This window comes from Abiotrophia defectiva ATCC 49176 (assembly GCF_000160075.2).
GTDB lineage: Bacteria > Bacillota > Bacilli > Lactobacillales > Aerococcaceae > Abiotrophia > Abiotrophia defectiva.
In genome coordinates, this window is sequence record NZ_KI535341.1 from 74,274 (window position 1) to 179,280 (window position 105,007).

Here is a 105,007-nt window from a genome sequence, read left to right on the forward strand (position 1 = left end):
TGAATCATGTGATTCCATGTCCTATGCGGTATTAGCAGTCGTTTCCGACTGTTATCCCCCACTATGAGGTAGGTTACCCACGTGTTACTCACCCGTTCGCCACTCACCTTGACCAAGTGCAAGCACCTAGTCGCGGTTCGTTCGACTTGCATGTATTAGGCACGCCGCCAGCGTTCGTCCTGAGCCAGGATCAAACTCTCATGAAAAAATTCATAAGTCTTGTTGACTCATTTCTTTACTAGCTTGTTTTTTACCCAGCTTGTCTGCTGCCGAATTGTTGGTTGTTCATCAAGTTTTCCTCGATGACCCTCACATTCTTGGTGTGTCTTTGTTTAGTTTTCAATGTGCTTGTTGCCCTCATGTGACAACTTCTATATATTAGCACAAGCCTTACTTCCTGTCAACAACTTTTCAGAAGTTTTTTCGAAGTTTTTGGTCAGTGCTTGTTGCTGGTAGCAACTCATATATCATATCAGTCTGGGCTATACTTGTCAAACACTTTTTAGCTCTTTTTTCAAACTTTTTAGTGAATGTTCGCTAACTCTCAGACCTACTCTATAATATCATTACAACCGCTTAAGGTCAAGCCCTTTTTGGGGATTGTCCAGCAGCTTTTTTAGCTGTCGCTGTCGTAAGGACTCTAGTAATATACCATGGTCCACTTAAGACTGTCAACCACTTTTTTTCATCTTTTTTGGTCTATTTGAGAACTTGTGTTTAAGACTCTTTGGGGCCCTCTTTGGCCACAAGATATAGTGGTATAAACAAGACAAGCAGGGAAGTCCATCTGGATCCCTGCTTGTTTCTGTCTATTATATAGTAGAAAGTCTTATAAGCGGCTGTTCAATTCCGCAGCTAAGTCTTCAAAACCTGGCTTACCTAAGAGAGCAAACATGTTCTTCTTGTAGGCTTCTACCCCTGGTTGGTCGAATGGGTTAACCCCGTTGAGGTAACCAGAAATAGCAACCGCGATCTCGAAGAAGTAGACTAAGTAACCTAAGCTGTAAGCGTCCATAGCTGGGATGCTTACCACCAAGTTAGGCACTTGGCCATCGATGTGAGCCAAGAGGGTCCCTTGGAAGGCTTTGGTGTTAACGAAGTCAACGGTTTGACCTTGTAAGTAACCTAAGCCATCGGTATCAACTTCTTGTTCTGGAATGACCACGTCATGGCGAGGCGTCTCAACCTTGACAACCGTCTCGAAGATGTTGCGACGGCCTTCTTGGATGTATTGACCCAAGGAGTGTAAGTCAGTAGAGAAGTTAGCACTTGATGGGTAGATGCCCTTGAAGTCTTTCCCTTCTGATTCGCCGAAGAGTTGTTTCCACCATTCGTTGAAGAAGGCCATGCCTGGTTCGTAGTTAACCAAGAGTTCGGTTACTTTACCTTTACGGTAGAGGATGTTACGGATTGCGGCATATTGGTAAGCTTGGTTGCTTGCTAAATCTGCTTGGCTGTATTCGGCCATAGCAGCTACTGCCCCTTGCATCATGGCTTGAATGTCGCCACCTGCAACCGCGATAGGTAAGAGACCTACTGGGGTTAAGACAGTGAAGCGTCCGCCGATTGCATCTGGGATAACGAAAGTTTGGTAACCTTCTTGGTCGGCTTCTGCTTTAAGGGCTCCACGCTTAGCGTCAGTGGTAGCGTAGATACGTTTGATGGCTTCTTCCTTACCATACTTAGCAATCAATTTTTCCTTGAGGACACGGAAACCAACGGCTGGTTCGGTAGTAGTCCCTGATTTAGAAATAACGTTGATTGAGAAGTCACGGTCGCCAATCAAGTCTAATAAGTCATGTAAATAAGTAGAAGAAATGCTATTACCAGCAAAGACTACTTGTGGCATCCCCTTACGGCCAGCCTTCATATTATAGAAGCTATCGTTCAAGAACTCGATGGCTGCACGAGCGCCTAGGTATGAACCCCCGATCCCGATAACCACTAAGACATCAGAATCTTGACGGATTTTCTCAGCAGCTGCTTGAACTTGGGCAAATTCTTCCTTATCGTATGCTTCAGGCCAAGTTACCCAACCGGTGTAGTCACTACCTGCACCTGTACCCTCACGCAATTGACGGTCAGCTACGGTCACGTAGTCTTGGAGTTGAGTTAGTTCGTGTTCGCCAAAGAATTTTTTGGCAGTAGAGTAATCAAATTTAATATGTGCCATTTTTTCCTACCTCTTGTCTAGCTAGTATTGGACTAGTTTATTTGATTTGTTGCTTGACTTCAAAGCGATCTTCTTCAATGGATTGAAGGGCGCTGTCAATCCATTCCGGTAACTTCTTAGCCACACTGGAAAAGCCAATGTCAGGCAAGTGGCGCTTGGCGCGCTTCTTGGTCCGGGCTGGATACGGCGGGGTGTTGAGCTTCATCAAGACCCGCATGGACAGGCTAATCTTCTTGGTATATTCATCAATGTCAATGACCATGACCTTGACCTTGTCGCCTACCTTAATCTGGTTGCTGAGCTCATTCATGTAGCCATGCTTGCACTCAGAAATGTGAACCAGACCTTGTTCGGTTGGCGAGAGACCTACGAAGACGCCATAATTTTGGATGCCTGTGATTTGGCCTTCAACGATATCGCCTATTTTAAATTCAGTCATAGGATGTCACCATCCTTGCTTATTCTAACACATCAATCGTCTCAATCACAACAGGTTCTACCGGTTTATCTTGGAGACCGGTAACAACTTTATTGATTGCAATGACGACATCCATGCCTTCTACCACATGACCGAAGACCGTGTGGCGTTGGTCCAACCAAGGTGTCCCGCCCTCTGTTGCATAGGCTGCCACGATTTCTTCAGGGAAACCGAGTTCCTGCATTTGGCCCAACATGGTGCTTGGCACATTGCTAGCTGTTACGATGAAGAATTGGCTACCGTTAGTATTAGGTCCTGCGTTAGCCATAGAAAGGGCACCCTTCAAGTTGTAGAGCTCACGTGAGAACTCATCTTCGAAGCTCTCGCCATAGATGCTCTCGCCACCCATACCGGTACCACTTGGGTCGCCCCCTTGAATCATGAAGTCTTCAATGACCCGGTGGAAAATCACGCCATCATAGTAGCCTTGCTTAGCAAGACCAACGAAGTTAGCCACGGTCTTAGGTGCTAGCTCTGGGAAGAGGGCTACCTTAATGTCGCCGTGGTTGGTTTTAATTAAAGCATGTAAGCTGGCTTGAGCCAGATCAAGTTGTGGATATGTCATGAATCATCCTCCTATTGTTAATGGTTGAATATCATCTATATGATACACTAAATCCCGTCAGATTCAAATCAAAAGCGACCTTCTCACGATTTTTCTTGAGAATTTACGGCTTCCTACTAGTTTCAAGTCGCATTTTTTGATATTATCTAATAGATACCTGTATAAGGAGAAGGAGGGATCCCCCCACTTATGAATACCATATTGCTGACATCTCTTGTCGCGATTCTCTTCACTCAAGCTATTAAATACCCTATTGCCCTCTTGACTAACCGTCATAAGGTCAAAGTAAATATTGTCATGACCACTGGCGGTATGCCAAGTTCGCATTCGGCCGCAGTCAGCAGCCTGATTACCAGCCTAGTGCTGGAATACGGCTTTGAATCCCCCCTAGTGGCCATTGCCACTATTTTCGGGGTCATCGTCATGTTTGACTCCATGGGCGTGCGTCGCCAGAGTGGTGAGCAGGGTCTTCTGCTTAACCTCTTAGCTAAGCGTCGCCTGCAAGACCCGGAGATTCAAGCTGACTTCCGCCGTCTGCAAGAAAGCCACGACATCGATCACTATGAAGATATGATCATCGAAAAATACCTGGGCCATCGCCCCACCGAAGTGGTGGTCGGCGTCTTAGTCGGCGTTCTAGTCGCCTTCGTCAGCCGGGCCATCTATCTCAGTCTCTAAGAAATCTGGTGCAAGGCCCCTGGACTTGCCCTTTTCTTTTGCCTTAAAAACTATGATTGCATAAGGAGTCCCTACTATGTCTCAAATTTACGACATCACCATTATCGGTGGCGGGCCGGTTGGCCTCTATGCTGCCTTTTACGCTGGCATGCGCCAGGCCAAGACCAAAATCATCGAAAGCCTAGACCTGCTGGGTGGCCAGCCAGCCCATCTCTACCCTGAGAAGGCCATCTACGATATCCCGGCCCACTACCAAATCAAAGGGGGCGACCTCACCCAGTCCCTGATTCAGCAACTGGACCACTTCGACACCACCATCTGCACCGGTCAGGAAGCCCGTCAACTGATCCAACATGAAGATGAGGACGGCAAGCCCTACTATGAAATCCAGACCCCGCAAGCGAGTCACTTTAGCCGCGCGGTCATTATCGCCGTAGGTAACGGAGCCTTCCGTCCTCGTAAATTGGACTTGGCTGAGGCGCCAGACTTTGAAGGGAAATCACTTCATTATTTTGTCCGTCAACCTGAAGCCTTCCAAGATCGAGTGGTAGCTATCTGCGGCGGGGGCGATTCCGCCCTAGACTGGGCGCTGGCTATCGAACCTTATGCCAAGCAAGTCCACCTAATCCACCGCAGATCCCAGTTCCGGGCCCATGAACACAGCGTCAGCCTGCTGGAAGCTTCTAGCGTCAAGATTTGGACCCCTTACATTCCAGTTGGCCTCCATGGCCAAGACGGCCAGCTCGACCACTTAACCTTGCAAGTGCCACGTCAAGAAGAAACGGTCGACTTAGCCGTCGATGACTTCATTGTTAGCTACGGCTTCGTCTCTTCCTTAGGCCAGATTGCCAAGTGGCCCCTGACTATCAAACGTCAGACCATCGAGACTGGCAGCTGCCACCAAACTAATTTGCCAGGTGTCTACGCCATCGGGGATATCGCCCAATACGAGGGCAAGACCAAGCTGATTGCGACTGGTTTTGGCGAAGCCACTACGGCGGTTAGCCACGCCATGGCCAGCCTCTATCCAGAGCGCAACAATCTACATGTCCACAGTTCCTCCCTTTTCGAGGACAAATAAAAAGACGAGGCCTGAGCCTCGTCTTTTTTATGCTTATTCAGCTACTAATTCCACTTCGATGTTGCCTTTTACTGCTTTAGTGTAAGGGCAAATGTTTTCTGTCTCTTGAACATAGCGTAAGGTTTCTTCTGGGCTCAAGCCTTCAATAGATACAAACAATTTAGCTGCTAGGTGCAAGCTGCTAGTATCTGGTAGGTCGCCTAAGAGCACTACTTCAGCGCGCACTTGGCGTTGACGGTCGCCTAAGCCATCACGTTGTAATGGGAAGGACAAAGCCCCATTGAAGCAGGCAGACAAACCAGCTGCGAAGAGTTCTTCTGGATTGGTGTAGCCTTCTTTTTTAGCCATGCTAGTCTTAAGATTTAAGTCCCCTGTTACGGATTTAACTTCGCCATCACGGCCACCTGTGTTCACGACGGTTGATAATGAAATTTTTTTGCTCATACTTACTTCCTCCTCGATTAGGTTATCCTCATTATAGCATAAGCTCACGCTAAGCGTATTCAGAATGCTCGCGGTGCGAAGAATTTGACAAAAAGCCAGGACCACAAGCCATAGAGGGCAAGAATAAGTGCCGTCAGTCCCAAGAAATAAGACTGGGGCAGAATCCAGATGACGGGGTCCAGACGTGGATCGAAGAGCCAGAGCTCATTGGCGAAGAAAAGCCGGTGGAAGGCTACAAAGGCTTGGTCAAAGAAGAGCAACATCCCCAGAGCTAGCAGGGCAAGGCCCCACTGGCCTTGCTTAAGTGCCTGCCAATAGGACCAGGAGTTGAATTGCCCTTGACGGGCCCAGCGCCAGATAAGGACATTGAGCAGGAGAGCTAACAAGACCAGGCCGATTATGAGCGTCCGAACCTCAGCAAAGTGCTGGCGCCCTCCGGCTGAACTGGCAAAATGTGCTAGTTCTAGGCTAGGTTGCCAGACTTGCCAGAGATAGGTCCAAATACGCATAAAGTCATCATAGACGGCTGACTTTGACAGACCCGCAATCTGGGGAATCCAATCCACTTGCAGATAGACCCCATAGAGTAGGGGCGCTAAGAGAATGGTCCCCAAGACAGCATTTGCTAGGCCACTTAAGATAGTGACTCCCGCCCGGACCCAGGTCCGTATTTGTTCCATGACTAGAGCTCCCAGGTCGAAAGGTCTGGCCGTACGTAGGTTGGTTGTACTGGCACGGACTTGAGGTCTTCTTCTTGAGTAAAGCCTGTCAGGACTAACAAGGTATCCATACCGGCATTAATCCCCACCTTGATGTCGGTCTCGTAATTATCGCCAATCATGAGGACTTGATCCTTGGTCAAGCCCAGGGTGTGGAGCCCCCCCTCCAGAATGGGACTGAAAGGTTTACCCATGACCACCGGTTCTACCTGACTGGCATATTGAATAAAGGAAGTCAAGGCCCCTGAACTTGGCATCATGCCCCGTTCAGTTGGGATATTGCTGTCGGTATTGGTCACCAAGAAGGCCGCCCCATTCCGAATAGCTAGAACCGCAATAGACAGGGCTTCATAGGTGGTGTGACGGTCCAAGGCTTGGACCACTACTTGGGCCGACTCATCTTCCACTAGCGTGAAGCCGGCTGCCGCCACCTGTTCCTTAAGAGGTGCTTCGCCCACTACATAGACCGTTTGCCCCTCATGGTGGGCATGCAGATAGTCAATAATGGCCATGGCGGAGGTATAGACATGCTTCTCGGTCACAGGCAATTCATACTGGGTGCTGAGGGCCTGGGCTACTTGAGCTGCCGAGCGCGTCGCATTATTGGTAATGAAGAGGAAGGGAATGTCTTGCGCTACTAACTTCTTAATGAAGGCTTCGGCTGTCGGAATACGATTCTTACCGAAGTAGACGGTTCCGTCTAAATCAATCAAATAACCTGCGTAGTCTTTCATAGGGACCTCCTAAGGGTTGGTTTTGTTCTTTTGCTTGATGACAAAGTTATTCTTACGTTGCTTGGCAGCAACTGGCGCCTGCTTAGGAGCGGCTTGATTGCCAGACGCTGGACGGCGGTTGCGTTTCTTGAAAGGCTTCTTGCCACCCTTGGCCGGCGCATCCACCTTGTTGCCCTTGAAGCGGTTTGGATCTTCCTTAACTTGAATTTTAGCTAATTGCTTGGTTTCGCCAACCTTCTTCTCGATTGGAGCCGGCTTGGTCTTGGCCTTGTCTTTAAGTTTGGCGTATTTAGCCACTTCCCGCTCCTTGGCTAGGACGAAGTAACGGCAGCCAAAGTTACAGTATTCATTGAGGTAGTCTTCTAGGAAATCAATGGTTTGATCCTTAGGTACCTTGGCCTGGCCGATTTGATAGAAGCCTCGTAGACGTAACTGTTCAAAGCCCCAGTCCCCGACAATGAAGTCGAACTTCTCGAAGTATTCTTGGTAGCGATTCTCGAAGGCTAACAAGTCGAAGCCCTCACGGTAGTTGAGGACTAATTGATAAGGTTCCTCCTTAATCAGCAGGTGGTCTTCGTTAATCTGGCGGATTTGCTTGTCTTCTTGGACCTGGTCCTGACTAACGTCGGTCAGGATGGAGTCGATTTGATAGGATATATTATTATCGCGTTGGGTCATGCCTTTAGCTCCTTTACTTCTATGTCTCGTTCCTTCCTATTATAGCAAATTCTGGCCCTGCAAGCTATGGAATTCTCTGGGCTAAGTCACCCGACAAAAAAGCCCGCTCATTCAGCTTATGGCGGACTGAATGAGCGGACCTATCTTAAGGAAGCAGAAGTTGGGATTATTTGGCTTGGGCTTCTACCTGATAAACAGCCGCTTGGACCTGTTCAGGGGTGACACCTGGCACCGCCAGTTTGAAGGTTTCTTTGTCGGATGCGGCGAAGTCAGCTAATTTGGCTACGGCAGTCGCCATGTCCTCTTGGACCTCTAGCTGTTGCCAGGAGTAGATGAAGCCATTGTCCTTGCAGTAGTCGATGAGTTTTTGGGTCTCACCCTCTTCACCCATGGCCGCCAACATTACCAGCAACCCATAAGCCACCTTGACCCCATGTTCAATGGTGTGGGTTTCGGCAAATTGTGATAGAGCGTTGTGGACAGCGTGAGCCCCCGACATACGGCCATATTCACAGGCAAAACAACCTACGGCAGCAGCCACGTTGAAGACCGTGTCGACCACGCGCTTGAAGGTGTCGTTCACTACGCCCAAGGCATGAGTGGCTAAGGCAGCGTGGGTATCGCGGAGCAGAATATCCTTGGTTACCTTGGCAGCAGCCAAACCTAATTCCACATTGGCTTCTAGCGCCCCAGTCAAATGACGGGTGATACTTTCGGCCTCATACCACTTGGCTACCGTATCACAGATACCCCCTTCGAAGTAGCGTTTAGGCGACTCTACTAAGAGATCCAAGTCCACCACGCAGGCATAAGGGGTACGTTTGAAGTAGGCCACATCATTGAAGACCCCATTAGGATGATAGACAGCCGCAACAGGTGTGGTCGGCGCACAGGTCCCCACGATTGTCGGCACGGTCACCACTTCACAGTGGAGGCGGTCAGCCGTTCCCTTGGCGGTGTCACAAAGCTTGCCCCCACCGACAGCCACGATGACATCTGCATCGGCCGCTAAGTCTGCCAAGCGGTCCATATCTTCATAGCTGGCTGTGTGGTCATAACGTAAGACTGGCACACCTTCTAGAGGTTGAGGTAAATGCTTCAGAAAGGCAGCGTAAGATTTCTCCCCGGTAATAATGTAGGGACGCTCGAAGTTCTTTAAAATGCCTGCTAAAGAAGCCAAAGCTCCTTTTTCACTGATATATTGTCCGGGTGTACTACGTACGACTTGTACAAATTCCATAAGCGTCCTCCTTATCACTTAGATATAACTAAGTGAATGATTAAAGTTTTATTAGAAAATACTCTAACACACTTATTTTTCTAATACAAGGCCCTAGCGACAAAAATCTGTATCACTTTCTGAAAACAATCGGAAATTTCATGAAAAAAGCGCCAAGCTATCAGCCTGACGCCAGTTTATGCTAGCTTAATGGCCCAACTTAGGGAGCCATTCAAAGATGAGGAAAATGAGAAGTAGGGCCTGAAGAATCAACATCAGTGGGACCCCCAGGGCAAAAGGCCACTTATGAGTCTTGTGACGCCAAACCTGCATGGCCAGGAGAGCACCCAGGGCGCCGCCTATGGCAGCTAGGCCTAGTAGGCGAGCTTCCGGCACTCGACAGCGGTGGGTCACAGCCTGATGCTTGTCCCAGATATAGACAGCCGCCGTCAGCAAATTAATCAGAACAAGATAGAGCCAAATATAGGTCATCATGGTCGCTGCTTCCATTCTGCCAGGAAGTCAGCTAAATTACGCTCATGCTGGTACTTGATGGCTGCCTGAATATCCTTTTCGATGATGGCCTTGCTTAAATCCAAGCCATTGATGGCCGCAATGGCCACAGCATAGTGTATCAGGTCCGCCAGCTCAGTCACCAGTTCCTGGTCGGTATCCTGACCCTTACCTTGCTTGCGACCGGCACGAATATTGAGTAACTCGGCTATTTCACCCATTTCCTCTACTAGCTTAATGAAGAGGCCCTGTTCCTGACCCCAGTCACCATAATGTTCCGCTAGATAGGCCTCTAAGGCCGCTAAATTCAAATCTGTCATTCCCGTCTCCTCCTATGGGTGCAAGCACCTCACTTGCCCAGTCTCAGTCACCATGCTACCATAAAAATAAGAATCTGTTAAGGAGGACCCACATGCAAGCACTCCAAGCCCATGAAGACTTGGCCCAACTCAAGGCCCAGTCTCAGCTCCTCATTCTCCAATTCGCTAGACCTCAATGTGCGCCCTGCGCTAGCTTAGCCATGAGACTGGATGAATGGGCTCAAAGTCATCCCCAGGCTACCCTACGCTACATCGACATAAGCCAGTGGCCCCAAGTAGCCGCCCAGGAACAAATCCTCTCCGCGCCTACCCTACAAGTCTACATTGACGGACGCCGCTACCTACAAGAAGCTGGCTATTTTAGCCTGGACCTCTTACTAGACAAGCTGGACCACTACTGGGAATTACGCCAAAATAGACCATAAAATAAGAAAAGAAAAAGGCCATGACATGGCCTCTTTTTTATGCAGTGAGAAATTTGCTGGCTAGCTTATGGACCACTTCTAGCCCCACCCTTACAGCTCATCTAGTATTGACAGACACTTTCATTTATTTTGACCGCATCCTATCAAGGCGGTCAAAATAAACTTAGCTTTGAGCCGGATGCTGGGCAATGAAATCACAGAGGTCCGTCACCTGCTCTGGTCGCGTAGACCAAGCCGTTGTCAGACGGACCACAACATAATCTTCAGCCAGTTCCCAGGTCGCATATTGGACCTTGTCCGACCAGATTGGCACCAAGACCTTAGGTAGACGGACAAAGACCTGGTTGGTCACCGAACGATCGACTAGCTCGTAGCCATTGGCCACTAGGCAATCCTGAATAGCCTGGGTGGCTGCCACCGCCTCGCGGCCGATGACCTGATAGAAGCCATCCTCGAACATCACCTCGAATTGGACTCCTAGGACGCGTCCTTTGGCTAGGACCGCGCCCCCCTGCTTCATAACAGTAAAGAAGTGTGGCAGTAGACTTGGGTTGGAAATCACCACGGCCTCCCCTAGCAGGGTTCCACACTTGGTCCCGCCAATATAGAAGACATCTGTCAAACGCGCCAAATCCGCTAGACTGACATCGTTACTTGGGCTGGCCAAGGCATAGGCCAGTCGCGCCCCATCAATAAAGAGGGGAAGCTGGTGCCAGCGGCAGACAGCTGACAAGGCCTCCAATTCCGCCAGACTGTAGAGGGTGCCTAGCTCGGTTGGTTGCGACACATAGACCATGCCAGGATAGACTGAATGAACATGGTTAGCATCCGCATAGAAAGTCGTCACCCAATCCTCAACCGCTTGGGCGGTCAACTTACCTTCATGGCTAGGCAGGGGCAAAACCTTGTGACCCCCTAGTTCAATCGCGCCCGCTTCATGGACATTAATATGGCCCGTATTCGGCGCCAAGACCCCTTGGTAGGGTCGCAAGAGGGCCCGAATCACAGTCGCATTAGTCTGGGTTCCCCCTACAAAGAAATGAACCGTGGCATGGGGGCAGTCGCAGGCTTGACGAATCAAGTCATAGGCCCGCTCACTGTGGCTATCACTGCCATAACCCGCAGCCGGTTGGCGGTTGACTTCTATCAATCGCTCCAAAACCCGCTCATGTGCTCCCTCTAAATAATCAGATCCAAAATACAAATAGTCTTCAGTCATAATAATCAATCCCCTAATTTAATCAATATAGTCCTGCTGGATTTATTATATACCCTCTTCTCTCTAGCGCGCAAACCGCAGTGCGGTAGAGAGAAAGCTAATGACTCAATATAGGTGCTTAAGCTTAAGATACAAAAAGCCCTACTTTCTGAAGTAGGGGCTTGGGACTATAAGATATTTTCCTGCCAGATGAGATTACGGCCCTCATCAAAGCTCCGTAAAATAGCTAAGTCATCTGGGCTCAAGGTCAAGTCTAGGCTGTCAAAATTCTCCTTCATTTGGCTAGGGTTAACAGTCCTCGGAATGACAATCACACCTTCTTGCATCAAAAAGGCTAGGAGGACTTGGGCTACGCTTTTACCATAACGGCGCGCCATAGCGGCAACAGCCGGATGTTGGAAGATTTCCCGGCGACCTTCAGCAAAGGGCGCCCAACCTTCAAACTGAATGCCTACCTGCTGGGTGTAAGCCCGCATAATACCTTGTTGGTGGAAGAGATGGCACTCATTCTGCAAGACAGCCGGGCGAACGCGGCAAGCAGATAAGACGGTCTCAATTTCCTTACGTCCAAAATTGGAAATACCAATGGCGCGCACATAGCCCTTTGAAACGGCCTCTTCCATGGCCCGATAGGTCCCCATATAATCAGGCACTATCCAATGAATGAGCATGAGGTCCAGATAATCTAGTTGCATCTTATCGAGCGCTTGCTTAATGGCCTGCTTAGTAGCCAAATAGCCGGAACTATTGACCTTGCTCGTTATAAAAAAATCTTGGCGCGGAAGTCCCGATTGCCTGACGGCTTGCCCGACTCCCTGTTCATTTCCATAGTAATAGGCTGTATCAAAGAGTCGATAGCCGATCTCAATGGCTTGGCTCGCAACCTTAGCCGTCTCCAAAACTGGTACCTGGTAGAATCCCATACCTAAGACAGGCATTTGTTGACCTGTATAAAGTTGACAGTAACGCATCATTAGCCCTTCTTTCATCCTCATTCGAACGGTTCCCTATTCCTTAAGTGATGGCAATCAAGAAATGTTGAGTGTAAGCGTTTTTCTCCAATTATATTTTACCGGCCCTTTTCAGGCCTGTCAACCTCTTCCGACCGTATCTGTTATATGAGAGTCTTTCTAGAAGGGGCTTTAGTTGGGAGATATTGATGCCCCTAATAAACAAAAAACTATGATAGAAGCTAGGTTCTATCATAGTTTGTTTTGTCTTGCCACCAATCCAACTGCCACTGGCGTTCCTTTTGAACGGTTGCTAGGTCATCTGGATAGGCTAGATTAATAAGTTTAATCGCATAATCACTGGCAACCATGGCGTGTTCCTTCATATGGGCGGTCGCCACCGCATGGCCAATGACCCGCAAAAGGGCTTGTTCTAGAGGATTCTCGGCTTGCTTGGCCAACGCGTGTATCTTGAAGCCCGCCTGTCTGACATCGTGCATACGGGTCTGGCCGGCCAAACAAGCTTGGCTGACCGCCCAGCCTGCCTCAATATCAGGCTCCTGCCCTACCTTAGAGCCAGTCAATTCAATCAGATGCTCTACCAAATCCCGGCCGAAGCGGGCACAAGTCTCTTGACTAGCGACTTGGTAGTAGGAATCTAACTGGTTTCTCAAATCATCGCTGTCTAGCAACTTAATTTTCCGTCTGGTCATAGCCTTGCGCCTCCTTATAGACTTCTTAGCCCTAGTATACACCAAGCCCTAGCTGAGTCAAACAAAGCCAGTTGCCACACGTTCCCATAAAAAAGAGACCGGACTTCAGAAATCCGACCTCTTTTATTGGCTTAAGGTAAAATGGCAATAGCGCGTACAGGCGAACCAGTGGCTTGCTCCCAATGTGGGAAGCTGACACTAATCAAGGCGCCAGTGGCTGGCACTTGGTCCAAGTTGTTCAAGACTTCTACTTGGTAGATATCTTGCTCCAAGAGATAGTATTCGTTCACTAGGCCGTGCTCCGCTGCTGGAATACCGGCATCGGTGTCAAAGGTCTCATGACCCACTGCCTTGACTTGGCGTTCCTTAATCAGAAATTCCAAGGCCTCGCGACTCCAACCTGGACTCTGCTGAACTCCAGCATCATCTAGGTTACGCATAGCCTCTTGGCTTGGCCAACGCTTAGACCAGTCAGTACGGAAGGCTACGAAACTTTCAGGACGAATTTGACCATGCTCTGCTTCAAAATCTAGGATATCTTGCTTGGTCAGGATATAGTTAGGGTTCTCCGCCACTTGAGCCGACTTATCAATGACATAGAGAGGTAAGAGCAGATCCTTGAGTTCAATCTGGTCCAGCCAGCGGCCGCCTGCCACGAAGTGGATTGGGGCGTCAATGTGGGTCCCGTATTGGCCCACCACCGAGATTTTCTGAACGTGGAAACCATCCTTAAGGGTGAAGAGGTCTTCCTTCTCTAAGGCTGGTAGAGCTGGAAAATGTGGGCTGGACTCATTAATGACATGGCTAAGGTCAACCCATTTTTTGGACTTGAGTGTTTCATAGAGTGAAAGTAAATCTGACATCTTGTCTCCTCCTAACTAAGAGCTAATGATTACTGTAAAGGCAGTATAACAAAGTTAACTGAGGCAAAACAAGATAGAAGGCCTTATTCCCTTAGACTATTTTGCTAGAACCTGATATAGCAAATAGCTATAGAAATTAAAACAAGAGGCTAGCTCCGAAGAACTAGTCTCTTGTCATCTTAGCTTATTTATCCTTACTCAATTGGCTTAAAATCCCCTTGAGATTAGCTACTTGCTGGCTGATGGCCGTTTCTAGGTCTTGGTCCCGTTCCAAGGGGAAATAGAGGGCGCCGACTAAGACGGAATCATCTTCTTTACCCGTATCCTCTAAGCGGTAGAGGACTAGGCAGGCCATGCCTTGGTTAGGCTCCACTTCATAGCGAGCTTGGAATTGTTTGCCGTCTATCTCAAGCTTATCTTGGAAGAGGGCATCTTCCCGGTCCGATTCAATCCGTTCCTGCAGCTCCTTCTCGGTAATCAACTTGCCACCTTTGAGGGGCGAAGTCGCATAGGCCTCTAAGGTATAGAGATTGACATAGCCCTTCATACCAGGCGTCATGATACGATAACCTACATCCCGACGGTCGTCCTTGGTTAAGGATGGATGCAATTTCCAGTCCTCAGGTATCTTGTAAGGACGTTCGGTTGGCTTAGGGGGCTCCTTGCCATCCACGGCCTCATACATCCAGTTCTTGGATGATTCGAAAATCTTATCTTGGCCCTTGTCAATAGCACTTGGCTCCACCTTCAAGAGGGTCTTGAAGAAGGCCTCTTCCTGCTCCTTGTTTTCTAACTCCTTGCTAGACTCTGAAAGAGCGGAACTGGACTCTTGGCTATCGTCCGATTCGTTAGCCCAGGCTACTTGAGGGGCCAATAAGAAGCTAGTGGCAGTTGCTAGACTGGCTAAGACTAGATGTAATTTTTTCATGCTTTACCTCCTTGGGCGACCGATGATAAGGGGAGTCACCTTGGTTACTGGAGTACCTAGCCCTAGTGTAACCTATTTAAGCTCGTCAGGCAAGGAAAGGCCTATTTAGCCAGACCTGCTGCCACCAAGGCCAGAAGCCAGAGATGTAGCGGATAAAAGACATAGAAGAAGTAGCGGTGGAAGGCTGATTGCTTGCCTCTTTGGCCATTGTAGAGGGCTAAAATCGGCAAGACGCTAATGAAGAGCCAGTCAGAGTTGTAGAGCAGCATGGTGAGGGTCTCCTGCCAACTATCGTAGGTGGAGTAAGAGAGGGTAAATAGGATTAGGGCTAGCCCCAGATAGAGCAAGTTCCGTAACCCCTGGCGCTGACGGCAGCAGTAAGTAATCAAGATAAAGGGCAGTACCACCATGCCTCCTTCTGTCAGCAAAAGTCCGACTAAGAAGAGCAAGCCGGCACCTGCCCAACGGAGGCGTTTGGCTTGTGTCGTCAGGCTTTGACGGGGGAAGGCCAATGCCAGCACGCTCACTCCTAGGGCTAGGGTCAGGAAGATATTATTGCTGATATGGACACCGCGCTCGGCTAAGAGGCTGTTAAGCAACCAGTTGCCGGCTGCCATGGTAGCGGCAGCACCCCAGAGGCGGACTTGATAGCGACGCAGATTGCGGGTATGGAGGAAGCCCTCTACCGCCAGATAGGCAAAGCCCGCGGCCACACAGCGTGTCACCGCATGGAAGATAGCCTCCCAGACTGGCGGCACCAGTCCAGGCACATGGGGCAGATGGTCCAATACCATCAGGGCCGCTAGCAGGTATTTGATTTGATTGGCATTTAATTTCTTCATGGGAATGCTCCTTTAAGTTTTCTTAGCTTAAGTTTAGACCCAAAAAGCCCGGCCAACCATAAGCTGAGCTTACAGTTAGCCGGGTTATCTTACATTATTGAAAGTTTAGCCTCGCTGGTCTAAATCCCGCAAGAGACGCTGGATGACCCAGGACTTAAGCAAGAGGGTCAAAATGAAGTTTGGCAGCAAGGATAGGAGAAAAGCCAAAATCCCCAGACGAGCCACAAAAGATGAGAGCAAGACGGGTTGCCAGTAGAGCCTCCAAACTAGGGGCACCAGGCCAAAGAGATAGCCTAACAACAAAAGGCCATTGACCAGATAAGGCCGCTGGCGCCCCGGTAAGGCCCCATTAAAACGTAAAGTCTGGTCACGGAAATCGCTCAAGATGGCACGCTGAGTGGCCTGGTCTGGCGCTGGCACTGACTTGACTTGGCTTCTGAGATGACTTGACACGCCTTCATATACTAGCGCTAATAAGAGCCCTAAGAGCAGAGGCAAGGCCACTGCCCCTAGACTCCCTAGATAGCGATCCGGGAAGTGCGGCTGACGCCCCGCATCATAACCTAGCCAGCGAAGGATACGCCCGACTAGCAAAGGCAAGATGACCAAGCCTAGAGACCACAGGGTCCAGGCCACACGCCGGTTTAGGTCAGCGGGACTTTCCTCTTTCCATAGCAGCTGGCCACTTGCGAGGTCATATTCAGCTAGCAAGCGGCGGTCTGCTTCCTTCTGGCTTTGACGCAGATAGGCACCATAAAAGACTAGTTTTCTATAGGGGAGCCACATTCCTTACTACCTCCGCTTCCTGGGCTTTTCTTCCTCTCTATTCTAGCCAGATTGGCCATCAAAAACAAGACCTGAGGCCTGAGGAAACGGCCGATTTCAATAAAAAAACACCCCCTCGTCAGGGGGTGCCATATGTCTGTCTATTGCGGTGCTCCTAGCTAACCGTTAGAGGAGAGCGCGAATAGATTAGGCATTTTCTTTTTTCTTGATCAAGATTAAGCTCATCCCACCAAGCATCGCGACGAGACCTACCGCAAACAAGGTAGCATCACTCGTTGCCCCAGTGTTTGGTAGTTGCGCGTTATCCGCTGGGCCATTGGCTGGCTTAGCTTCCAAAGCAAGTGCGGATTCTTCTACTGGTAGTTGGCTGCTAGCAGGGTCTTCTGAGATGATCAGTTCTGGTAATTCAGACTGAATGTCAGCTTGCCCGCTATTGAATTGGTCGCCTTTGGATTCTGAGAAGAATGATGAGGACTCGGACTCCGAACTTGTCGATTCACTCATGCTAGATGCTGACTCAGATTCGCTGGCTTGTGACTGGCTAGAAGATGCCACTGATGAGGATTCGGACTCCGAACTTGTCGATTCGCTCATGCTGGACGCTTGACTAGCTTCACTTGATTGAGACTCGGATTGAGCTTGGCTAGAAGATGCCACTGATGAGGATTCAGACTCCGAACTTGTCGATTCGCTCATGCTGGACGCTTGGCTAGCTTCACTCGATGAAGCTTCTTGTGAAGAGCTGGAAACTTCTTGTGATGAGGACTCGGACTCCGAACTTGTCGATTCACTCATACTTGAAGCTTCACTCGATTCACTTGAAGATTCTTGAGAAGAACTTGATTCTGGGTCAGTTGGGGTCTCATTGCCACCCACTTTGGTACCTACGCGGATGATTTCTTTGACCATGGCTTTGACCACAGATTCAGTTGTATTGCTGACTAATTCGCCAGTCGCCTTGTTGGCTAGGGCGTAAGTCGTCAGCTTAAGGATTTGACCGTTGACACCGGCTTGCAAGACTTCACGTTTGCCCGCTTCTAAGGTGTCATCTTTCTGCTCCTCTGTTTCGTAAGGAACATCTACATATTCCTTATCAGGACGCGTCCCAACTTTAATTAAGCCATTTTGGACTTGGGTCGCTACCTTGGTGACAGTATCTACCACCACTTTTGAAATCACAGGTTGCTCAAACAATTCCTCATAGAGTTTAGCGAAATAAGGTTCCGCTTGATCCATTGGGGTGAAGCCCTGTGCATCCCAGACTAGGGAGCCATTGACGGTCTTATAGCGAGGATATTCCCAATTAAATATCTTCTTAGCCGCATAGCGACCCATGAACTCAGCGAAGGCTTCCTCAATGTTCTTGGTGTAGTATTCGCTGTAGTCTGGCTTGTCTTTGAAGGCTGAATTGAAGACTCCTTCAAATTCCTGGGTATTTCTAAAACCTAGGACATTACTACGAGAATCGCGGTAAGTCGCAGGATAAGCATATTCCACCGCCCCGAAAATCCCGGCGTTAGCGTCGATGATATGGGCGATTTCATGCAAGAGTGTGGCAATCATGGCTGTGGCTGGTTGATCCACTGGGTAGCCATAACTTGACGTGTAGTACAAGAGATCAATATTGCCGGTCGCATAGTAAGCCAAACCAATGGCATCATCGGTCTTAGCCGCACTTGGCAATTTCTTATCTGACACGCGTAAGTAGACTAAGTTCTTCCGATATTCAAACGGAATTTTCTTAATGGTTGCCTCAAACTCATCCCGAACACTCTGAGGAATGTCTCCCTCATAATGTACGTTGAGGTTGTCACTACCGTTGAGGTAGTTATAACGTTGAGTCATACCTGTATAAGCAATCTTAGCCCAGTCAATCATGCCTTGTTGGCGCTCGTCCAACTTACCTAAGGCCTTAAGATGCTCAGCCGCTAATTCTAAGCGCTGATAGTTGGCCTTAACGTCCGCATAGAGCGCATCGGTCATAGTGTTCTTAGCATGGTAGCGTCGAACTGCATCCTTCTGCGTAATCAAATTCTGCTTATCCAAAGGAATCAAGCGTTCGACATGACGCCCACTGGATACTTCGATTAAGTAAGCGAAGGTTTTCTCTAACATGACCTTATAGAGGTCTTCATCACGGCTAAAGTCAATATCTTCCCAATTGCTGGTCCCCATTGCTCGCGCCTGGTATCGGATGCTACGAATATTAGGGTTATTAGGGTCTAACATTTCAGTCGTTAGTGTATAACCCTGGTAGACACCATCTGTTGGCTTAAGCAAGGTTGCATCAGACTGTACTAACTCTCTCACGCCGGTGCCTTGATCAAGATGCTGTGTGCTTGGCACTGGTACAAAGAGTTTGTTGATGACAATCTTATCACTTGGCAGCGCCTGAGAGCTGTCCACAGAATAAAGTTTCTCATCAGTGTACATATATTTGTCTGACCGCAAAGCGTCTTCCACGCCTGGCCCTAAATCAACGGCCGGTGCTTTTACTACCTTGTAAGTAGTCGTGGTTGTGACGCCACCATCAACTGGCTTTTCAACGACATCCTCTAAGCCTGCATCCATCTCTGAGTCAGCAATATATTCGATGCTGGCCGACTCCGTGATTTCATGCTCGACTTTGGGGTCGGGAGCCCTAAGATTAGGTCCTGTATGTTCAGATGACTCAGCTGGCTGGTCGTCTTCAGCAAGGTTACCCCCGCCATAGTCGCCGGCTGCTTCTTCCGCTAGGTTACCCACAGCAGGAGAAGTCTGCGCTGCACTTGAAGGCGCTGCTTGTGATGATTCTGCTGGTGCAGATATCGCAGGCACCTGACTTGCTAGCGGATTACCGGATTCAAGACGCGTAGCTGCCTCATCAGCTACAGGTGCTTCTTGACGGTGCTCTACACTGGCAACTTCATGACCTGCCTGAAGAACCGCTGGGTCTTCATTCGCAAACACTGCCGGGGATGGTAGCACACTACCCAGCAAGAGTGCTACAATCACAAGTCGATGTATGGTGCCAAGTCGCTTAGCCATCGATCGATCCTTCTTGTTTGTTATAAACATGTATCGATTGTTCCCTCCTGTTTCCGTTTTTGATCGGATCCTTAACATAAAATGTCACATGCACATAAAATCGCATCCTAATTTAGTCTGCAAATAACATTCTATCTAAAGACCCAACTTCTAGTTTACCACATGAACTGAGGCAGCCACAATATAAGATGTGAATTTTTTTAGAACATTTTATGTCCCCACCCCTCAGAAATCGCGTCACAATAAGAAAAGGACCTAGTCCTGTCAATGACAGAACTAAGTCCTAAGACTAGTCGATTTAAGGGTGACTCTCCAAGTAGGGAGAGTAAAGGACTAGATTAGAAAAATTTCTTAAAGACCGAAGTCACCCAAGAAACTACCGCGAAGAAACCTGTCACCAACCAGTTGGTTGCATTTGAGATGACATTGCTAAATTCTGATTTTTTAGCTGGTTTCTGAGCTGGCTTCTCAGCTGGTTTTTCAGCCGGCTTCTCTTGCGATGCGCTCGAAGAGGATTCAGAGGAAGCTTGGCTGCTTGAAGATTCTTCCGGGATAGACAATTCTGGCAACTCAGACGCTACTGCTGCTGCCCCATTATTGAATTGGTCGCCTTTGGCTTCTGAGAATGGTGGCTTAGTCCCTACCAGAATGATTTCCTTAACCATTGGCTTAACAACGGTTCTGGTCACCTCGCTACTCATCTCGCCTGTCTCCGTATTGACAAGTTTGTAAGTAGTCAGCTTACGGACTTGGCCGTTAACACCTGCTTGCAAGACTTGACGTTGACCTTGTTCTAGGGTGTTATCCAAACGTTCTTCTGTCTCGTAATCTAGGTCTTCGAATTCCTCCTCAGGACGAACCCCGACCTTGATTAAGCCGTGCTTAAGTTCTTTCTCTTCAGTAGTGATAGTGTCTACTACAATCTTGGAACGAACAGCTGGCTCGAACAATTGATGGTAGAGATTAGCAAAATAAGGTTCTAACTTGTCCATTGGGCTAAAGCCTTTTGGATCCAAGACCAATTCACCATCAACAATTTTATATCGAGAGTACTCCCAATTAAATACCTTCTTAGCTACATAAACCGCAAAAAATTCAGCAAAAGCTTCTACAGTACTTTCAGTATAGTGATCCGGATAAGCCTTTTGGTCCTTAACATAGGCATTATAGAGAGCCTCAAATTCTTGGGTATGACTAAAGCCTACGATGTTGTAGCGGGAATTAACATAATCCCATACATCTTCATATTCTGAGGAACCGAATATCCCCGCATTATAATCAACTAAATGACCTATTTCATGTAAGAGAGTCTTCAACATATACCATTCTGGTTGAGACAATTCTTTCCCATTAAATGTCGTAATGTAGCGTAGATTGATGTGACCAGTAGGAGGATATGCACTACCAACAGCATCTTCACGTACACTTGGTAATTGTTGATCTGTCACAACTGTATAGACCATATTCTTTCGATATTCGAACGGAATATCCTTAACCAGTGACTCGAATGCCTCACGCGTCTCTTGAGGAACCTCCCCATGATAGTGGAAGCTGAAAGTATCATAGCCGTTAACGTAGTCATAACGTCGGCCGAGCAATTTGTAGGACAACTCCCCCCAGGAAGCCATCCATTTTTGTAAGGCATCGGTTTTACCCATAGCTTCCAACTTCTCTGAAGCTAATTGCAAACGTTGATAGTTGGCTTTGACATCGGCATAGAGGGCATCTGACATGGTGTTTTTAGCAAAGTAGCGACGAACCGCATCCTCTCGCGTTACCAAGTTATTCTCTCTTAGAGGAATGAGGCGTTCAACATGTGCCCCACTGGTTACCCCAATAAGATATTTGAAGCTTTTCTCCAACATTACCTTGTATAGGTCTTCGTCACGACTGAAATCAACTTCTTCCCATTTATCAGTTCCCGAGACTTTTGTCCGATACTTAATAGTTCTAATGGCTGGATTATTTGGGTCCAACATGTCAGTCGTTAGGGTGTAGCCCTTATAGGTACCTTCTGTCGGCTTAATTAAGGTTGTATCGGACTGCGCCAATTCTCTGACACCAGTGCTTGGGCCTAAGTTTTGAGTGGCAGGCACTGATACGAATAGTTTGTCGATTACAATCTGTTCACTTGGTGTCTTTTGAGAGTAGTCTACTGAGTAGATTTTCTCATCAGAGTACATATATTTATCTGATTTTAAGGCTTCCTCCACACCTGGACCCAGGTCGACATCCGGTGTCGTGACCTTTTTATAGGTCGTGGTGGTCTTACGACCCGCATGGACTGCCTCTTCAACGACTTCTTCTGCTCCCGCATCCATGTCTGGATCGGCAACATATTGGTAGTGCGCGCGTTCCTTAATATCGTAGTCGATTTTAGGTTCTAGCGTCTGTGGTAAATCTTCTGAACGCTCAGACGACTCGCTCGATAAGCCATTGGCAAGATTACCGTCGTCTTCGTCATCATCCAATAGGTTACCCGTTGGTGTGTTTGGTAAAGCTGAAGATTCAGACTGAGCTGATTCTTCCGATGTTTGATTGTCTCGCTCGACACTCGTCACCGCTTCATTAATTGCTGGACTATCCTCCGCAAGGACTGCTGGAGATGGCAGCATGCTTGTCAGCAAGAGCGTCACGAGTACAAGACGATGAGCTAGGCTAAGCCGTTTAGCCTTGGACCGATTTTGTTGATCTCGTTTGAACATAAATCGTTTCTTCCCTCCTATTTTCCCTTCTTGATCGGCGCTTTAGATAAAATCACAAGCACATTTTTTTCACCCTTATTTAATGTGCCAATAACAAAATATCTAGAAAGCCAAACCCTATTGTATCACAGGAGAATAGGGTTTCACAATATGCTTTGTGAAATTTATTTGAGGGTTAGATATTATGTGAATCCAGCAAAAGAGACAGGGTTAAACCCTGCCTCTAAATGATTATCTTGACCTGCTAAAATACTGCTCGCTAGTCATAGCGCGCCCCATAGTCCTGACGGGCTTGGCGCGTCCATGTTTGGATGAAGTCAGTCTTGGCATCGGTGTAAGCATCACGATTGTGCTCATACTGAGACCAGAGAGACAACTTAAGCCCCTCATAGTCCTTGGCTACTTGGGTATGTTCCCTGAGATAGTCCCTAAAGTAGAGTTCATCGTGATCTCCTTGGTAGCGCAGGTGAATGTGATAGACCTTATCCGCGAAGCCTTCTGGGGTGTAACCCGCATTCAAGGATACCCGCCCCTCTGACTCTGACATTTTAAGAAAGCCAGACTGGACTAGACGATCACTGGCTAGGCGCAAATCCGCCTGGGGTGCCAACTCGACCAAGACATCAACAATATCCTTGGCCCAGATGCCCGGGATGGCCGTGCTACCAATGTGACTGATACGAACTAGAGGCAAATCTCCTAGGATTTGTTCTAGTCGTATTGCCATTTCTTGATAATTGGTCTCCCACTGAGCCTTAGGTGCCACTAGGAAGATAGGAAACAAGCGCCAGAGTTCTTCTAAGGATAATTGACTCAGATCCTTGGCCATATAGGTGGCTCCTTTCAGACAAAGTAAATCTAGTTTTTTGGCTTTAAACCTAAAGCCGAGTAGCCCGAAGGTCGCATACGATTCTCGGCTGCTAGCTTGTCAACCAGTCTTAAATTCCGCTCAGACTGGGTAGACCTGCCCTTGCGAGGTGTAAACTTCTGCAGGTAGGACAGATCATCATAGGACCGTCGCATACTTTCACTCCACCCGAAGCAAAGCCCTTCTTCCAAGACCTCATGGAAGGTCACCGATGGCAACTTGGACTTGGCCTTGAAAATCCGAATCCAAATACCTGGCGAAGTTTGTTCATTGGCTAGTAACCAATCATGTAGTTCTTGTCTCTTTTCAAAAGATATAATCGGAAGTTGATCATAGACTTGGTCTAATTGTTGCATTGATTTTTCCTTTCATTCTTGATGGTGACATTTCTGCTAAACTAAGGATAAGAAGGCCTCATCAGTGCCTTATCTAATTGATTACCTTCATCCAGTCTGAGTTCTCGGATTTTTTATCCCATCGAGCACCCCAAAAATTCAGTCTTAAACCTTGTGGTAATGGCAATAAAATAGCTATTGAGCCCCTTCCACCCATTGATCATTATCCATAATAAAGGGCTTGGCCAAGCCAGGGCCTGTATAGTCAGAGTACTTAGTCCCCAGATATTGATAAACTTCTTCCTTACTAGCAAACTTAATGGCCTGATAAGGCTCTTCGAAGGTCAGTTTCTCTAGGAAGAGATAGCCCTCTTTGGCTGGGACTAAGACACCGACATGGCCGATGAAGAGACTGTCGCCATCCAGATTATCATACAAGACTACTGACAGCATTCTAACCTTGTCATTGAACTTGAACCGGGACAGATATTGCGCCATACGCTTGGCGTGGACCTTGACGTCCTGGGTAGCCTCGGTCTTAACCCGGGAGAAGAGGATATTGAAGGCCGCCTTATCCTTGGCATCCATGACATGCCCCTTATCAATGGCGTCATTATCCATGAAGAGCAGCTCATCATCTTGGCTGACTGACGGGATCTCAATGGTGTTTTTGAGCAAGGTATAGCTGTTAATGCGACAATTAGTCCCGATAAAATCCCCCTTCTGCTCATGCCAGAGCGGGTTAATCTTAGCCACATCGTAGTCCGTCTTGGTAAATTCGGTGAAGTCCCCCTTGAGCCCACTAGGTCCCACAATGTCATTGTAGTCCTTAACAAGTTTGAGGAATTCCTCAACGCTATCCTTGTCCAAATGAGCAGACAAGAGGCTTCTCACTTCTTCTAGGCTACTTGGACTATTAAGGTTAGAATAGCTAGGATGAGAAGGACTTGCTTCTTGGCCACTTGGCTTAGGACTGCAGGCTGTTAGAGCTAAGACGAGGCCGAGGGATAGGATGATGGTTTTGGTGTTTTTGAACATGAGGTCTCTCCTCTAGCTGATATTTTTGTCAAAATAAGTTGTGGCGCCATCTATTGGGCTTGCTCCAAGAGCTTCTTCATTGAAGGCTGTCGCCCTATTCAATTTTCCAATTATCCTTCAAACCTAATGACCTGATTGGTCGCATCTACGGTCGCTTTCAGGCCAAAGGGAATGATGCAGCGGGGTTGAGCATGGCCGACGTTGAGGTTAAAGACCACAGGCAAGCTTGGATTGGCGATGACGTCAACCAAGATCTGCTTGTATTCTTCCGAATATACCTCATCCATGGGCTTGCCTACTAGCAGGCCGGAAATCGAATCGAAGATACCTGTCTCCTTCAACAGAGTGAGTGCTTGATAGAATTTCTCAGGTGGCATCTTTTCTTCACTAGTTTCCAGCAAGAGGATTTTCCCCACCCAATCTTCTTTTTGAGGGAACAAGGCATATCGACTACAGAGCAGGGGCATATCCGCATAGCGCTCCCCATTAAAGATGTCATAGAGTGAGTCAAGGCAGCCTCCAAGAATCTCGCCTGAGAAAACTGGATTCCCCTGAAGCAAGTCAAAACCGTGGTCCAAGTGAGACTTCAACGGCTTACCAATTTGGTCGACGCCGAAGTCAGTTCGGCTCTCATACCACAGCTCACTCGGTCTTATTTCTTTTATTGTACCCGTCTTTATTAATTCCTCAAAGTATTGTCGCGTATAAGGCAGCATGTCCTGGTCGAGCTCACAAATATCCGCAAGGAAGGATTGTCCATAGAAAGTTTTAAGCCCGACTTTATGCAACATCAAGTGATTGAGGGTCGTATCGGAGAAACCGAGGAAGACCTTTTGACACACAGCACTAGCCAACTCTCCGTTTTCAAATAAATAGGGTAAGAGTCGATAAGTATCGTCGCCACCAATGGCACAGAGGATCATGTCAATCTCTGGATCTCTAAAAGCCTGTAACAAATCGGCCGCCCGTGCTTCCGGGTGCTGCTTCAAATAGTCAATTCCCTTGAGCGCATTGGGCATAAAACTCACCTCTAGGCCAAGGTCTGTCAGTCTTTTAAGGCCAATTTTTAGCTCATGCTTGATGAAATCTTCGCCCAATACCCCAGCTGATAGGCTGACGATCGCTAGCTTTTTAATCATCATATTCACCTCACAAAATTAATCAAATGACGAGCTTGACTTCTGCAAGTCAAATGCTTATAAAATATACCTTTTAACGACAAATTAAAAGGTAAAATGAACTATTTATGCTTGTTGAGATGGTCGCGACAAAAAGTAGAGATAGGCCCCAAAGGCGAACTTGATGGCAGCATCTACATAGGCAATGACCGCCATGGAAATATTAGGGAAGAGATAGCCAACCGCAATATTGACCGCACACACCAGGGCTAGATAAATCATGGACTTACCATGCACGAAATAGAAGGGGAGGAAATGCAGTGCGGTCGCCATTAAGGCTCCCAGCCAGATAAGGCGCCAATTCTCCGTCGCGAAGAAGGGCCCGCCTAAGATGGCCATTAAGACAAAGAGTAAAATGACCGCATAGAGGGCTACTTTCTTCTGGAAGGGACTCGAACTGCCAGTTGATAATTTATTAAGTAGGGGCTTGTTCTGGTTAATAGCAAAAAAGCTGACAATGTAGCCTATGCTGAAAACCTGCATATTGATAATCTGCTTGCCGCCAATCAAGGTTGCCACTGCAATCACCGACGCGACGGCCATTAACCATAAGCCACAGGCTTTCTTGAAGTTAAATGCTAGTTTTTCATTCTTGTCATAGCCTAAAAATCCCATAAATAAGTGCCTCCAAAATCTTCTTAACTGCCATCTAGCTTCTATCCAGTAAGCTAGGTGGCTCTTACTTTATTATAGCACTTTAATAGAAGAAAAGGAGTGACAAGCTCCTTTTAGCTCAATATTTATACTGGAACTGGGAACTGCTCAAAGCGCAACCATTCCTGAGCAATTCTTAAGAGGCTATCACCTAAGCCGTGTTCTTGAATTACTTTTAAAAACAACCCTGTTGAGACAGATTGAATGAATGCCCATTCCCAGATGCTCTGCTTCTCAACTCCAGTTTCATTATGAAGCAAGAGAACTCTCTCAATAGCTTTTTCCAAAGGAGCATCAACTAACTCCTCCACCCATTCTCGCACGAGGATTCCAAGGTCGTAGGCAGGTTCTCCTAGGATTCCATCCGGATCTATCAATTTATAAGATAGCTCATTGGAATCTAGTGCTTTCAGTATATTGTCAGCGTGTGGATCCCCATGGACTAGCACAGATTGATATGAAGACAGGCACTTTCTTCTTGATTCTAAAAACAAGAGCGCCCGTTCAATGATTTCTTTACTGCACGGTTGCTCTAATTTTTCCCAAGTGGACAGGATAAAGTCTTGAAACCACCCAATTAATTGTCCCATCAGTCTTAGCTCCTGTTTTTCATCGAGGGGAATCCAGGTTTTCTTAAGTAGCCCGCAAATTATCTTCATTTGCTCTCTAATAGAATAGTCAGACTCACTCAAAGGCTCACCCAAACACTCTAGTAAGACTGCTTTCCTCTTGACATCATGCTTGAGCAACTTGACATATCCCGCTCCATTTACAACTCTAAGGGCCTCTACTTGTTGCTCAAACTCGGAATTCCCCTCCAATTGAGGCATAAATAATTTGAGAATCCCCTTTTCTTGATTTCTCAAGGCACATTTTGCTACAAAGGCCTCTGATCCTCCTTCGAGGATTTGCTCCAAAGAAAGGCTCCACTCTTTTGCTATGCAATCAATAACTGTGTTTAAGTCCTTTTTCCATTGTAGTCCCTCATCACCTAATGCATCCAACTTGTTTCGAACATTGCTTGGAATGTGGTCTTCCCAGTTTTTCATCTGATGCTATTCCCCTTTTATTTTTCTAGCTTATCTTTAAACTCATTTGTCTACTCATCTCTATTTTAAATAGTCTCTTCATTCTTTTCCACTGCTTTTAAGTAGCTTTTAGGTTCATGCTTTACATTAGAGTTAGCACTAAGGAAAGGAGAAAGCTCCCCTATAGGTGAGCGGTGTAAAACAATGAGAACAATCGTCGTCATACCTTCATATGAACCAGAAGAAAGACTAATAAAGCTAACGGCAGAATTAGTCGCCAAAGACTTAGATGTCATCGTAGTAGATGATGGCAGTGGGGAGAAATACCTCCCTATCTTCAACCAATTAGCAGGAGCTCGAGTGCTGAGACATGCTGAAAATCAAGGCAAAGGTGCCGCCCTGAAAACAGCCTACCAATTTATCAAGGAAAACTACCCAGGCCAAGACCTGGCCGTCGTCACGGCCGACTCTGACGGACAACATAGTCCTGAGGATATTATAAGAATTGCCAGACGCGCGGCTCTAGATTCAGATAGCCTAGTACTTGGCGTCCGGAATTTTGACGGCCAAGAGGTGCCGCTGAGAAGTAAGGTTGGCAATAAGATTACCCTGAAAATTTTCCAACTAACCAGTGGCAGCAAGCTTTCCGATACCCAGACAGGCCTACGCGGTTTCTCTGGCATCCACTTGGATAAGATGCTGGAAATCTCAGGCTCACGCTTCGAATACGAGATGAATGTGCTCATGGTATGGGCCAAGGAAAAACGCCCCTTCTACGAGCTCAAGATTAAAACCATCTACGAGAACAAGAACGAGGGCTCGCACTTCAATCCCTTGCGAGATTCCTTCCGCATCTATAAGGAGATTCTGCGCTTTGGCCTCTCCTCCCTCCTCTCTTTTTTTCTAGACTATAGCCTCTACGCCTTGCAGGTTTTTGCCGGCCTACCCCTGGTAACCGCTAATGTCATTGCGCGACTAATCAGCGCCGGCTTCAACTTCTTTATCAATAAGAAACTAGTCTTCGCCAGCGACCACCCCGTCCTCAAGGAGCTAGGTGCTTACGCCCTACTGGCCGGCTTATCCCTAGGCCTCAACACGCTGGTCTTAATGGGACTGAGCTACGGCATTGGGATTGGTCCCCTCATCGGTAAAATCCTAACAGAAATCGGCATGTTTTTCTTCAACTGGTTAGTCCAGAAGAAGCTGATTTTTGGGCGAAAGAAAGGTGTGCATTATGTCAAATAAGCTAAAAGGAAAATCACTCAGAAAAGCCTTAACCCTGGTCTATAGTATCTTGCTAGTCGGGAGCTCTGGCCTGGCCGTCCTGGATACCCTCTTCATCTCTAAGAGCTATACCAAGTTCAGCAACGAAACTACAACCACCAACCAGTCCGCTAATTCTAGTGGCACAAGCACTGCCACGGTAAATACAGCCACTGCCTATGAAGATGACACCAAGGCCATTGCCATCGATACCTACGAGCGCAATTCGACTCAGATTCATGTAGCCACCGTCACCATCAAAGGCGACGCCTCTATCAAGACGGCCCTAGCAGACGAGACCTACGGCCGCAACGTCAAGGCCAAGACCTCGACCACCGCTCAGAGCGTCAATGCCGTCTTAGCGGTCAACGGGGACTACTACGGGGCCAGAGATGCCGGTTATGTTATCCGCAACGGTCAGCTCTTACGAAGCGATAGCCAGGACCCTAATCAAGAGGACTTAGTCATCTACCAAGATGGCAGCTTCGAGATTATCAGAGAAGGTGATATTACAGCCCAAGAACTGCTTAATAAGGGTGCAGTTCAGGTCCTATCCTTCGGGCCAGCCCTGATTGAGGACAGCCAGGTGGCTGTCGATAGTACCGACGAAGTGGGCAAGGCCATGGCCAGCAACCCACGGACAGCCATCGGTATCATCGATGACAAGCATTATGTCTTGGTCGTCTCGGATGGACGAACAGATGAAAGCAAGGGCCTATCCCTTAAGGAATTAGCCGACTTCATGAAGGAACTCAAGGTCACAACCGCCTATAACCTAGATGGCGGTGGCTCCTCTACCATGTACTTCAATGGTCAGATTATTAACAAACCAACCACCAACGGTCACAATATTGAAAAAAGAGAGGTGAGTGACATTGTCTACCTATAAAGCCAATCACCACAAGCAAGACATCCTCTTCTACACAGTCGCTAGTATTAGCACCTTGGTAATCGGAACGGTCTATGAGTGCTTCAGCCACCAGGTCTACTCGCCCTTCATGTACCTACTCTTCCTGATTCCCCTCCTACTAGGGCTAGCCCCTAATCTGCTGGCCCACAAACTTCATAAGTACTTCCTCAAATCAGAAAATGCCAAGGCAGCCTACAAGATGGGCGTCCTCACCCTCATCTTCGGTTCCTTCCTAAAAGGCATCTTCGACATCTACGGCACCCATTCAGTCTACCCAAGCTTCTACCTGCCAGTAGGCCTGCTACTCTTGCTGGTCGCACTTGGCTTTGAAATCCGCCAGAGGAAGGAGATGGAAAAATAGGAAATTGGTTACTATAACAACAGCACCCCATCAGTTGGATTCTCTGATCCGGCTGATGGGGCTTGTTTATAATATAAGGCAATTAGTTATCACCATTCTCGTACCTTCAAAAAATCCTCGAGCACGGTAAGAAATTAAAAATCTTGGTTGCAAAGCGCAACCAAGATTCCGTTTAAACTATTCTTCGTTTAACCTAGCAAGAAGGTGTTTGAAATGATCTCCATCCTCAACTAGTTTTCCAAAGAATAACTCATCAATTTGCTCGATTACGGGCACCGCTTTTTGTAAAATATCTTCTCCCTTTTTGTTCAAAATAACAGCCTTAGCTCTTGAATCTCTGGAGTGTTCTTTTCTCTCTATATATGCATGTTTTTCTAATAAACTCAATATTTGAGAAACAGTCATTACGTCTATCCCGGAAAGTTTAGAAATCATGACTTGAGTCACTTCGTCATTAGTTTGAGCTAGATAGGCAAGAGAGGCTATAACAACAAATTGAGGGTGAGTCAGATTCATTTTCTTTAACTCTTTTTTTATCATGAAGTGCCATTTATTGTACACCCTCATAAACAACAAGCCTGTTGATTGTTCTGAATCTTTTTTATATTTCGATGTAAACAAACAGCAATCCCCCCTATCTTTCCAAAAGCTCTTTCAGAATAAATATAGAGTTAGGGACATCTGAGAACACCTGGCGTAAAAATTCTAAATATTGCTTATCCTCACTATCTAAGGATACAGAATGTTTGACCGTTACACTTCCATCATTGTTCTCCATTATTTGGTGTCCAAAAAGGATGTCACCAAAAGGAGTGGCTGTTTTATCCCAAAATTCTTCGAAGGCTGTTACCAGGGTAAGCTGATAATCCATAGGAGGCATACCTTCAAGCTCCATCGTCCCATGGGACCCAGTCTTAAAATCATCGTTTAATGTAATATTTTTTAAATCCTCTTCCCAGGCATACCATTTTTCAATATTGGCATAATACTCCCAAACAGCTTCTTTTGTTGCTTTAATTTTCAAACTGAAACTAAATTCCATTGTTTTCACCTCTTTTTATTAAGTGTACTTATTATATGTTATTTTACAATGTGCGTCAACACTGATATTTTTAGAATCGTAAGGGCAGGGATGGCAAAATAGAAAATGAAATAACCGGAGGGCTGCCTGTAAAGGCGCCTCCGGTTTGTTTTGGATATGAGGTTAAGACTTAACTATCTCTAGCTTCTAGGCATAAAGCTCTAAATCGGTCATCTAATTCCGCTATCTCCAACAAGAGGCGGGACAAGTCTTCGTAATCTTCCTTTAGGCAAGACAGGTGGGCTTGTCCGAATAAAGAGGCTAAGTCTTCTTTAATTTTTGAACGCAGACTATCATGCTCTGCTAGAAATCTACTCAGGTAGAGATTTCTAACAGCTGCCAGTTTAAAGCTGAAATACTGATGCAGTTGCTTTTGCTCATCGTTCAAGCCATATTTTGCTACTGCCGCCGCGTAGAGTGGAAGGACGCCTTCTTGCCCTTGCATGTATCTTTGGGCCATTATTTGCGAGGTAGCCAGATAGATTGCGCTCGCGTCTGGATTAGCGACTCGCTTGAAATTGCCCCACATAGAATAGGCGCCCCGCTTGTAGTCGATTGCCTGGGCTTGCCATGCTGGCAGAAAGTCTTCGAACTGAATCTTCATACAGGCAAAACCTGCTGGATCATGCAAGTAGAGATAATCATCATCTAAATCATAAACTGAGACAAAGTGATCCACTCCGTATAAGTGAGTGTGGTTAGGATTATAGGTCAGATGCCCCATATCGAGTGGCCCCAACACTACCGGCCCATTAGCTAGAAGAGCTTTCAATTTCCTTCTGATTAAATCCAAATCAACTGCTTGCCCCTCTCTTAGATAATATTCTTCATAGTCAAAACCTAGAACTTCTAAGACATGAGAGATCGAAAGGTCCGGCATGCCATTATCGAAGAATACTAATGGGTGCTCTTCATCTTCTTTGACAATGGAAGCCCCATTCCCCATCAACATAAGGGCCTCAAGATATTCCGCTCTCAGGTCATAACCATAGGCCTCCAATGCCATGGCCAAAGAATAGGTATAACAAAGTGATACGTCTCCAAAATATGTCTGCATCTAACTGCCTCCTTCTCATTGATAGCTTGATTATACAGTGCAGTTAGCCAGGCCACCCTAGAAAAAAGGATCAGAATTTATGGGGTGTGGGGATTGAAAAAAGTTACAGACCATTAAAAAAGCCCCTTAGTTAGATTTTTATCCAGCTAAGGAGGCTTTTTTTGCTGTTTAATCGTACTTCTTGCCGAATTTCTTCTCCAGCATTTTCTTGACTAGATATGGCATTTTGACATTTTCTCGTCCCTTTTTGGCAATGAGCTTCTTAACAAAATCAGGCATCTGGATGTCTTGGTCTTCTTTTAGAATCGCATCGCTGTCTCTAGGCGCCGCCATCTCATCAAAAGTAGTCTCATCAGCTTGATGGATTTTGTAGTCCCCGTGGAGATGCTTGGCAATCGTTGACAGTAAGGCCTCAATCAGACGTGGATCCGTATTGGGCATAGGAGGACGCTTATAGCCCACCCCTAATTCATGGCAGAGTTCTTGACACTCCACATCATTGTCAAAAAGCACCTCGATATGCTCACTAATAAAAGCAATAGGCACAAAGATATAATGGTCGGGATGCTGGCTTTGCTCCCGCAAATACTCCAAGACATCTGGCTTAATCCATGGCATCCCAATATCGCTCTCGCTCTGCCAAGTGTTAGTATACTGGTCTGGAGCAAGACCGAGACCTTCAGCAATCAAGCGGCTATTGTCGTAGATTTGGTCGATATAAGGATCGCCAAACTCTAAGGCCAAGACAGGTACGCTATGAGCCGAGAAAACGACCCGATAAGTCTGACTACCAATTTCTTGGATAATTTTTCGAATCTCCTCTACCCAATAATTGATAAGGGCTGGCTCGCGATACCAGTCTTTAATGACTTGAAAACGGATGGTCTGGCTCTCTAGGAATTTCTCATAGCCCATTACGGAGTAATAGGAAAAATGAGGTTCCAAGATTAAACAGAGGCAGTCTTCAATCCCATCTGCCTCCATCTGAGCAATAACATCGGGGATGAAGGGACGCGAAAATTTATTAGCAAAATAAACCTTCGCTTGACCTTCTAGGGCCTCAGCTACTAGCCTCACTTCTTCCCTGGTAATGGCTTGGAGAGGCGTGCCACCAATCCGAACATAATTATCATATAGGGTTTTGATTTCATCTTCTTCTGGACGAACACCCCGGCGAATATTGGTGAAAAATTCAGCGACTGCTTCATAGCTAATCGCTTCTGGTGACCCAAAGGTCATCATGAGGACAGCTTTCTTAGACATGTCAAACTCCTTATGTGTGTGTCGTAGTTTCCGTCTCTTATTCTACCATAGAAAGGGTTTTATTGGAACTGGCTTTGGTTCTGTTATTCAGGCTTAGGCCTTCTATTCAGCATATCCGCACTACACAAAAACCAATCAAAACAAGAAAGACATCCTCTTCTATAAAGTCGCTACTACTTGCGCCTTAGTAATAGGAAGGGGCTATGAATACTTCAGCCACCAGGTATACTCACCCTTCATGCACCTACTCTTCCTGATTCCCCTCCTACTAGGTCTAGCCCCTAATCTGCTTGACCAAAACTTCATAAGCACTTCCTCAGAACAGAAAATGCTAAAGCAGCCTACAGCTCCTTCCTAAAAGGCGCCTTCGACATCTACGGTACCCATTCAATATATGGCTTCATCAATTACACTAGAATCAAATTGTGCATGATAATCACCTGTATAAGGTCGACCATCTAAAACAAAACAACGCCATTCAGCTATGAATTTTACAACCTCACTAATCCATATAGGATAGTCAAAAGGTAAACCATTACCTATCAAATCACGGGTTCCATTAACAACTCTTCCATTAAAGACTTTTGAACCAGCTTTAGGCTTAATAAATTTTCCCCAATTATCAGGTATATTTACAATCTCTCCTAAAACACCTTCATAAATTTTTCGACCATAAAACTCTTTAAGCTCAATGGGATAGTCATAAACTCAGCGATAAGCGTTTTTATCGCCCTACTTTTCGCATGCACTTGACCAATAAAAAGATTCTAGACAAGCTTTTGAGCTATTCAGAAGACTTGAAACAACACTATCATCTCTATCAGATTTTGCTTCTTCACTTTCAGAGTAAAGAAGCTGATAAATTTTTCGGACTCATTGAGGACAATCTAAAGCAGGTTCATCCCCTTTTTCAGACTATCTTTAAAACCTTTCTAAAGGACAAAGAGAAAATTGTCAACGCCCTTCAACTAGCCTATTCTAACGCCAAATTGGAAGCGACTAATAATCTCATTAACCTCATCAAACGAAATGCCTTTGGTTTTCGGAACTTTGAAAACTTCAAAAAACGGATTTTTATCGCTCTGAATATCAAAAAAGAAAGGACGAAATTTGTCCTTTCTAGATCTTAGCTTTTCTTCACCCCACTACAGTTGACAAAGAGCCGTTCAAATCCGGCATCAGCATCGATATTATAGAATTAAAGAGCAAGTCGCCCTTGGGAATTTGCCTATAGGGTGTCTTGCTCTCTTTTTTGTAATGTCATCTCATTTTTTCAGCTGAGCGGGCAGAAATTCCTGAATATCTCTCCATGCCTTCTGATTCTCATATGTCGCCATAATATATAAAACCTCCGTTTCAGTTTTTATCATCTCTGATAATCCTATCTTACTGAAATCGGAGGTTTTTCTCATTGACATTTGTTAATTCTCAGAAAAATTTTTTCGAATGCGACTCATGGACTCCCTTGCGATACCTAGATAGGAGGCAATAAGGTTTTGCGGAAGCCTGTCTTCAATGCCGGGATAGGTCTTACGAAAGGCAAGATACTTCTCTGTGGCATTGAGGCATTGAAAGTTATACTCCCGATTCATCTTGAAGATGATTGTCTGCTCCAGCAGCGCAATATACCCTCTCATGGTTTCCGGGCTTGAAAGCAAGATGGCCTTCAGCTTGTCCGAACGAAAACTCAAACCTAAAACATCCTCAACAGTCTCAAACACCTCAACTCTTTTTTCCATGAAAAGCGCCTCTCCAAGCATGAACTCATTTTCCTACATGAAAAGCTTTGTGATGTCATTTCCGTTCTCGTCGATATAGTAGCTTCTGGCAAGGCCCTTTATAATCAGATAGACATACCGCTGCGGTTCACCCATGCCGAGAATCTGGCTTTTCTTCGGATAAAACACCTCATCGGCATCTTGAGCGAGAGCTTCATTCAATTCACTTTCCGTGCTTTCATGCAGTGCATAGGAAAGAATATCTTTTTCTGTTTTACATCCATTCTTTAACAACTCCTTTCGCTTTTCTTCATAAAGTCTTTATTTTCAAGCCCTTCCGACCATTGACATCTAATCCGCAGCCTTGACCTACCCATCATCTAAAGTGGCAACTCAACCCCTGGCATCTAAACCGGCAGCCCGTCCCTATCACATTTTTGCCATAAATTTGCTTGGATAAGTTGCCGCCGAGCATTTGTCCATGTGAGCTTCCTTGAAGCGGTCGAGAGCCGGAAAGTGACTTATTTCAAGGGCTATCGAGACTCTTATGTATCTTTCCTTGACATTAAGACCACCGTCTCAACGTGTCTTGATAGGACAGTCCGATACTCTGAAATGGATTATCAAGGGCTAGGATTTATAAGGACACTCTGAAACACTTAAAACATGATATAAAATTTAACGTAGATTTCTCTTAGTTAGAAATAGCGTATATGTAACAATTTTACAGACTTTACTGCCTTTATACGAGAATGTTCAACAGCTCATTCGAATCTATGATAATCTGCTTCAAGTAAATGCCTTCCGTATTCAAAAATAACTCCTGAGTAGAATACAAGCTTTGTATCATATTGCAAATCAATAACTGTTTCATCTGACTTTCTTTTAAATTCTTGACCATCAAAGTAAATATGGTTATATAATACCGAATAGTCTCGTATACTTTTAATAAGGGTATGTCCTTGATGTTTCATCCTTGCTGAAAACTGCGAATGATTCCCCCCATTACAAATAACAATATCCATTGGATGCAAATAATGATTATCGATATTGAAACTATGCTTATTTCCATCAAAAACATTTTGGTCGTTAATACCATCAAGATTTCTAATTATCCTATCTGAATTCCATGGGTTTAATAAAATTGGTAACTCATTTACTTTTATGCTAATTGGGCCTTCCTTACGTATTTTCTTATTTTCATAGTATTTCATGTCATCTGGATGTACTTTTTCACAAATAACTTCATCAATATGCAAATCTGTTTCGTAAGCAAGAAAATTATAGACTCCCTCAATACTTGAATTATCTTGAGCTTCATGAACTGTTTCAATAGATTGAATTGCTTCATCAAAATTTAGATAATCAATTATCACCGATAAAATATTTTTTACAATTTTTACCTTTTCGTTAGTATTCTCACTATTGTTTAGTTTCTCCATATACCTATTATATTTACTTTTATAATCATTATTTCTCTCAGTTCTAAAAAAAGAACCAAAAAACTTACCTATTGTATCAATCATTATTTTCTCCTATTAATCAAAAAGACTAAAAAATCCAGTTCTGATGAGTTTCTAGCTTTAATTTTAATTTCTTAAACCGAGCTGGATTTGTTTCAATTAGATTTTTGATTGTTTTCCATCGTGTTGTATTCTCATTAAAAATTTTTCTAAAAATACCATTTTTTATGCGAGCTGTTTCAGCCCCTTGATGTTGACCATATATTATTGTAATATCCTTATCCTTTGAAACGGCGGGCTTTATCCCTTTCTCTCCAGCAGTCCTACAACCTCGATATGTGCAGTCTTCGGGAATAAGTCAACCGGCTGCACCCACTGCAGCTCATAGCCTGCCTGGGCCAAGAGTTGGCAGTCACGGGCGCAGGTGGCTGGGTTACAGGACACGTAGACGATCTTGTCTGGCGCCAGTTCAATCAGGGTCTTAACGAATTCAGGGTCTAGGCCCTTGCGTGGTGGGTCGACCACCGCTACATCAAAATGAATGCCTTCTGCCTGCCAAGCTGGCAGCACTTCTTCGGCCTTGCCGGCTTGGAAGGTGACATTACTTAGGCCGTTGGCCTCGGCATTGGCCCGCGCCATATCAATAGCTTCAGGCACGATTTCCATGGCATAGACCTGACCGGCTTGGCGGGCTAGGGCCAGGGAGATGGTGCCAATCCCGCAATAGGCGTCCAGGACGGTTTCACTGCCAGATAAATCAGCTGCCTCAAGGGCATAACGATAGAGGGCCTCGGCCTGAGGAGTGTTGACCTGATAGAAGGAATGTGGGGAGATGGAGAAATCCAGCCCCAACATCTGGTCCTGATAAACTGGCTGGCCCCACAAGAGGCGATTGGTTGGTCCCATAATGACATTATTGGCCTGCGTATGACTATTGAGGACCAGGCTAACTAGGTTAGGAATGGCCTTTGTGAGTGCCTTAATCAACTTATCCTCAGCTGGCAGGCCTTTGCCGTTGACGACCAGGATTAACATGACTTGGCCGCTATAGTGACCACGCTTGACGATGATATGTCGGATTTGGCCCTTGCGACTTTCCTCGTCGTAAGCCGAGTAGCCTAGCTGGCGCAGAATGTCCCGCGTCACTAAAATGGCTTGGTCGATGGCCGGATCTTGAATATGGAAATTCTCTACGGGCACTAGCTGATGGCTATTCTTGCGGAAGAAGCCAGTCTCTAGCTGGCCTTTGACAGTCCGCACCGGGATTTGCGCCTTATTACGATATTGCCAAGGATGGTCCATGCCATAAGTTGGCCGGACTTCCAGACTTTCCGGGAATTTCCCTAGGCGACTGAAGACCTGCTTGACTAGGGCCTGCTTAGCCTTGAGCTGGGCAGGATAAGCCATATGTTGCAAGGTCATGGTGCCAATCTGACGGCCGATAGGGTCGGTAATCTCCACTCGATCCGGACTGGGCGTTAGAACCTCTTCTAGGCGCGCAAATCCGAAGGACTTGCCGACCTTGAGGACCTTAATGGCCACCTGCTCGCCCGGAATAACGCCCTCCACAAAGAAGGGATAGCCCTCGATTTTGACGACACCCTGGCCTTCATGGGTCAAGTCGACTACCTGGCCTTGGTGTACTTGATTCTTCTTAAATACTTGTTTTGCGTCCATCTTCAGTCTCCTTTGCTCTTCCTTCCTATCATACCACGAAATACCAGTCAGGCAAAGGCTTGCCGCCTCCTTGCGGGCTAGTTTAGGAAGCCATATGCCGCCTTTTTCGGCGAGCCAGTCCATCGTTCTTCTTATCCATGGACTGGCGCTGACTTTTTACCTAGCTTGTGGGGATTGGGACCAGTTCATGGTTCTATTAAACGCTGGTGGTGGTCTTAATACAAGAATAGAGGCAGGGATTCACCCCTGCCTCGACAAAACTTATTTACTTACCATCTTCCCGGCAACGCGCCCGAAGGTGATGATATCAGCGATGGCATTCCCGCCTAGGCGGTTAGAACCATGAATCATACCGGTTAATTCGCCGGCGGCATAGAGGCCTTCAATTGGGTTGCCGGCTTCATCTAGGACCCGCGTATCCTTGTCGGTCACCAAACCGCCCATGGTGTGGTGGACACTTGGTCGAACTTTTTCTAGGATATAAGGGCCTTCTTCCAAGGATGCCAAGCCAGCCCGGTGATTGAAGTCGGGGTCTTTCTTGTCCTTGGCATATTGGTTAACCTTAGCTACTGTTTCCTTAAGCTTAGCTGGATCAATGTCGAAGTGAGCCGCCACTTCTTCAAGGGTGTCCGCTTCAACTAGTAGGCCTTGTTTCTTGAGTTCTTGATACTCAGCCTGGTGGTGCTCCTTAGAGTGGGAGATATCGTCCGTCTTCTGGTTCCAGAGTTGATAAGCATAGCCCCCTGGTTGAGCCAGAATAGCCTTAGAAATCACATCCCGCCGGTCTAATTCTTCAACAAAACGTTGGCCCTCTTGGTTAATCAGGACTGCCCCATCGAAACGGGTATCGGCTAAGAGGGAAATTTCCCCTGTCTCAGGGTTAGAGACCGGATAGGTTTGGATGGAAGACATGTTGGTGACCGCTGCGCCAATGGCTTGGGCCATGACAATGCCGTCCCCGGTAGAACCCACGCTATCGGTTGATAGGTAGCGCTCGTCCATCTCAGGATTGTACTGCTTACGCATGTCAACGTTAGAGCCAAAGCCCCCCGTCGTCAGCACAACCCCATTCTTGGCATGGAAGGTTACGACCTGACCTTGGTGGTCGGCCTTGACGCCTACGACACGCTTGCTGTCATCTTGGATGAGTTCAGTAGCCTTGGTATTGACCAGAATCTTAACACCTAGCTCTTCTGCCTTGGCATTGAGCTTGGTCACCAATTCCTGGCCTGTGTGGCCTTCTGGAATCAGGGCCCGCTTGTAGGAGTGCCCGCCAAATTGGAAGAGCTTGTCTTCTAGGAATTTGACGCCGACCACGTCACGTAGCCATTCGGCTGACTCTAGGGCATGTTCTGCTAGATAGCGAACCATCTCAGGATTGCCCAGGTTGTCGCCACCCTTCATGGTGTCTTGGTAGTAGGTTTCTACGCTGTCGCCTTCAATGCCTAGTTTCTTCTGAACCCAGTTACCTGGCGCATTCATTTCGCCCCCACTAATGAGGGTATTCCCGCCGACAGCTGGCATCTTCTCGATGATCACCACGGATTTACCGGCTTGGGCTGCTTCGATGGCCGCACTAAAGCCTGCGCCCCCTGCTCCGACAACGACCACATCATAGGATTGTTCGCTGTCTAGCTGCTCTTGGGTTGAAGTAGTAGAGCTTACCTCTGCTAGGGTCAGGCCTGATTTCTTGACGGCATCTTGGACGGCTTCCAGATAACCTTGGCTGGTGGCTGTGGAGCCAGACACTACATCGACATCGGCCTTGTTGTTGCCAATAATCTTATCCTTAAGTTGCTTGTAGACGGGTGTGGCTAGGACTTCATTCTCATCGGACTGGAGCACCTTAATGTCTGCAATCCGGTCGTCTTGGAAGGTCACTTCCACCTCGACGGTCCCATGTTTGCCCTGGCCTTGGCCCTTGACCGTTTGGCTACCGGCTGCCTGAGCTAGGCTAGCCAAGGGGCCCATGACTAGGACTAAGAGGGCTAAGACTAGCCAGAACTTTTTCCAGTAATTTTTCATATTCCATCCTCCTATCTATTTTTACCACCAAGACTAGGCTCATTATCTTGGTTGACTTTCTATTATACTCCTTTTTAGGCTGACTGTCTTTGCATATTCTTGCTGAAAACATGCGCAATCTTGCGGTCTTATCCATCAACTTTTTGCCATCTTCTGCTAAAATCTGATAGCATGCTCTACTCAGCAGATGATCCATTGAGCTTTGTCAGGCTGGGTGGGCCCACTCAGTGCCAAAAGGATGTCGAGCGTATGAGTTCCCCTGGGAGCTTTAGCGACCTAGGGGACCATAGATCGGCAAGGCGGAAGACAGCCGCAGGCTGGCTGGAGCCGGTCCCGCACTGAGGACTAAGTTGGAGCCCACCTAGCCAAGCTGAAGCCAAACAAAAAGGCGACTGGAATTCCAGTCGCCTGTAACTGATTAACTGCGTAAGTAACGTTCCAAGAATTGTTGGGTCCGTTCTTCTTGTGGGTTGACGAAGAGTTGCTCCGGCGCGCCTTGTTCGGCGATGACCCCTTGGTCCATGAAGACCACGCGGTCGGAAACCTCACGAGCGAACTCCATTTCGTGGGTGACAATAATCATAGTCAAACCAGTATGAGCCAATTCCTTCATAACCTTCAAGACTTCGCCGACCATCTCAGGGTCAAGTGCAGAAGTTGGTTCATCGAAGAGAATAACGTCTGGCTGCATGGTCAAGGCCCGAGCAATGGCTACCCGTTGCTTCTGCCCCCCAGATAATTGGCTAGGACGGGCATGGACATAATCTCCCATACCTACTTGTTCCAAGAACTTAGTAGCTAAAGCTTCGGTCTCAGCCTTGTCCTTACCTAGGACCTTGATAGGGCCGACAGTACAGTTAGCCAAGACATCCATATTGTTGAAGAGGTTGAAGGATTGGAAGACCATACCGATATGGGTCCGGTACTTGTTGACGTCATGCTTAACGTCTAAGATATTCTCGCCCCGGTAGATGATTTCCCCACCGCTTGGTTCCTCTAAGAGGTTAATACAACGCAAGAGGGTGGATTTACCTGAACCTGAAGAGCCGATAATGGTCACGACTTCCCCTGCTTCAACGGAAAAATCAATGTCCTTGAGGACCGTACGGTCGCCAAAGGTTTTGCTTAAGTGTTGAATTTCTACAATCGCCATGATTAGGCCTCCTCTTTGAGCACTGCCACTTGTTGTTGGTTACCGGCAGCCAGTTGATCACTTGGGCGCCCGTCAATGCGTTTTTCAATCGCGCGCAAGAGTGATGTAATGGTAAAGGTTAAGATGAAGTAGATAACGGCCGTTACGAAGAAGGTCTCGAAGTAACGGAAGTTATTGCCGGCAATGGTCTTGGTCGTGAAGTACAATTCGCTGACCGAGATCACGTTGAGGACGGATGTATCCTTAACGTTGATGACAAATTCATTCCCGACAGATGGCAGAATGGTCCGGAAGACTTGTGGCATAACCACTTCTTTCATAGTTTGCCAGTGGTTCATCCCAATAGCACGAGCCGCTTCAAATTGGCCCTTGTCGATGGCGTAAATCCCACCCCGAACGACTTCGGCAATGTAGGCCCCGGTGTTAATGGAGACAACCAGGAAGGCCGCCGACATAGGGGTTAATTTCCAGCCCCAGAGTAGGTCGGTCCCGTAGTAGAAGATCATGGCTTGAACGATCATCGGTGTCCCACGGAAGATGGCAATATAGGCATTGAGCAATAGGTTAGCGACTTTCAAGACGCCATTATGGATTTGGCTCTTAGACTTGGGAATGGTCCGGATAATCCCGACGGCCAAACCAATCAGGAGACCGATTAAGGTACCGGTTAAGGATACCCAGAGGGTCATGCCGGTCCCGGCCAAGTATTGACGCCAGTTCTGAGTGGCAATCTCCCAAGTACGAGCAAAGAAGTTATAATCTTCTGTGGCCGCTGCCTCAGTGCTGGTTTCTTCTTGACCGTCAGCCGCTGGCTGGTTCTTAATGGCCTGGTCCATGAAGTCCTTGCGTTGCTGATCTGTAATTTCCGCAATGGCCTCATTAATTTGGCTCATAAGTGGGCTTCCCTTCTTGACCCCGATAGAGACCTTGCGGTCTTCTGGCGCCACTTGGAAGCTTGGATTAAGTTCTACGTAGGTGAATAGAGGGTTAGCGGCTGCCGCAGAGACAGCTTCTGGATATTCTGAGATGTAGGCATCTAACTTGCCCGCTTCTAAGGCCACTCGCAAGACAGGGAAAGAATCCTGTGCCTGCTCAACCTGAGCGTCCTTGAGTTGTTTCAACAAGTCATAGTGCAGGGTCCCTTGTTGACCTGACACCTTAGCACCCGCAAAGTCCTCTAGCGTCTTGGCTTGGGCATAAGGTGAATCCTTGCGGACCACCATGACGAAACGTGAGTCATAATAAGACTCGGAGAAGTCAATCTCCTTAGCACGTTCCGCAGTTGGCGACATGCCGGCAATAATCATATCTATCTTGTCCGATTGGACAGCTGGTAAAAGTCCATCCCACTCCGTCTTGACCACTTGGACTTCGCGGCCTAATTTTTCCCCAATCTTACGCGCGATTTGCACGTCGTAACCATTGGCGAATTCCTTGGAGTCCTTAATAGGTACAGCACCGTTAGCGTTGGTGGACTGTGTCCAGTTATAAGGCGGATAGCCCGCTTCCATCCCGATCAATAGGGGTTGAGTGTCTTGCTTCTTGGCGCCACACGCTACCATCAAGAATGCAACGAAGGCTAGTGCCAAGAATTTTAACGATTTTTTCATTTTTCTCACTCCTATTAATAGAATTATAATAATAAGTATACACCTTCAAGCCCATAGTGCAAGATATTTTGATGATGAAAGCGTTATTTATGGTTTATTTTTTTCAAATGCCCCTAGGATTCTCTCGGCCAAACTTGCACTCTAGCTTCTATTACTATACACTTAAGGAAAGCAATCGCATTTTAAAGGAGGTTTCGGGGTGAAAGTCCTACTCTACAGTCAACATCTCGACAAGATCGCCAAATCTGGCCTTGGTAAATCAATTAAACATCAAATGAAGGCCTTGGAACATGCCGGGATTGACTACACCACCGATCCCAAGGACTCCTTCGATTTATTACATATCAATACCTACTTCCCCCAATCCATGCTCTTCGCCCGCAAATGTCGCAAGCAGGGCATTCCGGTCGTCTACCATGCCCACTCGACCATGGAAGACTTCCGTAATTCCTTCCGCTTCTCTAATCAGCTAGCGCCTATCTTCAAGCGTTGGCTCATGACTTGCTATCAGCAGGGCGATGTCCTCATTACACCTACGCCCTACTCCAAGCGTCTACTCGATTCTTACAATATGGGGCGGGAAATCTTCGTCCTATCTAACGGTATTGAACTAGAAAAATTTGCCCCTCAGCCTCAGGCGCGGGAGCTCTTCCGGGCGCGTTACGGACTGACCGAGCAAGACTTCGTCTGCATAGGGATTGGCCTCTACCTAGAGCGCAAGGGCATTCTAGATTTTGTGGAGTTGGCTAAGCGCCTGCCCCATATCCGCTTCATCTGGTTTGGCTATACGGATTTGAACCTAGTGCCGTCCGCTATTCGGGCTGCCGTCTCCAATCCACCGGCCAACCTGGCCTTTGCCGGCTATGTTGACAATCAGCAGATTATTCAAGCCATGCAGGGAAGCGACCTCTACCTCTTCCCTACCTTGGAAGAAACCGAGGGCATTCCGGCCGTCGAGGCCTGTGCCGCCCATGCCAAATTCATCGTTCGGGACATTCCGGTCTTCGATGACTGGCTAACCGACCAGGTCAACGTCTACAAGGCTAAGGATGTCGATGACTTCGAGCGTCTGATTCGGGCTAGCCAAGCCCAAGAGCTACCTGACTTGACCCAGGCAGCCTATCCCGTGGCAGTCCAACGTGACCTAGCGGTCATCGGTCAAGAACTAGGCCGCATCTACGGCCATGCTATTCGTGCTAGTCAGGAGCGACAAGGATTATAAGATAAGTAAAGGGTGGGAGTTTCCCCACCTTTTTTCTATGCCCTAAACCGTGTAAGACCAGTCCCACTCGAGCCAAAAGACGGGGCTAGTGGTGGGACCGGCTTCAGCCAGCCTGTGGCTGTCTTGTGCCTTGCCTCTTGAAAAGCACCCCATAAGTTAGACATTAAAAGTCCAACTTATGGGGTGCTTTGCATAAAAGGCGAAATCTCATTTTCTAACTCAATTGTTTGCTCCTGGACCTTGTAAAATAACCGCCCCCTTATATAGAGCGTAGTAAATTGGGCCCAGTTGCCATATTTTAACCAAAGGGATATAACCATAGTAGTGATTTTTATTATAGTAAATGGTTTGAGGTGGCTGAGAACTAAAGAATCGAATCTCTTCTACCACAATAGAGGTTGGAAATGCGTCTCGTTTTTTGTCCTTCTTATCAGGAATATAGGCTGTCAAATCTTCTTCAATCGGCCGAACACCATTTGGATTTGCTCCCTTGTACCACTCTACAGCATATTCTTCACACCAAGATTCATGTGGCTTCTTAGGACAGCAACATAGGTCATCACCTACTGATTGGTTGGCTTGAACGTTTGAAGTCGAAAGACAAAAGAGCAGTAGAAACAAGAAAGTGAGTGGGGTCAAAATAAAACGTTTCATATTGCATTGCTCCTTCATATAGTTGCATGCTTGATGACGACATTATCCTAACCCTCCCTTCTCGAAGACATCGTCATCCAAATCCTATCTACACACTCATTATACATCCAGAAAATGCTTTCATCAACCTTCTTTATGCTTTTGACAGTCCAGTGTGGGCCTAGCCCCACGGCCAAAAGCGGTGCTTGTGGTGTCCAGGATGTGGCGCGTATCTGAAGGGCTGGGAAGGCAGTGACTTAGCCCTTCGATAGCGACACAAGGCGGAAGACAGCCAAGGGCTGGCTGCAGCCGGTCCCACCTCAAGCCCCGCCTTTTGGGTTAAGTGGGGCTTGGCTCACACGCCTTTGGACACAGATAAAAAGGGTGGGAAATACTTTTCCCACCCTTTCTATATTACCCCTCCGTCTGGCGGAGGTGGTCCACAAATTTATCCAGTTGATGCTTGTCCCGCGCCTTCTGGGCCTGAGAAATATTGCTAGGATTAAGGTAAATCCGCAGCTGTTCGACGTCGGCCGCATCATAGGCGACCACTGCCTCTCCTTCTTCCTCATTGTCCGAGACCCGAGCCACCCGGGCGAATTCCTGGCTCAAGAGAGCCAACAAATCCTCGGCCACGGCTTCCCGTAGGACTTGATACATGGCGGCAAAGGGCGCCGGAATCATAAAGGCGTCAACCTGCACCAAGTCATCTTGGGCTTGCTCCTTGTGGGCTTTTTGCTTTCTTTTGCTTGGCTTTTTGGACACGGTCTTGCTCCTTTACTTAGCGACGATATTGGGCCAGGAAGGCCGCACTTGGGTCGGCCACTAGGGCTTCCAGGATATCAATCACTGCTTGCGATTCATTATCGCCAATTTGATAACGGCAGATAGCCAATAAATCTGGATCGGCGTTGCCCATGGCTAGGCTATAATCGACCACTTCCATCATGGTCTGGTCATTGAGGCTATCACCGAAGGCCATGGTCTGGCTGGCATCCGTCTGCAGATAGTCTTGCAGGTAGCGGATGGCCTTGCCCTTGCCCCCTTGGGGACTGAAGACATCAATCCAGCGACCACCACTGGTCACCGCATGCCCCTCTGGGAAACGTTCATTGAGAATTCGCGTCATGACCTTATTGTCAGCTACGCTACGCTTACTCATAACCGATAGTTGAAGAATGGCTTCTTCTGGATTGAGGTCACGGAAATTAACCAAATGATCAATATGCGGATGGTAGAGACGGAAATGATCCAAGGCATCCTGATCTTGGGTCACGGCATAGGAGCCACAGTCGGTCATGACTAGACAGAAGAAATCTGAGAACTCATTGAGGAAGTCAATAATGGCTTCGGTCGTGTCGTAGTCCAAGGCGCTATAATGAAGGCCTTGCTCTTCTACCATAATGGCGTTACCGTTAGTCGAGGCAAAGAGCAGTTCCTGACGTAATTGGTCATCAAAATAGCCACGCAACTTAGGATAGCTATTGCCTGAGGCAATACAGACACGGGTTCCGGCTTCCTTAAGGGCATGAACTGCCCGCTCAAAGCGATCCAAATCAAAGGACTTGTCCCCTCTTAAGAGGGTACCGTCCATATCAATGGCGATTAATTTCATTGATTCTTGTCTCCTTCACACTTGATTAAGGGAGGCGATTGCCTGCACTCTTGTAGATGTCATACCATTCTTGGCGAGTCATTTGCACACGTTCAGCCTGGGCTATCGCTTCAATCCGTTTTGGGCTCATGGTCCCCACAATCGGTTGGAAGCCTGCCGGATGGCGCAAGAGCCAGGCAATGACCATGGCTTCGAAGGCCACACCATGTTGCTTAGCGCCCTGACTTAAGGTCTCGGTCAAGAGCTGATAGTCAGGATGGGTCATGAAGACTCCTTGATGCAAGTCTACCTGGAAGGGCGACCATGGTTGGATGGTCATGCCCTTGAGGCGACAATAATCCAGAATGCCCCCATCCCGGTTAATGCCTGCGACTTCTCGCATATTAACGTTGAGGCCGGCATCAATCATGGGAGTGTGGGCAGGCCCCAACTGCAGTTGATTAATAATAAGGGGCTGGCTTACACTGGCCTGTAGCAACTCCATTTGATAGGGATTCTGGTTGCTGACGCCGAAATAACGCACCTTACCGGCTACATGCAAGCGATCGAAGGCGGCTGCCACCTGGTCCGGCTCCATAAGGGCATCAGGCCGATGTAGGAGCAAGACATCCAGATAGTCGGTCTTGAGGCGTTTGAGAATGCCGTCTACCGAATCCAAAATATGCTGGCTGGAAAAGTCAAAATATCCTTCCGGCAGGCGAATCCCACATTTGGACTGGATCAGCAGTTGATCACGCGGAATACCTAGTTCCTTGACAGCTTGAGCAAAGCGGACTTCCGACTCGCCCCGGCCATAGATATCGGCATGATCGAAGAAATTAATGCCAACCTGGCGGGCAGTCTCCAGAACCTGGCTAGCTTCTTGTAGCGAATGGGAGACCATGCGCATGCAACCTAGGGCGATGCGACTGGCTCCGGCTAAGTGACGACCAAGACATAAGGTTTCCATGATAGCGACTCCTTTATTGGCTAGCGTAGGAATAGGACAACAAGGTCTTACTTCTTGAACATACCGGTAATCCCGCGGGATACCACACGGCCTACTTCACGACCCACTTGGCCGACTACGTTCTTCATGAAACGATCCAAGAGATTGTCTGTCTTGCGACCACCAGTGCTAGTTGATTTCTTGCTAGTTTTTGCCACGTCTTCATCCTCCTCTTCTTCTGCTTCTGCTGCCTCTTCGGCTTGAGCGGCTGCTAGGAGGGCCGCTTCCTGTTCTTGGGTTTGTTTGAGAATGACTTCATGGGCACTCTCACGGTCAATAGCTTCACCATACTTGTCATCCAATGGTGAGCTATTCATTAGGCTAGCCTTAACGGTTGGGTCGATGGTCCCTAAGAGACTTTGCGGCGGGTAAATGAGTACCCGGTCAGCCAGGCTAGGGCTCCCATCTTCCGTCAGGGTAGACACCACGGCTTCCCCTACCTTGAGTTCTTGAATGACCTTGGCTAGGTCTTGGTTGGCTTCTTGACGGAAGGTGTCCGCTACCGTTTTAACGGTTTTGAGTTCCTTAGGCGTAAAGGCCCGCAAACCATGCTGGATGCGGTTAGCCAATTGGCTGGCTACCTTGTCTGGAATATCGGTTGGGTTTTGGGTAATGAAGTAAACCCCGACCCCTTTGGACCGAACTAAGCGGACAATGAGCTCAATCTTCTCTAATAAGACTGCCGGCGCATCCTTGAAAAGGGCGTGGGCTTCATCGAAGAAGAAGACCAACTTAGGTTTATCCAAGTCCCCGACTTCCGGAAGGTTCTCATAGAGCTCGGCCAAGAGGGCCAAGAGCACAGTCGCGTACAAGGTTGGTTGGTTGAAGAGCTGTTCCGCATTGAGGATGTTGACAATCCCACGGCCATCGCTGTCTTGGCGCATGAGGTCGGCAATCTCTAAGCTTGGCTCGCCAAAGAACTTGGCAGCCCCTTGTTGCTCTAAAATAACCAGAGAGCGTAAAATCGCCCCAACTGAACGTGCTGGAATGTTACCGTAGTGTTGGCTTAATTCGCCAGCATGAGCGGCCACATAGTTAAGCATAGCCCGCAAGTCCATGAGGTCTATCAGCAAGAGACCTTGCTTATCGGCCACATCGAAGACCACGTTGAGAATGGATTCTTGGGTTTCATTGAGGCCCAAGAGACGGGTTAGCATGACAGGCCCCATATCGGAGACGGTCAAACGCAAAGGCGTCCCGTTCTCGCCTTTGACATCCCAAAGTTGTACAGGATAAGAACTTGGTTCATAGTTCTCACGACCTGTCTGAGCCAGGCGCTCACTGACATCGGTATTGTTGGCTTGAGCCAAGGACATAAGGTCCCCCTTGATATCAGAGAGGACGACTGGAATACCTTCTTGGCTTAACAATTCGGCCAAGACCTTAAGGGTCACGGTCTTACCGGTCCCTGTCGCACCGGCGATAATGCCGTGACGGTTTAATTTATCAAGGCGAAGTTGCGCTGGATGCGCCCCTTGCCCGAAGGTGATGACTGAAGTCATGCTCTTTCCCCCTTTTTTCTTGATGACACTGGACAGTCTTCGTCCAGTTGCCCATTCTACTCTTATTTTAACATATCCATGGCCCGTAAGCGACCACAAAAAAGCCGTCCACAGGTAAATCCTGTCGACGGCCGTCCATCTTAAAATTGTGCGAAGAATTCCAAGGCATCTCCCGCTTGCAAGAGTTCCCCGTGTTCCTTCAAGATGGCTTCCTTGACGGTGGCTTCTTCCCCAAATTCCAGCATGAAGAGGAATTGTTGGTAGAGACCGTCTGGTTCATAATCACCAATCACATCGCTCAAGACCAGATAGTAGGCGCCATTATAGCGATAGAGGCTATTTTCAACTGGGAAGTCCCGTAGTTGACGTGCCAACTTGAGGAAATCATCCAAGCGATCGAAGCAGACAATCTCGGGCCCTACAGGTTCTTCTTGATCCTGGGCCTGTTCAATCTCGGCTTCAATCTCCTTGGTCAAGCCTTCTAGGACTTCTAGCTTCTCATTGACGCTGAGGTCTTCTTGATCTTGGGCTTGTTGCTTATCTTTTAGGGCGGATTTACGACGGTCCAAGAGACGTTTGAGGACTTCGTTCTCCAGCAAATCTTCTAGGCCATTACCACTGCTACGGCTAATGTAGAGTTCGAGGCCTCGATCGGATGGGATGACATGGAAAGTAACGGAATCAGATTCCGCGAATTGGTTCTCCACGTCCACCTCTTCCAGGATGGAGTAGAAGAATTGCTCAATGCGGGCATGGTTGCTAATCAGTTCTAGGAAGTTAATCCCTCGTTCTTCCAGATCTTCTGGCATAATCAAGACTTTGATGGTATCCTCATTGATACGTTCCATTTCCATAGTAACACCTCCTCTATTTCTTCATTATACTAAACTTTAGGCCAAGACGCTATCCTAATGTATTGTCCTAAGGGAAAAGAAAGGCGAGGCAGAAACAAGGTTCCGGCCTCACCTAGACTCTATTCATTACTCATTGACTAAGGCTTGCACCTTACGCAATTCCAAGGCACGCACTTCGCGTGGCAAGAAACGACGAATTTCATCTTCATTGAAGCCGATTTGCAGGCGTTTCTCGTCAATCATGATTGGACGACGCAAGAGACCTGGTTGCTCTTGCACAATGCGATAAAAGTCATTCAAGGATATTTCGCTAATTTCAATATTTAAGTCTGAATATGCTTTGGAACGGGTTGAGACGATATCTTCTGTCCCTTCTTCTGTCATACGTAAAATATCTTTAATTTCTTGTAGAGACAGTGGTTCCGAAAAGATATTACGTTCTGTGTAGGGAATTTGATGTTCTTCCAACCAGGCGCGGGCCTTACGGCATGAAGTACAACTTGGGGTCGTATATAACGTTACCAAACTAATCACTCCTTTTTTCAATAACCACTACGATTACTACTCTGCTATTATACTACCCCTAGCCCCTGATTACTATACTTTTTTTGAAATTTAACAATAAATCATACTTAAGACCGAGATTAGTTCATAGCTGTAAACAAAACTTCACAAAAAATTCATATACTCTTAGGGAATTCTTTAAAAGTCCTTGTTCAACCTCTCCTTGGCCGTCTTTTGCTAGGCGGGCGCCACATTGCTTTTGTCAATTAAGTGAAACTGCGTTATAATAATAGTAGCGAAACTAAGAGAGAATGAGGCTCGATTTGATGAAAGCAAAAATTTTTTCTGGCGTTCAACCTACCTCAGTTCCAACCATCGGGAACTACGTTGGGGCTATGCGCCAATTTGTTGAATTGCAAGACGACTATGACGCTACCTACTGTATCGTCAACCAGCACGCCATTACCGTGCCCCAAGACCCAGCCAAGCTCCACCAAACAACCCGTGAGTTGGCTGCCCTCTATCTGGCCCTAGGGATTGACCCTAAGAAGGCAACCATTTTCGTTCAGTCTGATGTCCCAGCCCACACGCAAGCAGCTTGGATAATTCTCTGTACGACCGGCTTGGGCGAATTGGAACGCATGACCCAATTTAAAGATAAATCCACCAAGCAAGAAAGTGTCAACGCCGGCTTGCTCTGCTACCCTGCCTTAATGGTGGCAGACATTATTCTCTATGATGCAGCCTATGTGCCAGTGGGCGAAGACCAGAAGCAACATTTGGAGTTAACCCGTAACTATGTGGACCGCTTCAACCAACGCTACGGCAAGGGCAAGGAGCTCCTAGTCAAACCTGAAATCATCACCCCTAAATCCGGTGGCCGGGTCATGAGTCTGCAGGACCCATTCAGCAAGATGAGCAAGTCCGATACCAATGCCAAGGCGACCATCTCCCTCCTAGATGATCCTAAGACCATCCTGAAGAAGATGAAGAGTGCCGTCACTGACTCGGTTGGCCAAGTCAATTACGACCGTGAAAATCAACCGGCTGTCAGCAACTTACTAGATATTTTCTCTGCTTTTTCTGGCCGTTCAATTGACTCTCTGGTGGCCGAATATCATGAGGCTGGCTACGGGACCTTTAAGCAGGCTATTGCCGACAGTATTATCGCGACCCTAGAGCCAATCCAAGCGGAATATCATCGTCTCTTGACTTCTAGCACCCTAGACGACATCTTGGCCGACGGAGCTAAGAAGGCCAACCAACAGGCTAACAAGGTCCTAGCGCGGATGGAGAAGGCAATTGGCTTGACTTATCGCTAAAATTTGTGCTATAATGTTATATGTAGTAGATTGTTTTAATTATCAATAAATAAAAGGAGGTGACCCAAAATGGAATATGTAACTGATGTCGCTAAAGAACTCGAACAAGTTGTTGCCCAACTTAAGAACAAGCACATTCGGATGACGCCACAACGTCGCGCCATTCTGTCCTATATGATTCAGACACACAATCACCCTACCGTGGAAGAAATCTACCATGATCTCTTACCTGACTGGCCAAGCCTTAGTCTTGCGACCATCTATAATAACCTGTCTTTCCTAGTCAAAGAAGGTTATGTCAATGAGATGAAATTCTCTGATGTCACCAGTCGTTATGACTACATGGGCCTAAATGGCTACAACCATCAGCACATTATCTGTGAACGCTGTGGGAAAATTGCGGACTTCGCTATGACTAAGTTCCCAGATCCAACCGAAGACGTCCATAAACAAACCGGCTATACAACCAACCGGACTAAAGTCGAAGTTTACGGTGTCTGCCCAGACTGCCAAGGTCGCATCCGCGCCTGGTAATCACAGACGAAATCAAATGACGAGGACTAAGTCCTCGTCATTTTTGTATTCATAAAGCCAAAGGCAAGGGGCATTCCCTTGCCTTTTTTGTCTGATGCTACCAGGTCATACGGGACCGCGACATAGTCCGTAGGGCGCGGTTATAGTTGACGGCTGGTTTGAAGCCACTTTGATCAGTTGGCAGTGGATTGAGTCGTGCTTCCTCCAACTCTGGCAGACTGTCAACACGGCCTGACAGATAATCCTTCAAGCGCGAAATGACCGCCTGCGTCCGGGTCATCAGCCCGCCAATCCGATATTCTAAGATTTCCAAGCCAAATGGGTTGGCTTCTTGTAACCAGACTTGACGACGACTTTGTAAGACGCGGTCATAGTCCGCAATCAGTTGTGGCAAGCGACCGTGAACGAGTTCCGCTAGCGTCTGACGGTCGTGGGCATGATAGGCTTGCCAGATTAAGTAAGGCAGGTTCCATTTGTTAGCCAAGCAGAGGGCATAGTCGCTATAGAACTGGTTGACAGCTGGATTGCCACCCTCCATAGCGTCGAAGTCAACGGCTAATTTGGCCATACGAGCCCCATAGTCCACATCCATGGACTCAATTTGTGGCATAAACATCGGCAGTAGCAAATCTTGATAGAAGAAGTATTTAGAAGGCGTTACATCAATGCCTGCTAATTGATCCCATTCTGGCAACAAGTCTAATTCCCCTTGCTTGAGCCAGTCGGATAGGGATAAGCCGGTGAAAAAGCTTAACCATTGGCTAAACTCCTCTTCTACATAGTCAGCATGGCTGTCTAGGTAGGAATAGAGAACCAGGCCGAATACGGCCACTTCAAATGGTGACTCGGAACTGTCATCGCCCCAGGCTGTTGCCATGACTTCCCGGATGCCAGTTTGGCGGGCGGCTTCTAAGCCGGCCAGGCTGGCCACCAAGGTCTTACGGTGGTGCGGTGTGTAACCCGTCCAACGCCAAGCCCCGCCAGCAAAGCTGACTTGAGCCCCTAAACTACGACGTTGGGCGATTTTATCCAAGTAAGCTTGGGTGGTATGTTGGTAGTAATCCCAGTACATGAGGCTGATGCCCTCAGGAATGGCGATTTTCTCGTCTTCTTCCACTTGGTTATACCAAGAGAAGAACATGTCATCCCAAATGATTGGTTCCAGGTCATAGCGATCACAGAGGGTCTTCATACGGGCTAGGTGGTCCAACATAATGTCAGTCTTAGCTCGCAAGCCCACTTGATCCAGATAATGACCTCGCCCTAGGTCATAGGCTTCATCCATGCCTAAGTGAATGCGCTTGGTTGTGAAGCAAGAAGAGAGAGCGGCCAACATTTGGTCGATTAAGGTATAGGTCTCTTCCCGCCCTACGTGGAGGACGTCCGCCAAGTCTGCATATTGACTGTTAATATGCTCCCATTGGAAGAACTGGTTGAGATGGGCCAAGGTCTGCACACAAGGCACCAATTCAATACCCAAGTCCTGGGCGTAAGCATCCAATTCACGCAAATCGGCCTGGCTATAACGGCCTCGGAAGGCCCCAAAATAAGGTTGCTCCGGAATTTCATAGACATCTTCCATATAGAGCATATACCAACTGTGGCCTAAGACGGCCAAGCGTCTTAAGAGGGACTTAACATAGTCCACCTTGGCAACGGCATTGCGGGAGTTGTCCAGCATGAGGCCATTGCGGCTGAAGCTAATGGGCTGACTAAAGCTGCTAGTCTGGCCGGCTTGTTGCCGCATATTCCAGAGGGCCAAGCCATGGAAGAAATGTGGTAGGTCAGGCGCCACAATGAGGACGCCCTCTCCTTGGTCGGATACTTCTAACTTGCCCGCCGGGCCCGCTTGATAGTCAACCAGGCGGCCATCAGGCGCTAGGGATAGGTCTAATTCTGCTGCTAGACGCTGAACCTTGTCGCGCAAGGCCGCATCTTCAATCCAAATCTTAGTCATACTACTTACCCTTTCTTAAGGCGATAGGTCTTGATTTCATAAGGCGCAATCAGCGTAGAGGTCTCCTCTAGGTCCTCTTCTAAGAGGTTGACCGATTGCAGCTTGCTAGGCAAATAAGGTGCCAGGTCGAGCGTCTCTGAGGCATGGCTGACCAGGCGGAGAATCCAGTCTTGGCTATCGTTAGCTTGCTTGAAGGCTGTCACTTCAATGCCTCTTGGCAGGTCATTGACCTTGACAGGGCTAGCTTGCCAGTCAGCCAAATCTTGGCCTAGGCTAGCTTGCTTGACCAAGAGTGGGATGAAGATGGAAGCCCCGGTCGCAAAGCTTTGGCTTAACTGATCTTGGCCTTGCCAGAATTGGAGGTAGGCACTAGCTTCGTAATCGCCCAGACATTGGGCTTCTGGTGTTGGGAAGTAACCCCAGTCCCCTAATTCGCCGGTGCAACGCAAGCAGGTCAGATAGAGATAGGTTGCCTGGTCGTCGACGGTCACTTCATATTCAGGTAGCCCCTGTACGCTCACGGTCAAACCTTGACTCTCCCCAATGGCCACATTGCGGTGCAAGGCTTGCGGGTTGCTTGGGTTACGCCATTCAGGCGCCACATGGTTAGAGCGCCAGAGCCATTCATAGGCAGAGTCGACAAAGTGGCGGTCTGTCCGCTCAGGCAGCTTGAAGCCCAGACGTACCCGGTGATCCAAGACCTCATTGTGCCCTTCTAGGCGGATGGCCAGGCCCCGTGATTGAGGGGTGAGGCTGTAGGTCACGAAGATTTCAACCGGTACTGTCTCGTCGGCCCGACCAATTTGGCGTTCGACCACATCAATGACTTGTTTTTGTGCCTCTAGTAGGGCATAGTCAGCCGAAATTGGCACTTGAAGTTGATAGCCTAGGACCAGATGATCCGCCAAGCCATCATGGATGACCCGGGTGCTAATAAGAGCGTCGGCTTGGGTCAGGCGTTGACCTAAGGATTCGCGGAAAATATACTCATTGCCCACATCCCCAGTCTCTTCTAAGAGCCCTTGATCTTCATAGACCTGGCCGGTCACCTTATCAGTGATGGTAACGGAGCCGTTGCCTGCTAGGGCCACTTTGAGGTAGTCATTCTCGATGACCTCCTTGTCTTGGGCCCCACCTTCTAGTTCCAATTCTTCTGTCTTAGGCACCAAATAGTACTCAGCCAAGGACATAGCCGGCACGGTGGCTAGCCATTCCACTTCTAATTCGCGTGCGAAGTAGGCCCGGCGGAAGCGGTCATCTGGTAGGTCATAGTCGAAGTTAGCCCCTAGGTCCACAATGGTGGCAGGCACGACTTGGCCTTGGCCATCCACTAATTGATAGTCTTCAATGGCTAACTCTGCCATGCGTTTGTAGGCTTCCTTAACCGGATATTGACTGAAGAAGGCCCGGTCTAAGACGACTTTGCTGACTAGGCGACCTTCCTTGAGGCAATTGCTTGGGTTCCAGACCTGCAAGACATAAGGCTGGTCTGCCAAGCGATTTGGCGCCTTGACCTGCTGAGCCAAGAAGTCTAGGATGCCCCGCACTAGGGTCTGGCTAGCCGCTTCTACAGCTTCAAAACGTGACACCATGCCCCGGTGAACTTCGTCGATACTACAGCCACAAATACTGTCATGAGGATAGTTCTGCAGGAGGGTCTTCCAGATAAAGTCAATTTTATCGCTTGGATAGACGTAGCCGTAGCGGGTAGCTAAGGTAGCTAAAGGCTCTAGGACTTGCTCCAAGTAGTCAGACAGACGGGCTGAATACTGCTTGAGGTAGAGACGGGAAGAAGCGGTATTGGCTAAAGTATACCAGCCATCCGTTGCTTGCGAACGTAATTCCCCTTCCACCACACTTAATTGTGGTTGATTGCTTGCTAGGCTCGATTCTAGGGCTTCTTGATAGAGGGTAAAGTTGGAGTGGATGAATTCATAGTCTGGATAGAGCTGGTTGGCCAAGGCAATGGCTTTGGACAGATCCGCTTGGGCAGGTTGGTGGTCGCAACCGTTGAGCATGAGCAACTGGTCAGAGACCGCATAGCGCTCTGCATCGGCTAATTTCTTGTCCCAGAAGATTTTGGCTTGCTCAGGCTCAGCAGGGATTTCATTGCCGTTACTATACCAGTTAGCGAAGAGAATCCCCAGGACATCCGAGCCATCCGGACTCTTCCAGGTCAGCTCTGAGAAGGCCGACTGGAAGCTGCCTTCTTCAAAGGTCTGGTTGTCAAAGCCTGTTGGTTTGACCCCGCGACCAAAGGCCGCCACAGACATGCCCATGCCACGCGTGATTTGTGGGGTTTGGCCGGTGAGACCGAAGGTATCCGGGTAGTAACCTAATTGTTCGCCCTTAACCCCCCAGCGTTTGAGATCCTGATAACCAATCAGACCGTTACGAACGGTTGCCTCACCACTAATCAGGAAGGCATCCTGCAAGATATAGAAGGGCCCAATCCGTAATTTACCGGACTGAACGGCCGCCTTAAGGCGCGCTTCTTGGTGGGGACGAATTTGGAGGTAGTCGTCCAAGGTGATGGTCTGGCCATCCAGGTGGAAGTAACGGTAGTCTGGATCTGTGTCAAATAGGTCTAGGACTTGATCAATCAAGTCGACTAAACGTAGGTGGTGTTCTTCAAAGGGAAGATACCATTCCCGATCCCAGTGGGAGTGGGAAATGATATGAACGGTTTTCTTGCTCATTTTATTGCCTCATGTCTTTCTAGCGTTTAACGCGAATATCGAAGTAGTCTAAGAGGAGTTCGCAGAACATCATATTAGACCAGGAGAACCACTCCCGGGTGTAACGACTGTCATCGTCCACGTGGAAGGATTCGTGCATTTGGTTGGTGCCGGCATCCGTATTGACCAGCAAGTCTAAAATCCGAGCCTTCTCTGCCTTATGGCTGGTGGTTAAGCCTTCCATAGAGAGGGAAATCGGCCAGATATATTGATCCCAGGTATGAGAGGAGCCCAAGCCACTAGCTAATTTGCCACTGTAGTAGTAAGGGTTCTCTGGCGACAGAACGGTCTGGCGTGTGGCCACATAGATCGGATCGTCTTCTGAACAGAAGCCTAGGTAAGGTAGAGAAAGTAAGTTTGGCACATTGCCATCATCCATGATGCTGGCATTGCCTAAACCATCCACTTCGTAAGCATAGACTGCTTGCCCTTGGGCGTTTTGAATGATCCCATAACGCTCAATGCCGGCCTGGATTTGATCCTTAAGGGTAGCCGCTAGCTGGATTTCTTCTTGGCTCAAGCCCAGGAATGGCGCCAATTCTGCCACATAGCCCAAGACCACACTGGCAAATTGGTTGGAAGGCACCAGGTAGTGGTAGGTGCAACGGTCATCACTTGGACGGAAGCCAGACCAGGTCATACCGGTGTAGCCAACGGGCGAGCCCTTGCCATCAAAAGGCAGGGTGTCTTCTTGGCGGTCGGTGTCACGCACAAAACGATAAGGACTAGACCCTGCATGGTCTTGCTCTGTACGCCAGAGGTCTAGAATGGTCACCAAGCCCTTGCGCACGGTCTCTGTTAAGTGGTCGGTCCGGCCGCTGTTGACATAGAGTAGGTAAGCTAATTGAATGGCATAGGCCAAGCTATCGATTTCGTATTTGCGCTCCCAAATCCAGTCATTCATTTGCGTGTGGTCGGTCGCCCCGTGGCCTTGGCCATTTGGTTCCTTGTTGAAGGCATTGGTGTAAGGGTCAATTAAGATATAGCCAAATTGACGCTCGACCAAGCCGGCAATCATATCGTAGATGTCCTCATGCTCCTTAGCTAAGACCAGGTAAGGCCGTACTTGTGCAGTCGAGTCGCGTAGCCACATAGCCGGGATATCCCCGGTCACCACGAAGGTGGTGCCATCTTCTAGGCGTTCAATAGTCGTCTCTATGGTATTTAGGAAACACTCATGAAAGACCTCAGCCCAACGGGGATTGACCGCCCGCGCTTGATCACAAATCTTTTCCATATATTTTTTTAATTCAGTTGATACTGGCATTGCCATTTTTCTTCCTCCTCATCACGAATCGAGTCTCCTCTATCCTCTATTATTGCTAAGCGCTTACCTTAAATCAAGTCTTGTCACAGACTTCTCTATTTTTTGCTAAAACAACTATAATTTGTTAATATATGCCCTTCAGAAAAACAGTAAAAAACCCCGCGAAAGCCTTTACTTTATGCTATACTAACATTAGCACTTAATAAGGAGGTTCCCATGGCTGATTCCATTCTTCCATCTTTCCTGCGGCCCAACAAGAAGTCTAGTCTCTTAGTGCTGGCCCTCTATACCTTTATATTTAGCTTCTTGATGCCAGACGCCGGAAGCCTCTGGTCTGATTACGGCCAAATTTTAAGTAAACAAACCCACCTAATGACTGATTTTACGGCCATGGGGATGGCGGCCACCTTCTTCAATGTGGCCTGCCATTTCGTTATTGCCTACATCCTGGTCTACACCAACACGCGGTCACGTCTCAACGGTCTGCAAGTGGCAGCTGCCGGTATCTTTGCTGGCCACGCCCTCTTCGGTACCCATATCTTGAATATTCTGCCGATTTTTTATGGGGTCTACCTCTACAGTCGCTGGACCGGCCAATCCTTCGGTTCCTTGACCACGGTCAGCCTCTTCGCCACTTCGGCGGCGCCCTTTATCTCCTTCTGGGCCATCGCACCTGGCTTGTCCTGGTGGTCGCTGATTCTAGCAGCCCTAATCGGGACCGGCGTCGGCTTCATCTCAGCGCCTTTGGCTGAGCAATACCTCAAGTTCCACCAAGGCTTTAACCTCTATAACTTTGGCTTCGCCATGGGTATCATCGCCATGTTCGGGACCATTAGCTTCCGCTACTTCAAACTAGAGGCGCCTAGCCTCAGCATCCTCAACCAGGAGCATCATGGCCTCTTGGTCCTCTATTTGCTGGGCATCTTGCTAGGGCTATTTGGCCTAGCCGTCTACAAACGAACAGAAGTCAAAGCCAACTATGGCAAACTCTTGCGCCGGGCCGGCCGGACACCGGATGACTTCCTGGCTCACTTTGGCTTCGGGACGGCGGCCTTCAATATGGCCCTTAACGGCAGCCTCTACTTGCTACTGGCCCTGGCCTTGGGCGTCCAATTGAATGGGCCTATCCTGGGCGGTATCCTAGGGGTCATGGGCTTCTCCGCCTTCGGTAAGCATCCGCGTAACTGCCTACCTATCTCTGCCGGCATTCTACTAGCTGCCTTATTACTAGGCCAAGATCCCGCCCAATCCACCGTTTGGGTACCAATCTTATTCGGGACCACCCTAGCGCCAATTGCTGGACATTATGGCATCATTTATGGTGCAGTCGCAGGCTTTTTGCATTATAATATAGTGAGTATGGTCTTTAGTTTACACGCAGGCATGAGCCTCTATAACAATGGCTTTGCGGGTGGCTTTGTCGCCGCCTTCCTGGTACCAATCTATGATACCCTGCGCAGCAACCATCACGCCTATGATGATTAGAAGGAGCCCTTATGAATATCGAAAAACACAAAGCAACGCGTATTATGAAGGAGATTGTCTCCTATTTCTTAGACAATGGCCTTAATGATTTTAACCTAGACTTTAAGGCTAGCAACCAAGTCATTGAAATGACCGTCCAAGCGCCTTGCCAGGCCGAACCCGCTAGCTTCCAAGAGCTACTCAAGGATCTGCAAAGTCCACGTGAGATCGAAGTGGACGAATACTTCAACGCCCTCTTAGGTAGTCACTGCTCCGGCCATGACTACAGCTTCCTGGGCAAGGCTATTGACGAAGCTGAGGGTGGCTTCCAAGATGGGGTCTTGACCCTTACCATCAGACGTTACAAAATCAAATAATTTAGTCACTAGTAGAAAGGATTGTTTCCCCCATGGATTTTCTCCGCATGCCAGCTTATCAACTCTTCTTACATCCGATTACGGGTGGTGCCATCTGGGGCTATGTGCTCGCCATGATTTATCTGCGCTATGTCCGTCGCTTCCCACAATACAAACCGCACTTCTATGCTGCCTTGGCTGTCTTAATTTATGTAGTCCCTCTCTTCTTAACCCAGCACATCACCTTCACTCATGGTGTGTCCTGCGGATTGGCCTATGTCCTGACCCGTCTCTATGACTATGACCGGGCACAAGTTGCTAGCTAAGTAGACACGAGCTCCTCTTGAGGAGCGCTTTTTTTGTGGCTAGCTTGATAAGATTTGAGGCAAAAATATTTTGGGGCATTTTAGCTTTTGCTTAATATTTTTGGGATGACTCTTGGTAGAACAGCCATAATAGGATTCACTATAAACTTCTTGGTTTTCAGTTTTTTGATGCGAGTTGTGGTTAACCACAACTCTATGCTGAATGTTGATTAGCAAGATTCTTTTATTTTAGGCTTTGTGCCTATTAGTTTTGAGCATCTTTAGTCTTCGAACCTAAAGTAGCTATCTGGCAACGCCAGTCTTCCGCCTGGCTAGGCTATTTTCAACAAAAATTATTCTGGTCATTTTAGATTTCTGACCATATTATTCTGATGAACATTGATAGAACAGCAATAACAGGACTCTCCATCGTTTTCTTGCTTTTCAGTATTTTGATGCGAGTTCGGGTTAACCCGAACTCGACGTAATATGTTGAAAAGCAAGATAATTAAATTCCGGGTGTTTGTGGCGAGAACCTGCGATTGCCTTTCGGCATTAACACCTAAAGTGGGCATTTGGAGCTGGACCGGCTCTAGCCTGGCCAGGCCAGTCTTACAACGGATTTATCGCCTTCCACCCCTCTTTTGTCCCAAACATAAGCCTTGTCTCTACTAAAAAATACTTGGGCCACTTTAAGTTTCTCCTTGTTTTCTACGTTCTCCTCCTGCTATAAAGGCAATAAGGTATTTCCCTATGACTTTCTTGCTTTTCAAGATTGTCTACCCAGTTCGGGTTAACCCGAACTGGGCCTAAAATATTGAAGACCAAGATAACGACAAACCACCCTCCAATCTCCTGGAGGTCGCCTCTTTTCTTTCCTTGAAGGTCCTGAATCTTCACGGTATAATGATAGAGACACTGATAGAAAGGAATCGCCCGCTATGATTCTACTACAAGCCAATGACCTGGCTCGGCGCTTTGCCGATGACACCCTCTATGAAGGGGTCTCCTTCAATATCCAAACTCAAGACCGTATTGCCCTGGTGGGCCGTAACGGGGCCGGTAAGTCCACCTTGATTAAGCAAATCATGGGCGAAGAGCCAATATCGGACGGCTCCATCACCAAGGCCAAAGGGCTCAAAATCGGCTACCTGGCCCAACATGTTCGGACCGACTGGAACGACAGCCTGTCCATCTGGGATACCATGCTGGCAGTCTTCCAGGAGACGCTAGCCATACGTCAGACGGCTGAAGAAGCCGCCATGCGACTAGCCGAGTTGTCAGACGACACTCAGGCGCCAGCCTACCAGGCTGCCTTGGAGCGCTACGACCAACTCCAGGAAGCCCTAACCCAGCGCAATGCCTATGCCATTGAGTCCGATATCCGGACGGTCCTGCACGGTTTTCGTTTTTACGAAGCTGACTATGCTACGCCGGTCAGCCAATTATCCGGGGGGCAACGAACCCGCTTAGCCCTGGCTCGCATCCTGCTCATGGACTATGACCTGCTGATTCTGGACGAGCCGACCAACCACTTAGACATGACCACCCTGGCCTGGTTAGAAACTTACCTGGCTGGCTACAAGGGCGCCCTCCTCCTGGTTTCCCACGACCGTTATTTCCTGGATAAGGTGGTTAACCAGGTCCTAGAACTGCGCCATCATCGGCTCCACACCTACAAGGGCAATTACAGCTACTATGTGGAAGAGAAGGCCCTGCGCCTGGCGGCAGAAGAGAAGGCCTATGCTGCTCAACAAGCCACCATTCAAAAACTAGAAGACTTCGTCCAACGTAACCTGGTGCGTGCTTCAACGACCAAACGGGCCCAAAGCCGCCGCAAGCAGCTGGAGAAAATGGACCGCCTAGAAAAGCCTAAGCAGGACAAGCAGGCGCCCCGTATCCAGTTCCTAGCGGCCAAGGACTCCGGTGAAGATGTCCTAGCCGTCGATCATTTGGCGGTGGGCTATGAGGCTACGCCTGTCGCCCAGGATCTCAACCTCCAGGTCCGTCGCCAAGAAGCCATCGCCCTAGTGGGACCTAATGGGGTCGGCAAGACGACCTTGCTCAAGACCCTAATTGGCCAACTGCCTGCCCTGGCAGGAACCTATCGCTTTGGGACGGGCGTCCAAATCGGCTACTACGACCAGAATCTGGTCTTACCTGACGAGAGCTTAACCGTCTTAGAAACCCTCTGGCAGGCCCATGACACCACCGACGAGAAGGTCATTCGGACCATTCTTGGCAGCTTCCTCTTCTCCGGCGATGACGTCCTCAAGAAGGTCTCCATGTTGAGCGGTGGTGAAAAGGCCCGGCTCAGTCTGGCCCTGCTAGCCACCGAGCACGACAACACCCTGATTCTGGACGAACCAACCAACCACTTGGATATCGACAGCAAGGAAGTTCTGGAAGATGCCCTGATTGCCTTCGATGGCACCCTACTCTTCGTCTCCCACGACCGCTATTTCATCAACCGACTGGCGACGCAAGTAGTTGAAATCACCCCACAAGGCGTCAAAACCTACCTAGGCGACTACGACTACTATCAGGAGAAGAAGGCCGAAGAAGCCTTGATTGCCCAGAGCCAAGCTAGCCAGGCAAGCACTGAGCCTAAGACATCCAATTCAGCTAATCCGGCCCAGCAAGACTATCAAGCTATGAAAGAAGCCAAGCGTCAACGCCGCCGCCTGGAAGAAGCCGTGGATCAGGCAGACGCCAGCCACGCACAATGGGAGGCTCGCATCGCCCAACTTCACGCCCAGATGGAGACGGCTGCCCTGGCCAATGACCAAAGCCAACTAGCCCAGCTCCACCAAGACCTGCAAGAGGCTGAAGCCGCCCAACTAGAGGCCTTAGAAGCCTGGGAAAGCGCCAGCCTGGCCTTGGAAGACTTCCTGGCCTAAGTTTAAAATTTCCCGATATATCATATATGATATAATGGGAAGCTAAAAAGGCACTGAGACTTAAATCTCAGTGCCTTTTTTCATTGGCTTAAATCGATTTAGTGACCCTTAGTGCGCAAACTTTGGCCCCCAAGAAGAAAAAATAGCCTAGCTTATAGGAATAAGCCAGGCTTAGCATTGAGGGTCAGGGGACTAAATGTTTTTTGTAAATAAAGCGGATAGGCAGCTGCCCCAATCATGGCTGCATTGTCCCCACAGAGGGATAGGGGCGGAATCAAGACCTGCACATCAGGATAGCGACTAGCCAATTCTTGTTCCATACGTTGGCGGAGCCCACTGTTGGCGGCCACGCCCCCGGCCAGAATAAATTGCTTAACTGGATATTGGTCCAAGGCCTTAAGGGTCTTGCCCACCAAGACATCGACGACGGCCTGCTGGAAGCTAGTGGCTAAATCAGCCGTCACCAGCTCTTGGCCCCTTTGCTTGGCATTATGAACCAGGTTCATGACCGCACTTTTCATGCCACTAAAGCTGAAGTCCAAGTTATCTTCCTGGAGCATGGCCCGCGGCACTGGATAGGTATCCTGGCCTTGATGGGCCAAGGCATCCACATGCTTACCGGCCGGATAAGGCAGGCCCAGCAAGCGTCCGACCTTATCATAGGCTTCGCCAACCGCGTCATCCTGGGTCTCTCCCACGACTTGATAGCTTGCATGCTCAGGCATGTAAACCAACTCGGTATGGCCGCCCGAAGCAATCAGGGCCAGCAGAGGAAAGGCTAGTGGCTGCCCGATTTGACTGGCATAGATGTGGCCGGCCAAATGATTGACCGCAATCAAAGGCTTGTCGTGGACTAAGGCCAAGGTCTTGGCGGCCGTAATCCCGACTAGGAGGGCGCCGACTAGGCCCGGCCCCTGGGTGACTGCAATGGCATCAATGTCCTGCCATGTGACCCCGGCTTGTTCTAAGGCCAAACGGGTCACCTGACTGATCTGTTCCACATGGTGGCGGCTGGCTACCTCTGGCACCACCCCGCCAAAGCGGATATGGCTTTGGACCTGGGAAGCCACCACATTGGCTAAGATGGTCTGGCCGTCCTCGACGATGGCCACACTGGTCTCATCGCAAGATGATTCAAAGGCCATAATCCGAACTTTTTGACTCATGAAGGCTCCCCCTCCTTTTCTGATCGACTTAGTAATTTTTGCATAATGACCGCGTCATCCACCGGATTTTGATAGTAACGTGGCCGGACGATTAAGGTTTCAAAGCCGGCCTGCTGGTAGAGCCCCAGGGCTGCTACATTAGCCTGGCGCACTTCCAAGAAGACATGGCGGATGCCCCGATGGGCTAGTTGATTTAAGACGAAATCCAGGAGCTGGCGCCCCAGTCCCTGACCTCGCAAGTCAGCTTGGATATAGACTAGGTTGAGGGTGGCTTCATCCAAGACATGGTGGAGGCCGACATAGCCCCGCACCTGATCATGGTCTAGCAGCAGATAATACTCGGCCTGGTCCAGTTGGAAGTCGCCCCGACTCTGAGCTTCATTCCAGTGCAAGGCCTGATTGCCTTCAATAATGACCTGACGGAAGGCCTCGGGTAGCTGGGCGCCGGTAAAGGGCACCACCTGATAATGTTTGCTGTCCATGCCGACACCTCCTATTGCTGACAGTCGTAGACCATGAAGAGGGCGTCCTCCTGCATGGTGTGGTAGTAGTTGGGCACTAGGCGCTCGATTTCAAAGCCTAGCCCCTGGTAAAGGCTTTGAGCGGCCTGGTTGGTCGCCCTAACCTCTAAGGTCACCCGCCGGCTGCCGATTTGGCTGACGCAACGACACCAGCGTTGCACCAGGCGACGGGCATAGCCCTGGCGCCGAAAGCGCGGGTGGATGAAGAGATGGCTGATGTGGGCGGTCTTTTGCTGGCAACGGCCAGAAATCAGGCCCTGAATATGGCCATCAATTTCCAGCACCCAGTAGATGGCATAGAGATTATAACGGAAGTCGGTCCGGAAATCCTTGAGGGTCCAGGCCAAAAAGCCGTCGTAGCAGAGTTCTTCCAGGGCCACTAGCTCAGGCAAATCTTCTTCGACTAATGGCCGTAGATAGGCCCCCGCTCCCAAGGGCTGGGGCGGGAACTGGCTGATGTCAAGGGCTGCATGACGCTTGGGTGGCGTTTGACTCGCTTCCTCAGGCCTACGGCCTAGCACCCGCTCCTGCCAGAACTCACGAATAATAGTGGATAAGTGCTGCATGGTCGACACTGGCGCCTCCTTCTTTGGCTAGCCATTCCTGTTCCGCCAGGGTCAAATGGCCATAGACAGGCTCCAAGAGGGCCGGCTCTACCACCCGCTCATGGGCGACTTGCTGGAACTTGTCGGTATGAGGATAGGCGGTCCAACCTTCCACCGTCTTAAGGCTGACATCTGGCAAGGCTTGGCTAAAGGCCTCAGCGAAAGGTGCCAGATGCTGGCCAATCATCACGACTTGGGCTCCGGCCTGCAAATGCTGGCTAGCCTCCGAGCTCAGCCAAGTCTGCCAGTCGGCATGGCAATCCGCCGTCACCGCCACCAGCCCCTGGTCTGTCTGCTGATAGAGGGCCGTGTAGGCTGACAAGCGGCGGGCATCCATGAGGGGAATAATGTAATCTCCTACAGGAACGCTGGCTTGAGCTGCTAGCAGGGCCAGGGAAGACATCTGATAGAGGGCTAGACCCAGACTGTCCGCCCAGGTTTTAGCCAGGGTCACCCCAATCCGCACGCCGGTATAAGAGCCAGGCCCTACCCCCACATAGAGGCTATCCACGGCTTGGCAGTCCACATTGCAATCCTCCAGCAACTGGGCCACAACCGGCACCAAACGCTCCCCATGCTGTTTGCCAGCCGCTAAGCTGGTATGTCCTAGCACCCGGTCCGCATCATCTATGACTGTCACTGACAGTGCCTCCGTCGCCGTATCTAATGCAAGCTTGGCCATGCCGCTCGCCTCCTTCTCTGAATTTATCACCTATCTATTTTAACACAATGTGACCAGCAACTGAAGAGGCCAGAAGCTAGAAAACCAGCCTTTTGCCCTCTCTCGTCAAGCCACAAGAAAAAGCGTTGGAGCCCTCAGGTTACCAACGCTTTTTTTATCTACTCTATCAATAGACTGGCTTATTTTACTTGTGCTGCTAAGGCATCGTGAACAAATTGTACTTCGGTCCCGATAATGACTTGCACGTTCTTTTTGTTGAGGACACGCGTTGCAACAGCACCGGTAGATTTGATCTTAGCTTCGTCAACCTTGCTAGTGTCAGCTAAGGTTAAGCGTAAGCGAGTAGCACAGTGGTCAGTTGCTTCAATGTTGTCCTTGCCACCTAAACCTTCAATTAATAAAGGAATGTTGAAGTCGCTAGCTTTAACGGTCATGTTAGCATCGCCTTCAGTAGACTCATCTTCTTCACGACCTGGAGTGGTGAAGTTGAATTTCTTGATTAAGAAGTCGAAGACCAAGAAGTAAACTGCGAACATTACCACACCTAAGACAATCAAGAGCCAAGGATTGTTAGCCATTGGCAAGCGGCTAGTTAAGACAAAGTCAATCAAACCAGCACTGAAGTTGAAGCCTGCAGTAGCATGTAACAAGGCTGCAATTGTCAAGGATACCCCTGTTAAGACAGCGTGCACCAAGTAAAGAACAGGTGCTAGGAACATGAAGGAGAATTCAAGTGGCTCGGTAATCCCGGTTAAGAAGGAAGCCAAGACAGCTGCTACTAAGAGGGCTGAGACAGCTTTTTTCTTGCTGTCTTTGGCGTTGCGGTACATTGCCAAAGCAGCCCCTGGTAAACCAAACATCATGACTGGGAAGAAACCAGCTTGGTACATACCAGTTTGACCTAGAACCCCAGTGTTACCCCAGAAGTTCCCGATATCGTTAATCCCAGCTACGTCGAACCAGAATACAGCGTTGAGGGCATGGTGTAAACCAACTGGAATCAAGAGACGGTTGAAGAAACCATAGATACCAGCACCGATTGCGCCCAAGCCAACAAATGACTTACCAAAGGCAACTAAAGCACTGAAGACTGCTGGCCATACGAAGAGCAAGACAAGGGCAGCAAGTGATGCTACAAGACCTGCCATGATTGGCGCAGAACGACGACCGCTGAAGAAACCTAGAGCGGTTGGTAATTTAACATCTTTGAAACGGTTATACATTTCCCCACCGATGATCCCTGATAAGATCCCGATGAAGGCGTTAGTGCTCTTAGAGAAAGCCAAAGCCACTTCTTCTGGTTTTACCCCTTGTAATTGAGCCACAACATCCTTAGATAGGATAGTCGTGATAATTAAGAAGGCTACCAAACCACTGAGACCGGCTGCCCCGTTCTTGTCTTTGGCTAAACCAACAGCCAAACCAACGGCGAATAAGAGTGGAATTTTGTCGATTAAGACTAAACCTGCTTGAATCAAGAAGACTGCTACTGGGTTGGTCCCGGTTTGGCCTGGAACACCTAAACCAGCAGGGCTAATCCAGTAACCAATCCCCATTAAAATGGAAGCCACTGGTAAAATGGCAACAGGTAGCATCAAAGAGCGACCCATTTTTTGTAAATATGACATCATTGTTTTTTCCTACTTTCTATTTATCTTAATACTGATTGTCCCATACGGAAATAAGTATGTCGCTTCCCTCTAATTGCTAGCGACAAGGCCAGAATATTCTCTGGATCTGGCATGCGTCCGTAGGAACCATCGCCAATGTGATGAATATCTGTACCCACGCGTTTGTTGGCTAGCGCAAATTCGCGAATGGTCCCACTATCGGCACTTTCCTGACTGGTGCCAATGGTTGAGATAACTAAACCGCCCAAGTCCTTGACCTGCTCGGCAATCCGCGCCACCTGGTCTTCTCTGACTCCTGGCACGGTCCCCACACTTGGAATCAAGACGCCATCCGCACCTGCTGCCATATAGGCTAACAAATGCGCTTCAGAGACCACCTTCTCGCCGGTCCCGGCACTGTGCATCTTACCTGCAAAGACCAGTCCCTTGAAATGCTGCTTAGCTAGCCGCACCGTGGCTTCAATGGCCTGATGACTAACCCCTGTCGAAGGGTTACCCGTCAAGACCAAGAAATCAAATCCCTCTCGGTTAGCGGCTTGGAAGTTCTCTACCGTGGCACGTCGGCCCTCAGGTAGGTCAATCCAATCTTCTAGCGCTTCAGCACTTGGATCAACAGGTTCTAAGTTCAACCCCATAGGTCTACCGGTTAATTCCTTGAGATAGGCAATGGGCGCGTCCATTGCAGGCAAACTATGGATAAATTTAGTGGATAGATCATATTCATTCAATAATAGCATATCCGCACTAAATGCCCGCATCATCTCCGCATTGCTCACCCCTTCAATTAGCGGCGCCTTAGTAACCACTGTCTCCGCCAAGATAATACGGCCTTCACTGGCCTTAATGGCTTGTTTTAGTTCCGCGGCTGTCAAAGTTTTGACCTCGCTGGCTGTGCAAGACAACAAACGTTTATGAGCCATGCTTCTCCTCCTTTCCAGATATTTTTGAAACGTATTCTAGGATACGTCTTGCCTTCATTATAGTCCTGAAACCCCTTAATGTAAAGCCTTTCTCCCCTAAATTCAGCACATCACTAATTGAGATAAATTTCAGCTTAATTTTGACTCGACTTCCTAAAGGCAACACTTGGGCGATAAAACTATAAGCTATCTAATCCGCACTATTGTGACACTTTTTTGTCTAGTCCAATTACAAAAATAAGGTTAGGACAAAATCCTAACCTTATGGGCTTATTGATTAAATTGGCTTTGATAGAGCTCGTAGTAGAAGCCCTTGGCTGCCAAGAGGCTGTCGTGATTGCCTTGTTCTACAATCTGGCCGTCACGTAAGACCAAAATCTTATCGGCTTCCTGAATGGTCGACAGACGATGGGCAATAACGAAGCTGGTCCGCCCCTCCATCAAGCGGCTCATGGCCTTCTGAATGAGGAGCTCCAGACGGGTATCCACTGACGAGGTGGCCTCGTCCAGAATCAGAATCTTAGGATCTGCCAGCAAGGCCCGGGCGATTGTCAGCAGTTGCTTCTGACCCAAGGAGATATTGCTGGATTCCTGGTTCATCTTCATATTGTAACCACCCGGCAAGGTCCGAATAAAGTGATCCACGTTAGCGGCCTTGGCTGCTTCCACGATTTGTTCATCAGTAGCGTTTAAGTTACCGAAACGCAGATTGTCCTTAATGGTCCCTTCATAGAGCCAGGCATCCTGGAGCACCATGCCAAACTGCTGGCGTAATTCCTGACGTGGCAAGTCCCGGATATCCAAGCCATCCACCAGGATAGCCCCCTGGGTCACATCATAGAAGCGCATGAGCAAGTTAATCAGGGTTGTCTTACCGGCGCCCGTTGGCCCGACAATGGCAATCATTTGACCGGGTTCAACTTCTAGGTTGAAGTTACGAATCAGAGGCTTATCTTCCTGGTAGTGGAAGGCCACATCCTGGAAGCTGACCCGCCCTGTTAGCGGTCCTGCCAAATGAGCCTTAGCACTCACCACTTCTTCGGGCGCATCCATCAATTCTAGAATCCGGTCCAGGGAAGACTTAGCTGACTGCAAGGCACCTGTCAGCTGGGTGATCGTCTGAATAGGTTGGTTGACCTGCCAGACATACTGGACGAAGGCTTGCAGGTTCCCGATAGTCAGCACCCCTTGCAAGACGGCCAAGCCTCCCAGCAGCGCTAGGAGCAAGTAGGTCATGTGGGAGATGAAGCCTACCAGCGGCATGACCATCGAAGACACCATGGTCGCCTTAAAGCCTACTTGTTGTAAATTTTGGGTAATGTCATAAAATTCCTGGGCGGATTGTTCTTCCCGGCCATAAAGCTTGATGACATTAAAACCCGTTAGGTTCTCCTGGACAAAGCCATAGAGGCGACCTAAGGCGTCGGCCTGGCCCTTGAAATAAGGCTGAGATAGAACCAGGACCTTCTTAGCCACCCAATAAGACAGTGGCATAGAGATAATGACCACTAAGGCCAAGCTTGCGTTAAGCCAAATCATCATGGCTATCACCAAACCAAGGGTGAAGACGGCATTGACAATTTGGAGCAGGCTCTGCTGCAAGGCATTGGAAACGGACTCCACATCACCGGTCATACGACCCAAGAGGTCACCAAACTGATGTTGGTCCACATAGGAGACCGGCAGGCGATTGAGTTTCTGGTTCATGGCCTGACGTAGATCCCGAATCGTCCCTTGGACGGCATTGGTGATGGCCACATTAGCTAGATAGGCTGACACTTGATAAGTCAAACCACGGAAGAAGTAGATAACTAGAATCCAGCCAATATAGGCGTAGTTGAGGCTAGCGCCCGGTAGCTTTTGCAGGATGGCCACACTCCCCCGCGAGATTTCCGTCAGGGCCAAACCCCAAATGAAGGGTTCCAAGACGGAGGCAATGTCGCTAACAATGGTCAAGAGGATTGCCCAGAAATAAGACAAGCCATAAGGCTTCATATAAGGCAGGAGGCGTTTGATACTAGATACTTTTTTATTCATCTTACATGGCCTCCTCATCTAGACTGGCTTGCTTAAGCTGAGAATTGGCGATATCACGGTAAATCTCATTGCTAGCCATTAATTCTTGGTGAGTCCCACGACCCACGATTTCGCCCTTGTTGAGGACGATGATTTGGTCAGCATTCATAATGGTCCCCACGCGTTGAGCCACAATCAAGACGGCGGCCTCTTGGGTCACTTCCTTGAGCCGCTTACGCAGTTGGGCGTCAGTCTTATAGTCCAGGGCCGAGAAGGAATCGTCGAAGATATAGATATCAGGACGCTTCACTACAGCACGCGCAATAGACAAGCGTTGCTTCTGACCCCCTGACAGGTTGCTGCCGCCCTCTTCTAGGAAGGCTTCATAGCGTTCAGACCGGCTATGAATAAATTCCCGCGCCTGGGAGATATCGCTGGCCTTCTCCAACTCGCCTTCGCTGGCATTCCATTTGCCATAGCGCAAGTTATCGCCGATGGTCCCGGTAAAGAGCAGGGACTTCTGCGGGATAAAACCAATCTTCTGGCGCAAGGCCTGGAGGTTATAGTCGCGGACATCGACGCCATCCACCAGGATTTTCCCCAGAGTCACATCATAGAAGCGCGGAATGAGCTGCACCAGAGAGGACTTACCGCTCCCGGTCGACCCGATAAAGGCGATGGTCTGGCCAGGCTTAACTTCAAAGCTAATATTATGAAGCACCGGACTCTCCGTCTCACCTGGATAGGCAAAGGTCACATTCTCGAAGCTTAGATAGCCCTTAGTTTCCGTCTCAGTCACCCCGTTGGGATTTGGATCAATGGAAATAGGTAGATCCATGACTTCCTGCAGCCGGGCTGCTGATACGGCGGTCCGCGGATACATCATGAAGAGGTTGGCGAAGAGCATAAAGGAGAAGAGAGCATGGAAGGCATACTCTACAAAGGCTACCAGATTCCCTACTTGGAGCGAACCCTGAGCGATTGGCTCCAAGGCAAACCAAACAATGGCTACAATCATCCAAATCAAGATATGGACGAAGAGTGGGTTGGCCCAACCCATTAACTTGAAGAGACGGGACGAGGTCTCGGTATAGGATTGGTTTTGCTCATCGAAGCGTTGCTCTTGGAAATCCTCGCGCGCAAAGGCCCGGATAACCCGCAAACCAGATAGGTTCTCGCGGGCATACTGGTTAATCTTATCTAGTGTCTTCTGTTGTTGCTTAGACAGGGGCGTCGACTTTCTGGCCAAAAACCAGATGGAAATGGCTAGCGGTGGCACCGCCAATAAAATCAACCAGGCCAGGGACGGGCTGGTTACCAGAATCATGACCATGGAAGATGCTATCATAAAGGGGGTAATCATCCCCAGACGCAGACTTTGGTCGGCAAATTGCATGAGGGCGAAGGCATCCGAAGTTATCCGGGTTACCAAACTAGAAATCCCAATCTGCTCATATTCATGGTGGGAGAACTGCTGAATTTTGTCATAGAGATCATTACGCATCTCCCGAATCATCTCGGTAGTCAGCTTGCTGGCGGTGTAGGAGAGCAGAATGCGCCCCGCTACACCGGCCAGAATCACTAGGAACATGATGACAGACCAGTAATAGAGTCGGCTAACATCGTGAGGTAGGATGGCTTCGTCTACCATCCGGGCCAGGATGGTCGGCAGGCCCAAGTTAACTAAGACAAAGAAAAAAGCCCCTAAGAAATCTAGAAACAAGAGCTTGGGATGCTTGCGTAAATAACGCCAAATGTACTGCATATAGAACCTCCTTTTTGTTATTGATTGGTTAAAATTCAAAAAATAGAGGCATCGACCGACCGGTCCTGCCTCCATTTATCTGCTTAATCCGCTTCTTATAAAGCCTTCTTAGCTTGTTCTACTAAAGCAGTGAATGCTGCTGCATCGTGAACTGCTAAGTCAGCCAACATTTTACGGTTAACTTCAACGCCAGCTTTCTTCAAGCCGTTCATTAAGACGCTGTAGCTGATCCCGTTCATACGAGCTGCCGCGTTGATACGGGTAATCCATAAACGACGGAAGTCACGTTTTTTCTGACGACGGTCACGGTAAGCATACATGTAAGATTTCATTACTTGTTGCTTAGCGGTCTTGAATAAGAGATGTTTGGCACCGTAGTAACCTTTAGCTAATTTTAATGTACGTTTACGACGTTGACGGGTAACGTATCCACCTTTAACACGTGGCATAGTAAATTCCTCCTTGGTTCTTCTCTAGTATTATAATTGCGAAATTTGTTGTTTAATACGTTTGTAGTCTGAATTAGATACTAAGTCAGCTTGACGTAATTGACGACGTTGTTTCTTAGTTTTACCATGGAAACGGTGGCTAGTGAAAGCGTGTGAACGTTTCAATTTACCTGAACCAGTCTTCTTAACGCGTTTTGCTAAACCGCGGTGTGTTTTTTGTTTTGGCATGGGAATTCCTCCTATAAAAAGATTAGTCTTGTTGCGCCGCTTGGGCTAATGGGGCTAGCACGATGAACATGCTGCGACCTTCCATTTTTGGACGAGCTTCAACGGTTGACACATGGCTTGTGTCATCAATGAAGTCTTCCAATACGTCTTGACCCAATTCCTTGTGGGTGATGGCCCGCCCGCGGAAACGAATGCTGGCTTTGACCTTGTCACCATGTTCGAGGAACTTGATGGCCTGGCGTAATTTGGTTTGGTAATCATGGTCTTCGATACCAGGAGAAAGACGAACTTCTTTGACGGTTACGATCTTCTGATTCTTCCGTTGTTCCTTTTCCTTCTTCTGCATCTCATAACGGTATTTACCGTAGTCCATAATCCGAGCAACAGGTGGCTTGGCATTTGGTGAGACAAGTACTAGGTCAAGTCCGAAAGATTCTGCAATAGTGAGCGCATCATTAAGTGATTTGACTCCGATTTGTTCACCATTGTCTCCAATCACACGTAATTCACGTGCGCGGATATCTTCGTTAATGATCATTTCTTTAACGATGGTAGTCCACCTCCAGTTAGATTTCGAGTCCGACAAGAAAAAAACTAGCTTGTGTACACAAACTAGCCGCTACCTATTCCCCCACCACTAGGCAAAGGGAAATCACTATCGGCCAAGCACCTAAGGGGATTGGCGAGAAACGGCTGGTTTCTACTTGTTTTACTCAACTACGATAGTATAGCACAGCTTAGACCGGGATGCAAGGGGAAATTTTTTGTTATTGCCGGTTGCTTAGTCAGCTAGTGGGGATTGGGGCGTGACTTTTGGGAGCTTTGGGCCAGGTTGCTGCCTTTTCTGGGGAGCCAGTGGTCCACTCGACGGAGTAGACCACTGGCTCATGACTTTTCCTAGCTTTTGTCCCAGTTTCCGCACTTTTCCGGGCAGCTAGTGGTCCACTCGACGGAGTGGACCACTGGCTCGCAGCTTTTCCGGACTTTTGAGTCAAGTCCAAAATCCTGTGTAAAAATATGTAGGCTGTCCTATAGCTTATTTGCGTTTGGTGAAGTTGACCAGGAAGGGGCGTGCGTTAGCCTGCCAAGCATCGTTTAAATCAATGAGGATGGCGCCAATCAGTCGCTCAGCAGAAGCGACATTAGGGTAGACGCCAATGACCTTATCCCGCCGTCTGATTTCACGGTTCAAACGTTCGACAGAGTTAGTAGTCCGCAAGTTGGGATGGTAAATCTCAGGCTCCATCATAAACTGAACGGCATCTTCAAAGCCCTCATCTAAAACCTTTAAGGCCTTCTGATAGCGAGGATTGTCCGCGACAGAGGCCTCAAAAGCTTCCTTGAGCCGCCTTGCATGTTCGGCGGTGGGCGCCTGGAAAATGGCCTTCAACTTAGCGCGCGCCTCTAGACTCCCTTTTCTGGGAATAGTCTCGACAATGTTGGATAAGAAATGAAAGACGCAACGTTGCCAAGGCACCCCAACAAAACAGTGCTGGATAGCGGCTCTAAGCCCGGAGTGAGCGTCTGAAATAATCAGGGTGGGCTGGCTCAAACCACGGGCTCGCAGGGACTGAAGGAAGGTCAGCCAAGCCTCTTTGCTTTCTTCTTCTGACACCCAAAAGCCGATGATTTCGCGCTTGTTGGCCTCGTTGACCCCTTGAGCTAGGTAGACCGCCTTGGACACCACACGACCCTCTTCACGCACCTTAATGTAAAGGGCATCGAGGTAGAGGTAGCGGAAGTGACTGTGGGTCAGGGTCCGGTTTTTGAAGGCTTCAATCTCAGGATCCAGTCGCTTCATGACATCTGACACAAAGGACTTGGAAACCGTCTCGCCACACAATTCTTGCACGATTTTGGTGACTTTGCGTGTAGAGACCCCATTGACTACCATTTCCATCATAGAGAGCAGGAAGGCCTGTTCGTTGCGCTGGTAACGTTCAAAGAGCTCAGTTTTAAACTCACCAGAACGCGTGCGTGGGACTTGTAATTTAAGGGTGCCGATGGAGAGCGTCCATTGGCGTTCATAGTAACCGTTGCGATAGTCTTGGCGCTGGTCGGAGCGTTCATGGGGAGCGGCTTGGATGAACTGGTGGCGTTCTTCTTCCATGTAGGCATTAAAGACGGTAATGGCCAGCGACTTCATGAGCGTGTTCATGTCACTGTTTAAAACTGCCTCTGTTAATTCTTCAAGTTTTAGGTTAATATTAAGGTAAGTCATGGTAATCTCCTCTTTCAATGTTTTCCGACAACTACATTGTACCAGAGATTACCTGGCTTTTTCTTTTTACACAATTATAGGGACTTAATCGACTTTTGACCCAGTTTCGGCTCTTTCCCGGGGAGCTAGTGGTCCACTCGACAGAGTGGACCACTGGCTCGTACCTTTGCCTAGCTTTTGTCCCGGTTTCGGCACTTTCCCGGGGAGCCAGTGGTCCACTCGACAGAGTGGACCACTAGCTCGTACCTTTTCCTGGCTTCTGACCCAGTTTCCGCACTTTCCCGGGGAGCTAGTGGTCCACTCGACGGAGTGGACCACTAGCTCGCACTACACTACATCTTGCGAAACTTTGGCCTAGTTTTGGCGGTCAAAGTTGGCTTGTCTAGACCGGGCATTGGCACAGTTTAGGCTAGCTGTTTTGGCTATGGAGCAGGCGCCAACCAAGTTATTGCCCAACACCTCAACGGCCAGGTAACAACACTACATATAGTTGTGGAACAAGTTTATAAACACTATATATAGTGTAAAGTCTATTGACTTTACACTAAGACTGGGGTAGCATAGGCTTTGAGGTGATAAGTATGAATCCACAAATTAGAGCGGCCCAAGATATTCAAGCTGCAGTTGATCGCCTGCACCAACAGGAGTCAAGTATTGTTAACGAGAATGCCAATAAGGACAGCCAAGTCTACAACACCCAACGAGACTTGACTGCCAGGCATCGTTGCTAAAGCCATCGGCATTGGCATGTTGCCGGAAGCAGTCGCCCTAGCCCATTTGAATGGCGACTTGCACTATCATGATTTAGACTACCATCCCTACCAGCCTATGACCAACTGCTGCCTAATCGACTTTAAGACCATGTTCAAGCTAGGCTTCAAGATTGGCAATGCAGAAGTCGATTCGCCCAAATCCATTCAGACCGCCACCGCCCAAATGGCGCAGATTATTGCCAATGTGGCGTCTAGTCAGTACGGGGGCTGTAGCGCCGACCGCATTGACGAGGTTCTGGCGCCTTACGCCCAACTCAACTACGAGAAACATCTCAAGCTGGCGGAAGATTGGATCCCCGACACCACCCAACACCATGACTTTGCTACGGCTCGGACTAAGAAAGACATCTACGACGCCATGCAGAGTCTGGAGTACGAGATCAACACCCTCTACACTTCCCAAGGCCAGACGCCCTTTACCACCTTGGGCTTTGGCCTGGGGACTTCCTGGATTGAACGCGAAATTCAGCGCGCCATCCTTAAGGTTCGTCTGGGCGGTATCGGCAAAGAGCAAAGAACGGCTATCTTTCCTAAGCTAGTCTTCTCCCTTAAGCGCGGCGTCAACCTGGCTCCCAAAGACCCCAACTACGACATCAAGGAGCTAGCCGTCCGTTGCGCCACCAAGCGCATGTATCCCGACGTCCTCATGTATGACAAGCTAGTCGAGCTGACCGGCAGCTTCAAGGCGCCTATGGGCTGTCGCTCCTTCCTGCAAGGTTGGTGGGACGAGCACGGCCAGGAAATCAATGCCGGCCGTATGAACCTGGGCGTGGTGACCCTTAACCTGCCCCGGATTGCCCTCGAGAGCCAAACTCTGAATGAGTTCTGGCAGCAGCTAGAAGGCAAATTAGAGATAGCCCGTCAGGCCCTCTGCTACCGTATCGAGCGCGTCAAGGAAGCTAAGCCTTTCAATGCCCCTATCCTCTATCAACATGGGGCTTTCGGTCGCAAGTTGAGTCGTGACGGCAAGGTCGACGACCTCTTCCGCGACAAACGGGCTACTATCTCCCTGGGCTACATCGGCCTCTATGAAGTGGCTACCCGCTTCTTCGGTCCCGACTGGGAGACCGATCAAGAGTCCAAAGCCTTTACTATCGACATTGTCAAAAAGCTCTACCAACACACCCAAGACTGGGGCAACCAATACGGCTACCACTTCTCTGTCTACGCGACACCGAGTGAGAGTCTAACCGACCGCTTCTGTCGTCTGGATCTAGAGCGCTTTGGCTCGGTGCCTGACATTACCGACAAGGGCTACTATATGAATAGCTTCCACTACGATGTCCGCAAGAAGCCAACGCCATTTGATAAGATTGATTTTGAAGCGGCCTATCCACCTTATTCTTCAGGCGGCTTCATCCACTACTGCGAATACCCTAATATGGTTCAGAATCCTAAGGCTCTGGAAGCCGTCTGGGACTTTGCCTATGACCGGGTCGGCTATCTGGGCACTAATACACCGATTGATAAATGTTTTGAGTGTGGCTACGAAGGGGACTTTAACCCGACCGAACGGGGCTTCGAGTGTCCATATTGCAAGAACCGTAATCCCGAGACCTGCGACGTGGTCAAGCGGACCTGTGGTTACCTAGGCAACCCTCAGGCTAGACCCATGGTGGCTGGGCGTCACAAGGAAATTGTGGCCCGGCAGAAACACCTGACCATCCGCATTAAGTCCTCCGACAAAGGCCCGGACCCAGCTGACGACAAGGAGGTCTAGCCATGGCCATTCCTGAGACGACTACCAAGGTGGCCGACTACAAGCCCTATAACTTCGTGGACGGAGAAGGCGTTCGTTGCAGCCTCTATGTCAGCGGCTGCCACTTCGCCTGCCCGGGTTGCTACAACAAGGTGGCCCAGAACTTCAACTACGGCACTCCCTACACGGAGGAACTCAAGGAAAGAATCCTGTCCGACCTAGGCGCCAGCTACTGTCAAGGTCTGACCCTATTGGGTGGCGAGCCCTTTCTCCATACGGCGGTCCTGATTGACCTCTGCCAGGAAGTCAGACGGCGCTATGGCCACAGCAAGGATATCTGGGCCTGGACGGGCTACGACTGGGAGGAACTCATGCAGGAGACGCCAGACAAGTTGGAACTCCTGTCCTATGTCGATATTCTGGTCGACGGTCGTTTCATTCAAGAACAGTTAGACCTGACCCTGCAATTCCGGGGTAGCCGCAACCAGCGCATCATCGACGTCCCTAAGTCCCTGGCGACCGGTCAGATCGTCATCTGGGACAAGTTAATCCGCTAGTAGCTAGCGGACTTGTCGGTCTTAGGGGCCCCTATGGCAGGGACTAGCGCAGACACACCCACACAAAGCGCGAGGGCGCTAGCACAAATAGGGGCCACACTCAAGCGATAGATCCACTAGCCAGGAAGCGTTTTGTCAAGTAGCTTTTATATTTATGGACGCTTTTTCTGTAAGATATTTTAACCTTTGGACAAAGAAAAACAGTAAACCTTTTTTGGTTTACTGTTTTTATTTAATTGATATTACTAAAAATAGGAAGTTTACATGCTTGAGTAGATATTATATTTTAAGTCAATGCTTCATTCTTCATAACACAATTAAATATCTAATATCTCAACAATTTCTCCATTGTGCTGTTTCAATTCAATCTTCCGAATTATTTCTTCTCCCAAATATTTAATAAAATCGCTTAATTCTGATGAAACTTCAAATATAATGTTGTGTTTACTATCATTCTCCGGATTAAATGTTGAATTATAATTTCTTTCGCTCGACCAATAATTCCAATTTACATCTGTCCTTTCGTAATAAACATAATTCTGTTTTTTTGTAACATATATTCTTTTGTTAATCAATACCTTTTCATCTTCAGATTTAAAAATATCAGAATATAATTTTAAGCCCTCAAATTGCTTATATTCTTTAATTTTATCATTTGAAACATTAAGCTTTATTTCTTTATAATCCATAATCTCTCTCCTTAAACTCGTTGCCTATATTGTTCATCTTATAATCTCCTGGTAATTTTATACTGTGCGATTTAAGTTGGACGTCTTGCCATTACATTTTTCTCACCTCTACAAATTCCAATCTATTTCAGTTAATAATGCAACCCAGAGAGCATTTATCAAGTAGCTTTTTATGTCTATGGACGATTTTTTGAAAATTGAGCAAGAAAAAACAGTAAACCTATTTTTGAACTGCACCCCATAAGTTGGACAATAAAAATCCAACTTATGGGATGCTTTTCATTTGATTGACTGTTTCTCAAGTCCTTATCTTCAATTATAGAAACTGGTATTTTTTAACCCTTAATATTATAGTTTAACGCAGAGTGTCGCTATATAGTCATTTCCATAACGTGATAATCGATTTCTTTTATCACAAGATTCATAAAAATCGATCATAGCGAGACCATTTTTAAGTTGTCCTCTAATCTGACTTTCTAAGGTATGGCTAAATTCATAGCCATATGCTGGATCTATGGTTATTTTGCCTTCCGCTTCAAGCTCTTTTGAATTAAAAGGTAGTGCAAACTTCAAAAGTAATTCCTCATCGGGTTTGTCCCATACAATGTCCGCATCATACATGTAGATCCAAGGATTCATAAATCCGACCATTAAGAGTCCACCCTTTTTCAATACTCGAGCGGCTTCTTTATACATGTTTTCTAAATCTTCTATATAGACATTTGAAACCGGGTTAAAAATAATATCAAAAGTTTCATCTTCAAACGGAAATGGTTTGGTCATATCGCCTTGAATCGTCTTGATTTTTAAGCCTTCTCTTTTAGCGACCATCTCGTCTCTTTCTAATTGTGATTTAGAAAAATCCATGATGGTAACATCATAACCTTTTACAGCAAAAACTGGACCCTGCTGGCCACCACCACAAGCTAAACCTAATATCTTTTTTCCCTTGGCTTTTTCAAACCATTCTGTCGGAACTTTTTTCCCCACAGTTAAGGCAACAGAAATTGGATGCTTTCTAGCTTCTTCTAATTCTTCATGTGTCAAGGGCTCAGTATAGGCATTTTTTACATTATTCCATCGATCTTCATTTAATTTTATATAATTGTTCATCTTATGATCTCCTCGTCTTTTATCCTATTTCGATTTAAGCATTAGATCCTTTTCCCCTGTCTATAGGTCACTCCAGTTCAGTTCATATTATACAACCCAGGCTAGCAGTCCACCGCTTTTTATTTATCTTATCGGTGTTGGGCGTTGAGCCAGTGGAAGACATCCTGATAGGTCTGGCCAGCCACTTGGACCTGGGCCTTGCCACCCCCGTTGGCATTATCCGGCTCAAAGCCACTCAAGCCTGGACTTTGGCGAATGGCTTCCGGGTCTTGCACGCCCTGGACCTGCTGATTGAAGAAGGGAATCCAGGAGAAATGGCCGGAATAGCGCATCTTAGGCAGGTCTTGGCCTTGCACCGATTGGAAGAGGGACAGCCAGACATTCTGACCGCCCGCATCGACTAGGTCCTTGTAAATCGGCAAGACATAAGCATTGGCTGGTACAGTCGGGTCATCTAGGCTATGAACAAACCATATGGCCTGATTCTTGAGGGCAGCTACCTTGTCCTGGTCAAACCAGACTCGCTGAGTCGGCGCATAGGCTTGAATACTCCCCCGTTTCTTAGGGTCTTTGATCAGATAGTGGCCGTTGTCCAGACGCTGGAATTCATAGTAGGAATAGGCCGTAGCCTGGGGCACCAAGCCGGCAAAGTAGTCCGGATAGTGTAGGGCCATGTTGAGGGTCATATAGCCCCCGTTGGAGCAGCCCATGAGATGCACCCGATGCGGGTCAATCTGGGGATGGCTGGCCACGTAGTCGCTAATGACCTGCATGAGGGACTCGGTATAGCGGGAATGGCCTGCCCCCGGCCCATTCAGCCCATCGCCCTCGTCCATCCAGTAGGTCGGCGTCTGCACCGCCAGGACATAGGCCCCCTTAAGCTCGGGTTGGTCGGTGGCCGTAAAAATCTCTTGAACTTGTGGCCGACTGAGGGCGGTCACCTCATTGCCTAGCAGGGTAATGCGAGGATCCTCGCCCCCTTCGGCTTGGCCATGCAACCAAATCAAAAGCGGGAACTTGGCCTGGACCTGATCCTTAGCAGCCGCCGGCTCAAAGGCTCCATAGTGTAAGGTCTGGCTCTCTTCTTGGCCGGTCAAGGGATTGGTCACCCCGTCTACATGGACTTGCTCAAATTGATAGCCGGCCAAGTCTTGCAGCTCCAGATAAGGCAGGGCATCATAGTCCGCCAAGCGAACCTGGGCCGGCTTACCCTCTTGGGTCGTCACCTGCACTGGCCCCACCGCAATGAGATACTTGTCCTGCCACTGACTAATCAACCGTTCCTGGTTGTAGCCAAAAAGACTGCCTAAATCCCAGGAATCCACCACCAAGTCCAAGGCCAACCATTGACTGGCTTGGCCCTCTGGCAAGGCCTGACCCTGCTCATCTGCTAGATAGAGGGCGCTCACTTGGCGTGCTTTACCCTGAGTGGTGACCTCTAGCTGGGCATCAGGATCCACTGCCGTCACGGCTTGACTGACTTGAAGGACGATTTTATTAACGGCCGGCCCAAACTCATAGCCCTGGGCCTGAATCTTGGCTTGGACCACCTGGACCTGGTCCGACTCTGCCTGGGCCCGCGCCGCTTGGCTGGCTCCCCAGCCTCTGAGGACTAATAAGGCGCCCAGGCAACCCGCTAGCAGGGACCACCAGTATTTGGCTTTCTTCATGACGACAACCTCCCTTTTGTCTCCTATTCTAGCAGAAAAGCCCGACCCACGCAAAAGCCCCCTTACCATCAAGTAAGGGGGAGCTTGATTTAGTCTACTTTGGCTGCCAATTGCAAGGCCAGTCCGATGACATGGTGCATGTCATAGTAGCGGTAGTGGCCCAAACGTCCGGCGAAGGTCACCTGTGGCAGGGACTTAGCCAAGTCCGTATAGGCTTGATAGAGCTTGGTGTTGCGCTCATCATTGATTGGGTAGTAAGGCTCATCCCCTCGTGACCAGTTAGCTGGATATTCACGCGTTACCACGGTTTGTGGCTGAGTGCCATACTCGAAGTGTTTGTGCTCAATAATCCGGGTATAAGGCGTCTCGCGGTCGGTATAGTTAACCACCGCATTACCCTGATAGTTGGCTTGGTCCAAGACCTCGGTCTCGAAGCGCAAGCTACGGTATTCCAATTCACCCAACTCATAGTCGAAGAACTGGTCGATCATACCGGTATAGAAAACTTTAGGAAAGGCCGCCAAGTAGTGGTCCTTATCTGCAAAGAAGTCTGTCTCCAGGCGCACTTCGATGTTAGGATGATCCAACATCTTCTCCACAATCTGGGTGTAGCCCCCGATTGGGATGCCTTGATAGCGGTCATTGAAGTAGTTGTTGTCATAGGTCATACGGACTGGCAAGCGACGAATAATGAAGGCTGGCAATTCAGTGGCTGCCTTACCCCATTGCTTCTCGGTATAGCCCTTAATCAGTTTCTCGTAGATATCGCGACCTACTAGGGACAGGGCTTGTTCTTCCAAGTTGTTTGGCGTCTTGCCTGCCACTTCAGCCCGCTGTTCTTCAATTTTGGCGGCCGCTTCTTCCGGCGTCACCACACCCCAGAGCTTGTTGAAGGTGTTCATATTGAAGGGCAGGTTGTAGATTTCCCCGTGATAATTGGCGATCGGCGTATTGATATATTGGTTGAATTCCGCAAATTGGTTGACGTAATCCCAAACCGCCTTGTCGTTAGTATGGAAAATGTGGGCGCCAAATTTGTGGACTTGAATGCCCGCGATTTCTTCCGTATAGATATTGCCCGCCACATGGTCGCGCTTCTCAATGACCAGGACGCGCTTGCCTTTCTTGGCAATTTCGTGGGCAAAGGTAGCGCCAAAAAGGCCGGCACCTACCACTAGATAATCGTATGTTTGTGTCATAAGTTTCTCCTTTTATCCTTGAAAGCGGGCCTATTGGCCGAGTACTTGCTTGATTTGGGCTTGACGCTCAGCCAAGCTAGCCTCATCTACTTGCATCATATAGAGTTCAGCGCCCGGCATAGCGTAAGATGGCAGGCCAGTTGACCCGTGGCCGGTTAGGGCGACTGAAGTCACCGTATAAGCTTGACCGCTCTCCAGTTGCTCGTTGACCAGTTCCATGGCCTTAGTCAATGGCAGGTTGGTTTGCACCGACTGGCTCATGCGGTCCATGACTTCTTGGGCTTGGAGCAGGGTCTGGCGACTGCCTAATTTCTTAATCAGCGCGGTAATGACCTTCTCATGGTTCTTGCCGCGGTCATTATCCCCACCTGACAGGGAGTAACGCTCACGCACGAAGCCTAGGGCTTGGTCGGCATTGAGGTGAAGTTCCCCGACAGGGAAATCGTATTTGCCGTAGAGGGAGGTGAAGGCTTGGTCGTTGTAGACATCAATGCCCCCTACCGTATCGATGATATTGAGGAAGGAGGTGAAGTTGAGGCGGACATAATAGTCGATTGGCGTGTCATAGAGACGGGCCAAGGTATGCATGGAAGCCTCCACGCCATAGATCCCCGCGTGAGTCAATTTGTCCTTCTGATCCGCCCCGCCATCCGCGATTGGCACATAGGCGTCACGCGGTGTGGTGGTCAGAAGAATCTGGTGAGTCTTAGGGTTGATAGTGGCGATAACGTTGACGTCTGACCGGGAGACGGAGCTGACTGGCCCGAAGGTATCAATCCCTGAAATGTAGAGGTTGAAAGGCTGGTTCTCAGCTGGCGTCTGGCTGGTCTGCTGATTGGATGGTTCTGGCTTAGCTGGTTGATCGGCTACTTCGGTCACATGATTGTACTGGTAGAGCTTTTTAATCTTGCTGCTGAAGTCGTTAGCCATGCCTTCTAAGAGGGACTCATAACCTGAGTTGAGGACCATGGCTTGAGCCTTGCCGTCCAGGAGTTGTTGGTAGGCTGCAAGATAGGACGGCACTTCCTGAACGGTCACCGTTACCTGGCGTTTGGCCTTGAGGTCGTCGACCAAGGCTTGGACATTGTCGCGATCTTGGCCTAGCGGCGCTAGGACCACTTTGCCGTCTAAGGCCGCCACATCTGCCACGCCTCCTTCTGCTAGGGTAGCCAGGCTCATGGTCAGTTCCTGCTTCTGGGTATTGGTATTGAGTTTGTTGAAGAAATTGACGGTGGCATTCATTTGGTAGGCGCCGTAGCTAGCCCCCAAAATGACGATCGTGGCTAGGACCAGGGTGGTCTTGCCCAGGCGCTTGAGGCCATTAAGCAGAATCAGAAGCAGTAAGACCGCGCCCAATCCGCCCAAGACCCAGAACTGGTAGCCGCGCCCAGCCAGAATCTTGTAGGTTAGGAGGAAATAGGCAACCAAGCCACTGGCTACCATTGCCAAAATAATAAAGAGCCAGTTAATCCGCCAGAGCACTGACTTAGTCCGTCCATGGCCATGGCGGGAGTGACCGTGACGCCGGCCCTTTGAGTGATGTGATGCTGTCATTGTTAAGTTCCTTCCATTAATAGGATATCATTCCATCGTTACTTTTTGCACTAAAAGTTATTATAGCAAAGATTCCGCCCCGGCAAAAGCCCCTTTGGGGCTTTTTTCTAGCTAGTAGCCCAGGTTTTTGGCCTTTTTTAGGCTTCCCGCTCCAGCCAGTGGTCCACTCGATGGAGTGGACCACTGGCTCGCGGCTTTTGCCACGGTTTCAGCCTTTTCAAAGCTTTCCAGCCCAGCTAGTGGTCCACTCTTCAAAGTGGACCACTAGCTCATGACTTTTTCCCCAGTTTCCGCCCTTTTCCATGCTTACCGCCCCAGCTAGTGGTCCACTCGACAAAGTGGACCACTGGCTCACGACTTTTTCCCCAGTTTCCGCCCTTTTCCAAGCCTTCCAGCCTAGCTAGTGGTCCACTCGGCAAAGTGGACCACTGGCTCATGACTTTCTCCCCGGTTCTGCCTTTTCCAGGCCCTTCCTCCCCAGCTAGTGGTCCACTCGACGGAGTGGACCACTAGCTCGCGGCTCGGGCCTCGGGTTTCCGCCTTTTTCCAGCCCCCTACATAGCCAATGGCCCACTCCTCTGAGTGGGCCATTGGCGCAAAACTATATTAGCGATGAATATCGGTATCTTCCTGGGTCCACTGGGTTTCTAGGTGGCTGACATAACGGAAGTCCTTGGTATAGAGCTGCATGCGCTGGCGAATAATCTCGTACCAGTCGGCGCCCTCGCTGACCGCGTAGCGATTATAGTCGGCCATAGGCACCGTTTCGTAGAACTCGGCATTCTCGGCGCCCGTAATATAGATTGGCATGAACTTCGGATCAGTGACGGTTACTTGGCCGTCTTCGCCGCGTTTGAACGTCACCTCGGTGATGCCCCCTTGCTTATTAGCCGGGTAAATTTGGCCTGACATGAAGCTAGCCTGGGAGTAGATGGCAAAGGTCTGCTTGCCGTTAAACCACTGCATAGGTTGCAAGACATGCGGGTGGCCGCCCAAAATCAATTTGACGCCAGCATCGCTCAGGGCTTGGAAGACTTGCTCCTGAGTTGGGTCTGGAGTAGTGTCATATTCCTGACCTAGCTGCAAAGTCACCACCACAGCATCGACCTTGTCTTTGAGGGCCTTGACATCTTCTACCATCTGAGGCAGGTCTACTAGGTTAATCAAATAGGGCTGGTCTTCTGGCACGGGGACGCCGTTGGTACCGTAGGAATAGGTCAAAATCCCTATCTTAATACCATTCTTCTCGATAATGCGCGGGGTATCGTGATCTTCCTGGCTCTCAAAGCTTCCCACATAAGGCATCTGCGCCTCTTTGAGGTTAGCAATAGAGGCTAAGGCCCCACGCGCCGAATAGTCCAAGGTATGGTTGGTCCCGTTGGTCACCATGTCCACACCGATAGCCTGAAGGGCCTTGAGAATTTGCTTAGGCGCATTGAAGGAAGGGTAGCCAGTCACCGGATACTGAGGGTTGGCCACAATGACTTCCATATTAGCCAAAGTCACGTCGGCATAGGACATGTAAGGGGCAATCTGCGCCAACATTGGATAGAAATCATAGGCGCCCCCTGGGTTCTCCCAGCTGATGCCATCCTTGTGGAGCCGGTCAACCGCTGATTTGTAGAAAGGATTCTTGACGCTGGCCATCTCGCTGACAAATTCATGCAACAAGACATCGCCAACTGAGCGCAACTTGAGTTCTCCCTCTTTGCCTTCAAAAGGCGTCTCCTGGTCCTTAGCCTTGAGACCTACCAGAGGTTCTGCCAAGACCAGGGGCTTGGGCTCACTGCTAGAGCTCTCACTCACCACCGACTCAGACTCATGCGTCTGCAAATGATCGTGAGGCTGGCTTGCTAGGAGGCCAATCATGGCGAATCCAGCCACTAGAAAGAGAACAAAGGCAAGCGCAATAAGATGCGGACGATACTTACTGAAAAACTCTGATTTCATAAACAAGACCCCTTTGTAGGAAGATAAGTACTATAATTACAGAAATAAGACATTTATATTACATATTTTACATCCGCCCGGTCAACCCCGTCAAGCCATTCCCCTAAAAATATTAGAAAATTTACTTGAATTTTCGTCCTTCGCCCGCAAAAGCAAAATAACGGCAGAAGCCTTAGCTTCTACCGTTATCATCTATTCTTAAGCCTTACCGAAGTAAGCCTGAATACCTTGAACCAGACCCTTAATGAGCTTTTCCTGATAGGCAGCTTGATTGAGCTTCTGGAACTCCTCAGCATTATCCATAAAGCCTAGCTCCACCAAGGCCGCTAAACCAGGTTTCTTCATTTGGTGATTCCTCCTAAAAAAATACACTCCTTATGGCTTGTAAATCCTCGTCTATCATACAAGTAAGCCATTTAAAAAGCAATAAATTTCTGCTGGATTGGCACCAAGAAACCAAACTTTCATCTTCTAGTTAAGCCAGTGTTACTGAATGTCATCACATGGTGATAGACGTCATAGCTCTGGCCTATTCAAAAGAATCCCTCGTGACTATGGCTAATCACGAGGGATTTTTAAAATTTGTTTATATTAGAGCACGTAATTTGGCTGATTTCTACCCTATCTATTAGTGTAGACACTAATAGATAGGAGCACTTAATTAAGCCTTGCGTCTTTTTAAGAAGCCTAGGGCCAGCTGACCTAGATAGCTGACGAACTGCTCACGACTAAACCAGAGAATAGCCAAGTAGATCAGGCCGAAGACAGAGGCCGATAGCGCCAAGGTCCAGAATGGCGAGATCCAGTGTCTGAATAAGAAGGTGCTCAGCGTCGCCAGGACTGTCGCCAAGCCAATCTTGCCTAGGTCGGCCAGAACGACCATTTCTCTGAGTTGGTCGCGCAAGTACCAGGCCTGATAAAGGGTGACAAGTAATTCTGCCAAGAGCGTGGAGAAGGCCGCCCCGGCTACCCCCCAGCTTGGAATCAAGACCAGGTTAAGGGCGAAGTTTAAGACTGCACCCCAACAGACAGAGGACAAGACCACCCGCTCCTTGCCTAGCGGTAGAAGAATTTGAATCCCCAATAAGTTCGACAGACCTATCAAGACAATAGTCGGCATGACTAGCTGCATAGGGAAGACCGAAGGCAAGAACTGTTCCTTAGATAGGAAGAGAATGGCCGGTTCCGCCATGACGATAAAATAGGTCGAGAGCGGAATACTAGCGAAGCAGACGAAGGCGAAGGCCTTGCGAGTCACCCGCTTAAAGGCCTCATGTTGCTCGGTCTGAATATAGTGTGACAGACGCGGCAGGAGCACCCCACCCAGGGCTGTCACCAGACTAATCAAGATGTTCTTAATCTTGATAGCCGCATCATAATAGCCTACGGCTTCCTTACCAATCATCATACCCAGCATGACTGAGTCCAGACTGGTATAGATAGTGGTGGCGACAGCCATAAGGAAGAACTGCAGGGCCGGGAAGAAGTGACGCCAGATTTCCAAGTTAGGCTCTAGTCTGAAGCTGATATAGTGGCGGGCGTGAATGAAGTTGAGGACATTGGCCCCCACTGTCGCAAAGACCAGAATCCCCCCATAAATCAAATAGTCCGAAGTCGAATGAACCAGGAGAAACATGAGCACCAGGGACAAGCATTTGAAGGCAATGGAACGAACCGTAATATAACGATACTGCTCCAAACCCCGATAGAGCCACTCCATACCGAAGAGGTTGAAGACAATCCCTACCCCGTTAATCAGGAAGAGGGTCTTATCTTCCGCAAACCTTGGCACCAAGGCAATACTGACCAGATAGAGGGCCAATGCCCCTAGAGTGGTAATAGCATTGAAGAAGAAAATCTCCTGAACCGTCTTGTTGAGCTCCCGCTGCTGGTTACGCACCCGCGCGACCGCCCGAATCCCATAGGTCGGAATCCCCACCATGCCTAACATGGTGGCATAGCTAGCCACCGAAGTGGCGAAGGCAATCCGCCCCGTCCCTAGCGGCAGCAAGGTCCGCGAGATATAGGGAAAGGTAATAATAGGAAAGATAAAGGACGACACCGTTAAGATGAAGTTCATGATAAAGTTGATTTTAATGGATGCTTGTTTGTGTTGGGTCATGAGCGAGCTCCTTATCAGTAAATCATCTAACGAACCCAGCTTGCACGGTTTGGCCACAGTCTAACGAAGAGCCGGGTTAAGTAATAAGCGGCTAGCCCTGTTATAACTAAACGCAAAATCATCATGAGGACTAAGCCACCTAGGGACAGCATGCCAGCTGGTCCCAGCAAGGCTTGGCCCAGTCGTAATAAGACATAGTTCAAAGGATCAGAGAAGATATAAATCCCTAGCCCATTTAGCAAGACTGCCTTAACAAAGCTAGACTCCAAGAAGCCCTTCTTCTGAGCCAGTGACTCAGCCAAGAGATAGGTCAGCCCCATCCCCGCGACAGCTGCCAAGTCATTGACTAGGCGTTGCAAAGCTGGAATGCCAAAACGCCCTACATAGAGCGATAGCAATGAGCACACGATAAAGGCTGTCAGCCAGATGGTTAAGAAGACCGCTCGCTTAGTCCGGAAATAAGAAGTCAAAGTCTCGCGATAGGTCTCGAACATGGCTCCTAGCATATACCAAAGGAGAAACTCCATCGGTAGGCTAATTAAAGATAGCCCAACATAGGCACTCACTAGATGGATCCCCCAAAGTGGCAGGAGATACCAAACCTGCATACGCGGCACCAAGAAGTAAGCTATTAAGGCCACAACGAATAAGGTATAGAGATACCACAAGTGCGAGTTACCTAAAAGCGTTAATTGGCTGCCTTCCGCCATTAAGAAATTAGCCTGCCCAAAATAGCCACTCAAATACTTAAGAGGCACTAGATAGAGCAAGGTAAAGACTAGATAAGGAATCATGAGACGTTGCCATTTAGCCTCAGCAAAGGTACCAAAGCCTGTCCAACGCCCCTTCTTAATCTGCAGCGCGAACAAGGCGCCCGAGATAGCCATAAACAGAGGCATATGGAAGAGGTAGATGACATAGCGAAATTTATCTATAAGATAATACCACTTGAATGACGTTCCACTGGGGGCAAGCGCTAGTATATTTACACCACCAAATGCATTTCCTACCTTATAATATGAGATATGACTAACTAAAACTAGGAGAATAGCAAATACACGTAATACCGTGTATTCATTAATTCGTTTAGACTGTTGCATCGAATCTCTCCTTCTTCATAATTTAGTGATTTGGGGTAATATTATTGATAATCGTCGCATACGCTATCGCGGCAATCACATTAAAAAGCATCGTATTGTAAAAAATAGTTGTTAACATCAAGATGAAGTACAAGGTAATAGCACACTTAGTTCGATTAGTAGAGGCGCCTGGCGCAAACAGTGCCATAAAAGGTGCAAACTGAACAATACCTTGTATGATGCCACCTTGCGCTAGAACTACAAAAAAGCTATTGCTATATCCATAGTTTGGCCGAATTGCACCATTCATATAGTATTCAATACTTCCAAGACCACTAAAGCCCCATCCAGTAATGATCCGATCACGCCAAGCATTAAACCCTGCTACATAATCATCCATCCGAATAGCGGCCGAGTTACTAGCAGCCTTATCTTCAATTACTCGAGTTAAAGCATATACAAGTGCTGGAGTCGCCAATAAAGATAGAAAGCGAAAGCGGCTTTTCCGCACCAACAGCACGTGAGCTAAGAAACCTATCCCAATAACATATACCCCTGTTGTAGAGAAAATAGTTGCTGCTGTTAGTAAAATAACCGCTAACCTCCATTTGCTCAATTCCTCTAATAAGAACAACTCGATGATAAAGGCCAAAGAAATAATCAAATTCCACATTGGACCTTCTGTGAAGAAAGCACTATTACGAATAAAGGTAAAGCCCATAATGCCAATACGTTGAGTTTCATAATATAAATGGTAATAGCTATTTACTATATTACCACCACTCCAAGCATTCACAACTGTGCCACTTGGCTTTAATATCCCTAGGAGGCTCCCGAAGAACCAGAAAAAGAGAGATAGCACTGCAAAAACTACCACAATTCTATTAAAAGCTAGCAAGAAGTCCTTTAACTCTTTACGAAAAATCATCAGAGTAAGTGTCACAATAAATACCGGTAAGCCAATCAAATTCAACAAGATGAAGTCTCGGCTTAAATTTTCTGATAGATTTCTTAGCAACAAGATACCTTCTATTCCATAATAAGCACCCAGTACTAGCATAGTGTTCTGGAATAATCTCGATGGGATTCTTGTTTCATATATTAGAAATGCACACTGTCCAATTGAATAGACAAGCAGAGTCACAAACCATAAGAGACGGTTTTGATGAACAGCATACATGGTCTGGCATTGCAATATTAGTAAACAGGCCCATATATAATAACTAAGGGTCGCAATTCTTACTTTCATTCTTTCACCCAACTTCTTTTGGTTCTTCTGTACATACTAAGAATACTGCCATTATCTTAGACTTTTAGCATTCTGATAGGATGCAATCTTCTTGTTAATTAACGGTTTGATTAACCAACTTAGTACGCCCTTTGTCTGATAGTTAATGTAGGCAAGCCCACTTGTCTTATTGCCTAGATTTAACTTAAATTTGAAACCCTTTTGCTCCATATAAGCAAATAGCTCTTGGTTCAGTTGATCTCCATTATCTGACATTAAGTTAATCAATACTTGGTCATTAATTAAACGAGTTAATAGAGTATCTAGGACTTCAATGATGGCTGGCTTTTGCGTGCGCGCATAGAAATCAATCACTGATCTTACAACTCGATCATGATGATCCCTTTTCTGCTTCATTACGTTAAGATTCATACTTTGATCTTCTCGACCAATAAAGTACTGATAAACATCCGCCTTAATGTACTTATAGCTCGCAACATATTCAAGCGGAAACAAAGTATATTGCACATCCACATAGAACGTTTTCTCACTCAATCGAATATTGTGGTCCACCAAGATAGAGCGTTTGTACGTTAAGGTATGCATCCGAATCCATTCTTTAGGAATCCCGGTGTATAACTTTCCCTCTTCAAATTCATCAGAATACGACTTCAGAATCGACGTGTTGTTATAGACATGTTGTTCGGTATAATCCGTGATGACCATATCCGCCTGCTTATCTTTCAAAGCATCTAATAGTTTTTGGAATTCTTGCGGAATTACCCAATCATCACCATCAACTACTTTGAAATAATAGCCTACCGCCTCATGCATGCCTTGGTTAATGGTCGAGCCGTGCCCGCCATTTTCTTTGTTAATCAGTCGTAAATCATATTTTGCTTGTGTCATGTAGTCTTTTACTATTTCTGGAGTCTCATCATGACTACCATCATTGACTACCAATACTTCAAACAAATCAAAGTACTCTTCTGACACTTGGTTAAAGTGTTCCAAGCAATTGAGAATATAATCTTTAATGTTATACGCAGGTACAACAATTGAAATAAGTTTTTCCATTAAAATACTGAACTCCTATTCTTTTCGCCTAGTAGAAGCTTGATTTACGGACAGAGCTTATGAATTAAATGATTCCATTGATTCATAATGGTGTCCTTTTGAAACTTTTCTGTATCAAGCATAGATTGGCATGAGAAATCCCAACGTTTTGATTCTTGTTCAATTAAGAGGCTAATCTTATCACTCATGTCATCTATGTCATATGGCGCAACTAAATAGCCATTGACGTTATCAATCACTATATCAGCAGGCCCTGTTGGGCAGTTAAAGCTAACTACTGGTAAACCATATTGCTTAGCCTCTAATAAGACTAACCCAAATCCTTCAAACCTTGACGGAAGAACATAGATGCTGTGTCCAGGGTAAATATTCTCAGTCCCAAGGATCACTCCTTTTAAATTTACTTGCTGTTCCACTCCCGCCTCAGCTAATTCATTTTGTAGCGCACTCTTAATTGCTGAACTTCCTGCTCCATAAATATCCCACTGCCAATCAGGATATTTTGGTAAGACTTGTTTAGCTACTTGTGCCAGTAAATCATAGCCTTTTTCAGGCGCAAATCGACCAACAGTTATCAGTCGTTTACTAGATAAATCATAGGTGGCTTCACTAGCAAGTGAATCCATCCAGTTAGGAATACATATTACTTTGTCATCAGGCAAGTGATACTTTTGAATATATTGGCGGCGTTCTTCTTGCGTAAGTGTCACTACACAATCGGCAAACTTAGCCCCTAGCAATCGTCTAGCAGCACTTGGCTTGTAGTCATTATCCATCTGAATGCTTGTGTGTTCAGAAACCACTAACTTAGCTTTAGTTCCCAAAGCTCCAGCTAAAGCAATAATGTTAGTAGTAATTCCAACCGCTAAAACCAAATCGATATCATGAGCTTTAATATATTTCCTAAGCTTTCTTACTGCTGTCAAAAAAAAGCGGTAGATTTTTGGCCGTGGCTTCTGATAAATAAAATTGGTATAGATTACCTTATCAGACACTTCAAAAAAAGGTGCTTCGATTTCAGAAGTAATTCCTATTAAATGAACCTCATACTCATCTTTCTCAGCCAGTTCATTAGCCAAAGAGATAGCCACTTTCTCTCCGCCGCCCGATGCATCAATCACCCATTTTAGGATACAAATCTTCTTTTTCATTTTATTCTCCTAAAGTGATAATTTGATATTGATGTGGGACTTGTTTATCTGCAGGTGGTAATTCCATATAGTTGCCCCCATAAATAGCAACTAAATATTCATGATATTTAGCAGGTACACGAATCGAGATATCTTCAAATGGCAACTCGGCCGCCTGACCAAAATAGTCACTAGGTACTAATTCTCGTAATTTGTATGCACCAGTATAGTTGCCACCCGCTCCAGCACTTAAATCGTATTTCTTGATAGCCTTAATGTATTTTGCTTGTGCCTTATCGAAAGAAATCCAACGCTCTACATGTAGTTTGTTTGCCAGACCAATAATCGCTCGCTCAATAAAAGGTCGATTTGCCTTCTTCTGGTTAACTAGATGACTAAATTGAGATAACTGCACCTTCATGCGACGATATAGGTAGCGCTTTTCCTGAACGAAGCGTGCCCACCCTCCTATTGGCGCCCCATCGAGGGGAAAAATATCAATCCATAAACTTTCTTCTTGGGCCACTTGACTATAGGTCATGAGGATTTTAGTTGAGCTATCACGGATAACCGAAAAAGCCTTATTATAACCCGGGCTATCTTCAGATAGAAAGACATAAGGAGCCTTCAAGCACTTAGCAGCAATTAACTTAAAGCGTTCATAGTCTGCCCTTGGCATGCCAATATCAATGTCATCATCCCAAGGAATAAAACCTTGATGTCTCACAGCACCTAGAAGTGTCCCTCCCAAAGCATAATAGGCTAGGCCTTCTTGCTCACAAATCTCGATAAACTGCTTCAGTATTTCTAAGACCTTCTGTTGAACGACTGCTACATCACTCATAATCTCTCACTCGCTTCTCTCATAATAGCTTACTTTAGAAACTCTTGTCGTACTTCTTACCTAGAAACTTAGCGGCTAAAAATCCTTTGATCTTAGCGACAAAATCAACCTTGTCCATATAGACAAAAGGTACTTCTTGCACACGTAAGTTCTGCTTTAACACCCATACATTCAATAACAATTCACTAACTCGACCAAAAAGTCTTGCTTCGAAAGGCGTCAATCGACTAGTATCTACTTGTTCACGCAAATGATCCAACACCCCGAAGAGCCACTCGCAATAGGCATCTGACTTAGACTTGTCCATAATATACATATTAAACATATAGCCACTTCGTTGCTTCATTACCTGATCAAAAGACTCTAGATATTCAGGATAATGGCTTGCAATAATCTCTCGAGTTATATCTAGATGTGTTCCATCTAGCGTATTAGCATAATGCGAATATAGCGTCTCTATATAGTACTTGCGCTTTTTGGGCAACAAGATATCTTTGTCCTTAAGAAGGCCCAGTACCTGATCTTGAGTCAGTATTACCTCATCAACACTTATGCCTTCTCGATAGGCTTGAGCTTTGGGAGCAAAATATCGGCGATAGTGAACTAAACCAAGATAATCTACATCCATATTTTTCCAGGCCCAATAAAGTCCTGTCAACTCAGAATAATAGGGGTTTAAATCAGAAATATTATCGCCCTCGTCATCGCGTAGATAGCCAAAATCCTCTTGGCCTCCTGCCCCTACTCGGATTGGCCGATACATAGATTCGGTTGGTGTCTCACAAGCCTTATGAGTGGCCACGAGTACGGCTACTGATGGCTGTAACTCACTTCCCATTTTGCTTCCTCATTTCTTATTTTCTACGTTAGTTCAAAAAACGAGAGTTGAATAAATCAACCCTCTGCATGCTTATTCATTTAGATAACTTCTTACTCTGCCTTCTGACCATAATTCCCATAGTTCCCGTAAGAACCATAGGCACCGTAGGCACCATAGTGGCTTGCCTTGACGTCCACCTTGTTGAGGACGACGCCCAAGAATTTAGCTCCGGTTTGTTCCAGGCGTTCTTTGATTTTCTTAACGGCACGACGCTTGATGGCGCCGGCTTCGATAACTAAGATGCTAGCGTCACATTGGTGGGCAATAATCGACGCATCGGTTACCAAGCCCAATGGCGGCGTATCAACAATCACATAGTCATAGTGATGACGGCAGACATCGATTAACTCTTGGAAGGCTTCACCCTGCAAGAGGGCCGTTGGGTTAGGTGGCACTGGGCCAGATAGAATCATGTGTAGGTTAGGTTCTGTGGTCCCGAAGACAATCTCCTTAACGGTAGCTTCCCCAGCCAAGTAGTGGGTCAAGCCAACTACCTTGGAGCGGATCTTCATGCGGCCGACGAAGACAGAATTACGGGTATCCGCATCAATCAAGAGGGTGCGTTTGCCTAGGGCAGCCAGGGAAGCTGCAATGTTCATGGCAACCGTGGACTTACCTTCATTGTCCTTGGTAGAAGTCACCGCAATGACCTTGAAGTCCTTACCAGAGAAGAGGATGTTAGTCCGAATGGCGTTGTAATATTCTTCAGTCTCTGGGGAAATGAGTTTTTTGTTTAATTTTGGTTCAACTTGTTCCATAGGATACACGCCTTTCTACTTGTGGTTGGCTTGAGGAACAATCCCCAAGAGCACGAGGCCTAAGCCGTCTTCCACGTCTTCCGCATAACGCACGCGGTCGTCTAAGAGTTCTCGCACAAGAATATAACCTGCTGATAAGAGGAAGCCTAAGGCTGCCGCCAAGAGGGTGTTACGGCGAGTTTTTGGTGAAGATTTGATATTGGTTGGTTTGGCTTCTTCCAAGGTAGTCACATCGTTCACCTTGGTGACGCGTTTAATTTGTTCAGAAGCTACTTCGCGGACACGGTTAGCCAGGTTGCTGGCCTTTTGTGGGTCACGGTCAGAGACAGAGATGGACAGGATCCGCGTATCGCGAGGAGAATCTACCTTAACCACACGTTTGAGTTGGTTAGGGGTCATACTGAGGTTCTCAGAGTTGATGACTTCCGACATAACGGTGTCAGACAGGATGATTTCCTTATAGTCCTTAACCAGGAAGTTCCCTAATTGCAAGTCCTGGGTGGTGACGGCCTTGTCTTCGGTCTGGTTGACCACATAGACGCGCGTAGTCGATTCGAAGGTTGGTCGAATGACTACTAGGTTAACGAGTAAGGTTGCAACTGCTAGCACAACCGTAACAAAGACAATAATAAACTTAGCCGCCCAGAGCTTGCGCAAGAGGGCCATTGGATCAATTTCAACAAATTCTTGGTTCTTAGTTTCCATGGGGGTGTGAACTTCCTTTTCCTATTATTTTTTCAGGGTTGGTGACAAAGAGTCGATGAGCATAGTCCAGGCCATACTTCTTGGCAACGACCGCATAAGCCTCCGCCATATGATAGGGCCGGCGGTCTATGCTATGGGCATCGCTGGCGATAATATCAATCAGACCAGCATCCAAGAGCTGACGCGCCCGCTTCTTAAGCACCTTGTGGCGGTCGAAGAGGCCAATTGGCAAGAGGCTGGCTGCATTAACTTGGATGTAGCAACCTAATTTCTTCATTTCCCGCACGCGTTCAGGGTGCTTATGGAAGGCATCATAGCGCTCGATATGGGCGATGACTACATCGTAGGCTAGTAGCTGGATGGCCCGAATGGCCCGCACGATTTCCCGATAAGCCAGACCGTAGTCGAACTCCACCAAGACATAGTCACTGCCGGCTAAAGTCAAGATTTGCCCCTGCTCCAACCGGTCCAGCATACTATTAGAATAGAAGACTTCTGTCCCTAGATGCAGGGTCAGATCTGGTCCAATCTCTTGGGCTAAGGCCTGGATGGCCTCAAAATGCCTTTCGATTGTCGCCCGACTGGCTTCGAAACGCCCCTTGCGTTGATGGGGCGTCGCAATAATGGTCTTAATTCCCTGCTCATAGGCCTGACTTAGGAGTGCGCGCGTGTCATCCAGGGTTTGGGCCCCGTCATCCACGCCGTAGAGGACATGACAATGTATATCAATCATCTTATTTCCACCCTACCCTCTCACTCACTGCCACAGGCACACTGCTAGTGCGCAATATATCGAACCTATTGTAACATAGCCGCCATCAAAAGTATATAGAACTGTAAAAGTAAATCGTTTTTTTGAACAGATTTTTTTAGTCGCTGGAAAATGGTCTAAAAATATAGGCTCACTATGCGCCTATACCGTAGTCTATCGGTGATTCAAAAGCCATTATTCTATTGGTTTAGGCCCTAGTAGACTAAATCACCCTTCCCTACTAACATAATAGAAAAGTTAACCACAAATATAAGCAAGTTAACAGTTAAATATGAAGCATTTAATCTTTAAGTACATGTCCAAGAAAAGCCCATAACCCAGCCAAAAGATAGAGGCAGAGAAAACCTCTGCCTCTCATAGTTTGTTCTATTGTGCCTCGCGTTCTTTCTTCAAGCCTAGGCCGACCATGAGGCTTCCTAGACCGGCCATGACCGCTGCCCAGAGACTGAGTGGGGCTTGGCTCTCACCGGTTGCAGGCAGTTGGCCTGCTGGCGCTTGGGCGACATCGCCACCAAAGCCACCAAAACCAGCGCGCGCCACAGACAGAGGATCAATTCGGTCTGGCGCTTGGTTTCCTTGATCAGGCTCAGGCTGAGGCGCTTGATCTGGCTTGGCCTTAATCCGCAAGATCGTCGCCGTTAAGGGTTGCAAGGTGACCGATTCCGCATCATAGGCTACCCCTACTAGATCCGTCAAGGCTTGGGTCCCGGCGCGAGCCCCGTCCACCAAGGCTTCTGCCTTATCCAAACCAGGGAAACGGTCAGCATTGAAACGTAGCTTGCGAACCTTATTATCCGCGTTGACTACCACCACATAGCGGTCGCCATTAGAGTCTACCGCCTGATAGGCAATGACATTGTCGCTATCCGCAATGTCTGGCGACGTCATCATGGTCACTTGATCGGCGATTTCCTTAGCCGTTCCTTTGCGGAAAGCATCGGTAGACTTACGTAAGGCAATCAGGCCACGAGTGTAGGCCAGCGTCGCTTGGTTGTGAGGATATTGGCCATCCCCCGCTACCTTACTCCAGTCAAAGCGGTTAATGCTATCGGAAGAATCATAGGAGTCGTGAACGAAGTATGGATAGTCGAATGGCTTGCCCTGTTCATCGACTAAGAGATGGGTCTTATAAGGCGCCTTGTCGTCATCCACCTTATGCTTGTAGGCTGGGTCCAACAATTGCTTGGTCCGCCCCATTTCCTGACCAGAATGGATAAATGGTGTCCCTTGGGAAGTCAGAATCATGAGGTTACCCAAACGAATGCGTTGATGAATTTCAGCCGCATGAGTCTTAGGATCTTTCTTAATGGATTGGGCGATAATATCGTGCAGGGTCAAGTTGTCGTGGGCTGCAATGTATTGAATCACATCACCCGGTGAATCTGCAATAAAGTTACTTGGGTTGGCAATAATATTATTGAAGATTTGGTAGACATTGCGTGGTCCGCCTGTCAGGAAGCGCGGTTGCCCTTCAGATGGGTAGCCGGACTTGAGCTCGTTACGAATCTCATCGGAGAAGACCGCCACACCGTCGGTTGAGCGCATCCAGTCTTGGTCGGCCGCTTGAACAGGCTCCCCTTCGTCCCCGACAAAGGTCCGCCAACCTTCCCCAAGCATGAAGACCTTAGGATTGAGGGCGCTGGCTGCCCGGTAAGCTTGGGCAATGGCTTCAGCATCATGGTCCCCCATCATGTCGAAGCGGAAGCCGTCCACCTTGAAGGTATCGGTCCAGTATTTAATGGAATCCACTAGGACCCGACGCGCCATCTTATGAGTAGTCCCTAGACGACCGCCACCAAAGTTCTCACGCGGGCTACCATCAGCATTCATGAAGTGGTAGTAACCTGGCTCAATGTCTTCAAAGATATGGGTCTTAGCCGTGTGGTTGTAGACCACGTCCATGATAACCCCCATGCCTTGGTCATGAATGGCCTTGATTAATTGCTTGAATTCTTCAATGCGGGCTTGCGGCTTGCTTGGGTCGCTAGCATACATACCGCTGAGACTGAAGTAGGACTGTGGGTCATAGCCCCAGTTGTAGTTATTGTTTTGGGTGCTTGGTTGGAGCTCACGCTGAGCACGAGCACTCTCGTTAGCAAAGTAGTAACTCATGACTGGCAAGAGCTGGATATGGGTCACACCCAATTGCTTGAGGTAGCCGAGACGTTCCGCAAAGGCAGAGAAAGTCCCAAATGGTGACTTGAGCTGACCTTCTAACTTAGGATCAGAAGTGAAGTCGCGGACATGGGCTTCATAGATGACCGCATCTTCACGTTTCTTGAAGCCTGGAATATTAGCATAAGATAATTTTGGCCCAATCTTATTTGGATCCACGATGGCAGCCTTGGCTACTTTTTCCTTGGCAGTGGCTTGGTCCCATTTGGCTAAGGACTTAGCATAAGGGTCTAAGACCAGAACCGACTGACCGCCACGGTCCACTTGGTAGTGGTAGAAGTAACCATCCAAATTCTTGGCTGGCGTGTTTCGGCCATCTAAGGTCACCGTCCAAAGTCCAGTGCTAGCATCCTTAGTCAAAGGCACGCGCGCCACCACTTGGTCCGGATTATCCTTGTCATAGAGGACTGCCGTCACGGCGTCCGCGCTTGGCGCCCAGAGACGCATCAAAGCGGAGCCGTCTGCTTGTAGGGTGGAGCCTAACTCGCCCTGATAATTATAGAGAGAGTCCGTTAGCTTCCAACCAGTCTGGCTATTGACGGTCTCGTCATGATAGGTCAGCTTAAGCGGCGTCCGGCTGACATCCTCTTGGGTCGTCAGAACCAGGCGCTTGTTAGCTGCGTCGACTTCAATCTTAGTGACTTTGACTGTTTGACCAGTGTTAGTCGTAACGGCTAGGTCTTGCTGAACTTTGGCTAGGTCCAATTGATCCACTGCCGTAAAATTGGCTAAGACTTGGTGCGGCGCCGTCACTTCGGCGCGGGTAATACGTTCAGATAGGGTCTTAAATGGCGTCGTGTAGACCGTGTCTTCCTCATCATGCAGGTAGACTTGCTCATGGTTGGCGCGGTCGCTGAAGCTCATGTCTTTGGTTTGTTTTGAAGTTGCTTTGTTCACGAGTAAGAAATGAATGTCCTTTCCAAGTTCTGTAATAGGTAAATCTAAGTAGCGACCAAAAGGCCCGCTCTGATTGAATTCTAGGGCGCCCTTAGGCCAGTCGCTAGATGGGTGCTCCACATCCTTACCCCAGACCCAGAGACCCCAGTTGTCATACTGACCGTCAGCCCGGTGATAGTGGACGCGCAGGCGGTTCTTATTGGCTGGAATTGGCTCCTCCACACTGGCCTGGTAGTTTTCGTCCAACCAGGCTTGTTTCATTTGCGGATTGGTGATGGCCAGGCTGAGGTCCTCGGTAAACTTCTTGCTGCCATCGTTGACGTTGTTGAGCAAGTAGTTGATGGCGGTCGCCTGCGGTGTCACCGGCACATCCAGGTAGTAGCCATAGGCCGTCTTCTTGTCTTCCGAGAAGCGCATGGCCCCAGTCGGCCAGTTGTCAGACGGCGCTTGAACCCCACTGCCCCAGACCCAGGCGCCAATCTCGCTAATATTATCGCTCGGCAGCTTAGCAAAGTGCATACGGAAATGCCCCGCCGGAATCTCCGGCGCTTGGTCGGCTGGCGCCACCTGCGCTGTCACTGCCGGGGTAGCCGTAGGACTGGCGCCTGCCTCGGGGTTGGCTGGTTTGGCGGTATCTGCTGGGCTGGTGCTGTCAGTTGGCTTGGTGCTGTTGGCCGGGTTAGTGCCGTCAGTTGGCTTGGTGCTGTCCGCTGGGTTAGTGCCGTCAGTTGGCTTGTCGCCATCAGCTGGGCTGGCAGCGTTCGCTGGGTTAGTGCCATCACTTGCTTGGGCGCCGTCCGCCGCTTGACTGGCATCAGCAGGTTTTTTGCCGTCAGCTTGGCCGGCCGAAGTGTCTTGGTCAGCTGGCTTGCCGCTATCAGCCTGCCCAGCGTCTGCTTGGCCCGCTGGCGCTGGTGTCGCCTGGTTGCCGGCCCCGGCGCTTGGAGCAAGCGCTAACTGGCTGCTAGATGCCTCTTCGTTAGCCTGACTAGCCGCTAAGACTTGGGCACTGCCCGGCAGGAAGTAAAGAGTAGTTGCTACTAGGACAGAAGCCACTCCCACACTGAGTTTCTTAATGCCATAACGCTCCTGGCGTCGGGCTTGAGTTGGTTGCATATCTTTCATAGTTCAGATACCCCTTCTATATTATAATGCGCTTTCATGATTTTATTATAGCATGCTCTACCCTTCTTGGCTCCTAGCCTAGACCATTTTGTTAACGCTAACAAACTTTCTTTCAGCCAAAGAGGACTCCGCCAGTCCATCGTTCCCCCTATCAATGGACTGGCCACACAAGAATCACCGCGAAACACCCTTTTTGACTGCAAAAGCCCTCAGCTAGTCCACTGTTCCTCCTATCAATGGACTGGCTCCCCTTTTTGTCAGATTTCTAACCTAGCTAGTAGTCCATTAGCTCATGCCTTTCGCCTCTTTTCTGCCCCTTTTTCCCGGTTTCCCGCCCAGCCAGTGGTCCACTCTCCAGAGTAGACCACTAGCTCGCGACTTTCGCCTCGTTTCGGGCACTTTTTAGATTAAGTCCCTATAATTGTGTAAAAAGAAAAAGCCAGGTAATCTCTGGTACAATGTAGTTGTCGGAAAACATTGAAAGAGGAGATTACCATGACTTACCTTAATATTAACCTAAAACTTGAAGAATTAACAGAGGCAGTTTTAAACAGTGACATGAACACGCTCATGAAGTCGCTGGCCATTACCGTCTTTAATGCCTACATGGAAGAAGAACGCCACCAGTTCATCCAAGCCGCACCCCATGAACGCTCCGACCAGCGCCAAGATTATCGCAACGGCTACTATGAACGCCAATGGACGCTATCCATCGGCACCCTTAAATTACAAGTCCCACGCACGCGTTCTGGCGAGTTCAAAACCGAACTCTTTGAACGTTACCAGCGCAACGAACAGGCCTTCCTGCTTTCCATGATGGAAATGGTGGTCAATGGGGTCTCAACACGCAAAGTCACTAAAATCGTGCAAGAACTGTGTGGCGAGACGGTTTCCAAGTCCTTTGTGTCAGACGTTATGAAGCGGCTAGATCCTGAGATTGAAGCTTTCAAAAATCGGACCCTGACCCACAGCCACTTTCGCTATCTCTACCTCGATGCCCTTTACATTAAGGTGCGTGAAGAGGGTCGTGTGGTATCCAAGGCGGTCTACCTAGCTCAAGGCGTCAACGAGGCCAACAAGCGCGAAATCATCGGCTTTTGGGTGTCAGAAGAAGAAAGCAAAGAGGCTTGGCTGACCTTCCTTCAGTCCCTGCGAGCCCGTGGTTTGAGCCAGCCCACCCTGATTATTTCAGACGCTCACTCCGGGCTTAGAGCCGCTATCCAGCACTGTTTTGTTGGGGTGCCTTGGCAACGTTGCGTCTTTCATTTCTTATCCAACATTGTCGAGACTATTCCCAGAAAAGGGAGTCTAGAGGCGCGCGCTAAGTTGAAGGCCATTTTCCAGGCGCCCACCGCCGAACATGCAAGGCGGCTCAAGGAAGCTTTTGAGGCCTCTGTCGCGGACAATCCTCGCTATCAGAAGGCCTTAAAGGTTTTAGATGAGGGCTTTGAAGATGCCGTTCAGTTTATGATGGAGCCTGAGATTTACCATCCCAACTTGCGGACTACTAACTCTGTCGAACGTTTGAACCGTGAAATCAGACGGCGGGATAAGGTCATTGGCGTCTACCCTAATGTCGCTTCTGCTGAGCGACTGATTGGCGCCATCCTCATTGATTTAAACGATGCTTGGCAGGCTAACGCACGCCCCTTCCTGGTCAACTTCACCAAACGCAAATAAGCTATAGGACAGCCTACATATTTTTACACAGGATTTTGGACTTGACTCTTTTCCTAGGTTTCTGACCGAGCTAGTGGTCCACTCGACGGAGTGGGCCACTGGCTCCTAGCTTTTGCCCTGTTTTGGGCCTCTTTCCCAGCTTTCCGGCCGAGCTAGTGGTCCACTCGGCGGAGTGGACCACTAGCTCCTGGCGCTTGCCCTGTTTTGGGCTCTTTTCCCTAGTTTCCTGAGCTAGCTCCTAGCAGTCTCCTCGGTTTTTGCGTCTTTTTCCCAGATTCCTAGGCCAGCTCCCGACGCTCACCTAGTCTGGGCGGCGGTAACCTAGTTTCTCCCCTCTTCCCACTAAAGGTTTTACTTCACAATTCACTTGAAGTATACTAGGTAAAAGTCCATTTCCTCTCCCACATCAGTTAGGAGGCTAGATCATGAAGTATCTCCACCCCACCTTGCTCTGTGTTTTATTAGCGGCGGTAACCTGGGCCATTCTGGCTCACAGCGACTGCCTGCTCTGGCTCGTGGCAGCCACCCTACTTGAGGGAATTGCCTGTCTCTATTACTATGAACGGCGCAAATCCTAGCCTGCATCATTTTTTTCTTTAAATTTGCCTATAAGGTATGCTATAATAACGAAGGTATCGAGGCTTTGGCTTCAAATTCAACTGACAAAAGGAGCAGTAAGATGATTAGTGTAAGTGATTTAAAAGCAGGGATGACTTTCATCCTAGACGGTAAATTGTGGCGTGTATTGGAAATTTCCCACCACAAACCAGGGAAAGGTAACACCATCATGCGGATGAAAATCCGCGACGTCCGTAACAACTCTACTGTGGACACCACCATGCGTCCAGATGAGAAGGTAGAACGTGCGCATATCGACACCAAGGACGTACAATACCTCTACAGCCAAGACAGCACTGCTTTCTTCATGGACTTAGAAACTTATGACCAATACGAAATCGCAGAAGACGCCATCGAACGCGAATTGAAGTTCTTATTGGAAAATGCGGAAGCTAAGATCCAATTCTACGGCAGCGAAGTAATCGGGGTTCAACTCCCATCAACCGTTGTTCTCCAAGTAACCGAAACCCAACCTTCTATCAAAGGTGCAACCGTTTCTGGTTCTGGGAAACCTGCAACTATGGAAACTGGCTTAGTAGTCAACGTGCCAGACTTCATCGAAGCCGGCGAATACTTAGTTGTCAACACCGCTGAAGGTACTTACAGCGGCCGCGCTAATAAGTAAGCATAAAGAAGCCACTACCCTGAGGTAGTGGCGTTTTTTTGTTGTGGCATCATAAAAAGAAACCCTCCTCCTCACCACATAAGGCCAGGAAGCTAGTCCTCTTTCCCCACTCCCCCAGTGACTGCCTGGCCTCATGGCCAAAAGCGGGCCTGGTGCTGGCCAGGATGGCTGGCGCATGAGCGGGGCTTGGAGCCCTAGCGACTTAGCCCCGCCATAGCCAGGCAAGGCGGAAGACAGCCGCAGGCTGGCTGGAGCCGGTCCCTGCACTTAGCCCCGCCTTTTGTCTTAATGAGGCCTGGCAGTCGCGCCTCGGCAGGCAGACACACAAAAACCAGCCACCTCACCCCCTCAGGGCCAGGCAGCTGGTCTTTTTTCATTGTATCCAATCTATTGCCGTCAGGCGGGCAGAAACCAAGTAACTCCCCCTACTTCTCCTTCTCCTTATCCTCCAGGATCTCAAACCCATAACCACGGATATTGGCCCGTAGGAGGTCCAGGTATTGGCGGGTAATAGGGCTTGGCTCTACCTGTTGGGGCATGAGGTAGCCCAGGGTCATCATGTCGTCCACTTCCAGGGGAATGGCGATGATCTTGTCGTCGTTGAGCTCGCTGGAGATAATCCCTGAGGAAATGGTATAGCCGTTGAGGCCCACCATGAGGTTGAAGATGGTGGCCCGGTCGCTGACCTTGATGTGCATCTTGCGGTTGAGGGTACTCAAAATTTCTTCCGCAAAATAGAAGGAGTTCTCCTGGCCTTGCTCATAAGATAAGTAAGGGTAGTCCTCTAGGTCCCTTAACTTAACCGATGACTTCTGGGCCAAAGGATTGTCCCGGCAGACAAAGACGTGGGGCTTAGCCTTGAACAAAGGCGTAAACTTGAGCTTCTTCTCCTTGAAGAGCTTGGTCAGGACCTGGCGGTTGAACTTATTAAGGTAGAGAATACCCAGGGAACTCTTGAAGGACATGACGTCTTCCAGGATG

At 48.2% G+C, this 105,007-nt stretch carries 94 protein-coding genes, 3 pseudogenes and 1 other annotated feature (1 of these 98 running past the window's edge); of the genes and pseudogenes, 19 read left to right on the forward strand and 78 right to left on the reverse strand.

The window, feature by feature from the left end:
• Positions 1-206 (reverse strand) — a sequence feature (16S ribosomal RNA rRNA prediction is too short); it reaches 327 nt to the left of the window's first position.
• Between the two features lie 623 nt (positions 207-829).
• From GCWU000182_RS07810 to GCWU000182_RS07820, 3 genes are read right to left on the reverse strand one after another with little or no spacing between them, the layout of a single operon-like run.
• Positions 830-2,173: a glucose-6-phosphate isomerase gene (locus GCWU000182_RS07810; RefSeq protein ID WP_023392267.1), complete on the reverse strand. Its 1,344-nt coding sequence runs from the start codon at positions 2,171-2,173 to the stop codon at positions 830-832.
• 37 nt (positions 2,174-2,210) lie between these two features.
• Positions 2,211-2,612: a CvfD/Ygs/GSP13 family RNA-binding post-transcriptional regulator gene (locus tag GCWU000182_RS07815; protein WP_023392268.1), complete on the reverse strand. Its 402-nt coding sequence runs from the start codon at positions 2,610-2,612 to the stop codon at positions 2,211-2,213.
• 19 nt (positions 2,613-2,631) lie between these two features.
• The gene (locus GCWU000182_RS07820; protein ID WP_023392269.1) at positions 2,632-3,216 is read right to left on the reverse strand and encodes a peptidylprolyl isomerase; all 585 of its coding nucleotides are present in this window, start codon (positions 3,214-3,216) and stop codon (positions 2,632-2,634) included.
• Positions 3,217-3,405: 189 nt separating this feature from the next.
• Between GCWU000182_RS07820 and GCWU000182_RS07825 the strand changes: the two genes are divergently transcribed.
• Both GCWU000182_RS07825 and GCWU000182_RS07830 read left to right on the forward strand, forming a co-directional pair.
• Complete coding sequence (locus GCWU000182_RS07825; RefSeq protein WP_023392270.1) at positions 3,406-3,894, forward strand: divergent PAP2 family protein; 489 nt, start codon at positions 3,406-3,408, stop codon at positions 3,892-3,894.
• Between the two features lie 76 nt (positions 3,895-3,970).
• Entirely contained in the window at positions 3,971-4,975 is a 1,005-nt protein-coding gene (locus GCWU000182_RS07830) for an NAD(P)/FAD-dependent oxidoreductase (protein ID WP_023392271.1), read from the forward strand.
• Positions 4,976-5,008: 33 nt separating this feature from the next.
• Here GCWU000182_RS07830 and GCWU000182_RS07835 read toward each other — a convergent pair whose 3' ends face one another.
• The 7 genes from GCWU000182_RS07835 to GCWU000182_RS07865 all read right to left on the reverse strand — a co-directional run bounded on the left by GCWU000182_RS07835 (position 5,009) and on the right by GCWU000182_RS07865 (position 9,602).
• A complete protein-coding gene (locus GCWU000182_RS07835; RefSeq protein WP_035364791.1) occupies positions 5,009-5,419 on the reverse strand; it encodes an Ohr family peroxiredoxin in 411 nt (136 codons plus the stop codon).
• A gap of 59 nt (positions 5,420-5,478) precedes the next feature.
• Positions 5,479-6,099, reverse strand: a complete 621-nt coding sequence (locus tag GCWU000182_RS07840; protein ID WP_023392273.1) for a TIGR01906 family membrane protein — start codon at positions 6,097-6,099, stop codon at positions 5,479-5,481.
• Between the two features lie 2 nt (positions 6,100-6,101).
• A complete protein-coding gene (locus tag GCWU000182_RS07845) occupies positions 6,102-6,872 on the reverse strand; it encodes a TIGR01457 family HAD-type hydrolase (protein ID WP_023392274.1) in 771 nt (256 codons plus the stop codon).
• Positions 6,873-6,881: 9 nt separating this feature from the next.
• The gene (locus tag GCWU000182_RS09710) at positions 6,882-7,550 is read right to left on the reverse strand and encodes a YutD family protein (RefSeq protein WP_023392275.1); all 669 of its coding nucleotides are present in this window, start codon (positions 7,548-7,550) and stop codon (positions 6,882-6,884) included.
• A gap of 166 nt (positions 7,551-7,716) precedes the next feature.
• Complete coding sequence (locus GCWU000182_RS07855; protein WP_023392276.1) at positions 7,717-8,790, reverse strand: iron-containing alcohol dehydrogenase family protein; 1,074 nt, start codon at positions 8,788-8,790, stop codon at positions 7,717-7,719.
• 186 nt (positions 8,791-8,976) lie between these two features.
• Positions 8,977-9,264 carry a DUF1294 domain-containing protein gene (locus GCWU000182_RS07860; RefSeq protein ID WP_023392277.1) on the reverse strand — a complete coding sequence of 96 codons (288 nt, stop codon included), beginning with the start codon at positions 9,262-9,264 and terminating at the stop codon, positions 8,977-8,979.
• Positions 9,261-9,602: a MazG nucleotide pyrophosphohydrolase domain-containing protein gene (locus GCWU000182_RS07865; RefSeq protein WP_023392278.1), complete on the reverse strand. Its 342-nt coding sequence runs from the start codon at positions 9,600-9,602 to the stop codon at positions 9,261-9,263. The genes GCWU000182_RS07860 and GCWU000182_RS07865 overlap by 4 nt, the downstream gene beginning before the upstream one ends.
• 92 nt (positions 9,603-9,694) lie before the next feature.
• Between GCWU000182_RS07865 and GCWU000182_RS07870 the strand changes: the two genes are divergently transcribed.
• A complete protein-coding gene (locus tag GCWU000182_RS07870; protein ID WP_023392279.1) occupies positions 9,695-10,027 on the forward strand; it encodes a thioredoxin family protein in 333 nt (110 codons plus the stop codon).
• 163 nt (positions 10,028-10,190) lie between these two features.
• Here GCWU000182_RS07870 and GCWU000182_RS07875 read toward each other — a convergent pair whose 3' ends face one another.
• From GCWU000182_RS07875 to GCWU000182_RS07945, 15 genes are all read right to left on the reverse strand, one after another.
• Positions 10,191-11,246, reverse strand: a complete 1,056-nt coding sequence (locus tag GCWU000182_RS07875; RefSeq protein WP_023392280.1) for a threonine aldolase family protein — start codon at positions 11,244-11,246, stop codon at positions 10,191-10,193.
• A 167-nt stretch (positions 11,247-11,413) separates the two neighbouring features.
• Positions 11,414-12,217 carry an aldo/keto reductase family protein gene (locus tag GCWU000182_RS07880; RefSeq protein WP_035364795.1) on the reverse strand — a complete coding sequence of 268 codons (804 nt, stop codon included), beginning with the start codon at positions 12,215-12,217 and terminating at the stop codon, positions 11,414-11,416.
• Between the two features lie 221 nt (positions 12,218-12,438).
• Positions 12,439-12,909, reverse strand: a complete 471-nt coding sequence (locus GCWU000182_RS07885) for a putative immunity protein (RefSeq protein ID WP_023392282.1) — start codon at positions 12,907-12,909, stop codon at positions 12,439-12,441.
• A gap of 131 nt (positions 12,910-13,040) precedes the next feature.
• Complete coding sequence (locus GCWU000182_RS07890) at positions 13,041-13,772, reverse strand: cyclase family protein (protein ID WP_023392283.1); 732 nt, start codon at positions 13,770-13,772, stop codon at positions 13,041-13,043.
• Between the two features lie 184 nt (positions 13,773-13,956).
• Positions 13,957-14,700 (reverse strand): hypothetical protein, encoded by a 744-nt coding sequence (locus tag GCWU000182_RS07895; protein ID WP_023392284.1) that lies wholly within the window; start codon positions 14,698-14,700, stop codon positions 13,957-13,959.
• 101 nt (positions 14,701-14,801) lie between these two features.
• The gene (locus GCWU000182_RS07900; RefSeq protein WP_023392285.1) at positions 14,802-15,542 is read right to left on the reverse strand and encodes a TraX family protein; all 741 of its coding nucleotides are present in this window, start codon (positions 15,540-15,542) and stop codon (positions 14,802-14,804) included.
• Positions 15,543-15,647: 105 nt separating this feature from the next.
• Positions 15,648-16,328, reverse strand: a complete 681-nt coding sequence (locus GCWU000182_RS07905) for a hypothetical protein (protein WP_023392286.1) — start codon at positions 16,326-16,328, stop codon at positions 15,648-15,650.
• Positions 16,329-16,514: 186 nt separating this feature from the next.
• Positions 16,515-19,355, reverse strand: coding sequence for a G5 domain-containing protein (locus GCWU000182_RS07910; protein ID WP_035364797.1), 2,841 nt, complete (start codon positions 19,353-19,355; stop codon positions 16,515-16,517).
• 338 nt (positions 19,356-19,693) lie between these two features.
• Positions 19,694-22,060 (reverse strand): G5 domain-containing protein, encoded by a 2,367-nt coding sequence (locus tag GCWU000182_RS07915; protein WP_023392288.1) that lies wholly within the window; start codon positions 22,058-22,060, stop codon positions 19,694-19,696.
• 259 nt (positions 22,061-22,319) lie between these two features.
• Positions 22,320-22,889 carry a GrpB family protein gene (locus tag GCWU000182_RS07920; protein ID WP_023392289.1) on the reverse strand — a complete coding sequence of 190 codons (570 nt, stop codon included), beginning with the start codon at positions 22,887-22,889 and terminating at the stop codon, positions 22,320-22,322.
• Between the two features lie 29 nt (positions 22,890-22,918).
• A complete protein-coding gene (locus GCWU000182_RS07925; RefSeq protein ID WP_023392290.1) occupies positions 22,919-23,284 on the reverse strand; it encodes a YdeI/OmpD-associated family protein in 366 nt (121 codons plus the stop codon).
• A gap of 174 nt (positions 23,285-23,458) precedes the next feature.
• Positions 23,459-24,301, reverse strand: coding sequence for a DUF4300 family protein (locus GCWU000182_RS07930; RefSeq protein ID WP_023392291.1), 843 nt, complete (start codon positions 24,299-24,301; stop codon positions 23,459-23,461).
• 110 nt (positions 24,302-24,411) lie between these two features.
• The gene (locus GCWU000182_RS07935) at positions 24,412-25,440 is read right to left on the reverse strand and encodes a S66 family peptidase (RefSeq protein WP_035364799.1); all 1,029 of its coding nucleotides are present in this window, start codon (positions 25,438-25,440) and stop codon (positions 24,412-24,414) included.
• Between the two features lie 105 nt (positions 25,441-25,545).
• A complete protein-coding gene (locus GCWU000182_RS07940) occupies positions 25,546-26,094 on the reverse strand; it encodes a DUF6609 family protein (RefSeq protein WP_023392293.1) in 549 nt (182 codons plus the stop codon).
• Between the two features lie 125 nt (positions 26,095-26,219).
• A complete protein-coding gene (locus tag GCWU000182_RS07945; RefSeq protein ID WP_023392294.1) occupies positions 26,220-27,182 on the reverse strand; it encodes an aminoglycoside phosphotransferase family protein in 963 nt (320 codons plus the stop codon).
• Between the two features lie 183 nt (positions 27,183-27,365).
• On the opposite strand from GCWU000182_RS07945, the gene GCWU000182_RS07950 reads away from it, so the two are divergent.
• Genes GCWU000182_RS07950 through GCWU000182_RS07960 form a run of 3 tightly spaced genes read left to right on the forward strand, consistent with a single transcriptional unit; the run spans position 27,366 to position 29,695 of the window.
• A complete protein-coding gene (locus tag GCWU000182_RS07950) occupies positions 27,366-28,406 on the forward strand; it encodes a bifunctional glycosyltransferase family 2/GtrA family protein (protein WP_023392295.1) in 1,041 nt (346 codons plus the stop codon).
• Entirely contained in the window at positions 28,396-29,313 is a 918-nt protein-coding gene (locus tag GCWU000182_RS07955; RefSeq protein ID WP_023392296.1) for a phosphodiester glycosidase family protein, read from the forward strand. Before GCWU000182_RS07950 ends, GCWU000182_RS07955 begins: the two co-directional genes overlap by 11 nt.
• Complete coding sequence (locus GCWU000182_RS07960) at positions 29,294-29,695, forward strand: hypothetical protein (RefSeq protein WP_051372958.1); 402 nt, start codon at positions 29,294-29,296, stop codon at positions 29,693-29,695. Before GCWU000182_RS07955 ends, GCWU000182_RS07960 begins: the two co-directional genes overlap by 20 nt.
• Positions 29,696-29,872: 177 nt before the next feature.
• Here the strand turns inward: GCWU000182_RS07960 and GCWU000182_RS07965 are convergent, their stop codons facing one another.
• From GCWU000182_RS07965 to GCWU000182_RS10095, 5 genes and pseudogenes are all read right to left on the reverse strand, one after another.
• Positions 29,873-30,262, reverse strand: a complete 390-nt coding sequence (locus GCWU000182_RS07965) for a MarR family winged helix-turn-helix transcriptional regulator (RefSeq protein WP_023392298.1) — start codon at positions 30,260-30,262, stop codon at positions 29,873-29,875.
• Between the two features lie 67 nt (positions 30,263-30,329).
• Complete coding sequence (locus GCWU000182_RS07970; RefSeq protein WP_023392299.1) at positions 30,330-30,737, reverse strand: SRPBCC family protein; 408 nt, start codon at positions 30,735-30,737, stop codon at positions 30,330-30,332.
• Between the two features lie 169 nt (positions 30,738-30,906).
• Positions 30,907-31,833 carry a hypothetical protein gene (locus GCWU000182_RS07975; RefSeq protein ID WP_035364803.1) on the reverse strand — a complete coding sequence of 309 codons (927 nt, stop codon included), beginning with the start codon at positions 31,831-31,833 and terminating at the stop codon, positions 30,907-30,909.
• A 168-nt stretch (positions 31,834-32,001) separates the two neighbouring features.
• Entirely contained in the window at positions 32,002-33,096 is a 1,095-nt protein-coding gene (gene hemH / locus GCWU000182_RS07980; RefSeq protein ID WP_023392301.1) for a ferrochelatase, read from the reverse strand.
• Between the two features lie 393 nt (positions 33,097-33,489).
• Positions 33,490-33,804, reverse strand: a pseudogene (locus GCWU000182_RS10095) (ATP-grasp domain-containing protein); the annotation flags it as partial.
• On the opposite strand from GCWU000182_RS10095, the pseudogene GCWU000182_RS07985 reads away from it, so the two are divergent.
• Positions 33,786-34,226, forward strand: a pseudogene (locus GCWU000182_RS07985) (transposase); the annotation flags it as partial. The pseudogenes GCWU000182_RS10095 and GCWU000182_RS07985 overlap by 19 nt on opposite strands.
• A 291-nt stretch (positions 34,227-34,517) precedes the next feature.
• Here GCWU000182_RS07985 and GCWU000182_RS09715 read toward each other — a convergent pair.
• The 7 genes from GCWU000182_RS09715 to GCWU000182_RS08020 all read right to left on the reverse strand — a co-directional run bounded on the left by GCWU000182_RS09715 (position 34,518) and on the right by GCWU000182_RS08020 (position 42,742).
• Positions 34,518-34,835: a Crp/Fnr family transcriptional regulator gene (locus GCWU000182_RS09715; protein ID WP_156905304.1), complete on the reverse strand. Its 318-nt coding sequence runs from the start codon at positions 34,833-34,835 to the stop codon at positions 34,518-34,520.
• 33 nt (positions 34,836-34,868) lie between these two features.
• The gene (locus tag GCWU000182_RS07995; RefSeq protein WP_023392307.1) at positions 34,869-35,108 is read right to left on the reverse strand and encodes a cyclic nucleotide-binding domain-containing protein; all 240 of its coding nucleotides are present in this window, start codon (positions 35,106-35,108) and stop codon (positions 34,869-34,871) included.
• A 470-nt stretch (positions 35,109-35,578) separates the two neighbouring features.
• On the reverse strand, positions 35,579-36,340 hold the full coding sequence (locus GCWU000182_RS08000) for a DUF6710 family protein (protein ID WP_023392308.1): 762 nt from the start codon (positions 36,338-36,340) through the stop codon (positions 35,579-35,581).
• A 237-nt stretch (positions 36,341-36,577) separates the two neighbouring features.
• Complete coding sequence (gene rlmD, locus GCWU000182_RS08005; RefSeq protein WP_035364805.1) at positions 36,578-37,954, reverse strand: 23S rRNA (uracil(1939)-C(5))-methyltransferase RlmD; 1,377 nt, start codon at positions 37,952-37,954, stop codon at positions 36,578-36,580.
• 261 nt (positions 37,955-38,215) lie between these two features.
• Positions 38,216-39,979, reverse strand: a complete 1,764-nt coding sequence (locus GCWU000182_RS08010; RefSeq protein WP_035364806.1) for a flavocytochrome c — start codon at positions 39,977-39,979, stop codon at positions 38,216-38,218.
• 418 nt (positions 39,980-40,397) lie between these two features.
• Entirely contained in the window at positions 40,398-41,135 is a 738-nt protein-coding gene (locus tag GCWU000182_RS08015; protein ID WP_143227653.1) for an amino acid ABC transporter ATP-binding protein, read from the reverse strand.
• Complete coding sequence (locus GCWU000182_RS08020; RefSeq protein WP_023392313.1) at positions 41,135-42,742, reverse strand: ABC transporter substrate-binding protein/permease; 1,608 nt, start codon at positions 42,740-42,742, stop codon at positions 41,135-41,137. Before GCWU000182_RS08020 ends, GCWU000182_RS08015 begins: the two co-directional genes overlap by 1 nt.
• A 199-nt stretch (positions 42,743-42,941) precedes the next feature.
• Between GCWU000182_RS08020 and GCWU000182_RS08025 the strand changes: the two genes are divergently transcribed.
• Complete coding sequence (locus tag GCWU000182_RS08025) at positions 42,942-43,964, forward strand: glycosyltransferase (RefSeq protein WP_023392314.1); 1,023 nt, start codon at positions 42,942-42,944, stop codon at positions 43,962-43,964.
• A gap of 219 nt (positions 43,965-44,183) precedes the next feature.
• On the opposite strand, the gene GCWU000182_RS08030 is transcribed toward GCWU000182_RS08025, so the two are convergent.
• The 7 genes from GCWU000182_RS08030 to spxA form a co-directional block, all read right to left on the reverse strand.
• On the reverse strand, positions 44,184-44,618 hold the full coding sequence (locus GCWU000182_RS08030) for a hypothetical protein (protein WP_035364808.1): 435 nt from the start codon (positions 44,616-44,618) through the stop codon (positions 44,184-44,186).
• A 393-nt stretch (positions 44,619-45,011) separates the two neighbouring features.
• A complete protein-coding gene (locus GCWU000182_RS08035) occupies positions 45,012-45,362 on the reverse strand; it encodes a hypothetical protein (RefSeq protein ID WP_023392317.1) in 351 nt (116 codons plus the stop codon).
• Between the two features lie 16 nt (positions 45,363-45,378).
• Positions 45,379-46,212, reverse strand: a complete 834-nt coding sequence (locus tag GCWU000182_RS08040; RefSeq protein ID WP_023392318.1) for a Cof-type HAD-IIB family hydrolase — start codon at positions 46,210-46,212, stop codon at positions 45,379-45,381.
• 25 nt (positions 46,213-46,237) lie between these two features.
• Positions 46,238-47,161 (reverse strand): aldo/keto reductase, encoded by a 924-nt coding sequence (locus tag GCWU000182_RS08045; protein WP_035364810.1) that lies wholly within the window; start codon positions 47,159-47,161, stop codon positions 46,238-46,240.
• Between the two features lie 47 nt (positions 47,162-47,208).
• On the reverse strand, positions 47,209-48,702 hold the full coding sequence (locus GCWU000182_RS08050) for a helicase HerA-like domain-containing protein (RefSeq protein WP_023392320.1): 1,494 nt from the start codon (positions 48,700-48,702) through the stop codon (positions 47,209-47,211).
• A 140-nt stretch (positions 48,703-48,842) separates the two neighbouring features.
• Entirely contained in the window at positions 48,843-49,556 is a 714-nt protein-coding gene (locus GCWU000182_RS08055) for an adaptor protein MecA (RefSeq protein ID WP_023392321.1), read from the reverse strand.
• Between the two features lie 126 nt (positions 49,557-49,682).
• Complete coding sequence (gene spxA, locus GCWU000182_RS08060; RefSeq protein WP_035364812.1) at positions 49,683-50,081, reverse strand: transcriptional regulator SpxA; 399 nt, start codon at positions 50,079-50,081, stop codon at positions 49,683-49,685.
• 305 nt (positions 50,082-50,386) lie between these two features.
• Between spxA and trpS the strand changes: the two genes are divergently transcribed.
• Complete coding sequence (trpS, locus tag GCWU000182_RS08065; protein WP_035364814.1) at positions 50,387-51,382, forward strand: tryptophan--tRNA ligase; 996 nt, start codon at positions 50,387-50,389, stop codon at positions 51,380-51,382.
• Between the two features lie 69 nt (positions 51,383-51,451).
• The gene (locus tag GCWU000182_RS08070) at positions 51,452-51,916 is read left to right on the forward strand and encodes a Fur family transcriptional regulator (RefSeq protein WP_023392324.1); all 465 of its coding nucleotides are present in this window, start codon (positions 51,452-51,454) and stop codon (positions 51,914-51,916) included.
• A gap of 97 nt (positions 51,917-52,013) precedes the next feature.
• On the opposite strand, the gene GCWU000182_RS08075 is transcribed toward GCWU000182_RS08070, so the two are convergent.
• The 3 genes from GCWU000182_RS08075 to GCWU000182_RS08085 are packed head-to-tail and all read right to left on the reverse strand — an operon-like array spanning position 52,014 to position 57,884.
• Positions 52,014-53,873 carry a beta-N-acetylhexosaminidase gene (locus GCWU000182_RS08075; RefSeq protein WP_023392325.1) on the reverse strand — a complete coding sequence of 620 codons (1,860 nt, stop codon included), beginning with the start codon at positions 53,871-53,873 and terminating at the stop codon, positions 52,014-52,016.
• A gap of 5 nt (positions 53,874-53,878) precedes the next feature.
• On the reverse strand, positions 53,879-56,572 hold the full coding sequence (locus GCWU000182_RS08080; protein WP_023392326.1) for an alpha-mannosidase: 2,694 nt from the start codon (positions 56,570-56,572) through the stop codon (positions 53,879-53,881).
• A 19-nt stretch (positions 56,573-56,591) separates the two neighbouring features.
• Positions 56,592-57,884 (reverse strand): glycoside hydrolase family 125 protein, encoded by a 1,293-nt coding sequence (locus tag GCWU000182_RS08085; RefSeq protein ID WP_023392327.1) that lies wholly within the window; start codon positions 57,882-57,884, stop codon positions 56,592-56,594.
• A gap of 210 nt (positions 57,885-58,094) precedes the next feature.
• Here GCWU000182_RS08085 and GCWU000182_RS08090 point away from each other — a divergent pair, with 210 nt between their 5' ends.
• The 4 genes from GCWU000182_RS08090 to abc-f all read left to right on the forward strand — a co-directional run bounded on the left by GCWU000182_RS08090 (position 58,095) and on the right by abc-f (position 62,903).
• On the forward strand, positions 58,095-59,363 hold the full coding sequence (locus GCWU000182_RS08090; RefSeq protein ID WP_023392328.1) for a DUF1576 domain-containing protein: 1,269 nt from the start codon (positions 58,095-58,097) through the stop codon (positions 59,361-59,363).
• An 11-nt stretch (positions 59,364-59,374) separates the two neighbouring features.
• Positions 59,375-59,719, forward strand: coding sequence for a hypothetical protein (locus GCWU000182_RS08095; RefSeq protein ID WP_023392329.1), 345 nt, complete (start codon positions 59,375-59,377; stop codon positions 59,717-59,719).
• A gap of 32 nt (positions 59,720-59,751) precedes the next feature.
• Positions 59,752-60,024 (forward strand): hypothetical protein, encoded by a 273-nt coding sequence (locus GCWU000182_RS08100; RefSeq protein WP_023392330.1) that lies wholly within the window; start codon positions 59,752-59,754, stop codon positions 60,022-60,024.
• Positions 60,025-60,944: 920 nt separating this feature from the next.
• The gene (abc-f, locus tag GCWU000182_RS08105) at positions 60,945-62,903 is read left to right on the forward strand and encodes a ribosomal protection-like ABC-F family protein (RefSeq protein WP_023392333.1); all 1,959 of its coding nucleotides are present in this window, start codon (positions 60,945-60,947) and stop codon (positions 62,901-62,903) included.
• Between the two features lie 152 nt (positions 62,904-63,055).
• Here the strand turns inward: abc-f and tsaD are convergent, their stop codons facing one another.
• From tsaD to GCWU000182_RS08165, 12 genes are all read right to left on the reverse strand, one after another.
• Positions 63,056-64,069, reverse strand: a complete 1,014-nt coding sequence (gene tsaD / locus GCWU000182_RS08110) for a tRNA (adenosine(37)-N6)-threonylcarbamoyltransferase complex transferase subunit TsaD (RefSeq protein ID WP_023392334.1) — start codon at positions 64,067-64,069, stop codon at positions 63,056-63,058.
• The gene (rimI, locus tag GCWU000182_RS08115) at positions 64,066-64,551 is read right to left on the reverse strand and encodes a ribosomal protein S18-alanine N-acetyltransferase (RefSeq protein WP_023392335.1); all 486 of its coding nucleotides are present in this window, start codon (positions 64,549-64,551) and stop codon (positions 64,066-64,068) included. The genes tsaD and rimI (GCWU000182_RS08115) overlap by 4 nt, the downstream gene beginning before the upstream one ends.
• 11 nt (positions 64,552-64,562) lie before the next feature.
• Positions 64,563-65,156, reverse strand: a complete 594-nt coding sequence (rimI, locus tag GCWU000182_RS09720) for a ribosomal protein S18-alanine N-acetyltransferase (protein WP_023392336.1) — start codon at positions 65,154-65,156, stop codon at positions 64,563-64,565.
• The gene (tsaB, locus tag GCWU000182_RS09725) at positions 65,128-65,877 is read right to left on the reverse strand and encodes a tRNA (adenosine(37)-N6)-threonylcarbamoyltransferase complex dimerization subunit type 1 TsaB (protein ID WP_051372959.1); all 750 of its coding nucleotides are present in this window, start codon (positions 65,875-65,877) and stop codon (positions 65,128-65,130) included. Before tsaB ends, rimI (GCWU000182_RS09720) begins: the two co-directional genes overlap by 29 nt.
• Before the next feature lie 179 nt (positions 65,878-66,056).
• Positions 66,057-67,505 (reverse strand): N-acetylglucosamine-specific PTS transporter subunit IIBC, encoded by a 1,449-nt coding sequence (gene nagE, locus GCWU000182_RS08130; RefSeq protein WP_246269768.1) that lies wholly within the window; start codon positions 67,503-67,505, stop codon positions 66,057-66,059.
• Positions 67,506-67,528: 23 nt separating this feature from the next.
• A complete protein-coding gene (locus tag GCWU000182_RS08135; protein ID WP_023392339.1) occupies positions 67,529-68,428 on the reverse strand; it encodes a DUF7916 family protein in 900 nt (299 codons plus the stop codon).
• Positions 68,429-68,698: 270 nt separating this feature from the next.
• A complete protein-coding gene (locus GCWU000182_RS08140) occupies positions 68,699-70,465 on the reverse strand; it encodes an ABC transporter ATP-binding protein (protein ID WP_023392340.1) in 1,767 nt (588 codons plus the stop codon).
• Position 70,466: 1 nt separating this feature from the next.
• Positions 70,467-72,209: an ABC transporter ATP-binding protein gene (locus GCWU000182_RS08145; protein WP_035364817.1), complete on the reverse strand. Its 1,743-nt coding sequence runs from the start codon at positions 72,207-72,209 to the stop codon at positions 70,467-70,469.
• A gap of 95 nt (positions 72,210-72,304) precedes the next feature.
• Positions 72,305-72,658 (reverse strand): 50S ribosomal protein L20, encoded by a 354-nt coding sequence (gene rplT / locus GCWU000182_RS08150; RefSeq protein WP_023392342.1) that lies wholly within the window; start codon positions 72,656-72,658, stop codon positions 72,305-72,307.
• Between the two features lie 30 nt (positions 72,659-72,688).
• On the reverse strand, positions 72,689-72,886 hold the full coding sequence (gene rpmI, locus GCWU000182_RS08155) for a 50S ribosomal protein L35 (protein ID WP_023392343.1): 198 nt from the start codon (positions 72,884-72,886) through the stop codon (positions 72,689-72,691).
• 22 nt (positions 72,887-72,908) lie between these two features.
• Complete coding sequence (gene infC / locus GCWU000182_RS08160) at positions 72,909-73,424, reverse strand: translation initiation factor IF-3 (protein ID WP_023392344.1); 516 nt, start codon at positions 73,422-73,424, stop codon at positions 72,909-72,911.
• A gap of 498 nt (positions 73,425-73,922) precedes the next feature.
• Positions 73,923-75,107, reverse strand: coding sequence for an IS256 family transposase (locus GCWU000182_RS08165; RefSeq protein ID WP_023390920.1), 1,185 nt, complete (start codon positions 75,105-75,107; stop codon positions 73,923-73,925).
• Positions 75,108-75,760: 653 nt separating this feature from the next.
• Here GCWU000182_RS08165 and nrdD point away from each other — a divergent pair.
• Both nrdD and nrdG read left to right on the forward strand, forming a co-directional pair.
• Positions 75,761-77,600, forward strand: a pseudogene (gene nrdD, locus GCWU000182_RS08170) (anaerobic ribonucleoside-triphosphate reductase); the annotation flags it as partial.
• A 2-nt stretch (positions 77,601-77,602) separates the two neighbouring features.
• Positions 77,603-78,136 (forward strand): anaerobic ribonucleoside-triphosphate reductase activating protein, encoded by a 534-nt coding sequence (gene nrdG, locus GCWU000182_RS08175; protein WP_023392349.1) that lies wholly within the window; start codon positions 77,603-77,605, stop codon positions 78,134-78,136.
• Positions 78,137-78,453: 317 nt separating this feature from the next.
• Here nrdG and GCWU000182_RS08180 read toward each other — a convergent pair whose 3' ends face one another.
• The 18 genes from GCWU000182_RS08180 to GCWU000182_RS08260 all read right to left on the reverse strand — a co-directional run bounded on the left by GCWU000182_RS08180 (position 78,454) and on the right by GCWU000182_RS08260 (position 101,103).
• Positions 78,454-78,825 (reverse strand): EXLDI protein, encoded by a 372-nt coding sequence (locus GCWU000182_RS08180; RefSeq protein WP_023392350.1) that lies wholly within the window; start codon positions 78,823-78,825, stop codon positions 78,454-78,456.
• A 348-nt stretch (positions 78,826-79,173) separates the two neighbouring features.
• Entirely contained in the window at positions 79,174-79,938 is a 765-nt protein-coding gene (locus tag GCWU000182_RS08185; protein ID WP_023392351.1) for a class I SAM-dependent methyltransferase, read from the reverse strand.
• A gap of 128 nt (positions 79,939-80,066) precedes the next feature.
• Positions 80,067-81,608 carry a prolyl oligopeptidase family serine peptidase gene (locus tag GCWU000182_RS08190; protein WP_035364819.1) on the reverse strand — a complete coding sequence of 514 codons (1,542 nt, stop codon included), beginning with the start codon at positions 81,606-81,608 and terminating at the stop codon, positions 80,067-80,069.
• 89 nt (positions 81,609-81,697) lie between these two features.
• Entirely contained in the window at positions 81,698-82,807 is a 1,110-nt protein-coding gene (glf, locus tag GCWU000182_RS08195; protein ID WP_023392353.1) for a UDP-galactopyranose mutase, read from the reverse strand.
• 30 nt (positions 82,808-82,837) lie between these two features.
• Entirely contained in the window at positions 82,838-84,361 is a 1,524-nt protein-coding gene (locus tag GCWU000182_RS08200; protein ID WP_035364821.1) for an LCP family protein, read from the reverse strand.
• A gap of 606 nt (positions 84,362-84,967) precedes the next feature.
• Positions 84,968-86,311, reverse strand: coding sequence for a CapA family protein (locus tag GCWU000182_RS08205; RefSeq protein WP_023392356.1), 1,344 nt, complete (start codon positions 86,309-86,311; stop codon positions 84,968-84,970).
• Between the two features lie 198 nt (positions 86,312-86,509).
• Positions 86,510-86,656, reverse strand: coding sequence for an N-acetylmuramoyl-L-alanine amidase (locus GCWU000182_RS10100; RefSeq protein ID WP_023392357.1), 147 nt, complete (start codon positions 86,654-86,656; stop codon positions 86,510-86,512).
• A 316-nt stretch (positions 86,657-86,972) separates the two neighbouring features.
• The gene (locus GCWU000182_RS08210) at positions 86,973-88,433 is read right to left on the reverse strand and encodes a flippase (protein ID WP_023392358.1); all 1,461 of its coding nucleotides are present in this window, start codon (positions 88,431-88,433) and stop codon (positions 86,973-86,975) included.
• 26 nt (positions 88,434-88,459) lie between these two features.
• The gene (locus GCWU000182_RS08215) at positions 88,460-89,533 is read right to left on the reverse strand and encodes an acyltransferase family protein (RefSeq protein WP_023392359.1); all 1,074 of its coding nucleotides are present in this window, start codon (positions 89,531-89,533) and stop codon (positions 88,460-88,462) included.
• A 22-nt stretch (positions 89,534-89,555) separates the two neighbouring features.
• A complete protein-coding gene (locus tag GCWU000182_RS08220; RefSeq protein ID WP_023392360.1) occupies positions 89,556-90,761 on the reverse strand; it encodes a hypothetical protein in 1,206 nt (401 codons plus the stop codon).
• Positions 90,762-90,812: 51 nt separating this feature from the next.
• Positions 90,813-91,817 carry a glycosyltransferase family 2 protein gene (locus GCWU000182_RS08225; RefSeq protein ID WP_023392361.1) on the reverse strand — a complete coding sequence of 335 codons (1,005 nt, stop codon included), beginning with the start codon at positions 91,815-91,817 and terminating at the stop codon, positions 90,813-90,815.
• Between the two features lie 44 nt (positions 91,818-91,861).
• On the reverse strand, positions 91,862-92,968 hold the full coding sequence (locus GCWU000182_RS08230) for a glycosyltransferase family 4 protein (protein ID WP_023392362.1): 1,107 nt from the start codon (positions 92,966-92,968) through the stop codon (positions 91,862-91,864).
• A 1-nt stretch (position 92,969) separates the two neighbouring features.
• Positions 92,970-93,791 carry a LicD family protein gene (locus tag GCWU000182_RS08235; protein ID WP_023392363.1) on the reverse strand — a complete coding sequence of 274 codons (822 nt, stop codon included), beginning with the start codon at positions 93,789-93,791 and terminating at the stop codon, positions 92,970-92,972.
• A 34-nt stretch (positions 93,792-93,825) separates the two neighbouring features.
• Positions 93,826-94,629: a DUF4422 domain-containing protein gene (locus GCWU000182_RS08240; RefSeq protein WP_023392364.1), complete on the reverse strand. Its 804-nt coding sequence runs from the start codon at positions 94,627-94,629 to the stop codon at positions 93,826-93,828.
• A gap of 92 nt (positions 94,630-94,721) precedes the next feature.
• The gene (locus tag GCWU000182_RS08245; RefSeq protein WP_023392365.1) at positions 94,722-95,429 is read right to left on the reverse strand and encodes a tyrosine-protein kinase; all 708 of its coding nucleotides are present in this window, start codon (positions 95,427-95,429) and stop codon (positions 94,722-94,724) included.
• 15 nt (positions 95,430-95,444) lie between these two features.
• A complete protein-coding gene (locus tag GCWU000182_RS08250) occupies positions 95,445-96,134 on the reverse strand; it encodes a Wzz/FepE/Etk N-terminal domain-containing protein (RefSeq protein WP_023392366.1) in 690 nt (229 codons plus the stop codon).
• Positions 96,124-96,867, reverse strand: coding sequence for a CpsB/CapC family capsule biosynthesis tyrosine phosphatase (locus GCWU000182_RS08255; RefSeq protein ID WP_023392367.1), 744 nt, complete (start codon positions 96,865-96,867; stop codon positions 96,124-96,126). The genes GCWU000182_RS08250 and GCWU000182_RS08255 overlap by 11 nt, the downstream gene beginning before the upstream one ends.
• A gap of 405 nt (positions 96,868-97,272) precedes the next feature.
• Positions 97,273-101,103, reverse strand: coding sequence for a pullulanase (locus GCWU000182_RS08260; RefSeq protein ID WP_023392368.1), 3,831 nt, complete (start codon positions 101,101-101,103; stop codon positions 97,273-97,275).
• 495 nt (positions 101,104-101,598) lie between these two features.
• Here GCWU000182_RS08260 and GCWU000182_RS08265 point away from each other — a divergent pair, with 495 nt between their 5' ends.
• From GCWU000182_RS08265 to efp, 3 genes are all read left to right on the forward strand, one after another.
• Positions 101,599-102,783: an IS256 family transposase gene (locus tag GCWU000182_RS08265; RefSeq protein ID WP_023390920.1), complete on the forward strand. Its 1,185-nt coding sequence runs from the start codon at positions 101,599-101,601 to the stop codon at positions 102,781-102,783.
• A gap of 425 nt (positions 102,784-103,208) precedes the next feature.
• Entirely contained in the window at positions 103,209-103,361 is a 153-nt protein-coding gene (locus tag GCWU000182_RS10225) for a hypothetical protein (RefSeq protein WP_023391822.1), read from the forward strand.
• 101 nt (positions 103,362-103,462) lie between these two features.
• On the forward strand, positions 103,463-104,026 hold the full coding sequence (gene efp, locus GCWU000182_RS08270) for an elongation factor P (RefSeq protein ID WP_023391821.1): 564 nt from the start codon (positions 103,463-103,465) through the stop codon (positions 104,024-104,026).
• 425 nt (positions 104,027-104,451) lie between these two features.
• Here the strand turns inward: efp and GCWU000182_RS08275 are convergent.
• Positions 104,452-105,007, reverse strand: a 556-nt coding sequence (locus GCWU000182_RS08275; RefSeq protein WP_023392369.1) for a LysR family transcriptional regulator substrate-binding protein, incomplete at its 5' end; no start/stop codon positions are given.

Bases quoted from the DNA above. Each gene is read 5' to 3' on its own strand.
- GCWU000182_RS07820 (WP_023392269.1), bottom strand. From the start codon at position 3,216: ATGACATATCCACAACTTGATCTGGCTCAAGCCAGCTTACATGCTTTA.
- GCWU000182_RS08090 (WP_023392328.1), top strand. From the start codon at position 58,095: ATGGCTGATTCCATTCTTCCATCTTTCCTGCGGCCCAACAAGAAGTCT.
- GCWU000182_RS07860 (WP_023392277.1), bottom strand. From the start codon at position 9,264: ATGATGACCTATATTTGGCTCTATCTTGTTCTGATTAATTTGCTGACG.
- GCWU000182_RS07870 (WP_023392279.1), top strand. From the start codon at position 9,695: ATGCAAGCACTCCAAGCCCATGAAGACTTGGCCCAACTCAAGGCCCAG.
- GCWU000182_RS09710 (WP_023392275.1), bottom strand. From the start codon at position 7,550: ATGACCCAACGCGATAATAATATATCCTATCAAATCGACTCCATCCTG.
- GCWU000182_RS07845 (WP_023392274.1), bottom strand. From the start codon at position 6,872: ATGAAAGACTACGCAGGTTATTTGATTGATTTAGACGGAACCGTCTAC.
- GCWU000182_RS08050 (WP_023392320.1), bottom strand. From the start codon at position 48,702: ATGACTTCAGTCATCACCTTCGGGCAAGGGGCGCATCCAGCGCAACTT.
- tsaB (WP_051372959.1), bottom strand. From the start codon at position 65,877: ATGGCCAAGCTTGCATTAGATACGGCGACGGAGGCACTGTCAGTGACA.
- rplT (WP_023392342.1), bottom strand. From the start codon at position 72,658: ATGCCACGTGTTAAAGGTGGATACGTTACCCGTCAACGTCGTAAACGT.
- GCWU000182_RS08190 (WP_035364819.1), bottom strand. From the start codon at position 81,608: ATGAAGAAAGCCAAATACTGGTGGTCCCTGCTAGCGGGTTGCCTGGGC.
- abc-f (WP_023392333.1), top strand. From the start codon at position 60,945: ATGATTCTACTACAAGCCAATGACCTGGCTCGGCGCTTTGCCGATGAC.
- GCWU000182_RS08140 (WP_023392340.1), bottom strand. From the start codon at position 70,465: ATGAATAAAAAAGTATCTAGTATCAAACGCCTCCTGCCTTATATGAAG.
- GCWU000182_RS07840 (WP_023392273.1), bottom strand. From the start codon at position 6,099: ATGGAACAAATACGGACCTGGGTCCGGGCGGGAGTCACTATCTTAAGT.
- GCWU000182_RS08030 (WP_035364808.1), bottom strand. From the start codon at position 44,618: ATGAAACGTTTTATTTTGACCCCACTCACTTTCTTGTTTCTACTGCTC.
- rpmI (WP_023392343.1), bottom strand. From the start codon at position 72,886: ATGCCAAAACAAAAAACACACCGCGGTTTAGCAAAACGCGTTAAGAAG.
- GCWU000182_RS07875 (WP_023392280.1), bottom strand. From the start codon at position 11,246: ATGACTGAAGACTATTTGTATTTTGGATCTGATTATTTAGAGGGAGCA.
- tsaD (WP_023392334.1), bottom strand. From the start codon at position 64,069: ATGAGTCAAAAAGTTCGGATTATGGCCTTTGAATCATCTTGCGATGAG.
- GCWU000182_RS08135 (WP_023392339.1), bottom strand. From the start codon at position 68,428: ATGGCTCATAAACGTTTGTTGTCTTGCACAGCCAGCGAGGTCAAAACT.
- GCWU000182_RS07885 (WP_023392282.1), bottom strand. From the start codon at position 12,909: ATGACCAGACGGAAAATTAAGTTGCTAGACAGCGATGATTTGAGAAAC.
- GCWU000182_RS07915 (WP_023392288.1), bottom strand. From the start codon at position 22,060: ATGTTCAAACGAGATCAACAAAATCGGTCCAAGGCTAAACGGCTTAGC.
- GCWU000182_RS07890 (WP_023392283.1), bottom strand. From the start codon at position 13,772: ATGTCAGATTTACTTTCACTCTATGAAACACTCAAGTCCAAAAAATGG.
- glf (WP_023392353.1), bottom strand. From the start codon at position 82,807: ATGACACAAACATACGATTATCTAGTGGTAGGTGCCGGCCTTTTTGGC.
- GCWU000182_RS08220 (WP_023392360.1), bottom strand. From the start codon at position 90,761: ATGAAAGTAAGAATTGCGACCCTTAGTTATTATATATGGGCCTGTTTA.
- GCWU000182_RS08265 (WP_023390920.1), top strand. From the start codon at position 101,599: ATGACTTACCTTAATATTAACCTAAAACTTGAAGAATTAACAGAGGCA.
- GCWU000182_RS07825 (WP_023392270.1), top strand. From the start codon at position 3,406: ATGAATACCATATTGCTGACATCTCTTGTCGCGATTCTCTTCACTCAA.
- GCWU000182_RS07810 (WP_023392267.1), bottom strand. From the start codon at position 2,173: ATGGCACATATTAAATTTGATTACTCTACTGCCAAAAAATTCTTTGGC.
- GCWU000182_RS07865 (WP_023392278.1), bottom strand. From the start codon at position 9,602: ATGACAGATTTGAATTTAGCGGCCTTAGAGGCCTATCTAGCGGAACAT.
- GCWU000182_RS08250 (WP_023392366.1), bottom strand. From the start codon at position 96,134: ATGGAAACTAAGAACCAAGAATTTGTTGAAATTGATCCAATGGCCCTC.
- GCWU000182_RS10225 (WP_023391822.1), top strand. From the start codon at position 103,209: ATGAAGTATCTCCACCCCACCTTGCTCTGTGTTTTATTAGCGGCGGTA.
- GCWU000182_RS07835 (WP_035364791.1), bottom strand. From the start codon at position 5,419: ATGAGCAAAAAAATTTCATTATCAACCGTCGTGAACACAGGTGGCCGT.
- GCWU000182_RS10100 (WP_023392357.1), bottom strand. From the start codon at position 86,656: ATGAAGAAACCTGGTTTAGCGGCCTTGGTGGAGCTAGGCTTTATGGAT.
- GCWU000182_RS07910 (WP_035364797.1), bottom strand. From the start codon at position 19,355: ATGGCTAAGCGACTTGGCACCATACATCGACTTGTGATTGTAGCACTC.
- GCWU000182_RS07970 (WP_023392299.1), bottom strand. From the start codon at position 30,737: ATGGAATTTAGTTTCAGTTTGAAAATTAAAGCAACAAAAGAAGCTGTT.
- GCWU000182_RS07945 (WP_023392294.1), bottom strand. From the start codon at position 27,182: ATGAAAAACTGGGAAGACCACATTCCAAGCAATGTTCGAAACAAGTTG.
- GCWU000182_RS08255 (WP_023392367.1), bottom strand. From the start codon at position 96,867: ATGATTGATATACATTGTCATGTCCTCTACGGCGTGGATGACGGGGCC.
- GCWU000182_RS09715 (WP_156905304.1), bottom strand. From the start codon at position 34,835: ATGGAAAAAAGAGTTGAGGTGTTTGAGACTGTTGAGGATGTTTTAGGT.
- GCWU000182_RS08180 (WP_023392350.1), bottom strand. From the start codon at position 78,825: ATGGATTATAAAGAAATAAAGCTTAATGTTTCAAATGATAAAATTAAA.
- GCWU000182_RS08260 (WP_023392368.1), bottom strand. From the start codon at position 101,103: ATGAAAGATATGCAACCAACTCAAGCCCGACGCCAGGAGCGTTATGGC.
- GCWU000182_RS08185 (WP_023392351.1), bottom strand. From the start codon at position 79,938: ATGAACAATTATATAAAATTAAATGAAGATCGATGGAATAATGTAAAA.
- GCWU000182_RS08230 (WP_023392362.1), bottom strand. From the start codon at position 92,968: ATGAAAAAGAAGATTTGTATCCTAAAATGGGTGATTGATGCATCGGGC.
- GCWU000182_RS08100 (WP_023392330.1), top strand. From the start codon at position 59,752: ATGGATTTTCTCCGCATGCCAGCTTATCAACTCTTCTTACATCCGATT.
- GCWU000182_RS07900 (WP_023392285.1), bottom strand. From the start codon at position 15,542: ATGAAGAAATTAAATGCCAATCAAATCAAATACCTGCTAGCGGCCCTG.
- GCWU000182_RS08080 (WP_023392326.1), bottom strand. From the start codon at position 56,572: ATGAGCAAGAAAACCGTTCATATCATTTCCCACTCCCACTGGGATCGG.
- GCWU000182_RS08070 (WP_023392324.1), top strand. From the start codon at position 51,452: ATGGAATATGTAACTGATGTCGCTAAAGAACTCGAACAAGTTGTTGCC.
- GCWU000182_RS08010 (WP_035364806.1), bottom strand. From the start codon at position 39,979: ATGAAAAATTACTGGAAAAAGTTCTGGCTAGTCTTAGCCCTCTTAGTC.
- GCWU000182_RS07965 (WP_023392298.1), bottom strand. From the start codon at position 30,262: ATGAGGGTGTACAATAAATGGCACTTCATGATAAAAAAAGAGTTAAAG.
- GCWU000182_RS07880 (WP_035364795.1), bottom strand. From the start codon at position 12,217: ATGCGTTACTGTCAACTTTATACAGGTCAACAAATGCCTGTCTTAGGT.
- GCWU000182_RS08145 (WP_035364817.1), bottom strand. From the start codon at position 72,209: ATGCAGTACATTTGGCGTTATTTACGCAAGCATCCCAAGCTCTTGTTT.
- GCWU000182_RS08165 (WP_023390920.1), bottom strand. From the start codon at position 75,107: ATGACTTACCTTAATATTAACCTAAAACTTGAAGAATTAACAGAGGCA.
- GCWU000182_RS07815 (WP_023392268.1), bottom strand. From the start codon at position 2,612: ATGACTGAATTTAAAATAGGCGATATCGTTGAAGGCCAAATCACAGGC.
- GCWU000182_RS08020 (WP_023392313.1), bottom strand. From the start codon at position 42,742: ATGAAAAAATCGTTAAAATTCTTGGCACTAGCCTTCGTTGCATTCTTG.
- GCWU000182_RS08085 (WP_023392327.1), bottom strand. From the start codon at position 57,884: ATGGCAATGCCAGTATCAACTGAATTAAAAAAATATATGGAAAAGATT.
- GCWU000182_RS08200 (WP_035364821.1), bottom strand. From the start codon at position 84,361: ATGACAGCATCACATCACTCAAAGGGCCGGCGTCACGGTCACTCCCGC.
- GCWU000182_RS07925 (WP_023392290.1), bottom strand. From the start codon at position 23,284: ATGCAACAATTAGACCAAGTCTATGATCAACTTCCGATTATATCTTTT.
- GCWU000182_RS07920 (WP_023392289.1), bottom strand. From the start codon at position 22,889: ATGGCCAAGGATCTGAGTCAATTATCCTTAGAAGAACTCTGGCGCTTG.
- GCWU000182_RS07935 (WP_035364799.1), bottom strand. From the start codon at position 25,440: ATGATTAAAAAGCTAGCGATCGTCAGCCTATCAGCTGGGGTATTGGGC.
- GCWU000182_RS08225 (WP_023392361.1), bottom strand. From the start codon at position 91,817: ATGGAAAAACTTATTTCAATTGTTGTACCTGCGTATAACATTAAAGAT.
- GCWU000182_RS08235 (WP_023392363.1), bottom strand. From the start codon at position 93,791: ATGAGTGATGTAGCAGTCGTTCAACAGAAGGTCTTAGAAATACTGAAG.
- rimI (WP_023392335.1), bottom strand. From the start codon at position 64,551: ATGGACAGCAAACATTATCAGGTGGTGCCCTTTACCGGCGCCCAGCTA.
- trpS (WP_035364814.1), top strand. From the start codon at position 50,387: ATGAAAGCAAAAATTTTTTCTGGCGTTCAACCTACCTCAGTTCCAACC.
- GCWU000182_RS08000 (WP_023392308.1), bottom strand. From the start codon at position 36,340: ATGATTGATACAATAGGTAAGTTTTTTGGTTCTTTTTTTAGAACTGAG.
- GCWU000182_RS08040 (WP_023392318.1), bottom strand. From the start codon at position 46,212: ATGAAATTAATCGCCATTGATATGGACGGTACCCTCTTAAGAGGGGAC.
- GCWU000182_RS08055 (WP_023392321.1), bottom strand. From the start codon at position 49,556: ATGGAAATGGAACGTATCAATGAGGATACCATCAAAGTCTTGATTATG.
- GCWU000182_RS08245 (WP_023392365.1), bottom strand. From the start codon at position 95,429: ATGGAACAAGTTGAACCAAAATTAAACAAAAAACTCATTTCCCCAGAG.
- GCWU000182_RS08215 (WP_023392359.1), bottom strand. From the start codon at position 89,533: ATGCAACAGTCTAAACGAATTAATGAATACACGGTATTACGTGTATTT.
- GCWU000182_RS07830 (WP_023392271.1), top strand. From the start codon at position 3,971: ATGTCTCAAATTTACGACATCACCATTATCGGTGGCGGGCCGGTTGGC.
- GCWU000182_RS07930 (WP_023392291.1), bottom strand. From the start codon at position 24,301: ATGTTCAAAAACACCAAAACCATCATCCTATCCCTCGGCCTCGTCTTA.
- infC (WP_023392344.1), bottom strand. From the start codon at position 73,424: ATGATCATTAACGAAGATATCCGCGCACGTGAATTACGTGTGATTGGA.
- GCWU000182_RS07975 (WP_035364803.1), bottom strand. From the start codon at position 31,833: ATGCAGACATATTTTGGAGACGTATCACTTTGTTATACCTATTCTTTG.
- rimI (WP_023392336.1), bottom strand. From the start codon at position 65,156: ATGCAGCACTTATCCACTATTATTCGTGAGTTCTGGCAGGAGCGGGTG.
- nagE (WP_246269768.1), bottom strand. From the start codon at position 67,505: ATGTCATATTTACAAAAAATGGGTCGCTCTTTGATGCTACCTGTTGCC.
- nrdG (WP_023392349.1), top strand. From the start codon at position 77,603: ATGGCCATTCCTGAGACGACTACCAAGGTGGCCGACTACAAGCCCTAT.
- GCWU000182_RS07905 (WP_023392286.1), bottom strand. From the start codon at position 16,328: ATGTGGCTCCCCTATAGAAAACTAGTCTTTTATGGTGCCTATCTGCGT.
- rlmD (WP_035364805.1), bottom strand. From the start codon at position 37,954: ATGGACGCAAAACAAGTATTTAAGAAGAATCAAGTACACCAAGGCCAG.
- GCWU000182_RS08045 (WP_035364810.1), bottom strand. From the start codon at position 47,161: ATGGAAACCTTATGTCTTGGTCGTCACTTAGCCGGAGCCAGTCGCATC.
- efp (WP_023391821.1), top strand. From the start codon at position 103,463: ATGATTAGTGTAAGTGATTTAAAAGCAGGGATGACTTTCATCCTAGAC.
- GCWU000182_RS07855 (WP_023392276.1), bottom strand. From the start codon at position 8,790: ATGGAATTTGTACAAGTCGTACGTAGTACACCCGGACAATATATCAGT.
- hemH (WP_023392301.1), bottom strand. From the start codon at position 33,096: ATGTCTAAGAAAGCTGTCCTCATGATGACCTTTGGGTCACCAGAAGCG.
- GCWU000182_RS08210 (WP_023392358.1), bottom strand. From the start codon at position 88,433: ATGACCCAACACAAACAAGCATCCATTAAAATCAACTTTATCATGAAC.
- GCWU000182_RS08095 (WP_023392329.1), top strand. From the start codon at position 59,375: ATGAATATCGAAAAACACAAAGCAACGCGTATTATGAAGGAGATTGTC.
- GCWU000182_RS08240 (WP_023392364.1), bottom strand. From the start codon at position 94,629: ATGGGAAGTGAGTTACAGCCATCAGTAGCCGTACTCGTGGCCACTCAT.
- GCWU000182_RS08205 (WP_023392356.1), bottom strand. From the start codon at position 86,311: ATGAAATCAGAGTTTTTCAGTAAGTATCGTCCGCATCTTATTGCGCTT.
- GCWU000182_RS07940 (WP_023392293.1), bottom strand. From the start codon at position 26,094: ATGGGATTTTTAGGCTATGACAAGAATGAAAAACTAGCATTTAACTTC.
- GCWU000182_RS07950 (WP_023392295.1), top strand. From the start codon at position 27,366: ATGAGAACAATCGTCGTCATACCTTCATATGAACCAGAAGAAAGACTA.
- GCWU000182_RS07895 (WP_023392284.1), bottom strand. From the start codon at position 14,700: ATGAAAAAATTACATCTAGTCTTAGCCAGTCTAGCAACTGCCACTAGC.
- GCWU000182_RS07955 (WP_023392296.1), top strand. From the start codon at position 28,396: ATGTCAAATAAGCTAAAAGGAAAATCACTCAGAAAAGCCTTAACCCTG.
- GCWU000182_RS08075 (WP_023392325.1), bottom strand. From the start codon at position 53,873: ATGACTAAGATTTGGATTGAAGATGCGGCCTTGCGCGACAAGGTTCAG.